Below are 113,250 nucleotides of genomic sequence, written 5' to 3'. Positions count from 1 at the left end.
GACGACAGCGATGACGGCGGCGCCCAGGAGAAGGGCCAGCCAGATGCCGTCCATGCCCTGGCGGATGGCGGACGGGAGATCACCGGCGCCGACGCGGCGGGCGACGGCCGCCGTGGTGGCGTAGGCGAGGAAGACGAACACGCTGACGGCGGTCATGAGGAGGGCCGAGGCGACGCCGAGACCGGCGAGCTGTGCGGTGCCGAGATGGCCGACGATCGCACTGTCCGCCATGACGAAGAGAGGCTCGGCGACCAGTGCGCCGAAGGCTGGGACGGCCAGGGCGACGATCTCTCGGTCGTGCTGTCGTCGGGCAGCCTTGGGGGTCGCGGAGGCCTGTGTCATGGGCATCAATGTAATCGTCCACAGGTAAGTGATGCAATCTTTGAGTGACCCTTACGAAGCGTCCGGTGGTGTGTGGCGTCGCGCACCGTTCGAAGGGAACTTGGTCCGACCGGGAAACTTTTTCTTCTGCACAGCCGGTGGACGGTAAACGCTCAGGTCAGACGTGTGGTGTGGGGAAGGTTGCAGTCTTGTTCACAGGGCTGTCCACCGTGTCGTGCACAGGTTTCGCGGGGTTCTCCACAGCATCTGGCCCGTCGTCCACATGGCCTGTGGATAACCAGATTGGCTGACGCCCCCCGCACCTCTACCGTGGTCCGGCGCCCACTCCGCCCGACGGCTGGAAAACCGTCGCGGAAACCGACGTGACAGAACCGGAGGTGGGCCTCTCGATTGTCAGTGGCGTGCCGTAGAACTAGGGGCATGCGAGGTCCGCTCGGCGGACGGGAGGAGGTGGCTCGGTGAGTATTTCCGAGCCCTTGGACGACCCGTGGGCCGACAGCGGTCCTGGGGATCGTCTCCCCGCCTCCCGCCGGCGCAGCGACGGCATCCGTAGCCGTGACGAGCAGCATGACCGGGGCAGAGACACCGGGGAGTGGGACGGCGGAGGTACGCCCTTCGAGCGGGTCCCGCCCCAGGATCTCGACGCCGAGCAGTCCGTCCTCGGCGGCATGCTGCTCTCGAAGGACGCCATCGCCGATGTCGTCGAGGTCATCAAGGGCCACGACTTCTACAAGCCCGCGCACGAGACGATCTTCCAGGCGATCCTCGACGTCTACGCCAAGGGCGAGCCGGCCGACCCGATCACCATCGCCGCCGAGCTCACCAAGCGCGGCGAGATCAACAAGGTCGGCGGTGCCGCCTATCTGCACACCCTCGTCCAGACGGTGCCGACGGCGGCGAACGCCGAGTACTACGCGGAAATCGTCCATGAGCGGGCCGTCCTGCGCCGCCTGGTCGAGGCCGGTACGCGCATCACGCAGATGGGATACGCCGCCGACGACGACGTCGACGAGATCGTCAACCGCGCGCAGGCAGAGATCTACGCGGTCACCGAGCAGCGCACGAGCGAGGACTACCTGCCGCTCGGCGACATCATGGAGGGCGCCCTCGACGAGATCGAGGCGATCGGCTCCCGCACCGGCGAGATGACGGGCGTACCCACCGGGTTCACCGACCTCGACTCGCTCACCAACGGGCTCCACCCGGGCCAGATGGTCGTCATCGCGGCCCGTCCCGCCATGGGCAAGTCCACGCTCGCACTCGACTTCGCGCGTGCGGCCTCCATCAAGCACAACCTGGCGAGCGTCATCTTCTCCCTGGAAATGGGGCGCAACGAGATCGCGATGCGTCTGCTCTCGGCGGAGGCGAGGGTGGCCCTGCACCACATGCGCTCCGGCACGATGACGGACGAGGACTGGACGCGGCTGGCCCGGCGCATGCCCGAGGTATCGGCGGCACCGCTCTACATCGACGACTCTCCGAACCTGTCGATGATGGAGATCCGCGCGAAGTGCCGGCGCCTGAAGCAGCGCAATGACATCAAGCTCGTGATCATCGACTACCTCCAGCTGATGCAGTCCGGCGGCTCCAAGCGCTCCGAGAGCCGTCAGCAGGAGGTCTCGGACATGTCCCGTAACCTCAAGCTCCTCGCCAAGGAGCTCGAGGTCCCGGTCATCGCGCTCTCGCAGCTCAACCGTGGTCCCGAGCAGCGCACCGACAAGAAGCCGATGGTGTCCGACCTGCGTGAGTCCGGCTCCATCGAGCAGGACGCCGACATGGTCATCCTGCTCCACCGCGAGGACGCCTACGAGAAGGAGTCACCGCGCGCCGGCGAGGCGGACATCATCGTCGGCAAGCACCGTAACGGCCCGACCGCGACGATCACCGTGGCCTTCCAGGGCCACTACTCCCGCTTCGTGGACATGGCACAGACCTGACGGGAAACCGTGCATCGGCCCCGGCGCCGGCAGGGATACTCCCCTCGTGAACGCATCGAGGGGTTCCTGGGTCAACACCACGCACGACTGGGCTCGTCTCGTCGATACGGCGCATCTGTCGGATGTCCGGCGAAACAGTGGGGAGTTCGCTCCGGGTGGTCCCTGGCATCTCGTCCTCGAAGTGCTCGCCTATGCGGCCGACGAAGCGGCGAGCCGGGGCGAGGGGCGATGTGTCGTCGTGCTTCATTCCGACGGTTCCGTGTCCGTGGGGGACGACGGGCGGGGGACCGACACCCGCGTGGATGACTTCGGGCAGCCTGTAAAGAAGCCGGTCATGGCGACTGGGGATCTTCGTTTCTTCGACTCACCGGAGGCAGAGGCGCTCCCTGACGGGCATCCGCGGCGCGGTATGTCGGTGGTCGCGGCGCTCAGTGAGTGGCTCGTCCATACCAACCGTCGCCTCGACGGGGCCTGGAGTCAGCGTTACGAACACGGTGTCCCCGTCACTGATCTGGACCCGGTCGAGGTCGACGGCACGACAGGAACGCTGGTCCATTTCAAGCCGGACCCGTCGCTGGGTTCGACCTCGTTGCCCGAGGGCCGGGAACTCTCCCGGCTGAGCACGGCCTGGCCTGAGCTGGAGGTGGAGGTCGATGACCGTCGGGTCGGCTCGGGGTAATGCGCTCGACCCAGGTGCCGTCGGCGGGGTGGACTGGGGGGATGACGACATCTCAGGAAGAGCTTCTGCCGGGCACGCGGCGGGCGTTGTCGCACCGGATCGCCGTGGCGCAGGCCGAGGGGCGGGCGCCCTCGTTGGTCGCGGCCGTTGTACGGGGTGGGCGGGCGGTGTGGCACGGCTCGCGTACCTCGGTCGACGGGCACGGGCCGGACGAGAACGTGCAGTACAGGATCGGTTCGATCACCAAGACGTTCACGGCCGTGCTGGTGCTGCGCCTGCGGGACGAGGGGCTCATCGACCTCGGTGATCCCTTGGAGAAGCATCTGCCGGGGACCGGTGTGGGGGAGGTCACCATCGCCCAGCTGCTCACGCACAGCAGCGGGCTGGCGGCGGAGTCGCCCGGGCCCTGGTGGGAGCGGACCTCCGGTGCGTTGCGGCCCGAGCTCGCGGACGTTCTCGGTGAGCAGCCGCTCCTGCATCCGTCCGGGCGCCGGTTCCACTACTCGAACCCCGGCTACACCGTGCTCGGCGCGCTGGTCGAGAAGCTGCGTGGGGCGCCTTGGGCGGATGTGCTGCGCAGGGAGGTGCTCGAACCTCTCGGACTCGAGCGCACCGACACCCGGCCGAGCGCGCCGCACGCCGGGGGCTGGGCCGTGCACCCCTGGGCCGATGTGATGCTTCCCGAACCGGCCGAGGACCTGGGCAGGATGGCTCCCGCCGGGGAGTTGTGGTCGACGACCGGTGATCTGGCGCGGTTCGCGGCGTTCTTGGTCAACGGGGACGACCGGGTTCTGGGTGCCGGCAGCCTGCGGGAGATGCGGACGCCCGCGGCCCCGCAGGAGGCCGCGGATGTGGCCGGCGGCTACGCCTACTGCCTCGGTCTGGAGCTGCGGCACCAGGGCGGCAGGACGCTCGTCGGGCACACGGGGTCCCTGCCGGGCTTTGTCGCCTGCCTCACGATGAGCGTGGACGACGACGTGGCGGCGGTGGTCCTGGCCAACTGCACCTCCGGCCCGCTGCCGTTCACCGTCGCCGCCGATCTCGTCAGGATCGTCGCCGAGGCCGAGCCGCGCTTTCCCGAGCCCTGGCGTCCGATGCCGGATGTCGATCCGGCCGTGCTGGAGCTGACGGGGCCCTGGTACTGGGGGACGTACGCCTTCGGGCTGCGCCTCGGCGCCGAGGGGATGGTCACGCTGGAGCCGCTGTCCGGGAAGGGGCGCGGTTCGCGGTTCCGGGCCAACGGCGACGGCACCTGGACGGGGCTGGAGGGCTACTACGCCGGAGAGCTGCTGAAGGCCGTACGGCGGCCGGACGGGACCGTGGACCATCTGGACCTCGGGTCCTTCGTCTTCACCCGGCAGCCGTACGACGAGGGGGCGGCTGTGCCGGGCGGTGTCGACCCCGAGGGCTGGCGGGGGATGAAGGCCCTCTGACGGGCGCCCTCTGAGGACCGGAGAGCGCGGCCAGGGGAGTGCCTGTTTCACGTGAAACAGGCACTCCCCTGGCCGGCGGCTCCACAACGCCGTCAGAGCTGCAGCTTGAAGCCCGTGTGCGACGCGGTGAACCCGAGCCGCTCATAGAAGCGGTGCGCGTCCGTGCGGGTCTTGTCGGACGTCAGTTGCACGAGGTGGCACTCCTGGCGCCGGGACTCGTCCACCGCCCACTCGATGAGCCGGGTGCCCAGGCCGCTCCCGCGCTCGTCGGCGTGAATGCGGACACCTTCGATGATCGAGCGCGTGGCGCCGCGTCGCGAGAGGCCCGGCACGATCGTGAGCTGCAGCGTGCCGACGACGCGGCCTTCCCGGACGGCGACGATCACATGCTGGTGAGGATCACCCTGGAGGCGCTGCAGAGCGGCCAGGTAGGGCGTCAGATCGTCGGGTGACTCCCGCTGGGCGCCCAGCGGGTCGTCGGCGAGCATGGCGACGATGGCGGGGACGTCCTCGGCGACCGCGGGCCGTATCTCAAGATCTCCCATTCCCGCACCCTATGCGGAGGCCGGAAGCGACTCCACCACGCGCACGAGGGGGGCGAGTTCGGGGTTGCGGGCGGCTTCGTCGAGGGCTTCTCGGAGGGCCTTGTCGTTGGTGGGGCGGGCTTCGGCGAGGAGGGTGAGTCCGGCGTCGGTGACGTCGGTGTAGATGCCGCGTCGGTCGGTGGGGCAGAGGTAGCGGGAGAGCAGGCCGCGGTCCTCGAGGCGGGTGACGAGGCGGGTGGTGGCGCTCTGGCTGAGGACGACGGCGTCGGCGACCTGTTTCATCTGCAGGTGGCCGCCTTCTCCGTTGTGCTGGCGGCTGAGGACGTCGAGGAGGGAGTACTCGCGGACGCTGAGGTCGTGGTTGGCCTGCAGGGCGCGTTCGATGTGGGCCTCGATCCTGCCGTGCAGCAGGGAGAGGGCGCACCAGCCCTGGGCGAGGGCGGTGAGTGCGGGGTCCGTCGCTGTCATGGCATGTCCTCCCGGGGTGGGCTGAAACCAGAGTAGAGCACGCCTGCAATAGACCGCGCTTGCAATTAACGCGCGTCTGCAAGTATTGTCATCACTCGTAAAGCGCACCTGCAATCGTTCGGGAAGGTACCCCTTCATGCCTCTCGCGCTACTGGCCCTCGCGATCGGGGCCTTCGGAATCGGGACGACCGAGTTCGTGATCATGGGCTTGCTGCCCGAGGTCGCGGGTGACTTCGGGGTCTCCATCCCCACCGCCGGACTGCTGGTGACCGGCTACGCCCTGGGTGTGGTCCTCGGCGCCCCGCTGATGACCGTGCTCGGCACCAAGGTCACGCGCAAGCGGATGCTGATGCTGCTGATGGGTCTCTTCGTCGCCGGCAACCTGCTCTCCGCCATCGCCCCCTCCTTCACCGTCATGCTGATCGGCCGCGTGGTCGCCTCACTCGCCCACGGCGCCTTCTTCGGCATCGGCTCGGTCGTCGCGGCCGATCTGGTCGCCCCCGACAAGAAGGCCGGCGCCATCGCGATGATGTTCACGGGTCTGACCGTCGCCAACGTCGTCGGTGTCCCACTGGGCACGTTCGTCGGACAGGCCGCGGGCTGGCGGATCACCTTCATGATCGTCGCCCTGCTCGGACTGATCGGCCTCGCCGGTATCGCCAGGCTGGTCCCCGACATGCCCAAGCCGCAGGGCGTACGGCTGCGCCACGAGCTGGCCGCCTTCAAGAACGCCCAGGTGCTGCTCGCCATGGCGATGACGGTCCTCGGCTTCGGCGGCGTCTTCGCGGCCATCACCTACATCGCGCCGATGATGACGAACGTCGCCGGCTTCGCCGACGGCTCCGTGACCTGGCTGCTCGTCCTGTTCGGCCTCGGCATGGTCGGCGGCAACCTGATCGGCGGCAAGTACGCCGACCGTGCGCTGATGCCCATGCTGTACGTGTCCCTCGGCGCCCTCGCCGTCGTGCTCGCGCTGTTCACGGTCACCGCGCACAACAAGGTCCTCGCGGCGATCAGCATCGCCCTGATCGGTGCCCTGGGCTTCGCCACCGTGCCCCCGCTGCAGAAGCGCGTCCTCGACCAGGCGCACGGCGCCCCGACGCTGGCCTCGGCCGTGAACATCGGCGCCTTCAACCTCGGCAACGCCCTCTCCGCCTGGCTCGGCGGCATCGTCATCGCCGCCGGCTTCGGCTACACCTCCCCCAACTGGGTCGGCGCCGCCCTCGCAGCGGCAGCGCTGCTGCTCGCCTTCCTCTCGGCCGCGCTGGAGCGCCGGGGCGGGACCGCCGCGGACACCGCCGTCAGGGGCCGCCACGCCGCCGTCGAGCCGGAAGCCGCCGTCCAGCACTGAGCCGATACGGGTCGTCCACCACTGAGCCGATCCGAGTGCGGGGTCAGGGCCGCCCCCGCACCCCCGGCCACCCCGACCATCCCCCCTCGCAGTTCCCCCGCAGTACCGCATCACAAGGAGAACCCATGACCACCGCGACCGCAGTCACCCCCCTGACCAGCCAGGACGCCGACGCCCTCGTCATCGCCGCCCAGCACGCCGCCGAGGCGGCCGGAGTGTCGGTCAGCATCACCGTCCTGGACGCCGGAGGCGATCTGCTCGCCTTCCGCCGCGACGACCGCGCCGTGCTGATCTCGGGTGAGACCAGCACCCGCAAGGCCTACACGGCGCTGCAGCTGGACGCCCCCACGGCCGACCTCGTGGACGCCGTCCAGCCCGGAGCCCCCTTCCACACCCTGCCGACCGCACTCGACCGGCCGCTGCTGTTCATCGCGGGCGGTCTGCCGATCCACCGTGACGGCCGGTTGATCGGTGCGATCGGGGTGGGCGGTGGCGCGCCCGAGCAGGACCACCAGTTCGCGGCCACGGCCATCGACACCGTCCTCTGACGGCACGCGCACGCGCACGCACGAAGCGCCGGTTCCCCGCGGGGCACCGGCGCTTCCGCGTGCTGCTTCAGCCGGCCGCCACCGTCAGCGGGGCGAAGCGCCGGCTCCAGTCGCCGGGCAGCTCCGGGATGCCGTAGGTCATGACCGCGTTGAAGGCCACGGACCGCAGACCGTGCCGCTTCACCCAGGTCAGCAGCTCCTCGTGGCGTACGTCGATGTCGGTGCGCAGGGGACGGTCGGTGTGGGCGGCGAGGGAGGCGATCAGCGCTTGGGCCGTCTCGGTGTCCCGGGCGACCAGCGGGCCCACCACATGCGTGGCCATGTTCGGCCAGGCGCCCGCGTACCCGATGATCCTGCCGCCGTCCTCGGCCACCCGCAGCTGGTCGGCGAAGGCGGGCAGCCGCGTGATGATGTGCGTGCGATCCGCCCCGAACACCTCCTCGTCCAACCGCAGGATCGCCGGGAGGTCCTCGGCGGTCGCCGCGCGCGTGGGGACCGAGGGCCGGAAGTCGCCCGGCGTGAAGGGCCCGCTCACCATCTCCGCCCTTCCCGTGGTCTTGAAGCCCAGCTCCTCGTAGAGCGGGCGGCCGTTCGGGGTGGCGTGCAGGGTCAGGGGAGTCGTGCCCATCGCGGAGACGACATGGCGCATCAGACGCCGGCCGACGCCCTGGCGGGCGTACCGCTCGGCGACCAGGACCATGCCGATGGCCCCCAGGTCGGGCCGGTCCCGTGGTCCGTACTCGGTGACGACGCAGGCGGTGACAAGGCCGCCGTCGGGTGCGTCGATGCCGTATCCACGGCCGGCGGTCAGCAGCAGCCCCCACTTGTGTTCCTCGCGGGGCCAGCCCCGGTCCTCGGACAGATCGGCACAGGCGACCAGGTCGCGGTGTGTGAGACGGCGGATGGGCACAGCGGCGAGGGAAGGTGTCGGCACGCACGTCAGGCTGTCTGACGAGTGACCCGGTCGTCCACCAATTTCGAGTGACGCTTACGAGCTTTTTGGGCACACCTCGAGCGTTCGCGTCAGCCCAGATCAGGAGCGTGCAGGGCGCGTACACCCTCGATGTTCCCGTCGAGGTAGTGCCGCAGCGACAGCGGGACCAGGTGCACGGAGGCGATCCCGACCCGGTTGAACGGCACGCGCACGATCTCGTACTCGCCGATGGGCTCGTCCACCTCGGGGCCGTGCCGCAGGGCCGGGTCCATGGATTCGAGGTGGCAGACGAAGAAGTGCTGGACCTTCACTCCGGTCGAGGCCTCGTCGTGACCGATGTGCTCGACGGTGTCGACGAAGCAGGGCACCACATCGGTGATCTTGGCGCCCAGTTCCTCGTACACCTCGCGGTGCAGCGCGTCGACGACGGTGGAGTCCGTCGGTTCGACACCGCCTCCGGGCGTGAGCCAGTACGGATCCATGCCCGGCTTGGTGCGCTTGATCAGGATCAGATCGTCGCCGTCCAGAAGAACGGCGCGGGCGGTCCGCTTGACCACGGGTCGGACGGTCATGGAGGAAATGTGGCCCGGCTGGTTCCACGTGAAACATCGCGGGGCGTCACCGATCACGCCCACCGGGTGACCACCGCAAAAGCCCAGCTCAGGCCCAGTCCGCCGCGGCGCGGAGCAGCCACTCGTGAGCCCGTGCGATATGCGGCATGGCCAGGGTGCCGGTACGGACGACCAGGAAGTACGTCCGCAGGGGCGGCACCGGCGGATCGTGCAGGGCGACGGCCTCGCCCCGGTCGAGGGCGTGCGCGCAGAGATAGCGCGGCAGCACCGCCAGCCCGGCGCCCGCGACCGCGCACGCGAGGACCGCACGCAGATCCGGGACGATCACGGTGCCCGGCGCGGCGGGACGGGAATCGAAGACGGAGGCCCAGTAGCGGGAGACGAACGGCAGGGACTCGTGGACCTCCACGACGGGGACGTCCTCGAGAGCGTGCGCGCCCTTGTGGCGGAGATGGCCCGCGCCGATCCGCTCGACCCAGTGGGGAGCCGCGACCAGGACGTGCTCCTCGTCGCAGAGCGCAGTCGCCGTGAGCAGAGCGCCCCTCGGACGGGCCGTCGTGATGGCCAGATCATGATGTCCGGCGGCCAGCCCCTCGAGGGTCTCCTCGGCGGTGCCGAAGGAGGCGCGCAGGGCGAAGCCCTGGTTGTCGTCGCCGGTCAGGCCGGTGAGGGCGGGCAGTGCGCGCTCGGCGGTGAACTCGGGAGGCCCGGCGAGATGCAGCGACCGTAAGGAGGACTCGTCGTCGAGACCGGTCTCGGTGATCTCCACCAGGGCGTCGAGATGGGGGGCCGCCTTGTGGGCGAGTTCGTCGCCGATGGTCGTCGGGGTCACGCCGCGCGCCTGCCGGAGGAACAGGGGGCGCCCCAACTGGCGCTCCAGCGTGCGGATCTGCGAGGTCACGGCCGGCTGGGACAGACCGAGCAGTGCTGCGGCGCGGGTGAAGGAACCGGCCCGGTGCACGGTCACAAAAGTGCGCAGCAAGGCCAGATCCATGCCACCGTCCTCCCCTTCCCCGCCCTTCTCCCCACCCCCAGGGCAGGGCCCAACTATAAATATGTCGATAGGTCTCTGTCGCTACTGTGATTGGACACTGACAGAGAGTCAACTAGCCTTGTTCGTGCGGTTCTTCGCGAGCAGAACCGGGGCGGTCCGAGCCACGAGGGGGGAGGCTCGGACCGCCCGACCCTCCCCGGCGCAGCTCACCGCGCCGATTCCTCCAGGGCCCGCAGGACGTCCGCGACCAGGTCCTCCGGGTCCTCGGCGCCGACCGACATCCGGATGAAGCCCTCCGGCACGTCGTCCCCGCCCCAGCGCCCGCGCCGCTCGGCCGTGGAGCGCAGACCGCCGAAGCTGGTGGCGTCGTCGACGAGCCGCAGCGCCTCCAGGAACCGCTCGGCACGCGTGCGCGAGGGCAGCGTGAAGGACACGACACAGCCGAACCGCCGCATCTGCCGCGCGGCGACGGCGTGCGACGGGTCCTTGGGCAGCCCCGGATACCGCACCGCGAGATCCTCAGGCCAGTCCAGCAGCGCCTCGGCGACGGCCAGGGCCGTGGCGTTCTGCCGCTCCACCCGCAACTGCAGCGTCGCCAGGGAACGGTGGGCGAGCCACGCCTCCATCGGCCCCGGGATCGCGCCGACGATCTTGCGCCAGCGCCGTACGTCCGCCATGGCCTCCGGGTCGCGGCCGGTGACATAGCCCAGCAGCACATCGCCGTGACCGGTCAGCTGCTTGGTGCCGCTGGCCACCGAGAAGTCGGCGCCCAGCTCCAGCGGCCGCTGGCCGAGGGGGGTGGCGAGGGTGTTGTCGACGGCGACGAGCGCCCCGCGCGTGTGCGCCTCCTCGACGAGGCGCCGGATGTCGCACACGTCGAGGCCGGGGTTGGACGGCGTCTCGATCCACAGCAGCCGGGCGCCGTCGAGGACGCCGAGCTGGGCGTCGCCGCCGGTCGGCGCGGTGCGCACCTCGATGCCGTACGCCTCCAGCTGCTGGCGGACCAGGGGGAACACCTGGTAGCCGTCGCTGGGCAGGACGACGGCGTCGCCGGCCCGCAGCTGGGAGAAGAGCACCGAGGAGATGGCGGCCATGCCGGACGCGAACACGAGCGTCTCGACGTCGTCCTCCCCCGGCGCCTCCAGGCTGCCGATGGCCCGCTCCAGGTGCGTCCAGGTCGGGTTCTCGTCCCGGCCGTAGGTGTACGCGCCCGTGGGCTCGCCCGGCAGGTGGTAGTGCGCGGCGAAGACCGGTCCCGGCAGGGTCGGCTCGTACTTGACCGGCTCCGGCAGTCCGGCCCGCACCGCGCGCGTGCCGTCCCCCGGAACCGGTGCCTGTCCCTGCGTACCGCTCATGGCGTCCTGCCCTCCACCTCTTCGCGGACCGCTGTGAGCAGGCCCGTACTCGCCGACTCCACCATCGTGAGGCATTCCTCGAAGCCGTCCCGGTCACCGTAGTAGGGGTCGGGCACGTCGAGGTCCTCGCCCGCGGCGGGGTCGTAGGAACGCAGCAGCCGGACCTTCGCCACGTCGTCCGCCGTCGGGGCCAGCCGGCGCAGCGCCTTCATATGACCCGCGTCGAGGGCGACGACCAGGTCGACGCGTTCGAACCACGAGGTCCGGAACTGCCGGGCCGTGTGCTCGCTGTCGTAGCCGTGCTCCTCGAGGACGGAGACGGTGCGCGGGTCGGCCGGGTCACCCTCGTGCCAGCCGCCGGTGCCGGCGCTGTCGACCTCGACCAGGCCGTCGAGGCCGGCCTCCTCGACCCGGGCCCGGAAGACGGACGCGGCCATCGGGGAGCGGCAGATGTTGCCGGTGCAGACGAAGCAGACGCGATAGGTCATGGCGCGCTCAGTCACCGTCGGGCAGGACGACGTTCAGCGCCCAGGAGACGACCGAGATGATCAGGCCGCCCAGGACGGCCGTCCAGAAGCCCTCGACATGGAAGCTCAGGTCCACCTTGTCGGCGAGCCACGAGGTCAGCAGCAGCATCAGGGCGTTGACGACGAGGGTGAACAGTCCGAGCGTCAGGATGAGCAGCGGCAGGCTGAACAGCTTCACGACCGGCTTCACCACGAAGTTGACCAGACCGAAGATGAGCGCGACGAGCAGCAGCGTCGCGGCCTCCTTGCCCGTGCTGTCGCCGGTCAGCGTGATGTTGTCTATCAGCCACACGGCCACGGCCAGGGCGCCGGCGTTGGCGATCGTCTTGACTACGAAATTCTTCATGTGTCTGATCGTGGCAGACGAGATCGGCCAAGAGCACTGCGACGAGGGCGGATGACTGCGATGAAGGCCTTCCGGCTGGATGAACTGGAGGCGGAGCGTGCCGCCAACGACGGTGCCTACCTGCAGTTTCTGCGAGAGCGGAACATGTCGGTCGGGCTGTACGCGCTCGACGCGGGCGAGCACGATCCACAACAGCCGCACAACCAGGACGAGGTCTACTTCGTCGTGAGCGGCCGCGCACAGATCACCGTCGGCCTGGAGACGACGCATGTGGCGCGGGGGAGCGTCGTCTACGTCCCGGCCGGGGTCGCGCACAAGTTCCACCACATCAGCGAGGACCTGAGGGTGCTCGTGGTGTTCTCTCCGCCCGAGAACTGACCTCGCGTCTCGGGGTTCCCTCAGGGTTCGTTCAGGGGAGGACAAGGGCTGCGAGGCCCCCGCCGGACCACCTGCCGGTCCTAGCATCGGGTGCAGGGAATCGGATGGGATTCCCATCGACGGTCAGGACCCGCACTGGACGGGCGGAGAGGTAAGGAAAAAGGGCGATGCGTGAGATCTTCGCGGGACTGCCGTGGTGGGTGAAGTGGATCGCGGTGCCGGTCATCGCCCTGGTCGTGTTCGGCGGGCTGATAGCCAGCGTCGTCGGCTTCGTGATCGGACTGCTCTTCAAGCTGCTGGTCTTCGTGGCCCTGGTCGGCGGACTGATCTACGTCGTCAGGAAGTTCACGTCGAGTTCGTCGTCGCGCGGCGACTGGTGAGGTCTCCGGGGACCGGTGGGCGGTAACAGGAACCACCGGTTCCCTCGGGCGAGGGAAGTTTTCCCGGCCGTGCGGCCGTCAGGGACGACGGGCCAATAGAGTCCGTGAATCGACGCGGGGCCGTCCCCGCGAGCGGCGTGCACCCCTCCCCGTGTTCCCCCGCACGGGCTCCCCCTCGCCCCTCGGGAGTGACCTTGGCCACGGTTGACACCGCCCCACCCACACCGACCCACCACCCCCTGGAACAGCCGCGCCCCTGCTCGGTGCCCCAGGTCCCCCGGCAGACGTCGCCGGTCTCCGAGACGGCCCCGGCACCCCCGGAGCAGCCGCCGTCCGCGACCCTCATCGGATCCGTGCAGCGGGCCATGCGCCTGCTGGAGTGCGTCGCGGGTCATACGTACGGCGCTCCCGCCAAGCAACTCGCCCGGGAGACGGGCCTGGCGCTGCCCACGGCGTACCACCTGCTGCGCACCCTGGTGCACGAGGGCTATCTCCGCCGCGACAAGGGGCTGTTCTTCCTCGGTGACGCCGCCGTGCGGCTGAGCAGCAGCAGCGCCCAGCAGAAACGTCGCAGCACGATGGTCGACGCACTCGCTCAATGGCGTGACGCGATCGGTGTCCCGGTTTACTACGCCCAGTACCGCGAGGGTGAGATCGAGGTCATGTGCGTCTCCGACACCCACAGCAATCCGGCGGTGCAGGAGTGGGCCGACTTCCGTGAGACCGGCCATGCCCACGCCATCGGCCAGTGTCTGCTCTCCCAGTTGGACGAGGAGGCCCGGCGCGACCATCTGGACCGGCATCCGGTGCGCGCCATCACGCCCTACACCGTCCCGGACAGCGCCAGCCTGCTACGACGCCTGGACCAGGCAGGGCGGATGGCGCCGGTGACCGAGCGTCAGGAGTACGCGCTGGGCACGGTCTGCGCGGCCATCCCCATCACCGTGGGTACGACGGCCGCGACGATGGCCCTGTCCCTCCCCTTCCACCAGGCCGACCGGTTGCCGTCGGCGGTGCGTCAGCTCCAGGCCGAGATCGGCCGGCTTCTGGGGTCACTCGCGCTCTCTATCAGTATCTGAAAACTCACTCCTTGTGATCTCTCGTGTACGTTCAGCAAGATTCCACCAGTGTCGGGGTCCGTCCCGGCCAGTCGAAGGCAACCGACGGGGTAGGCGATGCGCGAGTCCGTACAGGCAGAGGTCATGATGAGCTTTCTCGTCTCCGAGGAGCTCTCCTTCCGCATCCCGGTCGAACTGCGCTACGAGACCTGTGATCCCTACGCCGTGCGGCTCACCTTCCATCTGCCCGGTGACGCACCGGTCACCTGGGCCTTCGGCCGCGAACTGCTGGTCGACGGGGTGGGCCGGCCCTGCGGGGAGGGCGACGTACGGGTCTCACCGGCCGGGTCCGACACCCTGGGCGATGTGCTGATCCGGCTCCAGGTGGGCCTGGACCAGGCGCTGTTCCGTTCTTCCGTCGCCCCGCTCGTGGCGTTCCTGGACCGCACCGACAAGCTGGTGCCGCTCGGACAGGAGGGGGCGCTCGCCGACTTCGACGCGCATCTCGACGAGGCCCTGGACCGCATCCTGGCGGAGGAGCAGAGCGCGGGCTGACGTGTCGCGCGGCGGTGGGGGTGGGGGTGGCGTAACGCTTCAGCGGAGGCGGGGCGCCTCGTGGGACGGCTCCCGGGATGCCATCGAGGGCGCCTGAGGGGGCGCCTCACGCCGGCGCCTCACCGCTTGCGGCGCCGCCCCCGTCCACCCCGTCCCACGGCCGGTGCGGGGCCCGCGACGGCCGGCTGGGCCCCCGCGGGGGTCGGCGCCTTGCCGGGCTCGGGACGGTCGGCCGACACCACCAGGGCGGCCAGGGCCGTGGTCACCGGCACGGACGCGACGAGTCCGATGGAGCCCACCAGCGTCCGCACGATCTCCTCGGCCACCAGTTCGCTGTTGGCGACCGTGCCGACACCGCTCTGGGCGATGGAGAAGAGCAGCAGCAAGGGCAGTGCGGCACCCGCGTAGGCGAGGACGAGGGTGTTGACGACGGACGCGATGTGGTCGCGTCCGATGCGGATACCGGCCCGGTACAGCCCGCGCCAGCCCATCGTGGGGTTGGCCTCGTGCAACTCCCAGACCGCGGAGGTCTGGGTGACCGTCACGTCGTCGAGCACACCGAGCGAACCGATGATGATCCCGGCCAGCAGCAGACCGCTCATGTCGATCGACGGGTACAGGCCGTGGATGAGGCCGGTGTTGTCGTCGGTGTTGCCGGTCAGCGCGGCCCAGTCGATGAACACCGAGCCCAGGACGCCGATCAGCAGGAGCGAGATCAGGGTGCCGAGGACCGCGACGGACGTCCGTGCCGATGGACCGTGACACAGATAGAGCGCGATGAGCATGATGGCGCTCGCTCCCACCACGGCGACCACCAGCGGGTTCGAGCCCTGCAGGATCGCCGGCAGGATGAAGAAGTTGAGCAGCAGGAAGCTGATCGCCAGGGAGACCAGGGCCATGACGCCCCGCAGCCGTCCGACGAGTACGACGGCCACGGCGAAGATCCCGGCGAGCACCGACAGCGGGACGCGCCGGTTGACGTCGGTGACCGCGTACTGGAGGTCCTTGGGAGCGGAGGGCTCGTAGGCGACCACGACCTCCTGGCCCTCGCTCAACTGCCGTGACTGGTCGGGCTGGACGACCTCCGTGAACGTACGGCCCTTGTCCTTCCCCGTGTCGACGCGGATCGTCGCCTTCTTGCAGGTGCCGCTCTCCTCGCGCACCGCGGAAGACCCCGAGGGGGTGGAGGTGTCCCCGGTCGGCGGTACTCCTCCGGCGCCCACCTCCTTGCAGCTCAGCTCGACCACCTTGGTGACCGTGGCCTGCTGGGTCTGCCGGTCGAAGCCGACCCCGGTGCGCTCGTGCGCCGGTGCGCCGCCCGGCCAGAGCACGGCGAGGCCGACCACGACCGCGGCGGCGAAGGGGATCAGGACGGCCGCGATGACCTTGCGGAGATGACGGGAGACGGGGGCGGCCGGACCGTGGGAGTGGCTGTGCGAATGCCCGTGCCCCGAGCCGTGTCCGGAACCGTGCCCCGAGCCGTGTCCCTGTCCGCGCCCGGGGTCGTGTCCGGGGTCGTGCCCAGGTCCATGCCCGTGTCCGCCGCCGGAGGCGCCGCCAGGCGCCCCTGAACTCCAGCCGCGCTGACGGTCGTTGCGTTGCGCGGTGCCGTTGTCGGGGCCTGAGCCTCGGCGCGGTTCGGGCGGAGGGAAGGGAGGTTCATGCATCGTGGTCACCCTGCGATCATCGCAAGAACGGTGGGGGCCCTCTGTTCACCGCGCCCGAACTGACGTTAGCGTAGAACCACCTTTGTACACGCGGGAGCTCGGAGCACCGGGCTGAGAGGGCGCTGACCTCCGTCCCAGCGATGTTTCACATGAAACATCGGCGGACGGACATCGCTGCGTCGACCGCCGAACCTGTTACCGGGTAATGCCGGCGTAGGGAGTAGGTCTCATGACCATCAAGGACGCGCGCACGCCTGCCTCGAACCAGGACGAAACGCCCGTGCGGGGCGAATCCTCCACCGAGGCCGGGAAGTCCATCGGCTGGCACAAGGCGTATGTCGAGGGCTCACGCCCCGACCTGCGGGTGCCGGTCCGCCAGGTGCACCTCACCAACGGGCAGTCGGTCACGCTGTACGACACCTCGGGCCCGTACACCGATCCAGCCGCCGAGACCGACGTCCGCAGGGGGCTGCCCCCGCTGCGGGAGAACTGGATCATCGCCCGCGGGGACACCGCGGAGTACGCGGGCCGGCCCGTCCGGCCCGAGGACGACGGCATCAAGCACACGGCGCCGCGCGGAGGTCTGCGCAACCTCGACGCGGTGTTCCCGGGACGGCCGCGTCAGCCCCGGCGCAGCCGTGACGGCCGGGCGGTCACGCAGCTCGCGTACGCCCGTCGCGGGGAGATCACCCCCGAGATGGAGTTCGTGGCGATCCGGGAGGACGTCGACCCCGAGGTGGTCCGTGAGGAGATCGCCGCGGGCCGGGCGGTCCTGCCCGCCAACGTCAACCACCCGGAGATCGAGCCGATGATCATCGGCAAGCGGTTCCTGGTGAAGGTCAACGCCAACATCGGCAACTCGGCGGTCACGTCCTCCATCGAGGAGGAGGTCGAGAAGATGACCTGGGCGACCCGCTGGGGCGCCGACACGGTCATGGACCTCTCCACCGGCCGCAACATCCACACCACGCGCGAGTGGGTGCTGCGCAACTCCCCCGTGCCCATCGGCACGGTGCCGCTCTACCAGGCGCTGGAGAAGGTCGACGGCAAGGCCGAGGAACTGACCTGGGAGATCTACAAGGACACGGTCATCGAGCAGGCCGAGCAGGGCGTGGACTACATGACGGTCCATGCGGGCGTGCGGCTGCCGTACGTGCCGCTGACCGCGAACCGCAAGACGGGCATCGTCTCGCGCGGCGGCTCGATCATGGCCGCGTGGTGCCTGGCGCACCACAAGGAGAACTTCCTGTACGAGAACTTCGAGGAGCTCTGCGAGATCCTCGCCGCCTACGACGTGACGTACTCGCTCGGCGACGGCCTGCGGCCGGGGTCGATCGCGGACGCCAACGACGAGGCGCAGTTCGCGGAGTTGAGGACGCTCGGCGAACTCAACACCATCGCCAAGCGGTTCAACGTGCAGACCATGATCGAGGGCCCGGGACACGTCCCGATGCACAAGATCAAGGAGAACATCGACCTTCAGCAGGAGATCTGCGAAGAGGCCCCGTTCTACACGCTCGGCCCGCTGACGACGGACGTGGCTCCGGCCTACGACCACATCACCTCGGGCATCGGCGCCGCGATGATCGCCTGGTGGGGCACGGCGATGCTCTGCTACGTGACGCCCAAGGAGCACCTGGGCCTGCCCAACCGCGACGACGTCAAGACCGGCGTCATCACCTACAAGATCGCCGCCCACGCCGCCGACCTCGCCAAGGGCCACCCCGGCGCCCAGGAGTGGGACGACGCGCTGTCCGACGCCCGCTTCGAGTTCCGATGGGAGGACCAGTTCAACCTGGCGCTCGACCCGGACACGGCCCGCGAGTTCCACGACGAGACGCTCCCGGCGGAGCCGGCGAAGACGGCGCACTTCTGCTCCATGTGCGGGCCGAAGTTCTGCTCGATGAAGATCTCCCAGGACATCCGCCGCCGGCACGGAGGCACCCAGGAGGAGATCGAGGGCGAGATCGAGCAGGGCATGGCCCAGAAGTCGAAGGAGTTCGCGGCAGCGGGCAACAGGGTGTACCTGCCCCTGGCGGACTGACCTCCTCCGTCACCGGACGGCCCGTGCCGCATCGAGCAGCGCGGGCCGTCCTCGCCCCTCCCGTTCGGCCGGTGTGGACGTAACGACCAGGACACGGCGCCGCCCGAGTCGATCAAGATCCGTAGGGTGATGGGTCTATGGCCGGGATCGATGTTGCCAACGGGGTAGTGGGCGCCGTCATAGGCATGCTGTTCGCCGTGCTGTTCCAGCAGCCGTTACAGGACGCCTGGTACCGCTTGCGGAAGCGTTCGACACGCGCGCTCCGCAGCCTCGGACGGCGGGAGGAGACGGGGCCCGCCTGGCGTACCTTCTCGCTCGGGCCTCTGCAGACGTCCGCTCTGATCGTCGAGGGGGACGGGGAGTCCCCGATACCTCCCGAGACCGTCTACGTGCATGTGCGTGACGATGAGATCGAGCTGCCTCCGGACATGCGGCCCTGGCGGAGCGAGATCGCCGCGGAGAGCGAGCAGTTGCGGGCCGAGGGGCGGACTCCGCTGTGGAACGGGCCCCGGTACGCGGTCGAGGCGTTCGACATCTCACGCACCGCTCTCGACGAGCGACCCGAGGTCCGTCTGAGGCTGCGACCGACCGACTACTACACCTTCCTGGCCGCTCAGCAGCTCGACCGCCGGCTTCCGGACGGCACGACGCCCCGGTCCCGCTATCTGGATCCGGACCGGCCCCTGGAGGCGCCGGCCTTCCTCCAGTGCAGCTTCGCCGTCAACATAGCCGTGGTCACCGCCGACGACATGCTCGTGGTCAGCCAGCGCAGCGACCGGGTCCGGATGGCCCCGGGCGTCTGGAACTCCTCCGTCAACGAGGGCCTGTCCCGGCACATCGACTCGTCGGGCCGGAGCGCGCCGGACCTGTATGCCGTGGCCCGCCGGGGGATGCGCGAGGAACTGTCCCTGGAGCCCCACGAGTACTCCCTCGACCTGCTGGCCTTCGTCCTGGACATCGGCAAGCGCCACTGGAGCGGTCACTTCTACGCCAAGCTGAAGGACCTGAGCAGCGCGGACCTGCAGGCACGCATGAGCCGGGGCGTGGCGGACCGCTGGGAGCACCAGACCATCGACTACGTGCCCTTCCGGCCCGCGGCGGTCGTCAAGTACATGCTGCGGGACGACCGCGTCCACCGCTGGGCGCCACTGGCGCCGGCACTCTTCCACCTCTCGCTGGTCCATGCCTACAGCCGCACGCTCGTCGAACGAGTCGAGGCGCAGCTCACCCGGCGCCTGTAGGCCGTGGGTCACTCCGGCTGGTGTTCCGGGCCTCCGAAGTCCGGGCTGGTGTAGTCCGGGCTCGAGAAGCGTGGGCGGTGGCCCCCGGCGGGGCCGTCGTCCGGGCTGCTGAATCCGGGGCGGCCGTAGCCGAGGTTCGGCATCCGGCCCGCCGGAGCGGACGGGGACGTGGGGTGCAGGGCCGACGCCGTGCCGGCGTCGGCGAGCGCGTCCCGCAGGAAGGGCAGGATGCCCCGTTCCAGCAGGGCTTCCCGCCAGGCCTCCCTGGCCAGGACCACTTCCTCGCTCAGTGCGCCGTACGGCGTGCCGTCGAGGGTGGGCCGGTTGCGCAGGGCGGTCAGCAGGAGGCCCACGGCGGCGACCAGGATGGCTGCCGCCGCGATGGCTCCGAAGACCCATCCGGTGGTGAGCATCGTCTGGGCGAAGGCCGGCTCGGGGTTGAACATCTTCAGGATGTAGCCGACGAGCAGGAATATCGCCGCGGCGGTGCCGGCGAGGACGGGCGCCAGGACCGCGAGGACGGCGACGACCCCGGGCCCCGCGGTCTCGGCGACCTCTCCCACGGTGGTGGCGAGTCCCATCGCGCCCCCGCCCGGCTCGGTGGAGCCGGATTCGCGGGACGACGACGAGGTGGACGGCGCCGGCTGGCGCAGTTCCTCGCGGACCTTCACATAGTGCTGGTACTCGGTCGCCGCGGCGGCCGTGATGAGGACGGTGGCGCTCAGCGCCATGGTGCGCAGTTGTTCCGAGTTGAGCCGCTGTCCGACCGCGGCCAGTTCCGGGCGGTGTGGGGCGGAGCGCAGCGCCTCGTCGAGGATCCGCTCGTAGTCCTGGCGGTCCTCGCTGAGCAGGTGCTGCGGAACGCTGTTCATGTGCATCCCCCGATGCTCCGTAGGGCTTGGGGCTCGCATGCCAACGAGCCGTCGGGCAGAAACGGAGGGGAGCCTGCTACGGATAAGCCGATGGTAGAGCGGTGACGGCACACGGTGACAGGGGGTTTGCCAAAATTGGGCCCCCGTCCGCGCCTCCGCGCGCCCCCCTCGACCGGGGGACGCGGCATCGGTGAACGGTCAGACCTGCAGCGGAAGTTGCTGGACCAACAGCTTTCCGGCCATGGTCACACCGCCGTCCATCGCGATCGCGAGGCCGTCCGCGTAGACGTGCGGGCCCTCGACCAGCGGACCCGAGTCGTCCTCGCCCTCCTCGGAGCCGACCTCGCCGAGCAGATACGGGATCGGGCTGTGGCCGTGAACGATGCGGGTGCCGCCGTACGTATCGAGCAGGGAGCGCACGGCCTGTGCGCCGCCCTCGTCGCGGAAGGAGAACCGCTTGGTGAACTTGCGGAACAGGTCCCAGACCTCGTCGGCGTCGTTGCGGGTCAGCGTCTCGCGGACGGTGTCGTTGACCTCCTCGATGGACCGGCCGTAGTCGAGGTAGGCGGTGGTGTCGGAGTGCACGAGCAGATGCCCGTCCACCTCCTCGACGGCGTCGAGCCGGGACATCCACTGCAGGTGGTGGTCCTGGAGGCGGTCCATGTCGGTCTTCTGCCCGCCGTTGAGCAGCCAGGCCGCCTGGAAGGTGGCGGTGCCCGCGCCCGAGTTGACGGGGGTGTCGCCGAACCGCTTGGCGCCGAGGAGCAGCAGCTCGTGGTTGCCCATCAGGGCCTTGCAGTAGCCGCCGGAGGCGGCGGCCTCCGCGGACAGCCGCATCACGAGGTCGATGACGCCGATGCCGTCGGGGCCGCGGTCGGTGAAGTCGCCGAGGAACCACAGCCGCGCGGTGCCCGCGCACCAGCTGCCGGCCGCGTCGATGAGGCCCTTCTCCCGCAGGGCGGCCGTCAGCTCGTCCAGATAGCCGTGCACGTCACCGACGACGAACAGCGGTCCGGGACCGGCGGTGGTCTGCCGGCCCGGGACGGCGGCGGGCTCGACCTGCACCTGGACCGTGTCACCGCGCTGGATGACCGGGAGGTCGCGCTCGGTGGGCGTGTACCCCTCGGGATAGGTCTCCGGGTACGTCTCGGCGGGCGGCGGCACCACGTCGGGGTGCGTGCTGTGGGCGTACGGACCGGTCTCGTGGACGTAAGCGGGCACCCGGAAGTCGCGCAACGTCGCCGTCCGCTCCACCTCGGGTCCCTGACCGGCCCCCTGAGTCATCAGACCCCTCCACCATCGCGCCGCAGCTGCACCGCTTCGGACTGCCTGGTCGCAGCGGCCCGCGGTGTCGTGGGCCCATCATAGGAATGCCGATCGCGCCATGTGATGACCCAGGGGTGGTGAATCGGAGCAGGACTCCCGTCCGATGCGGCTTTCGCACCGGTTGGACCGGAAATCGCCCACTCGACGACCGGCCCCGGACGCACCCCCGGACCTGTGTGCGACGTGCTCCGGGGCGCGTTTCCAGCGGTCCTGGCACTCCCAGCGGTCCTACCGGGCCGTAGGACCTATCGGTCCTCGGGGGACCTCGGCGGGCTGACCGTCGTGCGCGGCGGGCGTCGCTGGGACGAGGTGCGCACGATCAGCTCCGTCGGTATCACCTGCTCGACCGGCTGCTCCGAGTCGACCCCCTCGATGGCGTCGATGAGGAGCTGCACGACGGCCGTGCCGATGCGGCGGGGCTTGAGCGAGAGCGTGGTGATGGGCGGCTCGGTGTTCGCGTACACCGTGGATTCGCTGCAGCACACCAGAAGCAGGTCGTCCGGTACGCGCAGGCCGTAGCGACGGGCGGCGGCGAGCAGATCGGTGCCGTTCGGGTCGAAGAGGCCGTAGACCGCGTCGGGCCGGTCCGGGCGGGCGAGCAGCCGGTCGGCGGCGACGGCGCCCGCGCACGGGTCGTGCGCCGGGTAGGCCTCGTACACCGGGTCCTGGCCGACCCGCTCGCACCAGCGCAGATACGCGGTGGTCGACAGGTGCGTGTACGTGTCCGTGGTGGTGCCGGTGAGCAGGCCGATACGGCGGGCGCCGGCGTCGGCCAGATGGTCGAGGATGCCGAGCACGGCGGCCTCGTGGTCGTTGTCGACCCAGGCGGTGACCGGCAGCGAGCCGGCCGGGCGGCCGTCGGAGACGACCGGGAGCCCCTGCCGGACCAGCTCGCTGACGACGGGGTCCTGGTCGGAGGGGTCGATGACGACGGTGCCGTCCAGGGCGACGTTCGACCACACGTCGTGGCGGGAGGTCGCGGGGAGGATCACGAGGGCGTAGCCGCGGGCGAGCGCGGCGGAGGTGGCGGCTCTGGCCATCTCGGCGAAGTACGCGAACTCGGTGAAGGTGAAAGGTTCATCCCCGTAGGTCGTCACGGTCAGACCGATCAGGCCGGACTTGCCGGTACGGAGGGTGCGGGCGGCGGCCGACGGGCGGTATCCCAGCCGGTCGGCGACCTCGCGGACATGGCGTCGGGTGGCGTCGGGGAGCCGGCCCTTGCCGTTGAGGGCGTCGGAGACGGTCGTGATGGAGACCCCGGCGGCGGCGGCCACGTCTCTGATACCCGCCCGGCTGGACCGGCCGCCCCGGCGAGAGGTTTCCGCGCGGCTCACCTGGTGCTTCCCTGCTGCTGTCATGGCGAGCCGATAGTAGGGCTCATGGGGTGGGGTAGTGCGGACGCATATGCACGCGTTGACAGGCACGTTTCTGCATGGTCATCCGACGCCAATTCCCTTGGAAGTCAAGGAAGTTGAACGATCCAATAGTAGGACGTGACGCGTCGGCGGGTGTGAGCCTGCCCCGTGCCCGATGTTTCGAAGAGGTCTCAACTCACCTGCACGAGGGATGCGCGCCACGGCGCGAGCTACCGGCGCATAGATATATGTGCGGCGCGCCCCTGCTTTCGTACGCCTTCGTACGGCGATGCCCTGGATGGAGGCGTGACGCAGTGGTCGGGCAGTCGGTCCGTCTCCCCTGTACGCATCGGAGCCGAATCCTCATAAGGTGAGGAGTATTGGAGCCGGCGGTGGTGATGGGCCGCCGGTGGTCGCGAGGAGGACTGCGGTGAGCGAGACGAGCCCCAAGCTGCGCGCCGAGCTGGAGGGGATCCCCACCTACAAGCCGGGCAAGCCCGCCGCGGCCGGTGGGCCGGTGGCCTACAAGCTGTCCTCCAACGAGAACCCGTATCCGCCGCTGCCCGGTGTGATGGAGACCGTGGCCGCCTGTGCCGCGTCGTTCAACCGCTACCCGGACATGATGTGCACCGGACTCATGGACGAGCTGTCCGAGCGCTTCGCCGTCCCGGTGACGCACCTGGCCACCGGCACCGGCTCGGTCGGTGTGGCCCAGCAGCTCATCCAGGCCACCTCCGGCCCCGGCGACGAGGTCATCTACGCCTGGCGGTCCTTCGAGGCGTACCCGATCATCACGCAGATCAGCGGTGCCACGTCGGTCCAGGTGCCGCTGACGCCGGGTGATGTGCACGACCTGGACGCGATGGCCGACGCGATCACCGAGCGGACCCGGCTGATCTTCGTGTGCAACCCGAACAACCCGACCGGCACGGTCGTGAGGCGGGCCGAGCTCGAGAGGTTCCTCGACCGGGTGCCCAAGGACGTCCTGGTGGTGCTGGACGAGGCGTACCGCGAGTTCATCCGCGACCCCGAGGTGCCGGACGGCGTGGAGCTCTACCGCGACCGCCCGAACGTCTGCGTCCTGCGGACCTTCTCCAAGGCGTACGGCCTCGCCGGCCTGCGCGTCGGCTTCGCCATCGCCCATGAGCCGGTCGCGGCGGCGCTGCGCAAGACGGCCGTCCCGTTCGGCGTCAGCCAGATCGCACAGGAGGCGGCCATCGCCTCGCTGCGCGCGGAGGACGAACTGATCGGCCGCGTGGGTTCGTTGGTGTGCGAGCGCAACCGCGTCGTCGAGGGTCTGCGCGGGCAGGGCTGGACGGTCCCGGAGACCCAGGCCAACTTCGTCTGGCTGCGGCTGGGGGAGCGCACGGTCGCGTTCGCGCAGGCGTGCGAGCAGGCGGGTGTGGTGGTCCGGCCGTTCCCGGGCGAGGGTGTGCGCGTCACGGTCGGCGAGGCCGAGGCGAACGACATCTTCCTGAAGGTGACGGAAGGCTTCCGCAAGGAGAAGTAGCAGGTCGAGAGCCTGGCCGGGCACCGCTTCCCGGTCAGGCCCCTGGGTTGACCGCGGGTAACAGGACCCCCCGACGAAAGGGAACACGCGTGCTGCATAATGGCTTGTGAATGTGAACGCTTTCACAAGCGTAGGTAAGGAGCGGCGACGTGGACCTGGCTCTGGCGCCGGAGACGCTGGCGCGATGGCAGTTCGGCATCACCACCGTCTACCACTTTCTGTTCGTCCCCCTGACGATCTCGCTGGCCGCTCTCACGGCCGGACTGCAGACCGCGTGGGTGCGCACGGAGAAGGAGAAGTACCTCAGGGCGACGAAGTTCTGGGGCAAGCTCTTCCTGATCAACATTGCGATGGGCGTCGTCACGGGCATCGTGCAGGAGTTCCAGTTCGGCATGAACTGGTCCGACTACTCCCGCTTCGTCGGTGACGTCTTCGGCGCTCCCCTCGCCTTCGAGGCCCTGATCGCCTTCTTCTTCGAGTCCACCTTCATCGGGCTGTGGATCTTCGGCTGGGACAAGCTGCCGAAGAGGATCCACCTGGCCTGTATCTGGATGGTCTCCATCGGCACGATCCTGTCGGCGTACTTCATCCTGGCCGCCAACTCCTGGATGCAGCACCCCGTCGGCTACCGGATCAACGAGGCGAAGGGGCGGGCCGAGCTCACCGACTTCTGGCTCGTGCTGACGCAGAACACCGCGCTCGCCCAGGCCTTCCACACCCTGTCGGCGGCGTTCCTCACCGGTGGCGCGTTCATGGTCGGCATCGCCGCCTTCCATCTGCTGCGCAAGAAGCACATACGCGAGATGAAGACCTCGCTGCGGCTCGGCCTGGTCACCGTCGCGATCGGCGGCCTGCTGACCGCCGTCAGCGGCGATGTGCTCGGCAAGATCATGTACGAGCAGCAGCCGATGAAGATGGCCGCGGCCGAGGCCCTGTGGGACGGCGAGCAGCCGGCGCCGTTCTCGGTCTTCGCCGTCGGCGATGTCGACAAGGGCCACAACAAGGTCGCCGTGGAGATCCCCGGCCTGCTGTCCTTCCTGGCCAAGGACGACTTCTCCTCGTACGTCCCGGGCATCAACGACATCAACAAGGCCGAGCAGGAGAAGTACGGGCCCGGTGACTACCGGCCCAACATCCCGGTCGCCTACTGGGGCTTCCGCTGGATGATCGGCTTCGGCATGGCGTCCTTCACGATCGGGCTGGCCGGCCTCTGGCTGACCCGCAAGAAGTTCCTGCTGCCGCAGCATCTACGGGTCGGCGACGACGAGGTGCCGCATCTGGTGCTGCTGCCCCACAAGGCGCTCGGCCCGAAGCTGACCAGGTGGTACTGGCGCATCGCGATCTGGACCCTGGCCTTCCCGCTGATCGCCAACTCCTGGGGCTGGATCTTCACCGAGATGGGCCGCCAGCCGTGGGTCGTCTACGGCGTCCTGCGCACCCGTGACGCGGTCTCCCCCGGTGTCTCCCAGGGCGAGGTCCTCACCTCGATGATCGTCTTCACCGCGCTCTACGCCGTCCTCGCGGTCGTCGAGGTCAAGCTCCTCGTCAAGTACATCAAGGCCGGCCCGCCCGAGCTGACGGAGGCCGACCTGAACCCGCCCACGAAGATCGGCGGCGACTCCCGGGACGCCGACAAGCCGATGGCCTTCTCGTACTAGGCCGAGGGAGCTGCACAGTCATGGAACTGCACGACGTCTGGTTCGTCCTGATCGCCGTCCTGTGGATCGGCTACTTCTTCCTGGAGGGCTTCGACTTCGGGGTCGGCGTCCTCACCAAGCTGCTCGCCCGCGACCGGCCCGAACGGCGGGTGCTGATCAACACGATCGGTCCCGTCTGGGACGGCAACGAGGTCTGGCTGCTCTCGGCGGGCGGCGCCACCTTCGCCGCCTTCCCCGAGTGGTACGCCACGCTCTTCTCCGGCTTCTATCTGCCGCTGCTGCTGATCCTGGTCTGCCTGATCGTCCGGGGTGTCGCCTTCGAGTACCGGGCCAAGCGGCCCGAGGAGACATGGCAGCACCGGTGGGAGCAGGCGATCTTCTGGTGCTCACTGCTCCCGGCGTTCCTGTGGGGTGTGGCGTTCGGCAACATCGTGCGGGGCGTGAAGCTCGACCAGAGCCATGAGTACGTCGGTGGCGTCCTGGATCTGCTCAACCCGTACGCCCTGCTCGGCGGTCTGGTGACGCTGACCCTCTTCACCTTCCACGGTGCCGTGTTCACGGCTCTCAAGACCGTGGGGGAGATCCGGGAACGGGCGCGGGCCCTGGCCCTGCGGGTCGGTCTGGTGACCGCCGCACTGGCCCTGGTCTTCCTGCTCTGGACGCAGGTCGAGAACGGGGACGGGCAGAGCCTGGTCGCGCTGGTGGTGGCCGTCGCCTCCCTGGTCGCCGCGCTCGTGGCCAACCAGGCGGGACGCGAAGGATGGTCGTTCGCCCTCTCCGGCGTCACCATCGTGGCCGCCGTGGCGATGCTCTTCCTGACGCTCTTCCCGAACGTCATGCCGTCCTCGCTGAACGACGAGTGGAGCCTCACGGTCACCAACGCCTCGTCGAGCCCCTACACCCTGAAGATCATGACCTGGTGCGCGGTCATCGCCACACCGGTCGTCATGCTCTACCAGGGCTGGACCTACTGGGTCTTCCGCAAGCGGATCGGTACGCAGCACATCGCCGAACCCGTGCACTGAGGTGTGTTTCACGTGAAACCAATCGACCCCCGTCTCCTGCGGTACGCACGCGCCACCCGGCTGTTCCTGATCGCGGTCGTCGCGCTGGGTGCCGTGGGAGCGGGTCTGGTGATCGCCCAGGCGATGCTCATCGCCGAGACCGTGGTGGGCGCCTTCCAGCAGGGCCTGTCGGCCGCCGAACTGCGTACTCCCCTGGTGCTGCTGGTGGCGGTGGCCGCCGGTCGTGCGCTGGTCGCCTGGCTCACCGAGCTCGCCGCCCACCGGGCGAGTGCGGCGGTGAAGGCGGAACTGCGCGGGCGGCTGCTGGAGCGGGCGACGGAGCTGGGCCCCGGCTGGCTGGACGGCCGGCGGACCGGCTCGCTGGTCGCCCTCGCCACCCGCGGGGTCGACGCCCTCGACGACTACTTCTCCCGCTACCTCCCCCAGCTGGGACTGGCGGTCGTGGTCCCGGTGGCGGTGCTGGCGCGGATCGTGACCGAGGACTGGGTGTCGGCGGCGATCATCGTCGGCACCCTGCCCCTCATCCCCGTCTTCATGATGCTGATCGGCTGGGCGACCCAGTCCCGGATGGACCGTCAGTGGCGGCTGCTGTCCCGGCTGTCCGGCCACTTCCTGGACGTCGTCGCCGGTCTGCCCACCCTGAAGGTGTTCGGCCGCGCCAAGGCGCAGGCCGAGTCGATCCGCCGGATCACCGGCGAGTACCGCCGTGCCACGATGCGCACGCTGCGGATCGCCTTCATCTCCTCCTTCGCCCTGGAACTGCTGTCGACGCTCTCGGTGGCCCTGGTCGCCGTGTCCATCGGCATGCGGCTCGTCCACGGCGAGATGAGCCTGTACGACGGCCTGGTCGTGCTGGTGCTGGCGCCCGAGGCCTATCTGCCGCTGCGCCAGGTCGGCACGCAGTACCACGCGGCGGCCGAGGGACTGTCCGCCGCCGAGGAGATCTTCGAGGTTCTGGAGACCCCCGCACCGGCCACGGGCGGAGCCGCGGTCCCACCGGGAGCGGTGACCTTCGACGGCGTCTCCGTCCGCTACCCCGGCCGGTCCACCGACGCCGTCTCGGACGCGTCCTTCACGGTCGCGCCCGGTGAGACGGTCGCTCTGGTCGGCCCGAGCGGCGCCGGCAAGTCGACGCTGCTGAACGTCCTGCTGGGCTTCGTACGGCCCACCGAGGGCCGTGTCCTGGTCGGGGGAGCCGATCTGGCGGACCTCGACCCGGCGCAGTGGCACGCACGCGTCGCCTGGGTGCCGCAGCGCCCGCACCTGTTCGCCGGGACCGTCGCCGAGAACGTCCGGCTGGCCCGACCCGATGCGGACGACGACGCCGTACGCCGGTCGCTGCGGGACGCCGGGGCGCTGGAGTTCGTCGACGCGCTCCCCCAGGGCGCCGCGACCGTGCTCGGCGAGGACGGGGCGGGGCTGTCCGCCGGGCAGCGGCAACGTCTCGCGCTGGCGCGGGCGTTCCTCGCCGACCGGCCCGTGCTGCTGCTCGACGAGCCCACGGCAGCCCTGGACGGCGCCACTGAGGCCGAGGTCGTGGAGGCCGTACGACGGCTGGCCGTGGGCCGGACCGTCCTGCTCGTGGTGCACCGCCCGGCGCTGCTCGGCGTGGCCGACCGGGTCGTACGGCTGGCGGCACCCGAAGCACCGCTCAGGTCCGAGGGCAGCACACCGCACCAGGCCGCCGCCGGCCGTCCGGCCGTGCCGGCCCACCCCGTGGAAGCCGCCGACAGTGAGGCGCCGCGGGACACGGCCGTCGGGCGGGGCGTCCTCGGCCGGGTCCGGGCCATGTCCGGGGCCCGGCGCGGCCGGCTGGGGCTCGCGCTGCTGCTGGGCAGCCTGGCGCTCGGCAGTGCCGTCGGGCTCATGGCCACCTCCGGCTGGCTGATCTCACGCGCCTCGCAGCAGCCGCCCGTGCTGTATCTGATGGTGGCGGTGACGGCGACGCGCGCCTTCGGTATCGGACGGGCCGTGTTCCGCTACGCGGAGCGGCTGGTGTCGCACGACGCGGTGCTGCGGATGCTCGCCGACACCCGGGTCGCCGTGTACCGGCGGCTGGAGCGGCTGGCGCCCGCCGGGCTGCGGCGCACCCGGCGCGGCGATCTGCTGACCCGGCTGGTGGCGGACGTGGACGCGCTGCAGGACTACTGGCTGCGCTGGCTGCTGCCCGCGGGCGCCGCCGCGATCGTCTCCGCCGGGGCGGTCGGCTTCACGGCGTGGCTGCTGCCCGAGGCCGGTGCCGTGCTCGCGGCCGGGCTGCTCACGGCCGGCGTGGGCGTCCCGCTCGTCACGGGCGCCGTGGCCCGCCGCGCCGAACACCGGCTCGCCCCGGCCCGGGGCGTGCTCGCCACCCGGGTCACCGACCTGCTCACCGGCACCGCCGAACTGACCGTCGCCGGGGCCCTGCCCGGCCGTACCGCCGAGGCCCGCCGGGCGGACGGCGTGCTCACCCGGATCGCCTCACGGGCCGCCACCGCGACCGCCCTCGGCGACGGGCTCACCGCGCTGGTCTCCGGGCTCACCGTCGCCGCCACCGCGCTCGTGGGCGCCCAGGCCGTCGCCGGCGGACGGCTGAGCGGTGTGTCGATGGCCGTCGTCGTCCTCACCCCGCTGGCCGCCTTCGAGGCTGTCCTCGGGCTGCCGCTCGCCGTGCAGTACCGGCAGCGGGTGGGCCGCAGCGCCGAGCGGGTCGTCGAGGTGCTGGACGCGCCCGAGCCCGTACGGGAGCCGTCGGCACCGCGGCGGGCGCCCGACGCGCCCTTCCCGGTGATGCTCAGCGGTCTGACCGCGCGTCACGAGGGCCAGGAGCGGGACGCGCTCTCCGGCTTCGACCTGGTCCTGGAACAGGCCCGCCGGGTCGCCGTCGTCGGCCCGTCCGGCTCCGGCAAGACGACGCTGGCGCAGGTGCTGCTCCGCTTCCTCGACGCGGACGCCGGCGCGTACACGCTGGCCGGTGTGGACGCGGCCGCGATGGACGGGGACGACGTACGGCGGCTCGTCGGCCTGTGCGCCCAGGACGCGCACCTCTTCGACAGCTCCGTGCGGGAGAACCTCCTGCTGGCCCGCAAGGACGCCACCGAGGCCGAACTGCGGGACGCCCTGGAACAGGCCAGGCTGCTCGACTGGGCCGACGGGCTGCCCGACGGACTGGACACGCTCGTCGGGGAGCACGGGGCACGGCTGTCGGGCGGCCAGCGGCAGCGGCTCGCGCTGGCCCGCGCACTGCTCGCCGACTTCCCCGTCCTCGTCCTGGACGAGCCCGCCGAGCATCTCGACCTGCCGACGGCCGACGCCCTGACCGCCGACCTGCTCGCCGCCACCGAGGGCCGTACGACCGTGCTGATCACTCATCGGCTGGCCGGGCTCGAGGCCGTCGACGAGGTCGTCGTCCTGGACGCGGGACGCGTGGTGCAGCGCGGCCCGTACGCCGAGTTGGCGGCCGTGGAGGGACCGCTGCGGGCGATGGTGGAGCGGGAGGCGGCGGCCGATCTGCTCGTGGGAGCGGTGTGACCCGGCGTCAACGCCCGTACTGCCCCGTCCGCAGCAACGGTTCCCCCGGCCGGCGGACCTGAACAGGACCGCCCACGGGTGACGGGTCCAGGATCGCTGACATGCGTTCACCTCACCGTCGCCACCGGGTCGTTCCGGTGCTGATGTGCGCGCTCGTCCTGCTGATGTCCCGGCCCACCGTCTCCGTCGCCGACGACACTCCGACTGGGGACGGCCCCGGCGCGCTGGGGCTGAGCGCGCAGGTGGTGCGGCTGTACGAGGACGCGGCCCAGGCGACGCGCCGGTACGAGCGCGGTCGGCAGGAGGCCGAGGCGCACCGCGCGCAGGCGCTGCGGATCGAGAAGCTGCTCGACCGTGAGCGGCGCGAGCTCGGGGTGCTGCGCGAGGACCTGGGCCGGATCGCCCGGGCCCAGTACCGCACCAGTGGTGGGATGCCGCTGACCGCGCAGATCGTCCTCGCGTCGAGCCCCGAGGAGCTGATGCGCGGTCAGCATGTGTTCTCGCAGACCAATCTCGCGGTCAACAACGCCATCGAGAAGAGCCGGCGCGCCGAGGACCGGCTGGTGAAGGACGAGGCGAAGGCCGTGGCCGCGTGGGAGGGCCTCCAGAAGCGCAACACCGAGCTCGCCGAGCTGAAGAAGACGGTGGAGCGCACCCTGGACGAGGCGCGATGGCAGTTGCAGGGTGAGGCGGACACCGCCGTGGCGGCCGGCTCCTGCCCCGGTGCCGTACGGCTCGACCAGAAGCGGAAGAAGCTCTCCACCGCCTGGGTAGCCCCGGTGGAGACCTACGCCCTGTCGGCGTCCTTCGGCAGTGGCGGGCGGCGGTGGGCCCACCGGCACACCGGGCAGGACTTCGCCGTGCCGATCGGCACCCCGGTGCGGTCGGTCGCGGACGGCCGGGTGGTCAAGGTGGCGTGCGGCGGGGCCTTCGGGATGGAGGTCGTCGTCCTCCACACCGACGGCTACTACACGCAGTACGCGCACCTGGCGTCCGTCGCGGTCGACCAGGGCGAGCGCGTCGACGCCGGCCAGTGGATCGGCCAGTCGGGCACCACCGGCAACTCGACGGGCCCGCATCTGCACTTCGAGGTGCGGATCACCCCGGAGCTGGGGTCGTCGGTGGATCCGGTGCCCTGGCTGGTAGAGCGCGGCGTACACCTCGGGTGACGCGCACCCCGGTGACGACCGTCAGTAGTGCTCCGCCAGCAGCTGCTCGATGACGACGGCGACGCCGTCCTCGTTGTTGGCGACCGTCCGGCCCGAGGCGGCGGCGATCACGGCCGGGTGCGCGTTGCCCATCGCGTAGGAGCGGCCCGCCCACGTCAGCATCTCGACGTCGTTCGGCATGTCCCCGAAGGCGACGACCTCCTCGTGCGAGATGCCGCGCTCGGCGCAGCACAGGGCGAGGGTGCTGGCCTTGGAGACCTCGGGGCCGCTGATCTCCAGCAGGGCGCTGGGGCTGGAGCGGGTGACACCGGCTCGGTCCGCGATGGCGACCCGGGCGAGGGTCAGAAAGGCGTCGGGGTCGAGCGTGGGGTGGTAGGCGAGGATCTTCAGCACAGGCTCGGCGGCACCGGGACCGTCCGCCGCGAGCAGGTCCTCGGCCGGGGCCAGCTCGTCCGGGACCTCCATGTGCAGCTTGGGATAGTGGGGCTCCTGGTGGAAGCCGTAGGTCTGCTCGATCGCGTAGACGGTGCCGGGCGCCGCGTCCCGCAGCAGCTGTACGGCGTCCAGCGCGTTCTCCCGGGCCAGCTCGCGGACCTTCACGAACCGGTGGGCGCCGGGACCGCCGTGCAGATCGACCACGGCGGCGCCGTTGCCGCAGATCGCCAGGCCGTGACCGTGGACGTGGTCGCTGACGACGTCCATCCAGCGTGCGGGGCGGCCGGTCACGAAGAACACCTCGACGCCCGCCTTCTCGGCGGCGGCCAGCGCGGCGACGGTGCGCGGGGAGACCGACTTGTCGTCCCGCAGCAGGGTGCCGTCCAGATCGGTGGCGATGAGCCGGGGGCGGACGACCGGCCCGCCGTTCGGCCCGAACGAGGCCGAGAGCGCGGGGGACGCCGGGTTCTGGGGCTGTCGAGTCGCTGAGGTCACGCGTTCATTCTCCCGCATATGCCAGCTCGCCCGTGCAGGAGTCCGCACATCTGATGCGGCACCTGAGGAGATCCGGTCCCCGCAAGCACCAGCGGCAGCCTCACCGGAGCTGCGTCCCGGCCTCCATGGCGATCTGCTCGAAGACCTTCACATCGGCCGCGAAGTCCGAGTCCGGGATCGGCCAGTGCACCACGATCTCCGTGAATCCCAGCTCCTGATGGCGGCCCGCGAAGTCCACGAAGGCGTCCAGCGACTCCAGCGGACGTGCGCGGTCCGGGGTGAACCCGGTCAGCAGCACCTTGTCGAGCGAGCCCGGATCCCGGCCGGCCTCCGCGCAGACGTCGCCCAGCTTCTCGATCTGCCCGCGAATGGCTTGAACCGACCGTTCGGGAGTGCCGTGCTCGTACAGCTTCGGGTCGCCCGTGGTGACCCACGCCTGCCCGTACCGCGCCGCCAGCCGCAGCCCGCGCGGTCCCGTCGCCGCCACCGCGAAGGGCAGCCGGGGGCGCTGCACACACCCCGGGATGTTCCGGGCCTCGTGGGCCGAGTAGAACTCGCCCCGGTACGACACCGAGTCCTCGGTGAGCAGCCGGTCCAGCAGCCCCACGAACTCGGCGAACCGGTCGGCGCGCTCACGCGGGGTCCAGGGGTCCTGCCCCAGCGCGGTGGCGTCGAAGCCGGTGCCGCCGGCGCCGATCCCCAGGGTGATCCGTCCGCCCGAGATGTCGTCGAGGGAGATCAGCTCCTTGGCGAGGGTCACCGGGTGCCGGAAGTTCGGCGAGGTCACCAGCGTCCCCAGGCGGAGCCGGTCGGTGACGGCCGCGGCGGCGGTCAGCGTGGGCACGGCGCCGAACCACGGGCCGTCCCGGAAGCTGCGCCAGGACAGATGGTCGTAGGTGTAGGCCGCGTGGAAGCCGAGCTGCTCCGCGCGCTGCCATGCCTCGCGGCCTCCCTCGGACCAGCGGCGGTACGGGAGGATCACGGTGCTCAGGCGCAGACTCATGGGTCGAGCGTATGCGGCCGGTCGGGTTTCACGTGAAACGGTCACCGCACGCGTGTGCTCAGCCACGGAGTGAGACTGAGCGGCGGCATGAACTCCCGGTGGGTCCGGTCGCCCGGCAGCGGAACGATCAAAAAGTGGCCGGGCGGGAAGCGGCGCACCCGGACATGGGCGAGGCCGTCGTAGAGGGCGCGGACGAAGGCGGTCACGTCGTCGCGGTCGACGTCCGGGCAGTCGACGCCCTCGACGGTGATGAGCGCGTCGTCGTCCGGATAGAGCCGCACGCTCACCCGGGGCGAGCCGCCCAGCTCGACATAGGCCTCGTGCGGCAGCGAGCCGTCCGGGTCCGTGGTCACCCCGACTCCGGCGGCACTGCGGCGGGAGGTCTGGTCGGCGCCGATGTCATGGGTCACCTCGATGGCACGGCCGTACTCGGCGGCGAGGGCGCGCAGCGCGGTCACGGCGGACTCGGTGGTGGGGAAGTGGTCCATACCGCCGATCATGCAGGAGGAGCCGGCCGCCGGAGCGGAATCGAGGTCAGTGCGCCTCGGGGAACCGCAGATACTCCGGCGGCACGGCCTTCGTCAACCAGACCCCGTTGGCGCTGACATGGAAGACATGCCCGTCGCGATGCATGGCACCGGTGTCCACGGAGAGCACGACAGGACGGCCGCGCCGGGCGCCGACCCGGGTGGCGGTCTCACGGTCGGGCGACAGATGCACGTCGTGCCGGTTCATCGGCCTCAGCCCCTCGGCGCGGATCGCGCCCAGATGGGCGGCCACGGTCCCGTGGTAGAGGTACGGCGGCGGGGTGGCCGGGGGGAGGCCCAGGTCGACCTCGACGCTGTGCCCCTGGCTGGCGCGGATCCGGGTGCCGTCCACGGCGAAGCGCTTCTTGTCGTTGGCCGCCACCACGTGGTCCAACTCGTCCCGGGTGAAGGAGAAGCCGTGCGCCCGCGCGGCGGCGATCAGCGTGTCGATCTCCACCCAGCCGCCCTCGTCCAGCACGAGACCGATCCGCTCCGGCTGATGGCGCAGATGCTTCGACAGATACTTGGACACCTTCACGGTGCGTCTCTCGTCCATGCCTCCCAGCCTGCCGGGAGCGAGAGGAATCACGCGAACGATTTCGCGAAGCAGGTTTGGTCCACAGCCAAGTCCCCTTATCCACAGGGAAATTGGCGATCCTGTGGAGAAACGGCGCCCAGTGGCAACCGAGTCGGCAGGCGAAACCGGCCACCCGCCTACAACCGGGGCTCCACCCGCGCGAGCCTGCGCACCGCCCTCGGGGCGAACCGCGCCAGCAGATACGTCCCGCGTGCCTCCGGTGTCACCGGGACCACCGCGTCACCGCGCACCACCGCCCGCAGGATCGCGTCGGCGACCTTCTCCGCCGGGTAGTTCCGCCGCCCGTACCAGCGCGCCGACCGCTTCCGGAGCCGCTCCTGCTCCTCGGCGTCGACGCCGGCGAAGCGCGCCGTGGAGGTGATCGGGGTGTTGATGAACCCCGGGCAGATCGCGGTCACTCCGATGTCCTGTCCCGCCAGTTCCGCGCGCAGGCACTCGCTCAGCATCAGCACGGCCGCCTTGGAGGTGCTGTAGGCGGGCAGTGCCTTGGACGGCTGGTAGGCGGCGGCCGACGCGACATTGACGATGTGCCCGCCCTGCCCCCGCTCCGCCATCTGTTTCCCGAACAGCCGGCAGCCGTGGATCACGCCCCACAGATTGACGTCCAGGACCTCCTTCCAGTCCTCCGGGGTGGTGTCGAAGAACGAGCCCGCCAGCCCGATCCCGGCGTTGTTCACCAGGACGTCCACCACGCCGTACTCGGCGGCGACCTTCGCGGCCAGCTTCTCCATGGCCGGCCCGTCGGAGACGTCGGCCGTCTCCGCCCAGGACTCGGGCGCCCCCATCAGCCGGGCCACCTCGGCGGTCGTCGCGGCCTCCGCGGCGTCCCGGTCCACGGCCACCACCCGCGCCCCGGCCGCCGCGAACGCGTACGCCGTCGCCCGCCCGATGCCGCTGCCCGCGCCCGTGACCAGCACGAGCTGCCCGCCGAAGCGGTCCGCGTGCCTCCCGGTCGCCGGCGCCCGCTTCGGCCGTCCGTCCTCCACCGACGTCACGAACTCCGTGATCCACGCGGCCAGCCGGTCCGGCCGGGTGCGCGGTATCCAGTGCCGGGCGTCCAGGGTGCGCCGGGTCAGCCGCGGCACCCAGTGCTCCAGCCCGTCGTACAGCCGCTCCGAAAGGAAGGCGTCCCCGAGGGGGGTGATGAGCTGCACGGGCGTGTGCGCGTAGGCGTCCTCGCGCGGGCGGCGCAGCCGCGCCCGGACGTTGTCCCGGTACAGCCACGCCCCGTGGGCGGCGTCCGACGGCAGCGACGCGGTGGGGTAGCCGTCGCCGGAGACCTTCTCCAGGCGCTCCAGGATGCGCGGCCAGCGCCGGCCGAGGGGGCCGCGCCAGGCCAGCTCGGGCAGCGCGGGGGTGTGCAGCGCGTACACGTACCAGGACTTGGCGCCCTGCCCGAGCAGCTGCGCGAGCCGGCGCGGGGTGGGACGGCGCAGCCGCCCGTTGATCCAGTGCCCGAAGTGGTCGAGGGACGGTCCCGACATCGAGGTGAAGGAGGCGATCCGGCCCTCGGTGCGTCCGACCGTGGCGAACTCCCAGCCCTGCACCGAGCCCCAGTCGTGCCCGACGAGATGCACCGGCCGGTCCGGGCTGACGGCGTCCACCACGGCCAGGAAGTCGTCCGTCAGCTTCTCCAGCGTGAACCCGCCGCGCAGCGGCCGGGGCGCCGTGGACCGGCCGTGCCCCCGGACGTCGTACAGCACGACATGGAACTGCCCGGCGAGCCGCTCGGCGACCTCGGACCACACCTCCTTGCTGTCCGGGTAGCCGTGCACGAGGACCACCGTCGGCCGTGCCGTATCGCCGAGTTCGACGACGCACAGCTCGACCCCGCCGGTCGCCACCCGGCGCTCACGCGCACCCTGAAGGGTCACTTCTCCTCCGCCCCGCACCCGGTCCCCGTGCCCTCCGGTCGCCGTACGTGCCCGTAACGTGACACCGGCGAATCTGACATCTGCCGGAGATCGCGTCAACAGGGTCACCGGCGCCTGTGGAAAAGCCGCACGATGGGGAAATTCAGGGCCAGGCGCCTTCGACCTCAGGGTGATCCCCAGGGCCGAGTAGTCCTGGAGTCTGACCCCGAAACAGCTCTGCGGGGTGACGACCGGCGTGGCACGGGTCACTACCTTCGTGGTGTGACTGTGATCGCGACCGAAAGCCTGAGCAAGCGGTTCCCCCGGGTGACCGCGCTTGACCGGCTGACCATGGACATCGGGCCCGGGGTGACCGGACTCGTCGGGGCCAATGGAGCCGGCAAGTCCACCATGATCAAGATCCTGCTGGGTCTGTCCCCCGCGACCGAGGGCCGTGCCGAAGTGCTCGGGCTCGACGTCGCCACCAAGGGCGCCGCAATCCGTGAGCGCGTCGGGTACATGCCCGAGCACGACTGCCTGCCGCCCGACGTCTCGGCCACCGAGTTCGTCGTGCACATGGCCCGGATGTCCGGCCTGCCGCCGACCGCCGCGCGCGAGCGCACCGCGGACACGCTGCGCCACGTCGGTCTGTACGAGGAGCGCTACCGCCCCATCGGCGGCTACTCGACGGGCATGAAGCAGCGCGTCAAGCTCGCGCAGGCGCTCGTGCACGACCCGCAGCTGGTCTTCCTCGACGAGCCGACCAACGGCCTCGACCCGGTCGGCCGCGACGAGATGCTCGGCCTGATCCGCCGGATCCACACCGACTTCGGCATCTCGGTCCTGGTCACGTCCCATCTGCTGGGCGAGCTCGAGCGCACCTGCGACCACGTCGTCGTCATCGACGGGGGCAAGCTCCTGCGCTCCAGCTCCACCACCGACTTCACCCAGACCACCACCACCCTCGCCGTCGAGGTCACCGACAGCGACGAGCACCCCGACGGCACCCGCGCGGTGCGCGACGCGCTCCACGCGCGCGGGGTCGACGTCCTCGACGGCAACGCCGGCCTCCCCGGCGCCGGGCACATCCTGCTGCTCACCGCCGAGGGCGACGAGACGTACGACCTGGTGCGGGACGTCGTCGCCGACCTCGGCCTCGGCCTGGTCCGCATGGAGCAGCGCCGGCACCACATCTCGGAGGTCTTCCAGGACGGCGAGCAGACCGCCGACGCACAGCGGAAGGAGGCGGTCGGCCATGGCGGTTGAGCAGCCCACACGGACACCGGCCCCGCAGCCGGGCGACCAGACCCGGATCCACAACATCGGCTACCGCAGCTACGACGGCCCGCGCCTGGGCCGCTCGTACGCCACCCGCTCGCTGTACTCGCAGTCCCTGCGCGGCGCCTACGGCCTGGGCCGCTCGGTGAAGTCCAAGGTGCTGCCGATGCTGCTGTTCGTGGTGATGTGCGTGCCCGCGGCCATCATGGTGGCCGTCGCGGTCGCCACCAAGGCCAAGGACCTGCCCGTCGACTACACGCGCTACGCGATCATCATGCAGGCCGTCATCAGCCTGTACGTCGCCTCGCAGGCACCCCAGTCGGTCTCCCGCGACCTGCGCTTCAAGACCGTGCCGCTGTACTTCTCGCGGCCCATCGAGACCGCCGACTACGTCCGGGCGAAGTTCGCCGCCCTGGCCTCCGCGCTGTTCATCCTCACCGCGGCCCCCCTGCTGGTGCTGTACGTGGGCGCGCTGCTGGCCAAGCTGGACTTCGCCGACCAGACCAAGGGATTCGCACAAGGACTCGTCTCGGTGGCACTGCTCTCCCTGCTGTTCGCCGGCATCGGCCTGGTCATCGCCTCGGTCACGCCGCGCCGCGGCTTCGGCATCGCGGCCGTGATCGCCGTCATGACGATCTCCTACGGCGCGGTCTCCACGCTCCAGGCCATCGCCCACGCGCAGAGCCTCGGCGACGACGGCGGCAGCAGTGGTGCCATCGCCTGGATCGGGCTGTTCTCGCCCGTCAGCCTCATCGACGGCCTGCAGTCCGCGTTCCTCGGGGCCACCTCGACGTTCCCGGGCGGGAACGGACCCGGCACCGGCGAGGGCGTCGTCTACGCCGTCGCCGTCCTCGGCCTGATCGCCGCCGCCTACGGCCTCCTGCTGCGCCGCTACAAGAAGGTGGGACTGTGACCACGCTCCAGATCGACCACGTCTCCCGCTGGTTCGGCAACGTGGTCGCCGTCAACGACATCACCATGACGATCGGCCCCGGCGTCACCGGCCTGCTCGGCCCGAACGGCGCCGGCAAGTCCACCCTCATCAACATGATGGGCGGCTTCCTCGCCCCCTCCACCGGCACCGTCACCCTCGACGGACAGCCGGTCTGGCGCAACGAGGCCATCTACCGGCACATCGGCATCGTCCCCGAACGGGAGGCGATGTACGACTTCCTCACCGGCCGCGAGTTCGTCGTCGCCAACGCCGAACTGCACGGACTGGGCGCCAAGGCCGCCCAGAAGGCACTCGCCACGGTCGAGATGGAGTACGCGCAGGACCGCAAGATCCAGACGTACTCCAAGGGCATGCGCCAGCGCGTGAAGATGGCGAGCGCCCTCGTCCACGACCCCTCGCTGCTGCTGCTCGACGAGCCGTTCAACGGCATGGACCCCCGGCAGCGCATGCAGCTGATGGACCTGCTGCGGCGCATGGGCGACGAGGGCCGCACCGTGCTGTTCTCGTCCCACATCCTCGAAGAGGTCGAGCAGCTGGCCTGGCACATCGAGGTGGTCGTGGCCGGACGGCACGCGGCCAGCGGCGACTTCCGCAAGATCCGCCGGCTGATGACCGACCGGCCGCACCGCTACCTGGTGCGCTCCAGCGACGACCGCACCCTCGCGGCCGCGCTGATCGCCGACCCGTCGACGTCCGGCATCGAGGTCGACCTGACCGAGGGCGCGCTGCACATCCAGGCCGTCGACTTCGGCCGGTTCACCGCCCTGCTGCCCCGGGTCGCACGCGACCACGGCATCCGCCTGCTCACGGTCTCGCCGTCCGACGAGTCCCTCGAGTCCGTCTTCTCGTATCTGGTCGCGGCGTAGGAGGCCAAGATGTACGACCCCACAGTCGCCCGGCTCACATACCGAGCCCTGCTCGGCCGGCGCCGGGCCCTCATCCTGGGCGCGCTGCCGCTTCTGCTCATCGTGATCGCCGTGGCCGTCCGCGGTCTCGCGGGAGCGGACGACCAGACGGCGTCCGACCTGCTCGGCGGGCTCGCGCTGGCCACGATGGTGCCGATCATCGGCGTCATCGCCGGCACCGGCGCCATCGGCCCGGAGATCGACGACGGCTCGGTGGTGTACCTGCTGTCCAAGCCGGTGAAGCGGCCCACGATCATCTTCACCAAGCTGATCGTGGCGATCGCCGTGACCATGGTGTTCTCGGCGCTGCCGACGTTCGTCGCGGGCTTCATCCTCAACGGCAACGGCCAGCAGATCGCCGTCGCGTACACGGTGGCCGCGCTGGTCGCCTCCATCGCCTACGCCGCGCTGTTCCTGCTCCTCGGCACGGTCTCCCGGCACGCCGTGGTCTTCGGCCTGGTCTACGCGCTGGTCTGGGAGGCGCTGTTCGGCTCCCTGGTGCCGGGCGCGCGCACCCTGAGCGTTCAGCAGTGGTCGCTGGCGGTGGCGGAGAAGGTCGCGGGCGGGGAGATGGTCACCTCGGACGTCGGCCTGACGACGGCCACGGTGCTGCTGGCGCTGGTGACCGTGCTGGCCACCTGGTACGCGGGCCAGAAGCTGCGGTCGCTGACGCTCGCCGGCGAGGAGTGACGCCTCTGCTTATTCGGTGGCGCCCAAGTCGGCGTCCCGGCACCATGGTTGTGCCGAGGACGCTGGCCGGGTCCGGCGCCACCGTCTGGGAGAGGAGCTGAGCGATGTCCCTGCACGACAGTCCGTTCGGCTCCCGTCAGGGCGGACCGCGGCGGGTTCCGGTGTAGTTACCCCACCGTCGAGCCCGCTTCCGCACGGGAGCCGCCCGGGGCGGCCGCTTCGAGCACGCGATGTCGCTCTCGCGTGGGCCGCCCACCCGGAGGATTGGCCGAGAGGTAAGGCACCGGCTTGCTGAGCCGTGGTCGGGGGAGACCCCGCGCACGTTCGATCCGTGCATCCTCCGCGAGACGTTTGTCACTGGGACTGAGCCACGTACGCCGTGGGGGTGCGGTCGAAGGTCGGCCGCGGGCCGGCTGTGGCTGGTCGCGCGGTTCCCCGCGCCCCTTGGGGCGGAGCAGTTGCCGTGGCCCCGGGGCGGGGCGGTCAGCCGAGCAGGCGCTCCAGGACGATCGCGATGCCGTCGTCCTCGTTGGACGACGTCACCTCGTCCGCGACCGCCTTCAGCTCGTCGTGGGCGTTGGCCATGGCCACGCCGTGCGCGGCCCACGCGAACATCGGGATGTCGTTCGGCATGTCGCCGAAGGCGATGGTGTCCGCGGCCTTCACACCCAGCCGGCGGGCCGCCAGGGACAGCCCGGTCGCCTTGGACAGCCCCAGGGGCAGCAGCTCCACGATGCCCTCACCGGCCATCGCCACCGTGACGAAGCCGCCCGCGGTCCGACGGGACGCCTCGGCCAGCTCGTCGTCCGACAGCTCCGGATGCTGTATGTAGATCTTGTTCAGCGGGGCGCTCCACAGATCCGACGCGTCCGTGAACGGCGTCGAGGGCAGCGCGCCCGTCAGCGCGTAACCCGGGCCGACCAGCACGTCCCCATCCAGGCCGTCCCGGCTCGCCGCCAGATACAGCGGGCCGACCTCGGCCTCGATCTTGGCCAGCGCGACCCCCGCCAGCTGCCGGTCCAGCGTCACGGACGTCAGCAGACGGTTCTCACCGGCGTGGTAGACCTGCGCACCCTGACCGCACACCGCGAGGCCCTGATAGCCCAGGTCCTGAAGGATGTGCCGGGTCCACGGGACCCCGCGGCCGGTGACGACGAGGTGCGCGGCACCCGCTTCGGTCACCGCCGCGAGGGCGTCACGGGTGCGCCGCGAGACCGACTCGTCGGAGCGCAGCAGCGTCCCGTCCAGATCGGTCGCGATCAGCTTGTACGGCAGACCGCCGCGGCCGGCCGGAAGACCGGCCGCGGAGCCCTCGGTGTCGTCGGCGCAGGCGGTGCCGCTCACTTGGCCACCGGCTCCAGGACCTCGCGGCCGCCCAGGTACGGGCGCAGGACCTCGGGGACCCGGACGGAGCCGTCGGCCTGCTGGTGGTTCTCCAGCAGGGCCACGATGGTGCGCGGGACGGCGCACAGGGTGCCGTTCAGCGTGGCCAGCGGCTTGACCTGCTTGCCGTCACGGACGCGGATCGACAGCCGGCGGGACTGGAACTCGGTGCAGTCCGACGTGGACGTCAGCTCGCGGTACTTGCCCTGCGTCGGGATCCACGCCTCGCAGTCGAACTTGCGGGCGGCCGAGGAGCCCAGGTCGCCCGAGGCGACGTCGATGACGCGGAACGGCAGCTCCAGCGAGGTAAGCCACTGCTTCTCCCACTCCAGCAGGCGCTGGTGCTCGGCCTGGCTGTCCGCCGGGTCGACGAAGGAGAACATCTCGACCTTGTCGAACTGGTGCACACGGAAGATGCCCCGGGTGTCCTTGCCGTGCGAGCCGGCCTCGCGGCGGAAGCAGGGCGAGAAGCCCGCGTAGCGCAGCGGCAGCTGGTCGGCGTCGAGGATCTCGTCGCGGTGGTACGAGGCGATGGCCACCTCGGAGGTGCCGACCAGGTAGAGGTTGTCCTTCTCCAGGAAGTAGACGCCGTCGGCGTCCTGTCCCAGATAGCCGGTGCCGGCCATCGCCTCGGGGCGCACCAGCGCGGGCGTCAGCATCGGCGTGAAGCCGGCCGCCGTGGCCTGGGCGATCGCCGCGTTCACCAGGGCGAACTCCAGGAGGGCGCCGACGCCGGTGAGGAAGTAGAAGCGGGAGCCGGAGACCTTGGCGCCGCGCTCGACGTCGATCGCGCCGAGCAGGTTGCCGAGCTCCAGGTGGTCCTTCGGCTCGAAGCCCTCGGCGGCGAAGTCACGGATCTCGCCGTGGGTCTCCAGCGTGACGAAGTCCTCCTCGCCGCCGACCGGGACGTCGGGGTGCACGAGGTTGCCGAGCTTGGCCAGCAGCTCCTGGGTCTCGGCGGCGGCGGCGTCACGCTCGGCGTCGGCGGCCTTGACGTCGGCGGCCAGCTGGCTCGCCTTCTTCAGCAGCTCCGCCTTCTCGTCCCCGGAGGCCCTGGGGATGAGCTTGCCGAGCTGCTTCTGCTCGGCACGGAGTTCGTCGAAGCGGACGCCGGACGACCTGCGCCGCTCGTCGGCGGCCAGGAGGGAGTCGACGAGCGCGACGTCCTCTCCACGGGCGCGCTGCGAGGCGCGCACTCGGTCGGGGTCCTCACGGAGCAGGCGAAGGTCAATCACGTGCCCCAGGCTACCGGGGCCCGGTGCGCGCCCACGACTCACTATTCCGATACGCGCCTTACGTTGCGTTATGAGGGAATTGCGAGCCGTGTCAATAAAGTGTGTCCAGCCCCCTGGAAGAAGCAGCTGCGGGGCGGCTCGTTGACCTGATTCCCTTGTGGGGAACGGGACTTGGGGTCGTGTTGTCCACAGGGATCCCCGACCTCTGAAAAGTTATCCACAGGCTGTGTGGAAGAACTGTGGATGCCGGAATCGATCACTCCGCAACCTGTCGATCACCTCGTGGATTCCCGGAGCAAACCCGCCTCACCCTCACCTTTGGAGGGACATTGCAGAGACTTCGAGGGAAATGGGTCGCCCCAAAGGATTGCGCAAGGGAAAAGGATGGACGAAGGGTGATGTGCACGAAGAGGGCTGCGAAGAGGTCCTGAGGACCGATTTGTCGACAGGCTCACCCATGTCTGTCGACTTGTCCCCAGGTCGAGAAGCGGACCTGTGGAAAACTCCTGTGGATAACGACTATCAGCAGGTAGGACCGGCGCGGCGCAGAACCGACGCCACGCAGAACAGGCGCGGCTCAGTACCAGCGCGGCGCGCAACCGGCGCGGCTCAGAACCGCCCGTCCTGGCAGCGCGCCACCCAGTCCGCCGCCGAGACGAACTCCTCGTCCGACGTCCCCAGCCGCGGCGCGTCCACCTCCGAGGGCTTGAGGTCCGCCCGCGGATACGACCCCAGGAACCGCACCTGGAGACAGATCCGCTTCAGCCCCATCAGAGCCTCGGCGACCCGGCGGTCGGAGATATGCCCCTCGGCGTCGATGCAGAAGCAGTAGTTGCCGATGCCCGCGCCGGTCGGACGGGACTGGAGCAGCATCAGGTTGATCCCCCGGGTGGCGAACTCGCCGAGCAGATCGCGCAGCCCACCGGGATGGTCGTCCCGCTGCCACAGCACCACCGACGTCTTGTCCGCCCCGGTCGGCGCGGCGGGCCTGGCCGGCCGGCCGACCAGCACGAACCGCGTCTGCGCGTTCTCCGCGTCGTGGATCCCGGTCTCCAGCGCCACCAGCCCGTACCGGGCGGCTGCGAACTCACCGGCGAAGGCGGCGTCGTACTGGCCCTCCTGGACCAGCCGCGCGGCGTCCGCGTTGGACGCGGCGGACTCCCAGTGGGCGTACGGGAGATTGTTCTTCAGCCAGTTGCGCACCTGGGGCTGGGCCGCCGGATGGGCGGAGACCGTCTTGATGTCCGACAGCGCGGTGCCGGGCCTGACCAGCAGCGCGAAGGTGATCGACAGCAGCACCTCGCGGTAGATCATGAGGGGCGCGCCCGCGACCAGCTCGTCGAGCGTGGTCGTGATGCCGCCCTCCACGGAGTTCTCGATCGGTACGAACGCGGCTTCCGCCTCGCCGGCGCGCACGGCGTCGAGCGCGGACTGCACGGACACGTACGGGATCAGCTCCCGGGTCGCGGCCTCGGGAAGCGTGCGCAGGGCGACCTCGGTGAAGGTGCCCTCGGGGCCCAGATAGGCATAGCTCGCTGGCATGACCTCACCCTAATGGGCCAGGCGGAACCGGGCGGGCGCATACGGCCCCGGCCACCCGGGAGAGCGACTGCCCCGACCGATGCTCCCGGTGGAAGATCAGCCCTCCAGCAGCCGCTGCCCCACGTACTCCCCCTCGGCCGCCCCGCCCGGCACCGCGAACAGCCCGCTCGCCTCGTGCCGGATGTACCGCGACAGCGCGTCGCCCCGGTCGAGCTTGCGCTGGAGGGGGACGAAGCCGCGCAGCGGGTCGGCCTGCCAGCAGATGAAGAGCAGCCCGGCGTCCGGCACCCCGTCCGGGTCGATACCGTCGTGGTACGAGAAGGGCCGCCGCAGGATCGCCGCCCCTCCGTTCTGGTCGGGCCGGGTGATCCGCGCGTGCGCGTCGAGCGGGACGACCAGGTTCCCCGCCCGGTCCGTCTTCTCCAGGTCCATCTCGGTCGTCTCGGTGCCGCCGGTCAGCGGGGCCCCGTCGGCCTTGCGGCGCCCGATGACCTGCTCCTGCGCCCTGACGGAGAGCTGCTCCCAGTCGTCGAGGAGCATCCGGATCCGGCGTACGACGGCGTAGGAGCCGTTCGCCATCCAGGCCGGGTCCTGCGCGCCGGACTCCGGCACGAAGATCCGCCGGTCGAAGTCGGCGTCCGTCGGCTTCGGGTTCCGGGTGCCGTCCACCTGGCCCATCAGATTGCGTGCCGTCATGGGGTGGGCGGTGGCGCCGGGGGACCGGTTGAAGCCGTTCATCTGCCAGCGCACCCTGGCCGCCTTGCCCGCGTCCTTCTGGATCGCGCGCAGCGCGTGGAACGCGACCAGCGCGTCGTCGGCGCCGATCTGCACCCACAGATCGCCGTTGCTGCGCGCCTTGTCCAGCCGGTCGGAGGAGAACTCCGGCAACGGGTCCAGGGCGACCGGCCGCTGCTCCTCCAGGCCGGTCCGGGCGAAGAAGCTGTGCCCGAAGCCGAAGGTGATTGTCAGGGAGGACGGTCCGGCGTCCAGGGCGACCCCGGTGTCCTCCTGCCGGGCGGCCTCGCCCGCCATCAGCCGCCGGGCCGTCTCCGACCAGCGGCGCAGCAGCGCCGCCGCCTCCTTGCGCCCGGCCCCCGCCGCCAGGTCGAAGGCGACGAGATGGCCGCGCGCCTGGAGGCGCTGCACGATGCCGGGCTGATGTTTCCCGTGAAACATCGCCTCCCCGGCGCCCAGCGAACTGAGCGGTGTCGCCTCTGCCGGGCGGGCCGCGTATCCGGCCGCCCCGCCGGCCGCGCCCAGCGCCAGACCGGTCGCACCGGCGGTCCCGAGCAGCCGGCGCCGCGAGATCCCGCCCGTGACCGTGCCGCCGGCGGCATCCGTGTCAGGGGCGGCGTCGGCGGCTCGCGTACGGGCCTGGGGGATGGACTGGTCGGTCATGGTGCGGTTCAGCCGATCTGCGCGTTCTTGGAGACGGTCGCCTGGTCGATGTCGGAGGTGCGCACGGTCACGGCGATCTTCCAGTCGCCGGCCATGGGGATCTGCACCCCGCTCGCCGACCAGTGTCCGGTGGAGATGTGGTCGGGGACGACGGGCAGCGGCCCGATGTCCTGCGCCTCCAGCGTGAAGGCGACCTTCACCTCGGGGATGTCGAAGGCACGTCCGTTGGGCCGCAGGACATAGACGTGCATCTCGTTGGCGCCCGAGCGCGCCGGGTCGAGATCGATCCGTACGACGCCCTTGCCGTCCTCGCCCCCGGTGTCGAAGGACATGTCCAGGGTCAGTGCCCCGGCGGCGTTCGCCTCGGTGGTCGCGGACGAGGAGGCCGCGGCGGCCTGCTCCTCGGTCCGGCCCGGCTCGGTCGACGTCAGCATGGTCGTGACGGCGAGCAGAACGACGGCGACACCGGCCTCCGCGAGCACCGAGCGGCGCAGCCCGAAGCGGTTGGGGTCGGCGTCCCGTTCCCGCTTGCGCCGGGCGGTGTCCACGGCGGCCCGCTGCCGGGCGAGCTGCGCGGCCCGCTCGGAGCCGGCGCCCGCGTCGGCGGTACCGGATTCCGCCGTCGCGGCGGAGGCGACGGCACCGCTGGTGACGCGCTCCTTCTCGACGTCGGCGTCCGCGTCCCCCTCGTTCTCGCCCTCCTCGGCCACCTTCGCCGAAACAGCACCGCCCGACTCCGCCAGCCGTGCCGTCCATCGCCGCGAGATCCACGCGATGCCGACCAGCAGCACCACGAGCCCGATCTTGACGAGCAGCAGCTGCCCGTACCGGGTGCCGGTGAACGCCGACCACGACCCGAGCTGCCGCCACGACTGGTAGACGCCGGTCACGACGAGCGTCAGCACGCTGCCGAACGCCAGCCGCGAGAACCGCCGTACGGCCGCCCCGTCGACGGGCGTCTCCACGGGCGCCCGGTACAGGGCCACCAGCAGCGCGGTCAGCCCGCCCAGCCAGCCCGCGACCGCCAGCAGATGCAGGACGTCGACCGGCATCGCCAGCCCGGCCTGGAGCCCGGTCGAGGCGTGCTCGGACATCGCCCAGCTCGCCGCCAGCCCCGCCGCGACGACGGTCCCGCCGATCGCCAGCCCGAAGGTGAGGTCCCGCTTCTCCTCGTCGTCCCGCTTGTCGTACGCCCCGAACAGCACCGCGATGAACAGCGCGGCGGCGGCGAGCAGCAGCAACCGGGAGACCAGGGCCGCGCCCGTCTTCGTCTGGAGGACCTGCCCGAGGAGGTCCAGGTCGAAGATGTCGCCGACCTTGCCGCTGCCGGTGTAGGAGCCCCGTACGAGCAGCAGCCCGAGGGTCGCCGCCGTCAGCGCGAGCCAGCCGGACACGACGAGCCGCTGCATCGACCGTACGGCCGTCCCGCCCCGCCAGCAGCCGAGCACGAACGCCGCGCCGCCGACCAGGACGATGAACCCGGCGTAGGACACATACCGGCCGAAGCCGTAGAGCACGCCGACGACCCCGCCGCCCGCGGCCTGGTCGTCGACGGAGACGGACGTCTTGGAGGGCGCGCCGATCGAGAAGGTGTAGGCCCCGGCGACGGGATGGCTGTCCTCGGACACCACCTGGTAGGTGACGGTGTACGTGCCGTCGGGGAGTCCGCTGTGGAGTTTCACGGAGTAGGTGGTCCCGCCGGTGCCGGCGGGGTCGCCGCGGTCGACGCGTTTGCCCTTGGGGTCGAGGACCCGCAGGGAGTCGTCGGCGAGGGCGACCTTCTCGGAGAAGGTCAGCGAGACCTGCTGCGGGGCCTTGTCCACCACCGCCCCCTGCCGGGGGTCGCTGCCGGTGAGCGCGGCGTGCGCGGAGACCGGTCCGGCGCCGGCGAGCAGCAGACCGGTGGCGGCCAGGAGCAGCAGCACCAGCGTCCGGACCCGGGGGGCGATGGTTGACGTCAAGGCGATCTCTCCCTCAGTGCCCGGTCTTCGGGTTGTACGTCGCGGACTTCACCGGAATCTCGACCGTGACGGTGCCCGACTCCGCGAAGTGGAGCTTCACGGTCACCTTCTCGCCCTGCAACGGCTTCCGCTTCAGCTTTTCGAACATCAGATGGTTGGCGCCGCTGCGGAACACGAGGCTTCCGTGGGCGGGGACGGCCAGATGCTCCGCCTCCCGCATCGCCGAGCCGACCGTCTCATGGGCGGTCACCTCGCCGACGTCGCTGGTCACGGAGGTCAGCTCGTCCTCCGTACCGCCCTTGTTGGTGACCGTCAGGAAGCCGGCCGCCATGGAGTCGGAGACCGGCTGCGGCATGTAGGCGCCACTGACGGACAGATCGGCGGGGGAGTCCTCGTCGGACCCGCAGCCCGCGAGGAACAGGGCCCCGGCCAGGACCACGACGGACGCGGCGCGACGGCTCACGGCCGGGCCCCCTTGATGAGCGCCGGGAGGTCCTTGGTGTAGTCGTCGACGGAGGCGTCCTCGGTGTAGAGGACGTACCCGGCGTCGGTCTTCGGGGAGAACGCGACGACCTGGGTGCCGTGCGTGGAGACGACCTTGCCGTTCTTGTCCTTGTGCGGCGCCTCGATGGTGATGCCGAGGGTGCGGGCGCCGGCCTGGACGGTGTCGAAGTCCCCGGTCAGGCCCACGACCTGAGGGTCGATGCCCTTGAGCCACTTGCCGAGCGCGGCGGCGGTGTCGCGCTCCGGGTCGGTCGTGACGAAGACGATCCGCAGCTCGTCCTGCTGGGCCTCGGGCAGTTGCTTCTTGGCGACCGCGATGTTGCTCATCGTGGTCGGGCAGACGTCGGGGCAGTTGGTGTAGCCGAAGTAGACCAGCGTCGGCTTGCCCGCCGTCTCCTTGCGCAGGTCGTACTTCCCGCCGTGGGTGTCGGTGAGGACCAGGTCCGGCTTCTCGAACGGCTTGTCGAGGACGATGGCGGCCTTGTCGGAGCCGGTCTCCTCGGAGACCACGGTCACCGGTGAGGCGCCGTCGTCCTCGCCGCCGCCGCAGGCGGTCAGGGTCAGGGTGGCGGCGGCGAGCAGGGCAGCCGCCGCGAAGGTCTTCTTACGCATGTGCAGTCTCCCGGGGGACGCCCCCCGGCCCCGGCCGGCGTGTGTGCCGGCCGGGAACCCGGGGACGACCCGAGGTTGGGTCGGGGTGGGTCAGGCGGTGGTGCGCCGGCGGCCGGCGAGCACGCCGTAGGCCACGCCCAGCGCGCCCACGACGATGCCGACCACGCCCAGGACGCGGGCGGTGGTGTCGCTGCTGTCGGCGGGTTCGGCGGCGGACGTCTTCGCGGAGGCGGCCTCGGCGTCACCGGAGCCCTTGTCGGCGGAGGCCGAGCCGTGGTGGCCGCCCTCCTCGGCGGCGGACAGCTGGAGCACCGGCGCCGGGTTCTCGGGCTCCTCCTGGCCCTCCTGCGGCACCTCGATCCAGCGGACGACCTCCTTGTTGGAGTACGTCTGGACCGCCTTGAAGACGAGCTGGTCGGTGTCCTCGGGGAGGGTGCCGACGGACAGCGGGAACTTCTGGAAGAAGCCCGGCTCGACACCCTTGCCGTCCGCGGTCCAGGTGACCTTGCTGACGGCCTCGGTGATCTTCCGGCCGTGCAGCTCCAGCGGCTTCTTCAGGGTGGACTTGGTGACCTCGGCCTTCCAGCCGGGCACCGGCTGCGGCATCACGGACGCGAGCGGGTGGTCGGTCGGGAAGGTGACCTCGAGCTTGGTGGTCGAGGCGTTGTCGCGCTCGTTGGGCACCTTGAAGTCGACGACCGCGTAACCGCCCTTGGCGGCCTCGCCCTCCGGCTGCACGCTGACATGGGCGAACGCGGGCGCGGACAGGGCGAGCACGGCGGTGCCGGCGAGGGTGCCGGCGGCGGCGAGACGAGAGGCCTTCATTCGGAGCACTCCACTGTGGGTGAGTTACGGGATTTCCGGTGGTGAAGAGGAGTACGCGTGCGCGAAGGTGCCTGATCACACGGGATCGGCGGGAAACCGGTCACCGGGGACAGGCGTGCCGGACCGCCCCGTGACGGGGACGGGCGCACGCGCGCGTGCCGCACGACGGCGGCCCCTTCACACCCCGTGGGTGGAGTGGTGGTCGCGTCGTGTCAGGCGGCGAGGCGGAACGCGTCGGCGGCCGGCGGGCCGCGCCTGATCACGGAGTGCTGGAGTACGACGGTGGGCGGGGCGGGCACGGCCCGTCCCCCGGCGCGCGGCGGACGCGGACCGGCCTCCGGGACGCCCGGCAGCCCGGCCCGCAGGGCGCGCACCAGCGCGAGGGCCCCGCGCAGGGACCGTACGAGTGCGCCCTCGGCGACGGTGTGCGCCGACAGCGCGGACATCTCGGCGATCCGCAGCAGGGCCAGATCACCGCGCCGCAGCAGCCACCCTCCGGCGAGGGCCGCGAGAAGGTGGGCGAGCAGCATCGGCAGCGACGGCAGCAGCGACACGGACGTCGCGTCCGCCGCCGGGGCCATGGCGTCCAGGTGCGCGGCGTGCGCCCCCGAACCCGGGCCGATCCGGGCCTCGGTGAGGATCCGTTCGGCCTGGGCGGGACTGATCGCCGCGGCGGCGGTGCCGCAGACAAGCCGCGCGGCCTGCTGCACGAGCGTCGCGTCGGACGCCGCCCCGGAGCCGGAGGCCGCCGAGGTCGCCCCGGCCGTCACCGCCCCGTGCTGCCCGAGCCCGAACAGCGTGTGCAGGACGGTCTGTCCGCCGGCGAGCAGCGCGGCGGTGCCGGGCAGCGAGCGCACCCGGCCGGTGAGCGGCACCGTGACGAGGACGACCCCCAGGAACCCGGCGCCCAGCGTCCACAGCGGAACCGTGGCGCACGAGCCGAGCGCGTGCCCGGTCCCGGCCAGCACGACGCAGACCGCGGCGAACACCGCGGCCCGCATTATCCGGAGATCGCTTCCGGCGCGCGCTGTGCGCGGGTGGGGGGCAGACATGGCGGCCTCATCATCCCACTGGCCCCATGCCCTCCATACGGCAGGTCCACAAGATGACGAACCACCGGAAGGTCACGTTCTGGTGTGGCCCGACACCACATACACCGATTCACGCATAGGCGCATCGACCATATGGGCGGCGTCACGTCACGGATGTGCTTACGGGCGGTCACACGCGGCAATACGTAACGGTATGTCGAGCCGCGGCCAGGAGGCTGGAGCATGAGCATCTGGTGGTCACTCCATCTGCGGCGCGATGCCGCGAGCGTGCCGCTCGCCCGGCGCCTGCTCATGGGCACCATGGAGACCGCGGGCGTCGACCCCGACGTCTCCTACGACCTCTCCGTCGCCCTCAGCGAGGCCTGCGCCAACGCCGTCGAGCACGGCGGCACCGCAGCCCCCGACGGCTCCCCCCAGGCGTACCGCGTCACGGCGTACCTGGACGGCGAGCGCTGCCACATCGAGGTCGCCGACTCGGGCCCCGGCTTCACCCCGCCGCGCCGCACCACACGCCAGGTCGCCTCGGACGCCGAGCACGGCCGCGGCCTGTGCCTCATCGAAGAACTCGCGGATCACGTCCAGTTCGGCAGCCCCCAGGGCCGCAGCGGCGCGGTGGTCAGCTTCGAGAAGATCCTCAAGTGGCGGAACGACGCACCGCTGGTGGCGGTGTAGCGATATCCCCCTGATGTCATTCCCCGTAATGTGGTTCCATCTCCACGGCGTGACGAGCGGCACCCCTGGTCGAGGGCCGGCCAGATTGTGCTGCAAGATCGATTCCAGATACAAATAAGGAACGCACGTCGCGCCAGGGGATTCAGGCGCGGTGCATTTCTGAGGGTTTCCTGACCCGGAACCTTTCTCGGTATCTCACGGGGAGACAATCGAATGAACAAGGGCATACGTATGCGCCTGATGTCCGGGGCCGCCGCCGCTTTCGCCGCCGGGGCTCTCGTGCTGACGGCGTCGCCGGCCCACGCCACCTCGGCTTCCACTTCGGTGGGCATCCCGGGTGGCAACAAGATCTCGATCAACGCCTGGCACTGCGGCTTCTACGTGACCGCCTGTGATTGGAAGGCGTCCACGAAGATGTCGGGGACGAACCCCCGCAAGGCGAAGTGGATCCAGAACCGTGCGGAACTGGCGGCCCACGGCATCAGCGTCTCCATCACCATCTCCAAGAACCCGGAGGCCACGCTCACGATGAAGAGCCGCTCCCTGGGTGAGGTGCGGTGGAAGAACACCAACGCCAGCATCTCCGACACCTACGGCCAGATGCGCCCGGGCGGGGCCACCACCTACGTGTCGACCAAGAGCTGCGGCTCGGCCAAGGTCACCAACTCGATCAACGTCAGCGAGAAGTGCGCCTACGCGGGCGCCGCCTGATCTGCCTCCGGAAACCGCGAATGAGCTGAGTGAAGGTGTCACACCGTCAGGGCCCGGCGGTGTGGCATTTTTTCATGAATTCGAAGAACAGCGCACGGGGGCGTTCGGTGAAATTCGGTGCGGCGACGCGGGGCAGAGTTCCGGCGTCCAAAATTGTCGGAGCAATAGTGTGCGGCGCCCTTATCGCGTCATGCGCATCCACGTCCGAAGAATCCGGGGAGCGTGAAACCGCCGCTGCCCGGCAATTCGACCTTCTGGTCAGCAGACAGAACGGCTACTACTACCACCCGTTCCTGCGTCAGCAGCCGGCGGGTTCCCAGGCGCAGTCCTTCGCGCTGCGGACCCTTTCCGCGCTGGGCCGCGACCCCAAGATCAGCATGGCCTCGGACCAGGTCAGGTCGTTCCGCAGGGGAGCGCTGGAGACGTCCTCGCTCTGGGGCAGGGACTGGCTGATCCCCCTGCGCCGGGCCGGCGCCGACGAGGCGCTGGGCGCCGGCGACGCGGAGGATGTGAACAAGGCCCGGACTGCGGGCGGCTGGTATGTGGACTCCGCGCTCGGCGACGACGGTGACGCGGCGCGCCTCGGAGCCACCTGGGCCGCCCTCGAGGTGCTCGACGAACTCGGGCGCCTGGACGACCTCCCGCCGGCCGACCGGGCCGCCACCGTGACCTGGCTGCGCTCGCTGGCCGGCAAGCCCCGCGCGCTCGACCAGGGCAGTGCCCTGGCCCGCTCGCTCCACCTGCTGAAGGAGCCCGTGCCCGCCGCCCTCACCAGGATCGCGGCCCCGGGGACGGCCGATTTCGCGGAGCTCACGCCCGACGACAGGGCGACCAGGCTCGCCGACACCTACAGTTTCGTGCTGATCCAGGAGGCGGCGGGCAAGCGGCCCGCCGTCGACCGGCGGGTCTGGGAACCGGTACTCCGGGACGGCGCGGCGACGCTCCCCTACGAGCAGCTCCACAGCCTCGTCCACGTGCTGAAGGCGGCAGATTCACCGAAGTCCGTGTTCGCGCCGGTGCTGGAACGACTGGACGGCGAACGGCTCGACGACGGGACGGTCCGCGACCCCGATGCCTACATCGGCAACCCGGACGCCTCCCTCTTCGTGCAACGGCTGCGGGCATTGGCGGGCTGGTCGCGCGAGGACCCCGGGCTGTCGGCGGCACTGGACCGCGAGGAGAAGTCCGGTGACGTCAGCCAGGAAGGCGCCGAGCGCCTGAACCGGGCCGCCCTGCGTGAGGTCACCGCGGGCGGAGGCACGAGCGAACAGGCACGGCGGCTGTGCGGCGACCCGCGGGTGCTGCCCACCACCGTGACCGAGCACAACGCCACCCAGTGGCAGCGGACCACCCTCAACTGCGCCGACACCGGTGCCTCGACCGATGCGCCGGCGATCGGCACCTGGAGTCTGGACACCCCGGAACGAGTGGCGGCCGCGGCCACGGTCGCCGTGGGGCTCGCCGACAGCGGCCGGCAGGACCGCATGCCGTCCTGGATCACCGCCGACGCCCTGAAGCAGTGGGCGCGGAACCCGGGCCGCTTCACCGCCGTCTACGACTACGCGCTGGTCGTACGGGCCTATGCCCTGCTCGGCGGCGCACTGGACACGGCTCTGCGGGAAGCGCTCGGGCGCGGCGTCACGCCGTACAAGGGGTGTCCCGGGTTGCCCGATCTGTACCAGGTCGGCGGTGGCGACGACGCCTGCGACCTGAAGACCACCTGGGGTGTGTGGAGCCTGGACCGGCAACTGCACGGCGCCATGGGATGGCTGCCGGCCGCAGGCCCGAGGAACGGAAAGTGAGCGAGAGTCCGGTGAGCGTATTGCTGCGCGCGGAAGGCGTGGGCAAGTCCTACGTCCTGCGCGGAAGGAGGGTCGACGTCCTGGACGGGGTCGACCTCGCCGTGAGGAAGGGTGAGGTCACCGCCCTGGTCGGCCACTCGGGCTCCGGGAAGACCACACTCCTGCACATCCTCGGGCTGCTGACCCCGCCGGACAGCGGCCGGGTGTTCGTCGAGGGCGGCCACGGCACGGGACCCGTCGACACGACGGATCTGCCGGACGGAGCGCTGGCGGATCTGCGCCGCGGCACGCTCGGGTTCGTGTTCCAGTCGTACAACCTGCTGCCGCAGCACTCGGCGCTGCGCAACGTCGTCCTGCCGTTCACCGGCCGTCGCGGCGAGGGCGAGACCCGCGCACGCGAGCTGCTGGCACGGGTGGGACTCGCGGAGCGCGCCGACCATCTGCCCAGTGAACTGTCGGGCGGGGAGCAGCAGCGAGTGGCGCTGGCACGGGCGCTGATCAACGACCCGCCCGTGGTGCTGGCCGACGAGCCGACCGGGAACCTCGACACGGAGAGCGAGGAGGTGCTCCTCGGACTCTTCCGGGAGCTGGCGGACGAGGGCCGGGCTGTGCTGCTCGTGACGCACAACCCGGCGGTGTCCGATGCCGCGGATGTGGTGCACCGCCTGGACAAGGGCAGGTTTCCCCGCCCGGCCGTGGAGACGGAGAGCCCGGAATGAACGCCTTCAGTCTCGCGCTGGCCAACGTCCGTGCACTGCGCCGCCGGCTGTTCGGCCTCGTGGCGCTGGTCTCGGTCGCCGCCGCCGTCTGCCTCGGCGCGCTGGGCATCGCCGACCGGGCACAAGGCGCCACCGACGCGGATGTCAAGGAGAGCAGCGCCAACCGCAGCATCACCGTCGACAAGCCCGACGGACGCCCTGACACTCCGCAGCTGACGGACCGTACCGCCGCGCGGCTCGCGAAGCTGCCGCAGGTCGAGTCGGTGCAGCACCGGGCCCAGGTGTCGTTCGGTGTGCTGACCGAGGTGGGCGACACCGTCCTGCTGTACGCGACGACCCACCGGCCGGCGCTCACCCCACCGGTCACCAAGTCGGTGCGGAAGAACCTCTTCCCGCTGCGCCCCGGCGAACTGGTGACCCCGGCCGCCTCCCAGGGGGTGGACCTGAGCAAGCTGGTGGGCCAGAAGATCGATGTCGAGACCACCCGCTACGTACGGCAGGGCGAGGGCACCGGAGTCACCGGCCAGGCCCGCCTCGTCGGTGTGTACGACCCGACCTGGCAGCTGGACAACCCCGGTGCCGCGTACGCCGCCGACGCCACCGTGATCGAGTGGGCGGCACAGCGGTCCGGGGAACCCGTGGACGGCTACGTGTCCACCATCGGCTACGACCAGCTGACCGTGGTCGCGAAGACGGCGGCCGACGTGCCGGCCGTGATGGAGTCGGTGCAGCGGCTGGGCTATCCGGCGGTCACCCTCCAGCAGCAGCTCGAAGCGCTCCCCGCCGTGCTGGAGATGATCAAGCTGGTGGGCCAGGTGCTGCTCGGTGTGCTCGGGGTGCTCGCGTTCGTCGGCGCGGTCACCGTGACCGGCGCACTGTCGCGGCAGCGGGCACAGGAGATCGGCATCCTCAAGGCGGTCGGTTTCCGCACCAGATCGGTACTGACGATGCTGGTAACGGAGATGGCCCTGGTCGGCGCCGTGGCCGCGCTGATCGGCGCCGTGCTCGGCGCGGCACTGGGCAGCGGCGCCGCCGCCCTGCTGCGGGGCAGCGCGGACCTGGCGCCGTACGTCAAGGGCTGGGTGCTGCTGCCGTCCGCGACCACCCTGCTTCTGCTCCTCGGTCTGACGGTGCTGGTGGTGGCGATCGGTTCGCTGGCCCCCGCCCGCAGAGCGGCGAGCATGTCCCCCACAGATGCGATGAAGGACTGGTGACCCCACCCATGCCGTACCCCTCGACACACAAGCACGGCGAGCACCGCACACAGCTGACCGGTCCGGCCCGCGCCACCGCCCTCCTGGGCGCTCTCGGCTCCGTCCTCGCGCTGACGACGGCCTGTTCCGGTCCGGGCGGTGTGGATCTGGGCGACGACTGGAAGGGCTCCCGCACCTTCGCGCTCGCCAAGGTCGACGGCCTGGTGACGGTCGTCGGGATCAACCCCGACAAGCCCCGGGCGGAGAGCCTGGCCGTCGTGCCCCAGCAGGCCGACGACGACGATGCGATCAGCCCGCACATCGTCGAACTCGCCGACGGACGCTGGCTGCTGACCGTCCCCCGCAAGGACGGCAAGCCGGACCGGCGGTACGAGATCAACCGCAAGGACCACACCCTGGACGGCATGACGGGCGATGTGCGGCTCCGCCGGATCATGCCGGGCAAGACTCTGGTCGCCGAGGTCGCCGGACTGGCCGACACCAAGTCGCCGAGCGGCGCCCCGTCGTCCAGCGTGCTGGTCCGTGACCCCGCGGACTGGACCACCAAGCGCGAGCTGAAGGTCCCCGGCACCATCGGCTTCGCGGCGTCCAGCCCGGCCACGGACACCGTCTGCCTGGGCAGTTCCACAGTCGGGGCCTCCGGTGACGGCACCAGCGTCTTCGTCGCGAACCTGACCGACGGCAAGGTCATCCCCGTGGCCGTGCCGAGGGGCCTGGACGTCAAGGATGTCGCGTGCCCCTCCGGCCACCCGGTCGTCGTCGGCTCCCCGGCCTCGGCGAAGTCCGGCGACATCGAGGTCTCCCTCAAGCGCACCGCCGCCGAGACGGCGGTCACGGTGGACGGCGGCCGGGTCGACGCGGTGGCGGCGACGGACTCGTCCATCGTGATCGCGGCGGCCACGGGCAACGACACCGAACTGGTCGAGGTCGACGCCACCAGTGGCAAGGAACTGCATCGTGCCCGGATCAAGGGCCTTGCCGCGTCCCTGGACATCACCCCCACCTCGAACGGCTGGCTCGTCTACTCTGAGAGGACAGTGACCCGGGTGGACCTCACCACCGGCAGGACCAAGCGGTTCGACCTGCCGGGAACCCTGCTGGACTCCTGACCCCGGGCCCGTGTCCCAGCGGGCACGTCCCGGGCGCAGAGCGACGTAGGGCACCGCGGACCAGCGCGTAGCTTCGCTGGTCCGCGGTGCCTTCGCCGTGGGCCCGCAGGCCCATCACCCCACAGCCACCGCAGCCCGCTCCCCCGCCTCCCGCCGCCCCGACGCGTGCCGGGCCGCCGGCCCCATCGCGTACGACGCGGCCAGCATCACCGCGCCGAGCGTCAGCCAGCCCGGTGTCCCCCAGTCCACGAGCAGCGACGTCAGCAGGAGCGGGCCGAGGGTCCGGGCGACCGTGACGCCGGTGCCGAACAGGCCCTGGTACTCGCCGGTGCGGTCCCGCGGGGCCAGGTCGAACGACAGCTGCCAGGACCCGGCCGACTGCCCCATCTCGGCTGCCACCTGCAGCACCGCGCCCAGCACCAGCACCCCGGCCGCCGCCCACGGCGGGGCTCCCGCGCTCAGGGCGAACGCGCCGCACGCCGCGAGCATCACCCAGGACGCCCGGCGGATCGCGCGCGTCGCCGTGGCCGGTCCTGTGACCCCGCGCGCGACGCGCACCTGGAACGCCATCACCGCACCGGTGTTGAGCACGAACAGCGCGGAGACCATCCAGGCCGGGGCGTCGGTCCGGCGCGTGATCCACAGCGGCAGGACGAGGCTGAGCAGCGGAAGCCGCAGCAGCAGCACGGTGTTGAGCAGCGCGAGCACCGCGTACGGCCGGTCCCGCAGCACCCCGAGACCGGCGGGCCGCCTACCGGACCCGGCCCGTACGGCCGGCAGGCGCGACAGCAGCCCGGCGCACAGCAGGAAGCTCAGCCCGTCCAGCGTGAAAACCGCCAGGTACGCCGTCCGCGTCCCGGCGTGCAGCGCGAGCCCGCCGAGCCCGGCCCCCACCGCCAGACCGGCGTTGAGCGTCGACTGCAGATGGGCCAGCAGGCCCGTGCGGTCCCCGGCGGACACCAGCCCCGCGAGCAGTGCCTGCCGGGCCGCCGCGAGCCCGGACTGCGCGGCGGCGTACCCGCACGCGACCAGGACGAACGGCACGAACCCCCGCACCACCGTGAAGGACGCCACCGCGAGACCGGTCGCGAGGGCCAGCAGCACCGCCGTCCCGCGCGGACCGCGCCGGTCGGCGAGCCGTCCGAGCGGCACCCCGGCCAGCGAGCCGACCGCCCAGCCGACGGTCAGCCCGAGGCCGACGCGGGCGGGGCTGAGCCCGACGATCTGGGTGAAGTACAGCGCGGACGTCGTGTAGTAGGCGCCGTCGCCGACCGAGTTGCTCAACTGCGCCAGCGCCAGGGTGCGTCGGGGACCGGCGGGCGGGAGAAGACGGGAGGTCATGGGACGACCGTAGAGAGCCGGTGGGCCTGTTCCGAGGCCCAATCCGAGGGCCTTTCAGTGGCCCAATCAGGCCTCGCCCAGGACCCGCGCCAGCACCTCCAGCGCCTCCCGGCAGGCCCCCTCCCGGGGTGTGCCGTATCCGACGACCAGCCCCTGCGGCCTGTCCCCGCCCGGTGTGTGCCAGTGGTCCGCCAGCCGCCCCACCGCGAGGCCGTGCGCCTCCGCCCGCGCCATGACGCGCTCCTCGTCGTCGACCTCCACGAGCGCGTGCAGCCCGGCCGCGATCCCCCGCACCCGGTGCGCCCCCAGCCGGTCCAGGAGCAGGTCCCGGCGCCGCCGGTACCGCAGCCGGCACGACCGGACGTGCCGGTCGTAGGCGTGGCTGTCGATCAGCTCGGCGAGCGCCAGCTGCCCGAGGACCTCGGTGTGGTGGTCGCTGTGCAGCTTGGCGTCGGCCACGGCGTCGACGAGGTGCGGCGGCAGCACCATCCAGCCGAGCCGCAGCGCCGGCCCGAGTGTCTTCGAGGCGGTGCCCAGATACGCCACCTGCCCCGGCGCCATGCCCTGGAGCGCGCCGACCGGCTGCCGGTCGTAGCGGAACTCCCCGTCGTAGTCGTCCTCCACGATGAGCCCGCCCCGGGCGCGGGCCCACTCGGTGAGCGCGCGCCGCCGCTCCGGGTGGAGGGTCACCCCGGTGGGGTACTGGTGCGCGGGCGTCACCACGACGGCCGCGCATCCACCGGGAGGAAGGCACGCCCCCCGCCCGTCGACCTCCACCGGCACGACGGCACCCCCGTGACGCCGTACGACGTCCCGGTGGAAGGGCAGCCCCGGGTCCTCCATGGCGACCGGGCCACCGTCGAGCACCCGGGTGAGCAGCGCCAGCCCCTGGACGTACCCGGAGGTGATCACGATGCGCTCCGGGGGAGCGGCCACACCGCGCGCCCGGCCCAGATACCCCGACAGCGCGGTCCGCAGCTCGATCCGCCCGCGCGGATCGCCGTAGTCGTAGGCCGGGGAGGGCGCCCGCGCGATCGCCGCGCGCAGCGCCCGCAGCCAGGCCGCCGCCGGGAACGCCCCGACGTCCGGGCTGCCGGGCCGCAGATCGAACCGCGGCGCCCGCGCGGGCTCGCCGGTGCCGGGCGGCCCCGCCTCGACGGGCGGCAGCGCGGCGACCCGGGTGCCCGAGCCCTGGCGGGCGGTCAGATACCCCTCGGCGACGAGCTGGTCGTAGGCGGCCTTCACGGTGTTCCGCGAGACGCCGAGCTCCTCGGCGAGCTGCCGGGTCGCGGGCAGCCGGTCCCCGGGCGCGAGCCGCCCGTCCCGTACGGCGTCCCGCAGGGCGCGCTCCAGCCCCGCCCGGCGTCCGCCGCCCGCGGCGACCGCGAGATGCAGATCCACCCCCACCCCCAGCAGAAGCGACGACGGCCGGGCGCCCCCAGGGCACCCGGCCGTCCTCCGTCCGTCAGCCGCCGGACCTCAGCCCTTCAGCGCGGCCATCCAGCTCTCGACCTCGTCCGAGCGGCGCGGCAGCCCGGCGCTCAGGTTCCGGTTGCCGTCGACGGTGACGAGGATGTCGTCCTCGATCCGCACGCCGATCCCGCGGTACTCCTCCGGCACGGTCAGGTCGTCGGCCTGGAAGTACAGTCCCGGCTCGACGGTCAGCACCATGCCCGGCTCCAGCGTGCCGTCGACGTACGACTCCACGCGCGCGGCGGCGCAGTCGTGCACGTCCATGCCGAGCATGTGCCCGGTGCCGTGCAGCGTCCACCGGCGCTGCAGCCCGAGCTCCAGCACCCGCTCGACCGGGCCCTCGACGAGACCCCACTCGACGAGCCGCTCGGTGAGCACCCGCTGCGCGGCGTCGTGGAAGTCGCGGTACTTCGCGCCCGGCTTCACGGCCGCGATCCCGGCCTCCTGGGCGTCGTACACGGCGTCGTAGATCTTCTTCTGGATCTCCGTGTACCGTCCGTCGATCGGCAGCGTCCGGGTGACGTCGGCGGTGTAGTACGTGTGCGTCTCGACGCCCGCGTCCAGCAGCAGCAGGTCGCCGGCGCGGACCGGGCCGTCGTTGCGCACCCAGTGCAGCGTGCAGGCGTGCGACCCGGCGGCGCAGATGGAGCCGTAGCCGACGTCGTTGCCCTCGACGCGCGCACGGAGGAAGAACGTGCCCTCGATGTAGCGCTCGGACGTCGCCTCGGCCTTGTCGAGGACCTTCACGACGTCCTCGAAGCCGCGCACGGTCGAGTCGACGGCCTTCTGCAGCTCGCCGATCTCGAAGTCGTCCTTGACGAGGCGCGCCTCGGACAGGAAGACCCGCAGCTCCTCGTCGCGCTCGGCGGTGACCTTGTCGGTCAGCGCGGCCTCGATGCCGGCGTCGTAGCCGCGCACGACCCGCACCGGGCCGGTGGCCTCGCGGAGCTTGTCCGCCAGCTCGCGCACGTCGGACGCGGGGATGCCGTACAGCTTCTCCGCCTCGGTGAGGGAGTGCCGGCGGCCGACCCACAGCTCGCCCTGGCCGGAGAGCCAGAACTCGCCGTTCTCACGGTCGGAGCGCGGCAGCAGGTAGATCGTGGCCTCGTGGCCGCCGGAGACGGGCTCCAGGACGAGCACGCCGTCCTCGGTCTGGTTGCCGGTGAGGTACGCGTACTCGACGGAGGCCCGGAAGGGGTACTCGGTGTCGTTGGAGCGCGTCTTCAGGTTGCCCGCCGGGATCACCAGGCGCTCGCCAGGGAAGCGCGCGGACAGCGCGGCACGGCGGGCGGCGGTCTCGGCGGCCTGTGGGATCGGCCGCAGGTCGTGCAGCTCGGTGTCGGCCCAGCCGGACTTCATGTTCTCGGCGAGCTCGTCGGACACGCCCGGGTACAGGCCGTTCTTGCGCTGCTTGATCGGCTCTTCGGTCTCTTCCGGGCCCGCTGCGGTAGCAGCACTGGACTCGGCCGGGGTGAGCTCGTCCGCCACGGTCATCCTCCTCGATACGGCATTCGACCCCGTCCATCGTACGGTCGCGCCGGGTCGCTCCGGGGGGCGCGGATCGAGCCGTCCGCCGCTGCTATGGCGCAGGCCACGCGGCTGTTATGGGGCGGTCACCGAGGGCCCACAGGCCGCTACGCGAAGCGAGCGGCCAGCAGGACGACGTCCTCGTCGCTGTCGTCCCGGTCCAGCCCGTCCGGCAGCACGGCCCGCAGCACATGGTCGACGACCGCCTCGGGGTCCTGCCGCAGGGCACGGGGCACCCCGGCGGCCGCCGCGTGCAGCCGCGCGAAGGCCCGGTCGGTGGGGTCGCCGGTACGGTGCAGCAGGCCGTCGGTGTAGAGCAGCACCGTCTCCCCGGCCTCCGCGGTCAGCTCGACGCTGGGCGCCTCCCAGCAGGCCAGCATCCCGAGCGGCGCGGACACGGACGTCTCCACGAACTCCGTGCGGCGCTCCCCGATCAGCAGCGGCGGACTGTGGCCCGCGCCGGCCAGCGTGATCTTGCGCAGGGCGGGCTCGCAGTAGGCGAACAGGGCGGTCGCGGACCGGGCGGGCTCGGTGAGCCGCAGCAGCAGCTCCAGATCCGACAGGACCGCCACCGGGTCCTCGCCCTCCATCACGGCGTACGCCCGCAGGCTGGCCCGGAGCCGGCCCATCGCGGCGACGGCGCTCGGCCCGGACCCGGTCACCGAGCCGACCGCGAGGCCCAGCGCGGCGTCCGGCAGCGGCAGCGCGTCGTACCAGTCGCCGCCGCCGCGCGGCCCGGTGGAGTGCCGGACCGCGAGCTGGACGCCGGCCATCCGCGGCAGCCGCGCGGGCAGCAGCTCGTCGGTCATCGTCCGCATGGCCGCGCGGGTGCGCTCGACCTCGACGAGCCGGGCCAGGTGCTCGGTCGCGTACCGGGTGTACAGACCGATCAGATGGCGCTGCCGCTCGGCCGGTTCGGCGGGCTCGTCGTACAGCCAGACGGCGGCGCCGAGGCGCCCGGCGTCCTCGGTGGACAGCGCCAGGGCGTAGCTGGCGGCGTAGCCGAGGCGCGCGGCGACCTCGCGGTGGCGCGGGTCGAGTCCGTCCTCGCCGAGCAGGTCGGGCTCGGTGATCTCGCCGTCGCCGCCGGGCAGCCCGTCGAGGATCCGCCCGTACGACATGGCGCTGCGCGGCACGGTCTCGATGTGCCCGAGGTCGGCGCGGGCGAGCCCGAGGCCGATCGTGGTGTCGGGGCCCTGTCCGTCGCCCGGTTCCAGGACGACGAGACCGCGCCGGGCACCCACGAGGGCGGCTCCGGCGCGCAGCAGTTCCTGAAGGGCTTCGTCGAGCGTGTCCGTGCGGACCAGGCGCTCGGTGAGTTCGTGCAGGGTCGTCAGGTCCGACACCCAGCCGGCGAGACGGTCCTGGAGCACCGCGCCGGGTGCGTGCGGTGAGGCGACCGCTGGGGCGTCCGGGGCTGCGGGCGCGGGCGCGACAGTGTGTGCGGGTGAGGGAACCGTTGAATCGATTCCGGCCACTTTCGAAGGGTGAGGGGCGTTCATGGCGTCCGGCTTTCCGACCGGTGCGTACTGCTCAAAAGCATCGCAAACCCCCATGTCATTCTGCGCCGCCGGCAGTGTCTCCACATGTACACGCACTCGTGAGGGGATGTCCAGCATTGTCCTGCGGGGATTCCTGGTGTCCGTGGGAAGCCGGGGGATTCCGCGTACACCTCTTGCGTCAAGGCAAAGTTGGCTTAAAACTGCCTCAGGGAACGGGGTATTGCGGTCGACTGGTTTCGCTCCACGGAGCGTCACAGCGGTCGTTATGGGTACGTACTCGGTGAAGACCAGGGGTGGTTGACGACCACCCGGAACCTGGTGACGGAGCCGAGCGTCCTAGCCACCGACGATCGTGCCCCATCCTCCCGTGGCGGAGGCGAAGAGAAACACGCGCGACGCAAAACGCCAGACTTCGCCACCCCACGCCATGCCCATGCTTCTGGTAGACGCAGTATGGACGAGGCCGCCACGGACGCAGTCCCCGTTCGGCCCATAGGGGTGCCCCTTGCTCGCGGCAGGGGTGTGATGCGCCAACAGGTACGCACAGTGAAGTGATCGACACATGTTGTGATGTGGTCCTCGGTGTTGCCAGCGGTGCAACGGAAAGGAACGAGCGCTCATGCGCGAGATCCTCGGAAAGCGACGCAGGCTCCTGCGCGGTGACGGGAAGCCCGAGCTGATCGGCGCGGCCCTGACCTTCGCGACGCAATGGCGATGGCCCGTGCTGCCGGGCGTGACGACACCCCCGCAGGGGCGGGCCCGCTGCGGCTGTCCCGACCCGGAGTGCACGGTCCCCGGCGCCCATCCCTTCGACCCCGGCCTCCTCGCGGCCACCACCGACGAGCGCATGGTGCGCTGGTGGTGGGCGAACCGGCCGACGGCGCCGATCATCCTCGCCACGGGCGGCACGGCACCCTGCGCGGTCAGCCTGCCCGCCCTGCCGGCCGCCCACGCGCTGTCCGCCCTCGACCGGGCGGGTATGCGCCTCGGCCCGGTCGTCGCCTCGCCGGCCCGCTGGTCGATCCTGGTGAAGCCGTACTCGATGGAACAGCTCGGCGAACTGCTGTACGCCAAGGACTTCGTCCCCGGCTCGCTGCGCTTCCACGGCGAGGGCGGCTATCTCGCCCTGCCCCCCTCCGAGACGGGACAGGGGCCGATCACCTGGCAGCGCGCCCCGCTGCCCGGCTCCGCCTCCCCGTGGGTGCCGGACGTCGAGGCAGTCGTCGACGCCGTGGTCTGGGCCCTCACTCGTACGGGTGTGAGCGCGCCCGAGTTGTAGGGCTGTCCGGCGCGCGCGGACCGCGCAGGGGCACCGGATCGTTAGATTCCGCCTTATGCCGCGTCATTCCAGGGGAAAAAGGGCACCGTCGTCACATCGCCGCGGGCCCCGCCAGCGAAGAGTCCGTCTGATCGCCCTCGCGTCCGTCGCGGCGGCCGCGATCGCCCTGCCACTGGCCTGGGCGGCCGCAGGGCAGGTCGTCGAGGCCCGGCCCGCGGCCGACGCCCCCGCGAAGGACGCGCCGGGGCGCTCCTCGCGCGACAGCGGCGCCCACGCGTCCCCCCGTGCCGACGCCAAGGCGCCCACGGTCGCGCCGTCCGGCCCGGCCGCCCTGCTCGGGCTCGGCATCGCCACGGCCGTGCGCTGCGGTCCCGAACTCACCTCGCCCGAGGGGGTCGAGGCGCAGACCTGTGTCGTCACCCAGGGCGAGGAGACCTGGGCGCGCACCTACTACCGCAACGCGACCGGCGGCGCCCTGGAGTCCGTGCTGAGTCTGATGGGGCCCGAGGGGCGCACGATCCGGATGCGCTGCGCGGTGGGCGCCGGGGACGAGCCGGGGACCTGTGAGACGCCCCGGCAGCGCACCCGCGCGGGCTCCGACGCCTTCACGGCGGTCACCGAGTTCGCGGAACGGGCCGGGCAGGGGGCGCTGTTGCTGCGTTCCGCGAGCAACTCCGCGCCCGGGTCGGCGGGATCGGCCACGGGCCGTTGACATCCGGCGTCGTTCCGTAAAGGGCCGCACACATGGAAAGACCCGGTTGCTGGCGACGGGGGATGCACCAGCAACCGGGCTACTGGAACGGTAACAAGAAGTCGGCGGTTCGCAAATTCGATCCGGGCTTTCCAGTCACCGATTCCCTTGCTCCGCAGGGGAGTTGTGATCGGATTCACCTTCCGCGGGCGGGCGCGTCCGACTGAACCGCCGTTCAGCCGGAGCCGTCCCGCCCCCGTCGCGTCAGCTGAGGGTGACCTGCCGGTTGGTGAGCCCGCCGCGCGCCCGCCGCTCGTCCGGCGTCAGCGGGGCGTCCGTGGCCAGAGCCGCGGCGAGCCGCTCGGCGAACTCGGCCGCCGGCTTCTCCACGTCCTCCGCGCCGACCCCGCTCGGCAGGTCCCACACCGGCACGGTCAGGCCGTGCGCGCGGAAGGACCCCACGAGACGGGTGCCCTCGCCCAGGCCGGACGTGCCCGCCGCGTGCAGGCGCGCGAGAGCGTCCAGAAGCTGCTCCTCGGGGTGCGGCATGACCCAGCGCAGGTGGTTCTTCTCCGGGGTCTCGCACCAGTACGCGGAGTCCACGCCGGTCAGCTTCACGGTCGGGATGGCCGCGGCGTTGGCGCGCTCCAGGGAGGCGGTCACCGCGGCGGTGGCGTTCTCCGCCTCGGGCACCCAGAACTCGAAGCCCGAGTGCACAACTGGCTCGAACGTGCCTTCGGGGTCGAGCAGATCCTGCAGTCGCGGGCCGTCGGCCGGGGCGCGGCGGCCCTGGACCGGGGTGCCCGGCTGGGCGGCGAGGGCCTGCTGGAGGGTGTCGGCGAGGTCGCGGCTGATGTCACCGGACGCCGTGTCGTTCTGCAGGCCGAGGAGGACCGAGCCGTCGTCGCGGCGCAGCGCCGGCCAGGCCATCGGGAGCACGGTGGCCAGGGTGACGGAGGGGACGCCCTCGGGGAGGCCGCCCTTCAGGGTCAGCTCGGCGGTGGCGGCCGGCACCAGCTCGCGCAGGGCGACCCAGTCGCACTCGCCCGGCAGCCCCTCGAACGGGCGCTGCACCAGCTCGGTCACCGCCTGCGCGGCGGCCCGGCCGTGACAGGCCTTGTAGCGCCGGCCGCTTCCGCAGGGGCAGGGCTCGCGTGCGCCGACGACCGGGATCTCTCCGTCGGCGATCTGCGGGCGCTTGGCCTTGGTCTGGGGTCGCTTCTTGGCCATCGTGGGTGTCTCCCGGTTACGGCTCGTCTGGTACGGGCGCGAGCCTAGCCGTTTCCGCCAGGGGCGACGGGAGCCTGTGGACAAGGCGTGCGCGCGTGCCGGGAGCGGCGCCGGTCCCGGCCGCGGTCGGCCCGGTCGCGGTCGGCCCAGGTCGCGGTCGGTCCCGGCCGCGGTCAGTCCAGGTCGTCGAAGGCGTCCGTGAAGTCCAGACCGGGGATGGCGCTCACCGCCGGGGCCGTGACGCGCGTAGCGAAGTCGTCGCGGCGGTGTCCCGGGCGCGCGGCGCGTACGTCGTCGTGGACGACCACCCAGACCGTGACCTCGCCGTGCACGTCGTCGCGGACGCCCCAGTCGTCGGACAGGGCGCTGATGATGTTGAGCCCGCGGCCGCCGTGCGCGGTGACCGAGGGCGTCGCCGGAGCGGGGCGGGTGGGACCGCCGCCGTCCGTCACCTCCACGGTGAGTCTGCCGCCGCCGTCCACCCGCCAGGCCGCGCGGACGTCGCCGTCCCCCGCGAGGGAGTCGCCGAGCGGCCGGCCGTGCTTGCACGCGTTGCTCAAGAGCTCGGACAAGATCAGTACGGCGTCGTCGATGACCGATTCGGGGACACCGCCGCTGCGCAGCTGCGCCCGCATCCGGTGTCTCGCCTTCCCCACGCCCGCAGGACCATGGGGTACGGCCATGCTCGACGACGTGGGCACCTCCTGTGCCACCACCAACGCCACCCCCGAGACCTCCTTCGCCCCACGCCACGGAGTGGATGCCCTCCTGGCCTGTACCGGAAACCGGCCAAACAAGGTCCGGTGACGCATTCGCAACGACCGAACACGCAGCGAACGCGCCGGAGCACTCCCTGTCACCGGGATGGCTGGAATCCGTCGGTGTGGCTGAGAGTGGAGGATGAGGCCGCCGGGGCCGCAGGGTCAAGAGGTCGTACGGAGATTGTGTGAAGGACGCCCGGGCGGTCAGCGTCCGAGCTGGTCCAGAACCGCGCGCGGGCGGTTGGTGATGATGCCGTCGACGCCCAGCTCGACGCAGAGGTCCACGTCCTGGGGCTCGTTCACGGTCCACACGTGCACCTGATGTCCGGCCGCCTTCAGGCGCCGTACGTACGCCGGGTGGCTCCGCACGATCCGGATCGACGGACCGGCGATGTGCACGCCCGCGGGCAGCCGGCCGTCGCGCAGCCGGGGCGAGACGAACTGCATCAGATAGACCGTCGGCAGCGTCGGCGACGCGGCGCGCACCCGGTGCAGCGAGCGCGCCGAGAAGCTCATGATCCGTACCGGCGACTCGGCCGGGACGGCGGGCGCGTCCAGCCCGAACCGTTTCAGCAGATGCAGCAGCCGCTCCTCCACCTGACCGGCCCACCGGGTGGGGTGCTTGGTCTCGATGGCGAGCTCGACCCGGCGCCCGGCGTCGGCGACGAGCTCCAGGAGCCGTGCCAGGGTGAGCACGGACGTGTCCTCGGGGTCCTCGGGGCGGACCTCCCAGTCCGGCTCCTCCGCGCGGTTCTTCCAGGAGTCGCGGTTCCTGCGGGAGCCGAAGTCCAGGGCGGCCAGCTCGGCGAGCTCCAGGGCGGAGACCGCGCCGCGGCCGTTGGACGTGCGGTTGACGCGGCGGTCGTGGACGCAGACGAGATGGCCGTCGGCGGTGAGGCGGACGTCGCACTCGAGGGCGTCGGCGCCGTCCTCGATCGCCTTCCGGTAAGCGGCCAGGGTGTGTTCGGGGGCGTCCTCGGAGGCTCCGCGGTGGGCGACGACCTGGATCTGGTGCTGCCGTGCGTGGGTCACCGCGTCATGGTGCCACCGCGCGGGGGTACACGTGCGACCGCGGTGGTCGTGCGAGTGCTGGGATTGCGACCGTTTAGTGAGAAATGACCTATATAAAGAGTGGCCGTGGACCCACAGGCACGGCTTATGGTGCTCTGACGGCCGTTGGGAAAAGCTGACCGCATACAAATAGACATGCACAGCAGAGCGCACCGACCGCCGAGGATCAAGCGTGAACGGGCGTGACCGAGTGCGACCGAAGACACCTGCCGTGGATCGAGGAGAGAAGCTGTGAGCACCGAGAACGAGGGCGCCGCGGTACCCCCGGCCCCGTCCGCACCCCCCGTACCGGTGGACGCTCCCGCTGCTCCGGCTTCTCAGGAGCAGCGCGCCTCCGAGAGCGGGACCGCGCCGCTCCCGCCGGTGCCCGACGCGAGCCCGTACGCCACCGACGGCTTCCACGCGCCCGGCTCGCCCGCCGCCGCCCCCTCCGGGTCGGCCCCGGACACCTCCTGGCCGCCCCCGCCGCCCGCGGGCGGGTCCCCGTACGGCGACGCGGCCGGCGGTGGCATGGGCGCCGGCGGCTGGGGCAGCACCTACCAGCAGCCCGCGCCCAGCCCGGGCCGTGGGCGCGGCGGCATGCTCGCCGCGGTCCTCATCGCGGCGCTGGTCGCCGGCGGTCTGGGCGGCGGCCTCGGCTACACCCTCGCCAAGAACGACGACAGCACCTCCTCCACGACCGTCTCCGCGCCCGACAGCGGCGGCTCGCTCAAGCGCGACCCGGGCACGGTCGCGGGCGTGGCCGCCAAGGCGCTGCCCAGCACCGTCACGATCCAGGCGGAGAGCAGCAGCGGCGAGGGCGGCACCGGCACCGGCTTCGTCTTCGACACCGAGGGCCACATCGTCACCAACAACCACGTGGTGGCCGACGCGGTCGACGGCGGCAAGCTCACGGCGACCTTCCCGAGCGGCAAGAAGTACGACGCCGAGGTCGTCGGGCACGCGCAGGGCTACGACGTCGCGGTGATCAAGCTCAAGAGCGCCCCGTCCGACCTCAAGCCGCTCACGCTGGGCGACTCCGACAAGGTGGCCGTCGGCGACTCCACCATCGCCATCGGCGCGCCCTTCGGCCTGTCCGACACGGTCACCACCGGCATCATCAGCGCCAAGAACCGCCCGGTGGCCTCCAGCGACGGCACCGGCAGCAACGCCTCCTACATGAGCGCCCTGCAGACCGACGCGTCGATCAACCCGGGCAACTCCGGCGGCCCGCTGCTGGACGCGCAGGGCAACGTCATCGGCATCAACTCGGCGATCCAGTCCACCGCCAACGGCATGGGCGGCACCGCCCAGTCCGGCTCCATCGGCCTCGGCTTCGCCATCCCGATCAACCAGGCCAAGTACGTCGCCCAGCAGCTGATCAAGACCGGCAAGCCCGTCTACGCCAAGATCGGCGCCTCCGTCTCCCTGGAGGACACCAGCGACGGCGCCAAGATCACCGACCAGGGCGCCGGCGGCTCGGACGCGGTCGAGCCGGGCGGCCCCGCGGCCAAGGCGGGCCTCAAGCCAGGGGACGTCATCACCAAGCTCGACGACACGGTGATCGACTCCGGCCCCACCCTGATCGGCGAGATCTGGACCCACAAGCCCGGCGACAAGGTGGCGATCACCTACGAACGCGACGGCCGCACCCGCACGGTGGACCTGACCCTGGGCGCCCGCACGGGCGACAGCTGATCCCCGGGCCGGGCCCCACGCACCCCGCACACCGCACCAGGCCGGTACGCTGTACCCGCTCCGCCCCGGTGGGCGGAGCGGGGTGGGTTGCCCGAGCGGCCTAAGGGAACGGTCTTGAAAACCGTCGTGGCGGCGACGTCACCGTGGGTTCAAATCCCACACCCACCGCAGGCGAACGGCCCCTGACCAGCTGAATCAGTCAGGGGCCTTCGCCATGCAGGTTGCCTGTTGGCGACCGCAGTTCCCCGTGAGTTCCCGGTCTATCGGGCACGGGTGGGGCACAACCGCGCACAGGCTTTGAGTTCGGCCCGCATCCTTATCAGGTCGATCACGGGCTCCCTGGGATTAGAGGGATCCCAGCCCTACGACGGTCTGCCGACCGCTGGGGGCCGCTCTCGTGCGGTCGTGTTCGCCGCTGTTGGTGTCAGCTGTTGGTGTCAGGTGTCAGACCCGTTCTTGACAGATCAGCCTCTCGGGGCGTCTCCCGATGTCGCCAGCCCTAGGCCCGCCAAATCAGCACGAGACCAGCCAGCATAAGCAGGCTCTGGCCATGGAAGGGCACCAGCCACGCCGCCGTGAGGCTCGCCGCGATCAGCAACGTCCCAGCACCCCATATGCGAGGCTGTTTCACTTTCTTGCGCACCCAAGAGAGTGCGATGTGCCCAGTCGTCATGGCCAATACACCGGTTACACCCAGTATCAATGCCACCACGAGAACGACTGGAAGAACGACGGACGACACACGACCCTCCCCGGCGCCTTCTCCTAGGCACTCGCCGTAATGATCTCAGCGCTCAACCACGGGGCACAATGCCGGAACCTGTCGGGCTACATCCCCGCTTGCAGACCGCGGGACCCTCTTGGCTCGGACCAAGGCGACGCGTGGCCACCGCCTCAGCCACCACTCACCCCCGCTCCCATCCCGTCCGCCGTCGACCCACACACCGTGGAGCGGGCGTGGTTCCTGGCGTCCAGGTGGAGCGCGCCACTGTACGAACGACCTGGACGCCAGGGGCCGCGTCTGCTCGGCTCTGCCTGGGTCGACGGTGGACGGGATGGGAGCACCCCGCGCACGCCACTACGCACCCGCGGCCGGGAACGGCGCCCCCTCCATCCCGGTGCCGGCCGATCCCCGCCGGAGGCATCGTCTTGACCGCGCGCCGTTCTGTGCGGTGATCGACTCATGGCTTCCGGCCCTATCCACTCGTGGGCGCGCGTCGGCGCAGCGCGGGCGGAGCGGGCCGAAGGCAGGAGCGTCGCCCGGAGCGAAGCCGGAAAGCGCGCCCGGCGGAGCGGAGCGCAGCCGGGGCTTGATGAGGTAGAGAAACCTGTAACAGCTCTTGACTGAGGGCCCGAGACGCAATGCTCAGGCGGAAGGCCGATCGGTAGCCAGCAGTCGGCTGGTGAAGCCCGCATGGCACAGCCGCTCGTATGCCTCGCGGACGTCGTCGGGCACGGGCTGGCTGATCATGAAGCCCTGCTCGGGGTAGATCAGCAGTCGCTGGAGTGCGCCGACGAGCATGTCGATCACCAAGCGGGCGTCCCCGATGGAGTCGACGTACTCGTCCAGCGTCATCGGCGTGGAGGCACTCACGACCTCCACCTCGGGCTAGAGCTTTCGGGCGGTGGCGTAGGCCCGCCTCTCCTCATAGGGCTTGCTGATCAGCAGGACTGACGCCACGTCGACGCCGAGGTCTTCCAGGAGCTCGCGCGAGAAGCGCAGCAAGGTCGGGAACGTCAGTCGCTCCGTGTTTCCAACGGCCAAGGAGAAGTTCAATGGTGCTCTCGCCATAGGCGGGCTGCTGTCCGCTGTCGCCGCGGTGATCGTGCCTGCTGTGACCGGCGGTTGAGCGGGCACGGTCGCGGGCTTGGGGCACGTAGAGGGCACGGCAAGGACGGCTGCGACTGCGGTGGCCCGCTTTCGCCCGTCTGACCAGCATGGAAGCGGAGATCCCGCCAGACCTCCGAAAGGTCTTGAAAACCGTCGTGGCGGCGACGTCACCGTGGGTTCAAATCCCACACCCACCGCAGGCGAACGGCCCCTGACCAGGCGACTCGGTCAGGGGCCGTTCGTGTGTCCGGCTACCGGACTGCCCGGCGCTCCCCGTGGTTCCTCACTCGGGTGCGGAGAGGGGTGACCCCGATCCGGGAGCGCGTGGCGGCGACAATCACCGGGGTTCGAACCCCATGCCCGTCGCACGTGAACGGCCCCCGACCGGATCGCTGGTCGGGGGCCGTTCGTATGCCCGCACAGTCGGCTGCTACCAGCCCGTCATCACCGCACCGAGTGGCAGCGGTGCGGCCAGCAGCACCAGTGCTTTGACTCGCAGAGGTTCACGCTCGCCCCTCATGGTCGTGCGGCAGACCACGAATGCCGCGACGATCCCCAGCGGGAACAGGATCGGGACGCTTTCCGACAGCGGGCCGCGGGTCCCGCCCACGTATGCCGCGAGATACGAGCCCGCGAGCCCGGCCAACACGGTGAAGAACACCTTGCCGGCGCTGAACCACTCACGCTCCATCAGTTCGGCGAGCTCACCGAAGCGGGCTCCGTCGCGGTGACGGCGCACAGCGGCGAAGGCGAAAGAGACGAGCAGGATCGTTCCGGCTGCGAAGAATCCCCAGCGCAGGACGCTTGCTGTGATGTCCATGATCAGTGCACCTCGCTTTCGTCGACGAACTCGTCACCAGCAGTTCTTGATGACACCGTCGATGCCGAGAATCTCCGCAGCGATGCCGCCGAGACCGGAACCGGCCTCCTCGAAGACCTCCATGATTCCCTTCTTGAAGGTCTTGCCCGCCTTCTTCTTGGAGCGGATCTTGGCGACGACCTTCTTGATGCCGCCGAGCTTGTCGATCGCCTTCTTCATCTTGTAGATCTTGGCGACGGCGAAAATGTTGGAACCGACGGCGAGCAGGATTCCGCGCGCACAACCGCCCGCGTTGAAGGACCGCTTTCCGCTGGTCTTGGCTATGCGCTCGTTCAGCCACTGCTCGGTGGCGTCCTCGCCCTGAGCCAGCACCTCGTCCGGGATCTCCGTGAAGAGGCTCAGCGCCTCCTCGATACCGGCCAGGACCTCGTCCTCCGTGCCGATGCCGTCCAGCGACGACAGGACGACGGGCGACGCCGCGGCCTCGGATCGCGGCTGGGCCGGGGCGGCGTGGGCGGCGCCGGTCGTGACGAAGACGGCGGCAGCGGCGATTCCGGCCACCATCATGGATCGGCGTCGGAGCGGAGCGCCGGTCTGCGAGCTGATGAAGGCAGACATGCTGAGGTTCCCCCTCTGTTCATGTGAAAGGTGTTCGCATTCCGCGCGCCACCGTGATTGCCCTGGTCAGGGGCGAGTTGGGCGCGGAAGCATGGTGATCATCGCCGAGCAGGGCGACGACCATCAACAGAGCTGAGGATCATCTGAGGTACTTGGCGCGGCCGTTCATTCGGTTCCGGCCCGCGCCCAGCGGCACCGAACAATCAGCCGAGCCCGTGACGCGGCCCTGACGGGCTACTGCCCCACGTGCGCCTCACGGTCTCTCCCTGCCGTGGGGCGCACGCCGTATCCGCACCCAAGTGCACGTCCGGAGTGACCAAACGATCGAGTCCCACAGGCCTGAAGAGATCCGTGATGCCTTCAGCCCGACGCAGTACATCCCCCTACGTGCTGCTCCTCATCGCCGATGCGGGCGTGGAGAAGGCGCCGGTGGACGACCGGTCCATCCCGTTCTGGCTGTTCACCGCCGTCGCCGTGCTCGGTGCTGTTTCCACCGTCGTACGTCTGCGGCGCATGGTGAACGCGCACCACCGTCGTGCCCTGCCTGGATGGACGCGATTCCTCGGCGCTCTTCTCGTCATGTACGGCCTTTACGTCGCCTACTGCGTCGCCGACGGCGCCGTCCCGTAACCCTGCGCAAGTGTCGTCAGGGCTCACCTGGAGCTGCCCGAATCATGCTTGAACCCTTCATGGCGGTGGGGCGGTTGTGGTTCGCTGAGGGGGTGGCTCAGGACTTGGAGACCGTCGCGTTCGAATCCGCCGAGGCGTTTCAGGCGTGGCTCGGTGAGAATCACGCCGTCTCGCCCGGCATCTGGCTCAAGCTGCGCAAGAAAGCGCCCGGAGTCGTCGCGTTGGACTATGCCCAGGCGCTCGACGTGGCCCTCTGCTACGGCTGGATCGACGGGCAGAAGGCCGCGATGGACGACGAGTGGTGGCTGCAGCGGTTCGGGCCGCGCACGGCGCGCAGCAGGTGGTCGAAGATCAATCGGGACAAGGTCGCCGCCCTGATCGAACAGGGCCGGATGCGGCCGCCCGGGCAGGCCGAGATCGACCGGGCCACGGCGGACGGCCGCTGGGACGCGGCCTACGACAGCCCGCGCACCGCCACCGTGCCGGACGACCTCGCCGCGGCCCTGGCCGCCGAGCCCGCCGCGGCGGAGTTCTTCGAGACCCTGAATCGCACGAACCGCTTCGCGATCCTCTATCGCGTTCAGGACGCCAAGCGGCCCGAGACCCGGGCCCGCCGCATCGAGAAGTACGTGACGATGCTGGCGAAGGGCGAGAAGCCGCACCCGTAGCCCCGGGGAGGAGGTCCGCCTCAGTCCCCCTGGAACCACAGGTGGCTGCCGGGGGTGGCGGCGCACGCCTCCAGCAGGAGCGCCAGCTCGTCCAGCGCGGCGCGCCGACGCTCGTCACCGCAGCGTTTCCGCAGGTCCGGGATCTCGCCGAGAGCGACGGCCGCCTCCTGCTCGTTCATCACGGTGTCCCGGTACGGGTCGATCGCGGCGAGCCGCCCGGGCACTCCGAGGAGATGGAGGGAGCCGAGCGCGTCCGCCAGCGCGTTCCCGAGGTCGTACGAGCCGCGCAGGAGTGTCGCCCGGGACGCGTGCCAGTCGCGTGCCGGCCGCATCGAGTGCAGTTCCAGTTCCAGACCCACCTGGGTGCGGCCTCCCGGTCTTCTGTATGTCCTGGGCTTCAGCTGTAGTAGGCGATCTTGTCGTCCAGGACGGCGATCGCCCGGCGCAGGGACTCCACGCGTTGTTCCAGGGCGGCGCGGCGGTCGCGGAGGAAGGCGACGCGGTGGTGCGGGGGGTGGTCGGCGCGGAGCATCGCGACGAACTCGCGCAGGTCCGCGATGCCGAGGCCCGCGTCGCGGAAGCAGGTGACCAGGCCGATCCAGAACAGGTCGTCCTCGGTGTACTCCCGGTGTCCGCCGGGCGAGCGCCGGATCGGGCCGATCAGGCCCTCGCGCTCGTAGTAGCGCAGGGTGTCGAGGGAGACGCCGGTGCGTTCGGCGGCCGTTGCCGGGCTGACTGTGGTCATCAGGGCTGGCTCCAGGGAGTCATCGGGCTTCCTCGAAGCGGGTCATGTGGGTCTCGGTGAGGTGTAGTTCGCGGGCGGCCAGCGCTTCCTCCATCTGTTCCACGCGGCTCGCGCCGACTATGGGGTCGATGTTCTGGCGCATCAGCCATGCCAGGACCACCTGGTTCCGTGTCGCCGACAGGTCGGCGGCCACCTCGTCCAGGACGGCCAGCACCCGCGCCGTGCCGGGGTGATCGTAGGCCGCCGGGAGCGGCTTGTCCGGGCGTACGTACGAACCCCAGATCAGGGCGCTGTACGCCCACACCGCCAGCCCTTCCGATCGCGCGAGGTCCAGGTCCTCGGTGGTGAGGAGGCGGTGGCCGGCCTCCGGGAGCGGGGTGAGGGGGCGGGGCTGGAGGAGGGAGTGGCGTAGTTGGAGGGCCGTGTACGGCTCCAGGTGCCGATCGTGGGCCAGGGACCGGGCGCGTTCGACGCGCCAGGCGGCGTGGTTCGCCGCGCCGATCCGCAGGGCCACGCCCTTGGCGACCAGCTCGCCGAGGGCGCCGACCGTCTCCTCCAACGGCACCGTGCGGTCCTCGGCGTGCGCCCACAGCAGGTCGACGTGGTCGACGCCCAGGCGCCCGAGGCTCTCCTCCACACCGGTGTGGACGGCCCGCGCGGACAGCCCTTCGGCGCTCTGCGGCCAGGAGTGCGGGACGAGCGGGTTCTGCCGGACCTTCGTCGCGATCCGCACCGCGTCGCGCGCGCCGGGGCGGGCCCGGAGCCACGCGCCGATCACGCGCTCGCTCGCGCCGCCGACACCGCTGGGGTCGTTCCAGAAGGAGTAGCAGTTCGCCGTGTCCAGCCAGATCCCGCCTCCGGCGACGAAGGAGTCGAGGATCGCGAAGGCCCGGTCGGGGTCGACGCGGGTGCCGAAGTCCATGGTGCCCAGGACGATGTGAGGGTTCTCGGTCGTCATGGCGGTCATGCTGGTGTCTGGAGCGCGCTCCAGGTCAAGAGGCCCCGCAACCGACGAGAACAGGTGCTACAGCTCGTCGTCCTGTGCCAGGGACTCCCAGTCGATCCTCCGCAGCGACTCCTCGGCGTCGTCGCCGGACGGCACGTCGACCGTCGGCTGGAACCAGACGACCGTGAGCGCCGAGCGGTGCAGAACCGGGTCGAGGGCGGGGTCGAGGGCCGTCGAGCGGAAGGAGCCCACGCAGGCCACGGGCGGCAGGGTCTCGACCGGGCCGAAGGGGCCCGCGTTCGAGTCGTCCCGCTCCAGTGCGGGCGGGACGAGGTGCACCGGGATGCCCGGGTGGGTCCGCTCGGCGGTGGTCAGGAGGCCGCGGATCGTCATCTCGTCGACCGGCTTGCAGGGGTGGCCCTCCAGCATGCCGCCGTACGTCGAGGTCAGCCGCAGTTGGGTGAGGTCGAGGGAGCGGCCGGACGTGAGGGTGACACGGGTCAGGGGCATGGGGGGACTGTAGGGCGGGGGTGCGGCGGGAGTCGCCCCGTTTTCGCCGCCGGGGTTACGGGTGGTGGCCGGTCAGGCGCGCCGCGGAGGCGATCGTGGCGCGGGCCTCCCGTTCGGTCAGCCCGGTGTCGAGCGCCGCCTCGACGAGGGGTTCGACCAGGCCGGGCCCGATGCCGTCCTCGTACGCCCGGCAGGCCGCCCAGAACAGGCGGGTGTTGCGCTGGCCCTCGTGGGCCGCCATGACGAACTGCACGAGTCCCTGCCCGTGCCCGCCGGCCGACGGGGGCGTGGGGTGGTGCGGGCGCGGCGCGGGGAGCAGCAGGCGCAGCAGCGCGCGCGGGCAGGGCGCCGGGCCGATGTGGGAGGTGCCGGGGGCGGTGCGGTAGACGCCGTGCTCGGTGCGGGAGCCGGGGCCGACCAGGTAGCCGCCGGCGCCGCGGATGTCGATGCCGGGCGCGAGCCGGCCCGCCGAGTTGGGGACGACGACGTCCGGCGGCCCGGTCAGCCACAGGTGCCGGCCGCCGCTCGGGGTGAGGACGACGACGGTCGGCGGGATCGTGAACAGGTGCCGCAGCGCCAGCTCGCGCAGCGCGGCCGAGGAGTCCGCGTCGGACTTGGTGTCCAGGTCGACGCCGATCAGCTGGTGCGGCGGCAGTCCGCAGGCGATGCCGTAGCCGGTGGCCCACGGGGCGGCGGCGAACAGTTCGCGGATGCGGGCGGGGTCGGTGGTGGCGTCGTAGACCCCGTGGCCGGGGCGGCCGCACTCACCGTGGCAGGGGGTGGGCGCGGGGTCGTCGCGGTGGGGGGAACGCAGGGCCGGGAGCTTCGTCCGGGACAGGGGGATGACGGCCAGTCCGCGTTCGGCGGCTGACAGGGCGTGTGCGAGGGCCAGCGTCGTGGCCTGCCGGTCGGTGGTGGCCATGCCTCTATGTTCGTACGCATGTTCGAAAAAGGGAAGGGGGGGTGGAGGTGTTCGGTGGGTGACACGCCGACGGGGCGGGTGGGGTCGGGGTGGCTGGTGGAACCTTTCGTCCCTTGCGGGGCTTGGGGGTGGTCTGTCCTCTGGCATCCTGACTGGGCGCTAAGTGTGGCGAAAGGGGTTTATCGACTTGTCATCACGCTTGAGGGCGAATAGGGCTGTCCGGGGTGGTTCGCCGGGGTTCCGGTGGGCAACTCTGATCTCGCGACGTCGTGCAGGACTCCAGGGCGGTCGGCCAACTGCCCGGAGGCAAGCAGTACTTCACGCACCACCAACGCGTCCGGCGGGGAGCTCGGGCGCACCTGTTCTGGAGGAACAACATGGCAAGCATCCGTACCGCCCGCGTCGTCGCAGCCGTCTCCGCACTTCCGCTCGCCGCAGCCCTGTTCGCCGGGGTGGCCAGCGCGGACAACGGCGCATTCGCGGACGACGGATCCAGCGCGGCCGTCTCGACCGCCGTCCAGGGCCTCCTCGGCAGCGGGGTCGGCGGCGACAACTTCGGGACCTCGTCGACCACCCAGCAGCAGGCGACCGGTTCCGGGGCCGAGAACGAGAGCAACACCGCCCAGGTCAACGGCTCCGCGGCCACCGCGCTCAATCAGGGCGACGGCAACACGGCCGTCACCTTCACCCCGCTCTGGTGGTGAGCTGAGAGGGCCGGTGCCCCGGTGCTCAGGCACCGGCCCTCTCTGTCCGTGGGTGTGCTGGTGGGGTTTCACATGACTGCGCGGCGGTGCTCCGGTACCGCCGCGCAGTCATGTCCGGCCGCCTTCGGTCCATCGGCCGCCCTTGACAGTCCCCCGTGTCTGACGGACAGTCAGAAACCTTCGGGAGCCTCGCGAGAAGGACCAGGAGGCGGCGGTGGGCGGCGACTTGGCAGCGCGGCTGAAGGCGTACGAGGGACGGCCTGCCGCCACGGCACGCGCCGGCAAGGACCCCGTGAACGCCCCGATGATCCGGCACTGGTGCGAGGCGATGGGGGACACCAACCCGGCGTACACCGGCCCCGACGCCATAGCCCCGCCCACCATGCTCCAGGTGTGGACCATGGGCGGGCTCTCCGGCCACGGCGGCCGGGCGCACGCGTACGACGAACTGCTCGCACTGCTCGACGAGGCGGGCTGCACCTCCGTCGTCGCCACCGACTGCGAGCAGGAGTACGCACGCCCCCTGCGCCCCGGCGACGAGATCACCTACGACTCGGTCATCGAGTCGGTGTCGGAGCGCAAGACCACCCGGCTCGGCACCGGGTACTTCGTGACGACCCGCACGGACGTCCGTGCCGGCGGCACCCTCGCCGGCACCCACCGCTTCCGCATCCTCAAGTACGCGCCCGCCCGGTCCGGGGGCGGTACGGCACGGGGCACGCGCCCCCGGCCCGTCGTCAACCGCGACAACGCCGGGTTCTGGGAAGGCGTACGGCGGCACACCCTGCTCATCCAGCGCTGCACCGGCTGCGGCACGCCGCGCCACCCCTGGCTGCCCGGCTGCAACGCCTGCGGCGGGCCGGACTGGGACACCGTCGAGGCGTCCGGCGAGGGCACGGTGTACTCGTACGTCGTCATGCACCACCCGCCGTTCCCGGCCTTCGACCCGCCCTACGCCGTCGCACTCGTCGAACTCGCCGAGGGGGTCCGGATGATCGGCAACGTGGTGGGCGTGCCGTACGACAAGGTGCGGATCGGGCAGCCGGTACGGCTGGAGTTCCGGCACTGCGACGACGCGCTGGTGCTGCCGGTCTGGCGCGCCCAGGGAGGCGCCGCGGAGCCTGCGGGACCCCCGGATGTGCCGGAGAACGCGTTCCCCCCGCTCGAGATCCCCATCACGCGCACCCTGATCGTCGCCGGTGCCCTCGCCTCCCGCGACTACCAGGACGTCCACCACGACCCCGAGCTGGCCCGCCGCCGCGGCTCTCCCGACATCTTCATGAACATCCTGACGACCAACGGCCTCGTCGGCCGCTATGTCACCGACCACTTCGGCCCCACCGCGACCCTGCGCAGCGTCGCCATCCGGCTGGGCGCGCCCAACCACCCCGGCGACACGATGGTGCTGACGGGCACGGTCGAGGCGGTCGACGACGATGGCACGGCGACCGTCCGCGTGGTCGGCGCCAACCGTTCCGGCCGCCATGTGACCGGCACGGTGACGGTCACCGTCCCCGGGGAGGACCCGTCATGAGCGCGCGCGGCCGGGACCCGCTGTCCGGGCGGGCGGCCGTCGCCGGGATCGGGTCCACCGAGTTCTCCAAGGACTCGGGACGCAGCGAGCTGCGGCTGGCCGTCGAGGCCGTACGGGCCGCGCTCGACGACGCCGGTCTGACGCCGGGGGACGTCGACGGGCTGGTGACGTTCACGATGGACACCAGCCCGGAGATCACGGTGGCCCAGGCCTGCGGGATGGGCGATCTGTCCTTCTTCTCGCGCGTCCACTACGGCGGCGGCGCGGCCTGCGCCACCGTCCTGCAGGCGGCGCTCGCGGTCGCGGCGGGCGTCGCCGAGGTGGTCGTCTGCTACCGGGCGTTCAACGAGCGGTCGGGCCGGCGCTTCGGCGCGGGCGTCCAGTACCGCGAACCGTCGGCGGAGGGCGCGGCCCTCGGCTGGGCGCTGCCCTTCGGGCTGCTCACCCCGGCGTCCTGGGTGGCGATGGCCGCCCAGCGCTATCTGCACCGGTACGGGCTGACGCCGGAGGCCTTCGGGCATGTGGCGGTCGTGGACCGCCGGTACGCGGCGACCAACCCGGCCGCCCACTTCTACGGCAGGCCCATCACCCTCGCCGACCACGCGGCCTCGCGCTGGATCGTGGAACCGCTGCGCCTGCTGGACTGCTGCCAGGAGACGGACGGCGGCCAGGCCCTCGTCATCACGTCCGTGGAACGCGCCCGGGACCTGCCGCACCCGCCGGCCGTCGTCGCGGCGGCCGCGCAGGGGGCCGGGCGGGGGCAGGAGCAGATGACGAGCTTCTACCGGGACGACCTCACCGGCCTGCCCGAGACGGGCGTGGTCGCGCGCCGGCTGTGGCGGACGGCCGGGCTCGGCCCCGGGGACATCGAGGTGGGCATCCTGTACGACCACTTCACGCCCTTCGTGCTGATGCAGCTGGAGGAGTTCGGCTTCTGCGGCCGGGGGGAGGGCGCGGACTTCGTGGCCGAGGAGCGCCTGCCCCTCAACACCCACGGGGGCCAGCTCGGCGAGGCGTATCTGCACGGCATGAACGGCATCGCGGAGGGCGTCCGGCAGGTGCGGGGCACGGCAGTGAACCAGGTGCCGGGGGCGTCGCGGGTGCTCGTGACGGCGGGCACGGGGGTGCCGACCTCGGGCCTGGTCCTCGCCTCCGACGGGTGACGGCGGGGTGTGGATCCTGGTCCTCGCCTCCGACGGGTGACGGTGGGTCCGTGGACCGGGACTGGCCCTCGCCTCCGACCGGTGACGGCAGGGCCGTGAACCGGGGAGGGGGCGGGGCGGATCGGGGACATCCCGCAGTGGGAGGCGGGGTGGCCGTCCACCTTCAGGAGGTGGAGCAGGCCCCACCCCTACAACCTGAGGCGGACGGCGCTTCGGCACCTGCGGCCGATCCGCCGGAGCGGGGTCCGCTCATAGCGTGGAGCCATGACCCCACCCGTCTGCACCAGCGCCTCCGACGCCGCGAGGCGGTCCCTGCCGAACGCGGCGTACCCCTCCTTCTCGTCGTACGTACGGGCCCGCCAGCCGGTGCTGCTGCGTACCGCCCGCTCGCTCACCGCGAACCCGAGCGACGCCGAGGACCTGCTGCAGACCGCGCTGGCCAAGACGTATGTGGCCTGGGAGCGGATCGAGGACCACCGGGCGCTCGACGGCTATGTGCGGCGGGCTCTGCTGAACACCCGCACCTCGCAGTGGCGCAAGCGCAAGGTCGACGAGTTCGCCTGCGAGGAACTGCCCGAGCCGGAGCCCCTGCCGGGCCACGACGACGACCCGGCGGAGCGGCAGGCGCTGCGCGACGCCATGTGGCGCGCGATCATGCGGCTCCCGGCACGGCAGCGCGCCATGGTCGTCCTGAGGTACTACGAGGATCTCAGCGAGGTGCAGACGGCCGAGGTGCTCGGGGTCTCGGTCGGCACGGTGAAGTCGGCGGTGTCGCGGGCGCTCGGCAAGCTGCGGGAGGACCCGGAGCTGGTGCCGGTCCGGTGACCGTCATAGGGGCCCGGCACGGGTGGGAATCCTCCCCTCACCCGTAGCCGCAGAGCCCCGTGAACGCAACGTGACATGATCGATCACCCGGCCCTAGTGACATACCGCGCGGTATGCGCGCAGAATCTCCGCATCCCTTACCGCCGCGTAGGCAATGTCGCCCCCGGGAGGACGCCGTGCTGAGCACCATGCAGGACGTACCGCTGCTGATCTCGAGGATTTTGGCCCACGGGTCGACGATCCACGGCACATCGCAGGTCATCACCTGGACCGGCGAGGCGGAACCGCACCGCCGGTCCTTCGCCGAGATGGGAGCCCGCGCCGGGCAGCTGGCGCACGCCCTGCGCGACGACCTCGGCGTACGCGCCGACGAACGGGTCGCGACCCTCATGTGGAACAACGCCGAGCACGTCGAGGCGTACTTCGCGATCCCCTCCATGGGCGCGGTCCTGCACACCCTGAACCTTCGCCTGCCGGCCGAGCAGCTGGCCTGGATCGTCAACCACGCGGCCGACCGGGTGGTCATCGCCAACGGTTCGCTCCTGCCCCTGCTCGCCCCGCTGCTCCCGCACCTCAAGACGGTCGAGCACGTCGTGGTCTCGGGCCCCGGCGACCGCTCGGCCCTCGCGGACGCCGGCGTCCAGGTCCACGAGTACGACGAACTGATCGCCGGCAAGCCCACGGCGTACGACTGGCCCGCGCTGGACGAGAACCAGGCCGCCGCCATGTGCTACACCTCCGGCACCACGGGCGACCCCAAGGGCGTCGTCTACTCGCACCGCTCGATCTACCTGCACTCCATGCAGGTCAACATGACCCAGTCGATGGGCCTGACCGACCAGGACACCTCGCTGGTCGTCGTCCCGCAGTTCCACGTCAACGCCTGGGGCCTGCCGCACGCCACCTTCATGACCGGCGTCAACATGCTGATGCCGGACCGCTTCCTGCAGCCCGCCCCGCTCGCCGCGATGATCGAGAGCGAGAAGCCGACCCACGCGGCGGCCGTCCCGACCATCTGGCAGGGCCTGCTCGCCGAGCTGACCGCCGACCCGCGCGACGTCTCCTCCCTCACCCAGGTGACCATCGGCGGCTCGGCCTGTCCGCCCTCGCTGATGGAGGCGTTCGACAAGCTGGGCATGCGGGTCTGCCACGCCTGGGGCATGACGGAGACCTCGCCGCTCGGCACGGTCGCCCGTCCCCCGGCCCACGCCGTCGGCACCGACGAGGAGTTCGCGTACCGGCTCACCCAGGGCCGCTTCCCGGCGGGCGTCGAGGCCCGGCTCACCGGCCCCGGCGGCGAGCGCCTCCCCTGGGACGGCGAGTCGGCGGGCGAGCTGGAGGTCCGCGGGCCCTGGATCGCGGGCGCCTACTACAACGGCCCGGACGCCGAGCCGCTGCGCCCCGCCGACAAGTTCAGCGAGGACGGCTGGCTGAAGACCGGCGACGTCGGCGTCATCTCCCCCGACGGTTTCCTCACCCTCACCGACCGCGCCAAGGACGTCATCAAGTCCGGCGGCGAGTGGATCTCCTCGGTCGACCTGGAGAACGCGCTGATGTCCCATCCGGATGTCGCCGAGGCCGCCGTGGTCGCCGTCCCGGACGACAAGTGGGGCGAGCGCCCGCTGGCCACGGTCGTCCTGCGGGAGGGGGCCACCGCCGACTTCCGGACGCTGCGCGCCTTCCTCGCGGAGGAGGGGCGGATCGCCAAGTGGCAGCTGCCGGAGCGGTGGACGGTGATCGAGGCGGTGCCGAAGACGAGTGTGGGCAAGTTCGACAAGAAGGTGCTGCGCAGGCGGTACGCGGAGGGTGGGTTGGACGTCACCCAGCTCTGACGGGGGGCGATCCTTGTAGGGGAACTGTCGTCGGTCGGCTGCGGGTTGTGGGTGGCCGGTCGCGCAGTTCCCCGCGCCCCTTTCGGGGGTGCTGCTCGCGGTCGGGTGCGGGCCCGTCGTGGCTGGTCGGGCAGTTCCCCGTGCCCCTTCAGGCGGGGCACGGGTCAGTTCGTGCCGATCCGTGACAGCAGGTCCACGATGCGGGTCTGGACCTCGGGGCTCGTGGAGCGTTCCGCCAGGAACAGGACCGTCTCGCCGGACGCCAGGCCCGGCAGGTCGGCCTGGTCGACGGCGGCCGTGTAGACGACCAGCGGCGTGCGGTTGAGCTGCCCGTTCGCGCGCAGCCAGTCCACGATGCCGGCCCGGCGCCGGTGCACCTGCAGCAGGTCCATCACGACCAGGTTCGGCCGGAAGTCCCCGGCCAGCGCCACCGCGTCGGCGTCGCTCGCCGCCCGGGCGACCTGCATGCCCCGCCGCTCCAGCGTCGCCGTCAGCGCCAGCGCGATCTCCGCGTGCTCCTCGATCAACAGCACCCGCGGCGGATGCTGCTCACTGTCCCGGGGCGCCAGCGCCTTGAGCAGGACGGCCGGGTCGGCGCCGTACGCGGCCTCCCGCGAGGCCTGTCCGAGTCCGGCGGTCACCATCACCGGCACCTCGGCGGCCACCGCGGCCTGCCGCAGCGACTGCAGCGCGGTCCGGGTGATCGGCCCGGTCAGCGGGTCCACGAACAGCGCGGCCGGGAAGGCGGCGATCTGCGCGTCGACCTCCTCACGGGAGTTGACGATGACGGGCCGGTAGCCGCGGTCGCTGAGCGCCTGCTGGGTCGTCACGTCCGGCGCGGGCCACACCAGCAGCCGCCGCGGGTTGTCCAGCGGCTCCGGGGGCAGCTCGTCGTCCATCGGCTGGGGACGCGGCGGATCGGCGACCTCGACGGCCCCGCCCGGCCCGTCCAGCGGCTCGGGCCCCTCGGCGGCGTTCTCGTCCGGGGCGCCTATGGCGTACGACCGCCCGGCCGCCTCGGTCACCGGCGCGAGCCGTGTCTGCCCGGCCCCCGACGGCGGGGACGGCTGCGGCTGGGGCGCGGCGGGCGCCGCCTGCTCGGCCTGCGGATGCGGACGCGCGGGCTGCTCAGCGGCCGCACCGGCACCGGCTCGGGTGGCGGGGTCGGGCGGCGTGCCCAGCTTGCGGCGCCGGCCGCCGTTCGTCTGGTGCGGCGGGGGCGTCGGCGGCGAGGGCTGCTGCACCTGGGCCGCCTGCCGGGTGAACGGCACGCCCTGGCCCAGCGTGCGCACGCTGATCGCGCGTCCCTGGGTGGAGTTGGGGTCGACGGGCGCGCCGGGCGCCTCGGCGGGCAACGGCTGCGCGGCCCGCTGCGGCCGTCCGGCCGCCTCGGGCGGCAGTGGGGTCCCGGGCGCGGGCGTGCCCTGCGGCACCTGCGGCTGGGCGGCCTGCGGCGGTACGGCGCCACCCCCGGCGGTGCCGTCGGCGGCGGGCCACTGCTGGGGGACGGAAGCCGGGGCCGGGGCGCCCTGTGCGGGCGTGCCCTGCGCCGGGGTGCCCTGGCCCTGCGGCGCCGGTGCCTCGGCGGGCAGCGGCCCACCCGGGGCGGCGGCGGCCGGAGCCACGGGCTGCTGTGCCGGGGCGGGGGCGGCCACGGGAGCCGGGGCGGCGGCCGGGACGGGCTGCGGCACCGCCTGCTGGGCCTGGGCCTGAGCCGGGGCCGCAGGCGTGTTCGGTACGGCCGGTGCGGCCTCCTCCGCCGGGCGGGCCACGGCACGCCGGCGCCGTCCGGTCGGCGCGGTCGTCGGGTGCGGCTGCGGCGGGGTGTGGTCCTCGGCCGGGTCGTGCGCGACGGCGTCGTGCCGTCCCTCGTCGACGGCCTGCGGCGGTACGGCGGCCTGCGCGGCGGCGGCCGGTTCCGCGACCGTGCCGGGCGCGCGGTCGGCGTCGGCCGGCGGCAGCGCGAACACCTGGCGCGGGCCCGCCTCCTGGGCCTGCGCGGCGGCGGCCCGTTCGGCGGCGGCGGCCAGCGCCCGTCGGCGCCGTCCGGTCGGCTGCGGGGCGTCCTCGGCGGGCTCCGGGGCGGCGGCACCGGCCGCGGGCAGCGCGGGCGCCGGGGCGGGTGCGAGCGCCTGCTGCTCCCCGCCGTCGCGCCGGGCACGGCGTCCGCCGGACGCGGGCACGCCCTGCGGCGGCACGGTCCCGCCCAGGTTGTTCCCGGCGGCGGCGGTGCCCGCGGACTGCTCGCCGGCCATGACGACGGCACCCTCGGAGACACCGTCCGCACCGGGCTCGGCCGGGCGTCCACGGCGCCGTCCGGTGCCGCCGGAGGCCTCGGGGACGTTCTCGGGGGCAGCGGCGGCCTGGGGGAGCGCGGGCGCGGCAGCGCGCCGGCGCCGCCGTCCGGTCGGTGCGGCGTTCTCCACCCCGGCAGCCGCCTCGGCGTCGGCGGGGGAGTCGCTCTCCAGGAAGGCGTCGACGGAGGACCGCCGGGCCCGGCGCCGCCCACCGCCACCAGGCTGCCCGGCGTCGTCGGAACCGCCCGGCTCCTCGTCGGAAGCGGCGGGAGCGGCCGGAACGGCTCCCGCGCCACCTCCGATGGGCACCTCGAGGACGAACGCGCTGCCGCTCATCCCCGGCACCTCGTGTGTCTGCAGCACACCGCCGTGCGCGCGGACGATCCCGCGCACGATCGGCTCGTGCACCGGGTCTCCCCCGGTGTACGGCCCGCGCACCTCGATACGGACGACCTCGCCGCGCTGGGCCGCCGCGACGACCACGGTGTTGTCCAGGTAACCGCCCGCCGACACCGGCGAGTTGCCGGTGGCGTCGACCCCGGCGACGTCCGCGACGAGATGCGCCAGCGCGGTCGCCAGACGCTGCGGGTCGACCTCGGCCTCGATGGGCGGCGCGTGCACGGCGAACTGCACCCGGCCAGGGCCGATCAGTTCGACCGCGCCGTCGACACCCGCCGCGACGACGGCGTCGAGCATCACCTTCGTCCGCTGGATCTGCTCCGCCCCGGCGTCGAGCCGCTGGTAGCGCAGGACGTTGTCGATCAGTGTCGTGATCCGCGAGTAGCCCGCGGACAGGTGGTGCAGCACCTGGTTGGCCTCGGGCCACAACTGCCCCGCGTCGTCGGCCGCCAGGGCCGCCAGCTCGCGCCGCAGCTCGTCCAGCGGGCCGCGCAGGGAACCGCCGAGCAGGGTCAGCAGCTGCTCGTGCCGCACGGTCAGCGCCTCGTGCCGGTCCTTCTCGCGCTCCCCGAGGGCGGCGTAGCGCTCCTCGCCGGCGGCGAGTTCCTCGGCGTGCCGCTCCTCCAGCTCCTCGAGCTCGGCGACGTGCTTCTGCCGCAGCGCGGTCAGCTCGGAGGCGTGCTCCTCGGCGAGGCGCTCCAGCTCCTCCTCGTGCTGCTTGCGCGCCGCCTCGCTCTCCTCGGCGAGAGCGTCGTACGGCCGCCGGTCGGTGAAGGTCATCACGGCGCCGACGAGCTGGTCGCCGTCGCGCACGGGAGCCGTCGTCAGGTCGACGGACACCTTGTCGCCGCCCTTGGACCACAGCACCTGCCCGCGCACCCGGTGCTTGCGCCCGGAGCGCAGGGTGTCGGCGAGCGGGGACTCCTGGTACGGGAACGGGGAGCCGTCGGGGCGGGAGTGCGCGACGAGGGTGTGCAGCTCGCGTCCGCCGAGGTCGCTGGCCCGGTATCCGAGGATCTGGGCGGCGGCCGGGTTGACGAGGACGATCCGCCCGTCGGTGTCGGTGCCGACGACGCCCTCGGAGGCGGCGCGCAGGATCATCTCGGTCTGGCGCTGCGAACGCGCCAGCTCGGCCTCGGTGTCGACGGTGCCGGTCAGGTCCCGGACGACGAGCATCAGCAGCTCGTCACCGCTGTAGCCGTAGCCGTCGTAGGCCTGCTGGCCGTTCTCCAGATTCGCGGACGTGACCTCGACCGGGAACTCGGTGCCGTCGGTCCGGCGGGCCATCATGCGGGTCGGCTTGGTCCGGCCCTGCGGGTCCATGTGGTCGGGGCGGCGCATCGAGCCCGGGATGAGCTTCGAGTCGAACTCGGGCAGCAGATCGAGCAGCCCGCGCCCCACCAGCGCGGTGCCCGGCGCCTCGAAGGCCTCCAGGGCGATGGTGTTCGCGTTGACGACGGTCCCATTGGCGTTGACCAGTACCAACGCATCGGGAAGCGCGTCGAGTATGGCTGCGAGGCGAGCAGCGCCTCGGGATGGCCTGCTGCTCACGAGACGCTTCCTCCCTGTTACCGCACCTAGCCGACCGCTCCGGCCATCTTGCCAATCGGCCCGCAGCGTGTCACGCGAGGGAGTCTAAGGGCTGGGGTTGCGCTCGCGACGCCGGATGAGAGCGAGGTCGCACCTGGCGGTGACCCAGAACGTATGACCGCCCACGCCGATGTCCCTCCGGCCTGCGCACCCTTGTCCCACCGGGCTGCCGCCGGACCCCCGCGGGGCTTCGCGACACCTTCGCGGGACCTTTACGGACCCGGTGCGTCCGGTATGGAGAACCCGTGGCCCGGGGCCGCGCTACACGCCCAGGCCCTGCGCCCGCACATCGGGCAGCAGCGGCACGAATCGATTCCACCGGGCGATCGCGCATCCGTCGCCCCGGTCGAACCGGGCGTCGACGGGACGCCCCGCCCAGGTCCCGGTGACATGCGCGGTCGCGGGCCCGCCGTACTGCATGGTGCACAGGCCGCCGGGCGCGTCGGGGGCGAAGAGGTCCCGTCCCCACCGCGTCCCCCGGTCGAGCGCGGCACAGGCGCGGACGGCGTCGGGGTGATCACCGGCGGCCGGATGGCAGGTCAGCTCGCGGGTGCCGTCCCCTGCACCGGTGCCGCGCACCGTGACGACGAGGTGATCCCCGGAGCCCTGGGGCTGTGCCGCGGCGGGTACGACGGTCCCGGAGCCGACGGCGAGGAGCGAGCCGGCGGCGAGAAGCAGCCGGGCGGAGACGGAACGCTTGACCTGCGACATGCCCTGACTAACGCCGCGCCCCGCCGTACGTTGCGCGGCGCAGCACGCCGGGAAGAGCTTTGCCCTGCGGGCTCTGTGCCTAGTACCGTGGAGGTCGATTGGTGACAGCACGCTCGACTGTGTCATCATCTGCACGCACCGATCGCGCTCGCGCGAGCGGTTGTGCTGGAGGCGTCGCCTAGTCCGGTCTATGGCGCCGCACTGCTAATGCGGTTTGGGCCTTAAAGCCCATCGAGGGTTCAAATCCCTCCGCCTCCGCCCTCCGACAGGGAGCCCGGCTGATCTCAGCCAGGCTCCCTGTCCGCGTTCCGGACCGATCACGCCGACGGGACCCGCCTCAGCCCCGTCCGAGTGCGTTTTCCCAGCTCACAAGGGGTGCGGCAAACGGATTTCACATGGCGGCGGCAGTCATGTAATGTTCTTCCTGTCGCCGCGAGCGGGCCGGAAGGGCCGGGAGCGGCGAAAAAACAGAACAAGCACTCGTAGCTTAACGGATAGAGCATCTGACTACGGATCAGAAGGTTGCAGGTTCGAATCCTGCCGAGTGCACACAGGTCAAAGGCCCCCTGGGATGATTCCAGGGGGCCTTTGACATCAACGGCTGACATCAACGCAGTCAGAAACGCCGATCACTCCTCGGTGGCCTGCTCCTGCTCGCAGTCTGATTCCTCCTGCGACTCGTCCAGGCCGAGGGCGTCGTCCATCCGATCGGCGGCGGCCTTGAGCGTTGTGCTCATTACGTGCGCGTAGGTGTCGAGCGTCATCGTGATCGTGCTGTGGCCCAACGTCTCCATGATCGTGCGTGCGTCCACGCCCTGAGCGAGCAGCAGCGAGGCGCACGTGTGGCGAAGGTCGTGCACCCGCACCCGTCGTACTCCGGCGTCCCGACACAGGATGGTGAGCATCCTGTTCAGGCTGCGCGGGTCCGTCACGCGACCATGCGTCGTGGTGAAGATCAGGCCGTTCGGCTGCCCCGGCGTAGGCTGCCACTTCTTCCCCGCCACCGTGCGTTCCCGCTCCTGCTGGGCCCGGTGCTGGGTGAGTGCCCTCACGCAGTGCTTCGGCAGAGACACCGTGCGGATGGAACGCGTGGTCTTGGGGGTGCCGAAGATAAGCTCACGCCGGATGCGCTGGACGTTCCGGCGGACACGAAGCTGACCGTTCGTGAGGTCAACGTCCCCCCACGTGAGGGCGAGCGCTTCACCCCGTCGCAGGCCCGTCGAGACGAGTAGCAGCCACAGGGCGTAGAGACGATGGGACCGTGCGGTCTTCAGCATGAGGCGAGCCTCTGCGGCGTCCAGCGGACGCACCTCCTTGCGAGTGACGGTGGGGGTCTCCACGACCCGGGCGACGTTCCGAGCGATCAGTTCCTCTCGGATTGCCTGCTGGAGAGAGGACCGAAGGACGGCATGGATGTACTGGACGGTCCGCGCGGACGGGCGACGCTGGCAGCAGCGGCCCACGGCGCAGCACGAGCGCTTCTCCTCCGGGCGCTCCTTGTCCGCACCCCGCAGGCAGCACAGGCAGGAGTCCTTGAACTCCGCCAGGAACCGGCGCACGTCCGCCGGGGACAACCTGTTCAGCCGCTTCTTGCCGAGGGCTGGACGGATGTACAGACGGGCCAGACCCTCGTAGCTGTTCAGGGTGGACGGCTTAAGCCGTGCCGGCGCGATGGTGGCAAGCCAGTAGGTGAGGTAGTCACCGAACGACATGGTGGACTCTGCAGCCGGGATGCCCTGGCGGGTCTTCTCCTGCAACTCCGTGAGCTTGTCCGCGACTTCTCTGCGGGTCTTGCCGTAGACGAACTTGCGGGTGCGGGTTCCGTCGGGGCGGTAGACGTAAGCAGCGGCGTGGTATCGGCCATCCGCACGCTTGCTGATCGTTCCCTCGCCGTTGGCGCGCTTGGCCATCAGTCTGTCTCCTCAATGCGGTTCTGCATGTAGCGACGTACGGACTCGACAGGGACGCGTCGGGCGCGTCCGGACGTGTAGCTCTGGAGTTCTTTGGAACGGATCAGGTCGTAGACCTTGCTGCGGCTGAGGCGCAGGGCAGTCATGACCTCGGGGACCTTGAGCGCTTGAGGGGTCGGGGGCACGGCGATGCTCACGCGAGATCTCCTCGGGGCGGGGTCGTCTGTGCTGTCCGAAGCGGGGATTTCTGCGTCATCGCGTCACGTGCGTCAACCAGGCGTCTGACCTGCGGTTTCCAGTGACGCAGCGGTGCGGGCCCTGCGTCACCGAAGACGCGGGCGCTCGTCACGGGGTGACGCAGGTGACACGGGATGACGCAGGATTCACCGTCTGCGTCACCTCCTGTTTCTGCTGGTAGGGGGCCGTCTGTCGGGCCCGTGGTGACGCAGTGACGCAGATCTTCCCTACTTAGGAAAAAGAAGGGGGTGGTGTCTGTGGGTCTTTACGCCCGCTCAGGGCTTGAAGAATGGGCCGCTTCGCGGCGCGACCTGTGCAGGGCGGCTGTCGCCGCCGGACAGCAAGAGGAGCACCCCCGGCGAGGCGTGCTCCTCTTGCCGTTCGCATGTCCGGGCGGTCAGAACGCGGTCTGCTGCTCGGACGGCGGGGGCGGGGCCTGGCGGGTGATCTCGATGTAGCGGGCGGCGCTGGTGCGGCCCCAGTCGACCAGGACGCCCCGCGCGGCCAGGGTGGGCTGGATACGCCGCAGCCGGTCGGAGAGCACTTTGCCGGTGGTGGGCCAGCCCTTGGGCAAGGGGCGGCATTCCTCACCGCTGTAGAGGGTGCTGAGGGCGTGCAGCCACTCCGCTGACGACATTCGCACGTCCTCGCCCGGGTCCAGTTCCTCGGCGCGCTTGAGAACCGTCTGCGCCAGAAGATCGCCCTCGATGACGTCGTCGTTGAGGTCGTCCAGGCTGGCCCGGTACGCCTCCAGCGTCCCGAAGCCGGTGGCGGCGTCGAGCTGGGCGCACAGGTGGGCGAAGTCGGCCATGCGCAGATCGGTCGGGGTCTCGGCCTGTGCTGCACGGACCTTGACGGTGAGGTCGAGCAGGGAGCCGAGGACGACGGGCAGGATCTCGGCGTACTCCGCCCACAGCTCCGCTTCGGTGCGCCGCACCCGGGGACGTTCCAGGCGCAGCGTGAGGAGTCGTTCGGCGAGATCGGGGCGGATGACGCCGACGTCGATGCCGGTCAGCAGCATCGGGCGGCGGTAGCGGGCGCGGACGACGTCGCCGTCGGTGAACAGCGCACGCTTGATGCTCTCGGCCCCGGTGATGACGCAGCACATGAGGTCCGACAGGTCAGGGGGCAGGTGGGAGAGGTTGTCCAGGGCGGTGATCCATCCGGCCGCCACCGCCGTGATCATGTTCTCTTCGTCCTTGGGCGCCCGGCGCAGGTCGCCGGTCATGCCCTCGATGATCCGCACGAGCATCCGCCCGCCGGTCGACTTGCCGGCGCCCTGCGGGCCGGTCAGGAACGGGGCGGGGACGGGCACGGACGGCTCCAGGCAGCCGATGAGCCACGCGAGGGCCAGGGCCTCGGTCTTGGCGTCGGCGAAGTTGCACAGCCGCATCAGCAGGTCGATCCCCTTGCCGTCGGTGTCCTTGGCGGGCACGGGGAGTTCCCCGGTGAGCTGGGTGCGCCGCCAGCACACCTCCTCGGGGGCGGGGACGCGGATGTCCCAGCCGGTGGGGTGGATGCGGACGGACCGGCCGTCGTCGCGGCCGAGGTCGAGCCAGGTGGCCCCGTCAAATCCAGGGGCCACGCGGATGTGGGTGGGCTGCACCTGCTCGGTGAGGGCGAGCGCTTCGATCAAGTCCAACGCCTCCTTGAGGGCGGTTCCGTTGAAGACGCCGACCCCGTCACGGAAGAGGCCGACCATGAGTTCCTGCCGGTGGCTCCCGGTCGTGCCCTGGGAGCGAATGGGACGGGCCACGGGGTGGCCGGTGCGCTGCGCGTACACGGTCCCGTCCACGGTGCGGAAGTACCGGAAGTGGGACTGTGCGTAGTCGGTGATGACCCGCCGGGCCGGGTTCTTCTCGTCGTCAGACACGGTCACAGTCCCAACGTGATGCGGGCGTTGGTCCACGCGTCGGTGCAGTGCCGCAGGCTCTCGCCCTTGGCCTGCGCTGCGGCGAATAGGCGGGCAACGTGGGTGTCGGTGAGGCAGCCGCACCGCCCATGCGTGGAGAGCACCGCGAGGAACGCCCCGTAGACCGTGGCGTGGACCGCGCTGCGAGCGGCTGTGATGCGCTGCTCCGCCATGGCAATCCCGCGCTCCAGGAAGACGGGCGAGCGGTGCGGGCACCGCCCCACACCGGACTGCGCGGGCACCGGCACGGAGTGTGGCGACGGGCGACGGGCGGGCGGGTGCTTCCCGGCCAGCGCGCGCACGGTATCCGGCAGGGTGGTCATGGTGCCGGTACCGAACCCGAGCCAACGGGCGTAAGCCATGGTCGACTTGATGTCGACACCGGGCCGGACCGCGTTCGCGGATTGCATCCGACCGAGGTAGATCCAGTGCTCACCTCGGGTGGTGGGTACGACCTGCGTGGCGGGCAGGGTCTCGCGTGCCCAGGCGATCGCGTCGGCGTTGTCCAGGTCCACGACCGTCAGTCCGGCTCCGCCCGGGTGGTAGGCGACGGCTTCGGCATGCAGCCATGCGCGGCGCCAGGGCCCGGAGGTGATGACGTTGGGGTCGGTGGTCGCGGCGGCCCAGGCGTGGCAGGGCCCTGGGCAGGCGCAGGGCCCGGGTGTCTTCATGTTCGGCCGGCCGCCGCAGGCGTTGTCGGCGCAGCGTCGGCAGTTGCCGAACGGCACCTTTCCCGCCCGCAGGGGCAGGGGCGGGATGCCGGATGCGGCCAGTTCGAGGGCGGTGTGCAGGTGCTCCCTCATGCCGCCACCCCCATCGTGTGGGTGGCGAGGAAGGCGCGGCCGATGTGCTCGCTGTAGGCGGGCGGGATGGCTTCGGTCAGTTCCTCACGCACGTTCGTCCAGTCGATGCCGAGCGCCGTTTGCAGCTCGGGCACGGTGGGCTTGCCCCCGCCGTTGCCGTAGGCGGCCACGTACGGGCCGTCGTAGAAGCGGCCGTGCCGGTAGCCGCGCACGCGGCCCCGGTGCGGGATGTGGGCGGGCTGCTCGATTGTGCATCCGCTCACCTCGAAGTTGCGGTGCCGGATGACTCCGAGCCCGTACATCTCCCCGCACAGGGTGAGGTCTTTGCGGATCTCAGCCTGTCCGTTGGGCTGCTCGATGACGTATGGCAGGCCGGTCCTGTCGAGGAGATCCCGGGTCGGTGCCACGAGGTCGACGTGCGTGCCGCCCCATCCACGAGAGCGGTTGGTGCCCACGGTCAGCGTGTTCTTGGCCTGGCAGGGCGGGGAGGCGTGGACGAACGTGAAGCGCTCGATCTCGCCGGTTGCGATGAGGCGAGCGAGGTATTCGAGCGCGTCGCCCCGGTGCCAGGTGAAGGGGTAGCGGGGCCGGTCGGCGAGGTCGCAGCCGTGGACGCGGAACCCGGCACGGGCGTAGCCCATAGCGGCACCGCCGGCGCAGGAGAACAAGTCCAGCAGTAAGGGCCGCTGGTCGTCTCGCCGAATGTCGGTGGGTTGGGTCATGCTGGAGGTCTCCAGTTCGGTGTAAGCGTGCTGGATTGGCGGCGGCCCCGGTTCTTGGTCGGATGGGGGCCGCCGTTGTCGTGCGCAGGAGTGGTCAGGCCGCTTGCTGGCCGGGCAGGAGCCTGCCGTCAGCGGTCCGGTGCAGGGCGCCGCTGGCGGTGAGCGCCTTGATCTCGCGGGAGACGGTGCCCTTGTTCAGGCCGGTCGCGTCGGCCACATCCTTGGCGGTGCGGGCCCCGGACTGCACGGCGGCGAGCACCTTGTCCCGGTTGCTCACGGCTGTCGACTGCGGGGCTGTGTCCTTGACCAGGTGCAGCGGCGTGCGCGGCGCCTGCCCGCTCGTGGGCTTTGCGGGGCACCAGATCGACTTGGGCAGGGCGCGTACGCCCGCGTCGTCCAGGGTCCAGGTGCGCAGCATGCGCGGCCCGTAGCCCTTGAGGTAGCCGTGTCCCCGGTACTCGCGGCCGTCGGGGATTTGGTGCGGCGCGTAGTGCGCGCAGTCGTCCAGGGCGACCTGGGCCTGGGTGGTGCCGGCCACTCGCAGCGAGAATCGGGTGAGGAGGTTCGGCGCGATCAGCTTGTGCACGCCCGGGGCGCCCCCGTCGGTGAGCGGGTACTGGGTGGCCCACCACAGGACGACACCGCGCGAGCGACCCAGTGAGGACAGCTCGATGAGGCGCTGCAAGCGGTCCTTGTCCTTGTTGATGAGGGCGAGGATGACCTGTCCCTCGTCCACGACGACGGTGAGCTGACGTCCGTCCCACACGCTGATCCCGCGCTGCTTCATGTCGGTCTTCCGGCGGGTCATCTCCGCGTGCGCCTCGTCCACCGCGTTGGTGATCTCGTCCTGTTCCACGGCGACGCGGCACACCGCTTCCCAGATGTTGGCCTCTTCGCCCTTGCCGTCGATGAGCAGCAGGTCACCGCGCAGGTGGGCGGTGGCCATGAGCGGACGGAACGACCACGACTTGCCGGTACCGGACGCGCCGGACACCAGCAGTCGCTCATCGAAGGGGACCAGGACCTCGTCCCCGGTTTCGGTGTCCAGAGCGAGGCTCATCATCAGCGGGTCGGTCGGGATGCGCTCCGGGGTCCACTGCGAGGAGACGCCCGCGGCTGCCGACCGGGTCGCCAGCGTGAGAACGGCCCACCCGCCGCGCGAGGCGGACGTGATCCGTATGCGCAGCGCGGTCCGCGCACCCAGCAGCGCACGGACCGAATCGGCCTTGTCCGCCAGCGTCTTGACGGTCCACTGCCCGTCCAGGCGGATCTCACAGCGGATCCCGCCCGGCTCGATCGCCGGGGGCGTGGTGACCGTGCCCGAAAGGCCACGGTCGGGTGCGTGCTCGACCCAGTACGACGGGTCGAGCCGCTCCATGAGCTGACGCTCTTCCAACGACAGCGACTCATCCACCGGCACCCGCAGCTTGCGCCGGCCGAGCGCGAGCGCGGCCACGTTCGCCCCGATCAGCACAGCCGACGTCGCGGCAGGCCAGACCGTGACGTGCGCGGTCGACATCAGCGCGGAAGCAATCGCGCTCGGCACGGCGTGCACCGAATGGACTTGCACAGCGCGGGCTTTGAGCGTGCTCGGGTAGTTCACCCGCGCGGCCTTGAGCTTGGCGCGTGTGTCGCGCTCGTGCTTGGCGGCTGCCTTGGTCGCCACGCGGGCGGCGCGGCGGCCGGCCGCGAACGGATTGTTCGACGCGGCCCGCGCGGAGAGCTGCTGCGACTTGGCGGTGGCGTGCGTGGACCGCGCCGCGTTGTGTTCCTTCTGCGCGGCCATCAGGGTTTTCAGGTGCTCCGGGGTGCGCAGCTTGTTACGCCGCTCGGCTTCAAGATCCCAGCGCGTCGCGAACGGAGCGCACACCGGGGCGAGGGCATCCAGCGCGCCGTTGGTGGTGTTGACGGTGGTCGACCATGCTTGCTTCCAGTCCACGAAATGGGTCCCTTCAAGACCGTGGATGAGGGCCGGTGCGCCGTTGCGTGGCGTCACCGGCCCGCCCGAGTTGCAGGGAGCGGTGCGGTCGGTTGCGTCGACAGCACCGGTTGAACCCCTGCAACCACATCTGACCTGCGCTGTTGCAGAGTTGAGCGGTGGGAGGGGTAGGGGTCCTACGCGCACGCGCGCGTAGAGCGCCGGAAAAACGGGCCGTGCAACCCCCTGGCGGAGCCTTGGCTGGCCGTTCACGACCCTGGGGGTCATAACCCACACGCGAAGGGGGTCAAGCGCTCTACGGGCCGTCTACGCCTTCCGTCCTCCAGGGAGGCGGGAACGGTCAGCGTCCCTTGCGGCCGAGTCGCTTGGCGGCGGCCTTGCCGTCGGTGCCGCCGACCGAGCGAACGACGGTGACTACACCCCACGCCATGGCCACGGCCAGCAGCGTGAGGATGGCGAGATTGGCGGCCATCGCGGTCAGCACTCCGACCAGCAGCGGGCCGAAGTAGACCCCGGCAGCCACCGCCCCGGCACCGACGCCGGAACCGAGCGCGATGCGCTGCACCGTGCGGTCCGGGGGCGCGTGGTGGATGTGCTGCACCACCATCGGCGGCGCCATCTGCACGGGCGGCATCGGATTGAGGTGGGCGGGCTGGTCGTTGTAGACGTAACGGCCGTTCGGGAGACGGACGACGCCGGGAACGGGCAGGTTGTCGGAGTCCACCGGGGACCTCCCAGGTCAGTTGGAGTCGGCGCAGGGCACGCACGCGCCGAGAGCTGCGGGGATGACGTATCCGGCATCGCGCCGGCACGCGGGGCAGATACGGCGGGCGCGATTGGCCCGGGCGAGCGCGGCCCACCGGCCCGGCGTCATCGGCCGGACGGGCTTGGCCACGTCGATGCGGTAGAGGTAGGCGACCAGCGGGCCCCTCTTGCGGCGGGGACGCTGCACTTCGGCGGCCACGTCCTGACCACCAGGGCGCAGCCCCATCGCGCGGAGCTGCCTGCGGGTGGCCAGACCGTCAGGGGCGAGCCGCCACCGGTACACAGGCAGCGAGCCGCCGACCGGAGTGGCAGTCATCCGTGACTCGTTCCGGCAAGGTCAACGGGGACGCCGTTGACGCTCCCGCGCAGCTCGGCATACCGGGTAGAGACCCACCCGACCGACCAGCCGCACAGCTCCGCAGCCTGACGCACCGACAGACCTTCGACCTGCGCGGCGGCCACGATCGCGCGTGCGTCGCCCTCCGGGAGCTTGTCCGCCACCGGGCCACCGGACAGCAGCGCGGCGCGTTCACGCGCGGCCCGCTTCTCCCGCTCCGCCCGTTCACGGCGCTCCTGCTCCACGCGCTCACGCCGCTCGCTTTCGGCGCGTTCTGCGGCCTCCCGTTCACGGCGTTCACGCTCCGCTCGGAGCTGTTCACGCTCGCGCTCCTTGCGTTCACGCTCCTCGCGCTCAGCCCGCTCCCGGGCCTGCTCACGCTCGCGTTCCTCGCGCCGTGCAGCGGCCTCCCGCTCAGCCTGTTCACGGACCATGCGGGCCTCGTGCTCGCGCTGTTCACGGGCCAGTGCCGCCGCGTGTTCGCGTTCCTCACGGGCTCGCCGGGCAGCGTCCTCGCGCCGCTCGATCGCGGCCCGTTCACGGGCTTCCCGCTCGGCTTGCTGCTTGGCCTCCAGCTCCACCACGGCGGCGGTGATCGCGCGCCGGTAGGCAAGCCCGGTCTCTGCCGTGACGATCAGCAGCAGCGGCGCGACCGCATGCACGGCCACGCCCACCAGGTCGTTTTTCAGGGCGGAGTCCGCGACGTTGAGGGCGAGCGTCATGCAGCCGGTCATCCACCGCAGCGCGATAGGCCACCTGCCGCCGTTGCCCCCGAGCCGGGCGAGCACCGCGTCCAGGCGGACCACGATGACCACCGCCGCATCGACTACGAGGGGCAGGATGGGCGCCGTCCAGTCCCACCGATCGGGCGTGTGCGCGGCGGCGAGCGGGGTGACGGTGAGGATCGAATAGAGCATCGCGCCCGCCACGATCAGCCACGTGCCGACCGACAGCGCTCGCTCGGCTGAACGGATGTGAACAGCGTTCATGCGGCGCCACCCCGGTGCACGTCCGTGGCCTGGGTGGCCAGCGCGGCCAGCAGTCGGCGGCGGGCCCGTCGGATACGCCGCACGTCCAGCTCCGTGGGGGTGCGGTCGACGGTGACGATCTGCGCGTCCAGCAGGTCGACGTCCGCGAGGATTGCGGGCATCTCCAGCTCGATCGCGTCCAGCTCCGCGTCCGTCGGCTCCATGAAGTCGGCGAACGCGGTAACAGCGTCCTGAACAGTGACGATGTGGTCCATTGGGTCGTGTTCTCCCTTGCAGGTGGCAACGGCCCGAACAGCGGTCCCGGTGTTCGAGCACCGGGACCGCGCGCCGTTGAAGTCGGTGGATCCGGCTCCCCTCAGCGCTGCTCGTACGAGACGAGCAGCGGAGGCAACCGGCCGCAGCGAACGCCGCGAGGGTCAAGGCGCGACTTGGACGCGCGGTCCGCCTTTTCGACTCGGGGAGGCGGGGCCCACCTATGCAGTTCTCAACTACCAATCGCTTCCTTCGTACTCACCCCAGCGGGCTTTCCTCCGGGCGCATCAATGCAGGTCAAGTAGTCACGACGAGCCTCCACCCGTCTTGCTTAGGGGGGGTTGCCGTTGCGCTTGATAGGTACGGTAAGCAAACCCGGAGCTGCGCGCAACCCCCTCTCGCGATAGAGTCTGATAGCCCCCCTAGGCGAACGATTGGAGAGTCGTGCACGACGACATGGAGCGGGTCTCTGGGATCACGGACCCCGTCGACCGCGCCAAGGCGGCAATCGACCTGATGGCGCGGTATCAGAGCCACGTGAACGAGCTGTCCCGCGTTCGCCGCGAGGCGATCGAGGAGGCGCAAGCGTCCGGGCTGACACAAGCCGAGATCGCGAAGCGACTTGGGGTGAGCCGGGGGCGCGTCGGACAGCTCGCGTCAGCCGGGCCGCCGCCAGAGCGCGCCTTCTTCGGTACGGACCTGGTCACGGTGTCGCTCGGCGGGAAGTACGAGGCAGGCAAGGGACCCGACGACAACCCCAGCCACGTCGTGACGCGGGAAGACCTCGACAACTTCGAGCACCTTCGGAAGTTGCTCGCCGGCATGAAGCTGGACGCTCAGTACGAGGTGATCCCGCCGTCCGGCATCGTCAACCTCAACCGGGACAACCATGTCGTCGTCTGTGGTCCTCGCCTGTCTCCGATCGTGGCGCAGGTCCTCGAAGGAGACGACAACCTTCAGTTTCGGAAGGACCGGGCGTGGCATCTGGTGGACCAGAGAGAGGGGAAGGAATACAGGTCACCCCAGGACGAGGACGGGTCGGCCGGTGACTTTGGGTACCTGGGCAGACTCCCCCGCCTGGACGGGAAGGGCACGTTCCTCTACATCGCCGGCATCCACGCCATCGGAGCAAACGGGGTGGTTCACTACCTGGAAAACAACGTGGCAGATATCTACCGAGAAGTCCGCACGCGCCGCTTCTCCACGCTGATCTCTTGTCGTTACGACCCCAAGACGATGGAAGTGCTGGAGAGCCGACGCGTTACGCCGCTGTACCGACACGAGGGCTGAGCATGCGCGTCGCCATCGACACCCAACCTGGTGGAGCCGCCCCCAACGAGGATTGGGTGGCTGGCACGCCGACTCTTGCCGTTGTGCTGGACGGGTTGAGCACTGCGGGCCTGGACACGGGATGCTGCCACGGCGTGCCCTGGTACGTGGCGACCCTCGGCAGTCAGCTTGTCGCGGCACTCGCGGACGCTAGAACCTCGCTCTCGGTCGGCCTAGCGAATGCCCTCGAACAGGTGGCGGCGCTGCACCCCGAGTGCGACCTTCGAAATCCCGGCACGCCCTCAGCTACGGTCGCGATCCTCCGGGAACGAGAGGGATTCCTGGATCATTTGGTCTTGGCGGACTCACCCATCGTGCTCGAAGGGGGCGGCGGGTTCACGGTCCTCACTGACCTGCGGGTGGACAAGGTTTTGCCCGAATTGCGGGCGGAAGTCGAACAGTACGAGACCCACACGGCAGAGCATCGGGAAGCACTCCGGCGGTTGGTCACCGCTCAGCGTCAGACTCGCAATACGCCCACCGGGTACTGGGTGGCCGCTTCCGATGCGGAGGCAGCAGCGCGCGCCCTCGTGGGGAGCCTCCCGGCCCATGACGTGCAGGCCGCAGCCGTCCTCTCCGACGGCGCTTCGCGCCTGGTCACCGAGTACGGCATGGCGACCTGGTCGGAAGTCTTCGCGACGCTCCGCACTGGAGGGCCGCAGGAGCTGATCTCTTCCGTCCGGAAGGTTGAAGCGACCGACCCCACCGGGCGACGATGGCCGCGCTACAAGTCCGGCGACGATGCCGCTATCGCCTTCTGTCAGTGGTGATAGCGGCTGGTCGGTGTAGAGATTTGCCATCTAACTCCGTCTCAGTTGCCATCTAGCTCAACCCATTCGGGACCGGGCGACGCCGTTTCCTGCACTGGGTGGGCGGATGGAAATGAACGAGGTTGAACGTGCTGCGTATTGCGCGCGTATTGCGCTTCTGATGGAGAGCCGTAAGGCTCGTTCTACAGTGGTGCGCTCCACCTGGACGCCATGAACCCCGTCCGCTCCACGGTGTGTGGGTCGACGGCGGACGGGATGGGAGCGGGGGAGAGTGGTGTGCAAGGAGTGTGCAGCGACTGCCCTAGAGAGCGGTTTTGACCTCCCGCACAAGCGCCGCGAGATTATATCCCTCGAAGTGATGCGCATTTATAGAGATCTTTTCTTCGAGGAAGCTGGCGATCGAATCCTTGCCCGGGTGAGGTTTAGGGGTTTCGCCGGCCAACTCGTCGGCCTCATACTCTATGCGCATCATCCAGCTCTTGAATACTCCGTCGCCATCCCGCATGAGAATCAGACCTTGGTCGAAGCGGTAGAATTTATCAACCTCGTCAGCTGCCTCGATAATTACCCAATTAATCGCTTTCGTTGCCTCAATTACGAGCACATAAAGAAGAAATCTCTCATTCTGGAACTCGGCAAATAGAATTTTGTATGCGTCGGGATCCCAGCCAATGTCCTTATAGCTTCGGCGAATTTGCCAGAAGAATTCGTTCCTCGACTCCATGCATTTTTGGAGATGATTCAAGAGGTCCGTCATCACGTGATGCAGATTTCGAAAGGCCAGCACGGTTCGGGGGAAGCGATTGGGCCATCGCATCTTTAGAAGCCAAGCGCCAGCCTCGATCAGCTTGGTGTAGCTGGCGTCAGCAAGAACAGGTAGTGGCTCATTGAGTTGGGCTGTGATGGTCTCCCACTCTTCGAGCTGCATCTTCTGCTCCCAGAGTAGGAGAAGTGCGATCATTCTTTCCGACAGTTCGCGCTGCGACTCTTCTTCCGCCCCCAAGCTCTCTGTCACGAGCTTTTCGTGGGACGCTTTCATCTCTTCGAGTTGCGCCACCGAGAAACCGACTCCGCCGTTTTTGTCAATTAGCGTGTGGTGTGTTGGGCACAGCAGGAGGAGATTTTCGTACGAATCCAACTTGGTGTCCTCGTACGTTTCGTCAAAGCGTGGGCCGTCGGGGCGTGCAGATCGTATATGGGCTTCCTCGCCCATTACTACGCCTACTGTCGCCAGGAACTTGGAATCTTCGGTGCCCAAATCTGCCGTCAATGTCTGGACACACGCGGGGAAGGCGCACTGATTTCCAGCGCGACCCCATAGGAGCTTGCGACTGAGCACGTTGATCGACACTGGTCCCCCGGGTTACTCGTCGGCCTAGGGTGCAAGATCCTCCGATCGGGCACCAACAGAAGTATGGCGGTCCTCACAGGCATGATGTCGTGCTCTACCGCATACGTGCATGGCTACCAGCAAGATCCTGGACGTAGGTTGGCCGGCAGCGCGTCGGGGGACGCCCCATCCTCTTCAGACGTCCTTTCTTATGGTGCAGGTGTGGGCTCAGCAGCCTGAGGGAAGCCCAACTCGTTGAGCAGTGTGCTGAAGAGGTCTTCCACGGGGGTCTCGTGTGAGCGAAGCAGCCTGTCCGACACGTAGTCCGGGGGAGCGACGTCATCGGGCTGCGACGCCTTGTCCAGCTCCAGCAGTTCGTCAAGCTGCGGCAGCGGCAGCGGCTATTGAGCACACTAAAGCCCGATGGGGCCGGCTCCAGGGAAGCCGACCCCATCAGGTTCATCCTCAGCTCTACCGGCTGCACCTACCGGTCTTCGTCGATCACCACCACGACAACGACGCTGACGCGAATGTCACCGATCTGGTAGTGAGTAACGGAAGCCTCGTGCACCCTCAGCCTCGGGCCTTGCTCGTTAAAGTCGGTGGCGGGGTCGGTCGGCAGCTCCTTGAAGCACTTTTCGCACGGCTTGGTGTTCGCGGTGCCGTACCTCCAACCGCGTATAGCCCACCGGGCCCATTCGACCCCAATCACTACCCAGTGCGCTTTCTCCATGACCTCGTGCAGGTCCACAGCCCAGCCCCTCTTTCCCTCACCGGATCGGCCCCGTTGGCCTCAAGCGGTGTTGTTCAGATCCAGCGGTCGCATTCGACGTGATCCCTTGCGACGCAAGATCTTTTTGGGTGGAGGTACTGCGCCTCTCGAATTTCCTTTCCGTTGTCGGTTCCGGATCGGGAGATCCCCTGGGACTTACGGCGTGTGGCCTGACGACACAGACGGCCCTGGTCCGCGATCCTCCCTCCGTCACGAGGGGGAGCAGTGTCGCCGAGATTCAGAATGCCAAGCAGTTCGCATGATCGCCAGCGCGGATTGCGTGAGGAAGACCGCACGGCCTTGGCTGAACTCCGGGAACTTTTCCGGTACATGGCCGACAACCTGCATGAACGGGCTGAAGAGCCGTCAGGAATGAGCGCTCGATTGGTGTGTAGCCACCTCAACGGGCCGAATTTCAGTGAGCGGCCCCGCCGTTGGGCCGTCTCTGGGCCGTGCGAGGGGCCCCGAGGCCGATCGGTGGCGACCGACCGACGTAGACAGTCGAGTCAGAGCCGCCAGCCGGGAAACCTCAGGTCGGGGGGCATACGCGTTTTCCCCCCGAGGGGTAGCCGTCGGGCAGGAGGGGGTGCTTCTTGCCGTTGATCGCCTTCCAACCCTCCATGCTGGCCTGCGGCTTGCTGGACGAAGCCGCAGTTCCGGAGCTCGTGCCTGACATCAGCCGCTGACATCAACAGGGGCGAACAGTCGCGTACGGCGACACACCCGCAAGCAGCCGTCGGGCCAACGCGTCGCAGTACACGGGTGACCCGTCGAGACCGTGCACGCGCCTACGGATCAGAAGGTTGCAGGTTCGAATCCTGCCGAGTGCACACAGGCAAGAGGCCCCGGAGAGATCCGGGGCCTCTTGCGTTGCGGTGCGTACACATCGGGCGGGGGAACCACGTCATGACCCATGACCTACCGGCTCCACCTGGTCTGTGCGGGCAGCGGCAGCGCGCGCTTGCGGTTCGAGCCGGCGAGTGCGGGTGCGATGGCCACGGTGCCGTGCGACGGGTCGGCGGTTCAGCAGCGGCTCACCGGGGACGAGCTGGTGCGTATCGACGTGGCCGGCGCCAAGGGGGCGACCGGTGTGATCGCCTGGCAGATCGATGCCGTGTAGTTCTCCGGCTTTGTGCGGCTGAGTAGTCGTACTCATGCGCCGGGCTCGTGGCAGCGGCCAAGGTGGCGGGTATGGATTTACCCTCCGCTCCGCCTGCCTTCGATGCCACCTCCGGGCCGGGGCCGTGGCGGCGTGCGGACCTTGGGGCCGATATCGGGGCCGGTTGCGGTCTGGTGCTGCTGGAGCTGGTCGCCCTCGTGGTGATCTTCGGGCTCTGGTTCCTGTCCGGGTTCGATCTCGATCCGGCGCGGACCACCACGATCGATCCGCTGTGGACCTACCTGGCCGCCGCCGGAGGAGTCGGGATTCTGGCTGTGGTGGCGGCTGCGGTCGCCGCGCGGGCCGGGGCCGTGGTCACCGTGGTCAGTCAGGGCGTCATGGCCGTCCTGGTGTGCGTCGTCGTCTTCGGTGGTGCGCAGTTGCAGGCCCATGAAGATCAGCGGTGCCGTGACATGGCGTCAGCCGCGGGGTGTGAGGGCGGCGGCTAGAGGGCGCGGGTGCGTTGCACTTGGTGTGGGCGGCGTGCTTGGGTCGGGTGATGGATTGTCTGTTGACGGCTGGTGGGCTGCGGAACGACACGTTGCGGGATGCCCTGCGGGACATGCTGGGGCGCCCGTTCGGGGCGGCGAACGTCGTGTACATCCCCACGGCGTCGCTCGCCGAGCCCGGGGACCACGGGTGGTTCCTCGCGGATCTGAACCGTGTGCACGGGCTCGGCTGGCGGGAGTTCGACGTCCTCGAGCTGAACGGCCTGCCCCCGCAGCGGGTGCTCGACCGGCTGCTGCACGCCGACGTCGTCTACGTCGGCGGCGGCAACCACTACCACCTCGCGCGCAGCATCACCGGCAACGGCCTCGCCGACGGCATCCTGGAGGCGCTGGAGAGCCGGGTCTACGTCGGGCTCAGCGCCGGGTCGATGATCTTCAGTCGGCATCTCGACGAGCACTCCGCCGACGTCATCGGGGACACCGCCGACCTGCACGTGCTCGGCGCGACGACGCTCAAGCCGCCGTTCGGGCTCTTCGACTGGTACCTCAAGCCCCACCTGTACTCACCGGACTTCCCCGAACGGGACGACGCCTGGGCGGACCGCATCGTCGCGCGGGCCGACTTCCCCCTCTACTTCATCGACGACGACACGGCCGTCCGCGTCCGCGGCGGCGAGGTCGACGTCGTCTCCGAGGGGCGTTGGCGCTTCCACCCGTGACTCCGGACGCAGCACCCCGGCGCCCACGGCCGTCGTCACGCACAGCAGGGTCAGCAGGACGAAGGCGTGGTTGAGGGCGACCACGTGGGTCAGCCAGCCGATGACCGCCGGGCCGGCGAGCATGCCGACATAGCCGAGCCCGGCGACCCGGGAGACGTTCGCGCCGGCCGCCGCCGGGTCCGCGTGCCCGGCCGCGCTGAACAACTGCGGGACACAGCCGGACAGGCCCAGTCCGAAGAGCGCCCAGCCCGCGAACGCCGTCCACAGCCACGGGCCGAAGGCCACCAGCGTGATGCCGACGGCGGCCATGGCCGCGCCGTGGCGCAGGATCGCCATCGAGCCGAAGCGGGCGGCGAGCCGGTCGGCCAGGAGGCGGCCGGTGGTCATCGCCGCCGCGAAGGTGCCGTAGGCGAAGGCGGCCGTGCCGATGGACGCGCCGAGGACGTCCTTCAGGTGCAGGGCGCTCCAGTCGTTGGCGGCGCCCTCGCACAGCATGACCATCAGTGCGAGTACGGCGAGGAGCCAGACGCGCCCAGCGGTTCCGCGGCGTCCGGAGGCCGGCGACGCCTCCTCGGCGACGGTGCCTTCGGCGGCGGGTGCGGCCGGCATCAGGGCACGGGCCGAGGCCAGGGCGATCACGACGCTCACCGCCCCGACGCCGGTGAGGGTCACGACCGGGCTGATACCGGCGCCTGTCGCCCCGGCCGCGACAAGGGCCGCCACCACCCCGCCCACGGAGAAGGTGGCGTGGAAGCCCGACATCACGGGACGGCCGTACGCCTTCTCCACATGGACGGCGTGGGCGTTCATGCTGACGTCCAGGCCGCCATTGCAGAAGCCGAAGACCAGCAGGGCGCCCGCGAGCGTCCATGGGTCGTGGGCGAGGGCGGGCAGCACCAGGGACGCGCCGCACAGGACGCTGGTGGCGGGGACCACGACGCGCGCGCCGAGGCGGTCGGTCAGCGGGCCGGCCACCTGCATGCCCGCGAAGGCGCCGAGCCCGAGCAGGACGAGCAGGCCGCCCAGGGTCGCGTGGCTGACGCCGACCCGCTCCTCGACGGCCGGGATGTGCACCACCCAGGCGCCCATCAGCGTGCCGCAGAGGACGAAGTAGACGTAGGTCGCCACACGGGCGCCGAGGAGCGAGCGTTCCATGGCGAGAACGGTAACGAACAGTTGGGATGTTCGAAAGGGCTGGCAATGAACGTCTTGCGTGTGCATTTCTGGGTGGTGTTCAATCCCCGGTATGAGCAACGCAGACCGGCACGGGCTGATCGCGAAGGCCGTCAGGGACTCCGGTGGCGCCACGGTGCAGGAACTCGCCGAGCTGACCGGTGCCTCGGAGATGACCATCCGGCGCGACCTCGACACCCTGGCCGCGCAAGGCGTCCTGGAGCGTGTGCGCGGTGGGGCGCGGTCCCTGCTGCTCCGGGGCGAGGAGCCGCCGTTCGCCCTGCGCGCCCATGAGGCGGTCGAGGTCAAGAGGCGGATCGCCGCCGAAGTGTCCGCCCTGATCGCCGACGGCGAGAGCGTCCTGCTGGACAGCGGCACGACCTGTCTGGAGGTCGCCCGGCTCCTGCGCGAGCGGCCCGTCACCGTGATGCCGTTGTCCCTGCAGGCCATCCACGTGTTCGGCGAGACGCCCGGCCCGGCCACCCTTGTGGTGCCCGGCGGGCAGCCGCGCGCCGCCGAGGGAGCTCTGACCGGCCCCCTCACCCTCGCCTCGCTGGCCGCACTGCGCTTCGACACCGCCGTCATCGGCTGCTGCGGTCTGAGCGCGGCCGACGGTCTGACCGCGTACGACCTCGACGACGCCGCGGTGAAGAAGGCGGGCATCGCCTCCGCCCGCCGTACCGTCGTCGCCACCGACGGCGGCAAGCTCGGCCGCACCGCCTACGCGTACGTCGGCCCCGCGAGCGCCCTGCACACCCTCGTCACCGACGACACGGCGGCCGCCGACGAGGTGGCCGCCCTCGAACGCGCCGGCACCGTCGTCAAGACCGTCTGACGCGACAGGGGCTGGGGTTTCCTCAGGCGTACTTCCAGCGCCAGGCGTTCGCGCTGTAGACGCACTTGATCCTGGTGCCGTCCGCGGTGGTCGTCGTGGCGCCGTGGTCGCTGTTGCGGCAGAACTGGCCCGCCGAGTAGCAGTTGCCCGAGTTGGAGACGATCGAGCAGGTGCCGGTGCTGTCTCCGCCGCCGCTGCCGCTCCCGCTGTCCGTGTCGGCCGCGGCTGCGGTGGCCGTCCGGGTGACAGTGACCGTGGGGGCGGGCTTGGGCTTGGCCTTGACCGTCTCGGTGACCGTCGGGCCGGGTTCGGGCGTGGTCGTCACGGTCATCGTGACGGTCGGCGCCGCCTTCACCTTCGTCTGGACGGGCTGCTGTTCGTCACCGTTCCCCGGGGCGGCGACGAGAAGGCCCGCCAGGAACAGGCCCGAGCCGCCGAGCCAGACGCGCTTGCGCCGGCGGAGGGGGCGGGTGTCCGGCGGACGGGGCGCGGGTGGCGGCGGCGGTGCGGTGTACGGATTGGCCATGTCGTCCCCCCAGAGCGATACGGATGGGGCGACGGTAAGGCTCCGTGAGCCGGGGTGTGAAGAGCATGTGAAGGGTGTGACTGTCCTGTGACGTACCCCGGTCAGGTGCCGTCCTGTTCCCGGAGTTCGTCGATGTACGTCTGCGCGAGGCCGGTCGCGCGGGTGAACCAGTCCGTCAGGACGGCGATCTCGGCCGCCGAGTAGGAGGCGAACAGCTCGATGAGGCGGACGTAGTAGGGGCCGTAGAGCGACTCGACGCGGGTGAGCGCGGCGGGGACGGCGGCCACCCTGACGCGGCGCCGGTCGGCGGGGTCCGGGCGGCGGGTGACGAAACCGGCGCGCTCCAGGCGGTTGAGGATGCCGGTCATCGCGCCGGTCGTGACGTGGACCTGCTCCGCGAGCGCGCCCGCGCTGAGCAGGTCGTCGCCTGCCTTCACCACGAAGCCGAAGCAGAGCAGGTCGGTGATGTTCAGCCCGAGTCGCTGGGCCATCTCCTGCTGCCCGAGCAGATGGGCGGCGATGAGCGAGTCCATCGCCTCCAGAGCCTGGGCGGGGCTGGCGGTGGGGCGTGGCGTGGCTGACATCTTCCGTTTTACCTTAGCTCGTGAGAGATTTAGCTGATGAAAGTCTCACGTCGTAAGGGATTCGGAGTCCCACGACGTGCCGGGTTCCGCCGCCCTCGGTCGGAGTGGGGGTGGTGTGGAGTGGAGCGGGAGGAGCAGGCGGCATGAGCCAGTATGACGAGGGCCATACGTTCGCCGGATGGATCGGGACCGCGGTCGCGACCGTCGGCTGTTCGATGCTGGGGGCGGGGATCTGCGTCACGTCGGCCTCGCTGCTCGTGGGCGGGTTCGCCGTGACGGTGGCGAGCGTCCTCGTCACCTGGGTCCTCCATCTGACCGGCTGGGGCAAGCCGTCGGGGATCCGGCCCAGGGATCAGTGGGGGATGCGGGTGCGCGATCTGAGCGCACGGGAGGGGCATCCCGACTGCTGGGGGTGCCGGCTGGCCGGGCGGGGGCGGCGTCCGGCGCAGGCGCCGGGCGTGGTGCGGGCCTCCGCCGGGGCGGTGCCGGGCCGGGAGGCGGCCGCCGTGGGGGCTGGGGGCGAGGCATAGAAACCACAGGTGAGAGCGGTGCAGGCCGCGTTGTCAGTGGCTGGCTCTAGTCTCGACGGTGATGGCACAGGCATGGCGATGTTCGGGGCTGCGGTGGTCGGCGGACGGGCCCGAGCTGGTCTGGGACGGGGGTCGGCGGTCCGCGCTGACCTGGGGGAAACGGGTGGCCTTCGGGGTCGCGGAAGGGGGAGTGCGGACATGTGTGGGAGCCAGGCGGCATCCCTGTCCGCGGCGCGCGGCCGTGCCGGGGCGGGGCACGGGGGCGCGGTGCGAGGAGTGCGCGCGGCTGGACCGGGCGCACTCGGTGGCGGCGGACACCATCGCCGACGACCCGCGGCCGTACCACGTATATCTGGCCTGGTTCGGGCCCGGGATGACCAAGGTCGGCATCACCGCCGTTGAGCGGGGCTCGGCGCGGCTGCTGGAGCAGGGGGCGGTCTGCTTCGGCTGGCTGGGTGCCGGTCCGTTGATGGCGGCGCGGCGCACGGAGGAGCTGCTCCGGGCGGCCCTGGGCGTGCCGGACCGCATCCCGTACGCCGACAAGCGGGCCGTGCGCTCCGCGTTGCCGGAGACGGAGGCGGAGCGGGCGGCCGAGGTGGCGGAGCTGCACGCCCGTGCGGTGGCGCTCGCCGGCTGGCCGGAGTCGCTGGCCCCGGAGCCGTGCCGACCGGTCGACCACGCCGGGGTGTTCGGGCTGGCCGGGCTGCCGCCCGCGGTCGGCGCGGTCGGTGAACTCGTGGCGGGCGCAGCGGTGAGCGGGGAGCTGGTGGCGGCCGCGGGGCCGGACCTGCATCTGCGGACGGAACGGGGGGTGGTGGTCGTCGACACACGGTTGCTGACGGGGTGGGAGCTGGTGGCAGTGGACGCGGACGGTGAACTGACCGTGCCGGTGGTGGAGTTCAGGGGGCGCGAAGGGGGCGTGCAGGACGGGCTGTTCTGAGGGCCTTCGGGTGCGGGGCGCTCGGCGTTGGAGACCTTGAGCCCCAGAGGATCCGGTCCGCAGGGTCCAGCCCCAGAGGATCCAGTCGCAGGGCCCACCTCCAGCCCCTCCCCAGCCGCCGCTTGAGAGCGACCTGTGTGTTTCTCAGGTAAATCACAGGTTGGGGAAAGGGTCTTCTCAGGGGCTCTCGACAGGGTGTGCCCATGACCACGACCTCGCCCCAGGGGCGTACCGAACTGCTGAGGCCGGACGGGAGCCCCGTCCGCGTGCTGGTGGTGGACGACGAGCAGTCGATCACCGAACTGCTGTCCATGGCCCTGCGGTACGAGGGCTGGCAGGTCCGCGGCGCCGCGGACGGCGCGGGGGCTCTGCAGGCCGCGCGCGAGTTCCGGCCCGACACCGTCATCCTCGACATGATGCTGCCGGACATGGACGGGCTGACCGTCCTCGGCCGGCTGCGGCGGGAGCTCCCGGATGTGCCGGTGCTCTTCCTGACCGCCAAGGACGCCGTCGAGGACCGGATCGCCGGGCTCACCGCGGGCGGGGACGACTACGTCACCAAGCCGTTCAGCCTGGAGGAGGTCGTCGCCCGGCTGCGCGGTCTCATCCGGCGCTCCGGGGCGGCCGACCGGCGGGCGGAGTCGGTGCTGGTCGTCGGCGACCTCACCCTCGACGAGGACAGCCACGAGGTCACGCGGGCCGGGGACAGCATCCATCTGACCGCGACCGAGTTCGAGCTGCTGCGCTTCCTGATGCGCAACCCGCGTCGCGTGCTGAGCAAGGCGCAGATCCTCGACCGCGTGTGGTCGTACGACTTCGGCGGTCAGGCCAACGTCGTCGAGCTGTACATCTCCTATCTGCGCCGGAAGATCGACGCCGGACGGGAGCCGATGATCCACACGCGGCGCGGCGCCGGGTATCTGATCAAGCCGGCCGTGTCGTGACCGGGCGGCGACGGTCGCGGACGCGGCGGGCGGGTCAGCCGCGCACGCTGCGGTCCCGGCTCGTCGTCGCCTGTGTGACGCTGATCGCCGTGGTGTGCGCGGTGATCGGCACGGTCACCACGCTCGCCCTGCGCGAACATCTGGACGACCAGCTGAACGGGCAGGTCGAGGATGCCGGCAAACGGCTGTCCGGGCCGTTCAAGCCGGGCGGCGGGGACGCCCCGGCGAGCGTGGACGCCCCGGCGAACGAGGACCGGATCGAGGGCTTCGTCACCAAGGGGCCCGTGCAGACAGGGACCGTGGCCGCCGAGACCGGCACAGGCTCCCGGGTCGTCCGGGCCGTGATGGCCGAGCGGCAGCCGGACGAGTCCACGGACTTCGAGGGCCGGGCCATCGAACTCGGCGACGCCGTGAAGGACGTGCTCTCCGGCGTCCCCCACGACGGGGGAACCCACACCGTGACCCTCCCCGGGCTCGGCGAGTACCGGGTCCTGTACGTCCCCGCACTCGACGGCGGCGGCTACTCCGTGGCCCTGCCGACCGCGACGGTCACCGGCACCCTGCGGACCCTCGTCCTCATCGAGGCCATCGTCACCGCCGCCGCCCTCGTGGCCGCCGCGATCGCCGGCACCGCCATCGTCGGCGTGGCCACCCGCCCCCTGCGCCGGGTCGCCGCCACCGCCACCCGGGTCTCCGAACTCCCCCTGCACATCGGCGAGGTCAACCTCAGCGAACGGGTCCCCGAGCCGGAGACCGACCCGCACACCGAGGTCGGCCGGGTCGGCGCCGCCCTCAACCGGATGCTGGACCACGTCCACGCCGCCCTGCACTCCCGCCAGCAGAGCGAGACACGCGTACGGCAGTTCGTCGCGGACGCCAGCCACGAGCTGCGCACCCCGCTCGCCTCCATCCGCGGCTACGCCGAACTCACCCGGCGCGGCCGGGAGGAGATCGGCCCCGACACCCGGCACGCGCTCAGCCGTATCGAGTCCGAGGCGGCCCGGATGACCCTGCTCGTGGAGGATCTGCTGCTGCTCGCGCGACTGGACGCCGGACGGCCGCTCCAGTTCGAGCGGACCGACCTGGTGCCGCTCGTCGTGGACACCGTCAGCGACGCCCGCGTGGCCGGGACGGACCACACCTGGCGGCTCGACCTGCCCGACGAGCCCGCCGTCGTCCCGGCGGACGCGGCCCGTGTGCAGCAGGTCCTGGTCAATCTGCTGGCCAACGCCCGCACCCACACCCCGCCCGGCACCACGATCACCGCCCGGGTGCGGCGCCGGGACGCGTGGGTGTGCGTGGACGTCGTGGACGACGGGCCGGGGATCCCGGCGGACCTGCTCCCCCGGGTGTTCGAACGGTTCGCGCGCGGCGACTCCGCGCGCTCCCGCGCCACCGGCTCCACCGGTCTGGGCCTCGCGATCGTGCAGGCCGTGGTCAGCGCGCACGGCGGTGCCGTGACCGTCGACAGCGTACCCGGACGCACGGTCTTCACCGTCCGGCTCCCCGCGCCGCCCACCGAAGTCGGCCTTGCTCAGCCCAGGGACGCGGTGGCCGCGCGCAGATCCTCCAAGGCCGCGAGCGCGTAGGGCGCGAGCGGTTCCTCGTCGTCCCGGTCGCCGCCCTCGGACCAGCGGGCGTACCCCTGCTTGAAGGCGAGGACGCCCATCTCCGCCGCGAGATGCGCGGTCGGCTCGGGCACCCCGCGTGCGACGAGCGCGGTCGTCATCGCGGCCGCGAGGCCGACGCTCTTGAGAGCGTCGCGCTCCTGCAGTTCGGTGCTGGCCGCGACGGCCGCCTTCAGCCGGGGGCCCAGCTCACGGTTGGCCGGGCCCATGGCGCTCGACGCGCGCTCGAGCCCGGCCGCCACCGCCTCCAGCGGGCTGGCGTCGGCGGGCGCCTCGGCGACACCCTCCGCGAGCAGCCGGCTGAGCGTCTCCTGACCGGCCACGAGCAGTTCGCGCTTGTCGGAGAAGTGCCGGAAGAAGGTGCTCTTGGTGACGCCGGCGCGCTCGGCGATCTGCGCCACGGTCGTGGCGTCGTACCCCTGCTCGGTGAACAGGTCGACCGCCGCGACGACGAGTCGCTGGGCCGCTCCCGGTTGCCATCTAGCCATGCGACCAGGATAGGTGATGGGACAAGAGTCCCATCAGGGTGTACGGTCGAGTGACGGGACAAGAGTCCCGTCACCGGGATCGCCGGGTCCCATCCCTGGGTCACGGGGTCCCACCACTCACGGGAGTACTCATGCACGTCTTCGTCACCGGCGGCACCGGCACCATCGGCTCCGCCGTCGTCGCCGAACTGCTCGCCCACGGCCACACCGTCCTCGCCCTGGCCCGCTCCGACGCCTCCGAACGGGCCCTCCGGGACGCCGGCGCCGAGGTGCTGCGCGGCGAGATCGCCGACCTCGATGTCCTGCGTTCCGGCGCCGCGCAGACCGACGGGGTGGTCAACCTGGCCTTCGGGCGCGACTACGGCACCCCGGAGGCGCTCGCCCGCTCCATCCGCGAGGAGGGCGCCGCCCTCACCACACTGGCGGACGAACTCATGGGCGGCGACCGCCCGCTCGTCACCGTCTCGGGCACGCCATGGATCCCGGGACGCGCCGCCACCGAGGCCGACCCGGTGGCCACCGACGGTCCCGTGGGCGAGCGGGGCCGCAAGGTCACGGAACTCCTCGGCCTGGCCGAGCGGGGGCTGCGCGCCATGGCGGTCCGGATGCCGCGCACGGTCCACAACGAGGGGCAGGGCGGGTTCGCCGGGATGC

104 protein-coding genes, 5 tRNA genes and 3 pseudogenes (2 of these 112 only partly in view) are annotated in these 113,250 nt (G+C 71.0%); 52 read left to right on the top strand and 60 right to left on the bottom strand.

All coding sequences use genetic code 11. The features are described 5' to 3' along the window. On the bottom strand, positions 1-342 hold the start of the coding sequence (locus DC008_RS17400; RefSeq protein WP_108707767.1) for an MATE family efflux transporter. 996 nt of this gene lie to the left of the window's left edge; the window shows 342 of its 1,338 coding nt (coding positions 1-342); it begins with the start codon at positions 340-342; the stop codon falls past the left edge of the window. Between the two features lie 458 nt (positions 343-800). On the opposite strand from DC008_RS17400, the gene dnaB reads away from it, so the two are divergent. From dnaB to DC008_RS17385, 3 genes are read left to right on the top strand one after another with little or no spacing between them, the layout of a single operon-like run. Continuing rightward, positions 801-2,279, top strand: coding sequence for a replicative DNA helicase (gene dnaB, locus DC008_RS17395; protein WP_108707766.1), 1,479 nt, complete (start codon positions 801-803; stop codon positions 2,277-2,279). A gap of 46 nt (positions 2,280-2,325) precedes the next feature. Then, positions 2,326-2,958, top strand: a complete 633-nt coding sequence (locus tag DC008_RS17390; protein ID WP_208645908.1) for an ATP-binding protein — start codon at positions 2,326-2,328, stop codon at positions 2,956-2,958. Between the two features lie 41 nt (positions 2,959-2,999). Continuing rightward, on the top strand, positions 3,000-4,391 hold the full coding sequence (locus tag DC008_RS17385) for a serine hydrolase domain-containing protein (RefSeq protein WP_108707765.1): 1,392 nt from the start codon (positions 3,000-3,002) through the stop codon (positions 4,389-4,391). Positions 4,392-4,483: 92 nt separating this feature from the next. Here the strand turns inward: DC008_RS17385 and DC008_RS17380 are convergent, their stop codons facing one another. Both DC008_RS17380 and DC008_RS17375 read right to left on the bottom strand, forming a co-directional pair. After that, positions 4,484-4,936, bottom strand: coding sequence for a GNAT family N-acetyltransferase (locus DC008_RS17380; protein WP_108707764.1), 453 nt, complete (start codon positions 4,934-4,936; stop codon positions 4,484-4,486). 9 nt (positions 4,937-4,945) lie between these two features. Further along, positions 4,946-5,404 (bottom strand): MarR family winged helix-turn-helix transcriptional regulator, encoded by a 459-nt coding sequence (locus DC008_RS17375; protein ID WP_108707763.1) that lies wholly within the window; start codon positions 5,402-5,404, stop codon positions 4,946-4,948. A 136-nt stretch (positions 5,405-5,540) separates the two neighbouring features. Between DC008_RS17375 and DC008_RS17370 the strand changes: the two genes are divergently transcribed. After that, on the top strand, positions 5,541-6,755 hold the full coding sequence (locus DC008_RS17370) for an MFS transporter (RefSeq protein ID WP_108707762.1): 1,215 nt from the start codon (positions 5,541-5,543) through the stop codon (positions 6,753-6,755). Between the two features lie 125 nt (positions 6,756-6,880). Further along, positions 6,881-7,303, top strand: coding sequence for a GlcG/HbpS family heme-binding protein (locus tag DC008_RS17365; protein WP_108707761.1), 423 nt, complete (start codon positions 6,881-6,883; stop codon positions 7,301-7,303). A 67-nt stretch (positions 7,304-7,370) separates the two neighbouring features. Here the strand turns inward: DC008_RS17365 and DC008_RS17360 are convergent, their stop codons facing one another. From DC008_RS17360 to DC008_RS17335, 6 genes are all read right to left on the bottom strand, one after another. After that, complete coding sequence (locus DC008_RS17360; RefSeq protein ID WP_108707760.1) at positions 7,371-8,237, bottom strand: GNAT family N-acetyltransferase; 867 nt, start codon at positions 8,235-8,237, stop codon at positions 7,371-7,373. An 89-nt stretch (positions 8,238-8,326) separates the two neighbouring features. After that, entirely contained in the window at positions 8,327-8,809 is a 483-nt protein-coding gene (locus DC008_RS17355; protein WP_055621025.1) for an NUDIX domain-containing protein, read from the bottom strand. 88 nt (positions 8,810-8,897) lie between these two features. Further along, positions 8,898-9,803 (bottom strand): LysR family transcriptional regulator, encoded by a 906-nt coding sequence (locus DC008_RS17350; protein WP_108707759.1) that lies wholly within the window; start codon positions 9,801-9,803, stop codon positions 8,898-8,900. Positions 9,804-10,009: 206 nt separating this feature from the next. Next, positions 10,010-11,158: a cystathionine gamma-lyase gene (locus DC008_RS17345; RefSeq protein WP_108707758.1), complete on the bottom strand. Its 1,149-nt coding sequence runs from the start codon at positions 11,156-11,158 to the stop codon at positions 10,010-10,012. Further along, complete coding sequence (locus DC008_RS17340) at positions 11,155-11,646, bottom strand: low molecular weight protein-tyrosine-phosphatase (RefSeq protein WP_108707757.1); 492 nt, start codon at positions 11,644-11,646, stop codon at positions 11,155-11,157. The genes DC008_RS17345 and DC008_RS17340 overlap by 4 nt, the downstream gene beginning before the upstream one ends. Before the next feature lie 7 nt (positions 11,647-11,653). Continuing rightward, positions 11,654-12,031: a phage holin family protein gene (locus tag DC008_RS17335; protein WP_108707756.1), complete on the bottom strand. Its 378-nt coding sequence runs from the start codon at positions 12,029-12,031 to the stop codon at positions 11,654-11,656. A gap of 60 nt (positions 12,032-12,091) precedes the next feature. Between DC008_RS17335 and DC008_RS17330 the strand changes: the two genes are divergently transcribed. The 4 genes from DC008_RS17330 (at position 12,092) to DC008_RS17315 (ending at position 14,402) form a co-directional block, all read left to right on the top strand. After that, the gene (locus DC008_RS17330) at positions 12,092-12,409 is read left to right on the top strand and encodes a cupin domain-containing protein (RefSeq protein WP_055621020.1); all 318 of its coding nucleotides are present in this window, start codon (positions 12,092-12,094) and stop codon (positions 12,407-12,409) included. Between the two features lie 167 nt (positions 12,410-12,576). Next, positions 12,577-12,789, top strand: a complete 213-nt coding sequence (locus DC008_RS17325; protein ID WP_055621019.1) for a DUF5326 family protein — start codon at positions 12,577-12,579, stop codon at positions 12,787-12,789. A 353-nt stretch (positions 12,790-13,142) separates the two neighbouring features. Further along, positions 13,143-13,868, top strand: coding sequence for an IclR family transcriptional regulator (locus DC008_RS17320; protein WP_108710743.1), 726 nt, complete (start codon positions 13,143-13,145; stop codon positions 13,866-13,868). A 96-nt stretch (positions 13,869-13,964) separates the two neighbouring features. Continuing rightward, positions 13,965-14,402, top strand: coding sequence for an SsgA family sporulation/cell division regulator (locus DC008_RS17315; RefSeq protein ID WP_108707755.1), 438 nt, complete (start codon positions 13,965-13,967; stop codon positions 14,400-14,402). A 119-nt stretch (positions 14,403-14,521) separates the two neighbouring features. Here the strand turns inward: DC008_RS17315 and DC008_RS17310 are convergent, their stop codons facing one another. Beyond that, positions 14,522-16,078, bottom strand: a complete 1,557-nt coding sequence (locus tag DC008_RS17310; protein ID WP_108707754.1) for a YibE/F family protein — start codon at positions 16,076-16,078, stop codon at positions 14,522-14,524. 220 nt (positions 16,079-16,298) lie between these two features. Between DC008_RS17310 and thiC the strand changes: the two genes are divergently transcribed. After that, positions 16,299-18,113, top strand: coding sequence for a phosphomethylpyrimidine synthase ThiC (gene thiC / locus DC008_RS17305; protein ID WP_108707753.1), 1,815 nt, complete (start codon positions 16,299-16,301; stop codon positions 18,111-18,113). Positions 18,114-18,250: 137 nt separating this feature from the next. Beyond that, positions 18,251-19,354 carry a hypothetical protein gene (locus DC008_RS17300; RefSeq protein WP_108707752.1) on the top strand — a complete coding sequence of 368 codons (1,104 nt, stop codon included), beginning with the start codon at positions 18,251-18,253 and terminating at the stop codon, positions 19,352-19,354. 8 nt (positions 19,355-19,362) lie between these two features. On the opposite strand, the gene DC008_RS17295 is transcribed toward DC008_RS17300, so the two are convergent. The 3 genes from DC008_RS17295 to DC008_RS17285 form a co-directional block, all read right to left on the bottom strand. After that, the gene (locus DC008_RS17295; RefSeq protein ID WP_108707751.1) at positions 19,363-20,232 is read right to left on the bottom strand and encodes a hypothetical protein; all 870 of its coding nucleotides are present in this window, start codon (positions 20,230-20,232) and stop codon (positions 19,363-19,365) included. 192 nt (positions 20,233-20,424) lie between these two features. Continuing rightward, on the bottom strand, positions 20,425-21,510 hold the full coding sequence (locus DC008_RS17290) for a metallophosphoesterase (protein ID WP_108707750.1): 1,086 nt from the start codon (positions 21,508-21,510) through the stop codon (positions 20,425-20,427). Between the two features lie 287 nt (positions 21,511-21,797). Further along, on the bottom strand, positions 21,798-22,910 hold the full coding sequence (locus DC008_RS17285) for a LacI family DNA-binding transcriptional regulator (RefSeq protein WP_079033560.1): 1,113 nt from the start codon (positions 22,908-22,910) through the stop codon (positions 21,798-21,800). Between the two features lie 427 nt (positions 22,911-23,337). Here DC008_RS17285 and hisC point away from each other — a divergent pair, with 427 nt between their 5' ends. The 5 genes from hisC (at position 23,338) to DC008_RS17260 (ending at position 31,779) form a co-directional block, all read left to right on the top strand. Continuing rightward, the gene (gene hisC / locus DC008_RS17280) at positions 23,338-24,417 is read left to right on the top strand and encodes a histidinol-phosphate transaminase (protein WP_108707749.1); all 1,080 of its coding nucleotides are present in this window, start codon (positions 23,338-23,340) and stop codon (positions 24,415-24,417) included. Between the two features lie 149 nt (positions 24,418-24,566). Next, positions 24,567-26,075 carry a cytochrome ubiquinol oxidase subunit I gene (locus DC008_RS17275; protein WP_108707748.1) on the top strand — a complete coding sequence of 503 codons (1,509 nt, stop codon included), beginning with the start codon at positions 24,567-24,569 and terminating at the stop codon, positions 26,073-26,075. A gap of 20 nt (positions 26,076-26,095) precedes the next feature. Then, positions 26,096-27,100, top strand: a complete 1,005-nt coding sequence (gene cydB / locus DC008_RS17270) for a cytochrome d ubiquinol oxidase subunit II (RefSeq protein ID WP_108707747.1) — start codon at positions 26,096-26,098, stop codon at positions 27,098-27,100. Between the two features lie 12 nt (positions 27,101-27,112). Next, complete coding sequence (gene cydD, locus DC008_RS17265) at positions 27,113-30,610, top strand: thiol reductant ABC exporter subunit CydD (RefSeq protein WP_108707746.1); 3,498 nt, start codon at positions 27,113-27,115, stop codon at positions 30,608-30,610. Between the two features lie 101 nt (positions 30,611-30,711). Further along, a complete protein-coding gene (locus DC008_RS17260) occupies positions 30,712-31,779 on the top strand; it encodes a M23 family metallopeptidase (RefSeq protein ID WP_108707745.1) in 1,068 nt (355 codons plus the stop codon). A gap of 21 nt (positions 31,780-31,800) precedes the next feature. Here the strand turns inward: DC008_RS17260 and DC008_RS17255 are convergent, their stop codons facing one another. From DC008_RS17255 to DC008_RS17235, 5 genes are all read right to left on the bottom strand, one after another. Beyond that, positions 31,801-32,727: an HAD family hydrolase gene (locus DC008_RS17255; protein ID WP_208645906.1), complete on the bottom strand. Its 927-nt coding sequence runs from the start codon at positions 32,725-32,727 to the stop codon at positions 31,801-31,803. A gap of 82 nt (positions 32,728-32,809) precedes the next feature. After that, complete coding sequence (locus DC008_RS17250) at positions 32,810-33,712, bottom strand: LLM class flavin-dependent oxidoreductase (RefSeq protein WP_108707743.1); 903 nt, start codon at positions 33,710-33,712, stop codon at positions 32,810-32,812. Between the two features lie 41 nt (positions 33,713-33,753). After that, positions 33,754-34,200 (bottom strand): hypothetical protein, encoded by a 447-nt coding sequence (locus DC008_RS17245; protein WP_108707742.1) that lies wholly within the window; start codon positions 34,198-34,200, stop codon positions 33,754-33,756. A 46-nt stretch (positions 34,201-34,246) separates the two neighbouring features. Further along, a complete protein-coding gene (locus DC008_RS17240; RefSeq protein ID WP_108707741.1) occupies positions 34,247-34,795 on the bottom strand; it encodes an RNA 2'-phosphotransferase in 549 nt (182 codons plus the stop codon). Positions 34,796-34,953: 158 nt separating this feature from the next. Next, the gene (locus tag DC008_RS17235; RefSeq protein ID WP_108707740.1) at positions 34,954-36,711 is read right to left on the bottom strand and encodes an SDR family oxidoreductase; all 1,758 of its coding nucleotides are present in this window, start codon (positions 36,709-36,711) and stop codon (positions 34,954-34,956) included. Between the two features lie 267 nt (positions 36,712-36,978). Here DC008_RS17235 and DC008_RS17230 point away from each other — a divergent pair, with 267 nt between their 5' ends. The 5 genes from DC008_RS17230 (at position 36,979) to DC008_RS17210 (ending at position 40,861) form a co-directional block, all read left to right on the top strand. Then, positions 36,979-37,956 carry an ABC transporter ATP-binding protein gene (locus tag DC008_RS17230; protein WP_108707739.1) on the top strand — a complete coding sequence of 326 codons (978 nt, stop codon included), beginning with the start codon at positions 36,979-36,981 and terminating at the stop codon, positions 37,954-37,956. Next, positions 37,946-38,881: an ABC transporter permease subunit gene (locus tag DC008_RS17225; protein ID WP_108707738.1), complete on the top strand. Its 936-nt coding sequence runs from the start codon at positions 37,946-37,948 to the stop codon at positions 38,879-38,881. Before DC008_RS17230 ends, DC008_RS17225 begins: the two co-directional genes overlap by 11 nt. Next, complete coding sequence (locus tag DC008_RS17220; protein ID WP_108707737.1) at positions 38,878-39,789, top strand: ABC transporter ATP-binding protein; 912 nt, start codon at positions 38,878-38,880, stop codon at positions 39,787-39,789. Before DC008_RS17225 ends, DC008_RS17220 begins: the two co-directional genes overlap by 4 nt. A gap of 9 nt (positions 39,790-39,798) precedes the next feature. After that, entirely contained in the window at positions 39,799-40,518 is a 720-nt protein-coding gene (locus DC008_RS17215) for an ABC transporter permease subunit (protein WP_055620998.1), read from the top strand. A 258-nt stretch (positions 40,519-40,776) separates the two neighbouring features. Then, positions 40,777-40,861: transfer RNA gene (locus DC008_RS17210), tRNA-Ser, on the top strand. Positions 40,862-41,001: 140 nt separating this feature from the next. Here the strand turns inward: DC008_RS17210 and DC008_RS17205 are convergent. The 9 genes from DC008_RS17205 to DC008_RS17165 form a co-directional block, all read right to left on the bottom strand. Next, a complete protein-coding gene (locus DC008_RS17205; protein ID WP_108710742.1) occupies positions 41,002-41,793 on the bottom strand; it encodes an HAD family hydrolase in 792 nt (263 codons plus the stop codon). Positions 41,794-41,858: 65 nt separating this feature from the next. Next, positions 41,859-43,136, bottom strand: coding sequence for a serine--tRNA ligase (gene serS / locus DC008_RS17200; RefSeq protein WP_108707736.1), 1,278 nt, complete (start codon positions 43,134-43,136; stop codon positions 41,859-41,861). A gap of 609 nt (positions 43,137-43,745) precedes the next feature. Then, a complete protein-coding gene (gene pheA / locus DC008_RS17195; protein WP_108707735.1) occupies positions 43,746-44,678 on the bottom strand; it encodes a prephenate dehydratase in 933 nt (310 codons plus the stop codon). Positions 44,679-44,774: 96 nt separating this feature from the next. After that, on the bottom strand, positions 44,775-46,076 hold the full coding sequence (efeB, locus tag DC008_RS17190; protein WP_108707734.1) for an iron uptake transporter deferrochelatase/peroxidase subunit: 1,302 nt from the start codon (positions 46,074-46,076) through the stop codon (positions 44,775-44,777). A gap of 8 nt (positions 46,077-46,084) precedes the next feature. After that, positions 46,085-48,037: a copper resistance CopC/CopD family protein gene (locus DC008_RS17185; protein ID WP_108707733.1), complete on the bottom strand. Its 1,953-nt coding sequence runs from the start codon at positions 48,035-48,037 to the stop codon at positions 46,085-46,087. A gap of 13 nt (positions 48,038-48,050) precedes the next feature. Beyond that, positions 48,051-48,500: a copper chaperone PCu(A)C gene (locus DC008_RS17180; protein WP_108707732.1), complete on the bottom strand. Its 450-nt coding sequence runs from the start codon at positions 48,498-48,500 to the stop codon at positions 48,051-48,053. Continuing rightward, on the bottom strand, positions 48,497-49,153 hold the full coding sequence (locus DC008_RS17175) for an SCO family protein (protein ID WP_108707731.1): 657 nt from the start codon (positions 49,151-49,153) through the stop codon (positions 48,497-48,499). Before DC008_RS17175 ends, DC008_RS17180 begins: the two co-directional genes overlap by 4 nt. A gap of 90 nt (positions 49,154-49,243) precedes the next feature. Further along, a complete protein-coding gene (locus DC008_RS17170; protein WP_055620991.1) occupies positions 49,244-49,978 on the bottom strand; it encodes a YcnI family copper-binding membrane protein in 735 nt (244 codons plus the stop codon). Positions 49,979-50,190: 212 nt separating this feature from the next. Further along, positions 50,191-51,030, bottom strand: coding sequence for a hypothetical protein (locus DC008_RS17165; protein WP_108707730.1), 840 nt, complete (start codon positions 51,028-51,030; stop codon positions 50,191-50,193). 222 nt (positions 51,031-51,252) lie between these two features. On the opposite strand from DC008_RS17165, the gene DC008_RS17160 reads away from it, so the two are divergent. From DC008_RS17160 to DC008_RS17135, 6 genes are all read left to right on the top strand, one after another. Next, on the top strand, positions 51,253-51,702 hold the full coding sequence (locus DC008_RS17160) for an ATP-binding protein (RefSeq protein ID WP_108707729.1): 450 nt from the start codon (positions 51,253-51,255) through the stop codon (positions 51,700-51,702). Positions 51,703-51,915: 213 nt separating this feature from the next. Next, complete coding sequence (locus DC008_RS17155; RefSeq protein ID WP_235073285.1) at positions 51,916-52,413, top strand: hypothetical protein; 498 nt, start codon at positions 51,916-51,918, stop codon at positions 52,411-52,413. 167 nt (positions 52,414-52,580) lie between these two features. Beyond that, complete coding sequence (locus tag DC008_RS17150) at positions 52,581-54,215, top strand: hypothetical protein (RefSeq protein WP_235073283.1); 1,635 nt, start codon at positions 52,581-52,583, stop codon at positions 54,213-54,215. An 11-nt stretch (positions 54,216-54,226) separates the two neighbouring features. Further along, complete coding sequence (locus tag DC008_RS17145; RefSeq protein WP_244221496.1) at positions 54,227-54,934, top strand: ABC transporter ATP-binding protein; 708 nt, start codon at positions 54,227-54,229, stop codon at positions 54,932-54,934. Continuing rightward, positions 54,931-56,148, top strand: coding sequence for an ABC transporter permease (locus DC008_RS17140; protein WP_108707728.1), 1,218 nt, complete (start codon positions 54,931-54,933; stop codon positions 56,146-56,148). Before DC008_RS17145 ends, DC008_RS17140 begins: the two co-directional genes overlap by 4 nt. Beyond that, positions 56,145-57,257, top strand: coding sequence for a hypothetical protein (locus DC008_RS17135; protein ID WP_164492231.1), 1,113 nt, complete (start codon positions 56,145-56,147; stop codon positions 57,255-57,257). The genes DC008_RS17140 and DC008_RS17135 overlap by 4 nt, the downstream gene beginning before the upstream one ends. A gap of 114 nt (positions 57,258-57,371) precedes the next feature. Here the strand turns inward: DC008_RS17135 and DC008_RS17130 are convergent, their stop codons facing one another. The 4 genes from DC008_RS17130 to DC008_RS17115 all read right to left on the bottom strand — a co-directional run bounded on the left by DC008_RS17130 (position 57,372) and on the right by DC008_RS17115 (position 63,217). After that, the gene (locus DC008_RS17130; protein ID WP_108707726.1) at positions 57,372-58,598 is read right to left on the bottom strand and encodes an MFS transporter; all 1,227 of its coding nucleotides are present in this window, start codon (positions 58,596-58,598) and stop codon (positions 57,372-57,374) included. Positions 58,599-58,664: 66 nt separating this feature from the next. Then, positions 58,665-59,999 (bottom strand): MocR-like pyridoxine biosynthesis transcription factor PdxR, encoded by a 1,335-nt coding sequence (pdxR, locus tag DC008_RS17125; protein WP_208645902.1) that lies wholly within the window; start codon positions 59,997-59,999, stop codon positions 58,665-58,667. 78 nt (positions 60,000-60,077) lie between these two features. Then, on the bottom strand, positions 60,078-61,559 hold the full coding sequence (locus DC008_RS17120) for an aminopeptidase P family protein (RefSeq protein ID WP_108710738.1): 1,482 nt from the start codon (positions 61,557-61,559) through the stop codon (positions 60,078-60,080). 146 nt (positions 61,560-61,705) lie between these two features. Further along, positions 61,706-63,217, bottom strand: a complete 1,512-nt coding sequence (locus DC008_RS17115; protein WP_208645901.1) for a PP2C family protein-serine/threonine phosphatase — start codon at positions 63,215-63,217, stop codon at positions 61,706-61,708. A 502-nt stretch (positions 63,218-63,719) separates the two neighbouring features. On the opposite strand from DC008_RS17115, the gene DC008_RS17110 reads away from it, so the two are divergent. Both DC008_RS17110 and DC008_RS17105 read left to right on the top strand, forming a co-directional pair. Further along, positions 63,720-64,379, top strand: a complete 660-nt coding sequence (locus DC008_RS17110; protein WP_108707723.1) for a bifunctional DNA primase/polymerase — start codon at positions 63,720-63,722, stop codon at positions 64,377-64,379. Between the two features lie 55 nt (positions 64,380-64,434). Then, positions 64,435-65,091, top strand: coding sequence for a hypothetical protein (locus tag DC008_RS17105; RefSeq protein WP_244221368.1), 657 nt, complete (start codon positions 64,435-64,437; stop codon positions 65,089-65,091). A 243-nt stretch (positions 65,092-65,334) separates the two neighbouring features. Here the strand turns inward: DC008_RS17105 and DC008_RS17100 are convergent, their stop codons facing one another. The 3 genes from DC008_RS17100 to DC008_RS17090 form a co-directional block, all read right to left on the bottom strand. Then, a complete protein-coding gene (locus DC008_RS17100) occupies positions 65,335-66,300 on the bottom strand; it encodes a DUF5926 family protein (RefSeq protein ID WP_108707722.1) in 966 nt (321 codons plus the stop codon). A 173-nt stretch (positions 66,301-66,473) separates the two neighbouring features. Next, positions 66,474-67,112, bottom strand: a complete 639-nt coding sequence (locus DC008_RS17095; protein ID WP_055620982.1) for an ATP-binding protein — start codon at positions 67,110-67,112, stop codon at positions 66,474-66,476. 153 nt (positions 67,113-67,265) lie between these two features. Next, complete coding sequence (locus DC008_RS17090; RefSeq protein ID WP_108707721.1) at positions 67,266-68,093, bottom strand: glycerophosphodiester phosphodiesterase; 828 nt, start codon at positions 68,091-68,093, stop codon at positions 67,266-67,268. Positions 68,094-68,363: 270 nt separating this feature from the next. Between DC008_RS17090 and DC008_RS17080 the strand changes: the two genes are divergently transcribed. Both DC008_RS17080 and DC008_RS17075 read left to right on the top strand, forming a co-directional pair. Further along, complete coding sequence (locus DC008_RS17080) at positions 68,364-69,809, top strand: S1C family serine protease (protein WP_108707720.1); 1,446 nt, start codon at positions 68,364-68,366, stop codon at positions 69,807-69,809. Between the two features lie 81 nt (positions 69,810-69,890). Continuing rightward, positions 69,891-69,977 (top strand) — tRNA-Ser (locus tag DC008_RS17075). A gap of 1,198 nt (positions 69,978-71,175) precedes the next feature. Here DC008_RS17075 and DC008_RS17065 read toward each other — a convergent pair. After that, positions 71,176-71,532 (bottom strand): annotated as a pseudogene (locus DC008_RS17065) (YdcF family protein); the annotation flags it as partial. Between the two features lie 184 nt (positions 71,533-71,716). Here DC008_RS17065 and DC008_RS35450 point away from each other — a divergent pair. Then, a tRNA-Ser gene (locus DC008_RS35450) sits at positions 71,717-71,839 on the top strand. A gap of 231 nt (positions 71,840-72,070) precedes the next feature. Here DC008_RS35450 and DC008_RS17060 read toward each other — a convergent pair. Together DC008_RS17060 and DC008_RS17055 are read right to left on the bottom strand one after the other, a co-directional pair. Beyond that, complete coding sequence (locus tag DC008_RS17060) at positions 72,071-72,460, bottom strand: hypothetical protein (protein ID WP_108707718.1); 390 nt, start codon at positions 72,458-72,460, stop codon at positions 72,071-72,073. A gap of 33 nt (positions 72,461-72,493) precedes the next feature. Further along, positions 72,494-73,078: a hypothetical protein gene (locus tag DC008_RS17055; RefSeq protein ID WP_108707717.1), complete on the bottom strand. Its 585-nt coding sequence runs from the start codon at positions 73,076-73,078 to the stop codon at positions 72,494-72,496. 354 nt (positions 73,079-73,432) lie between these two features. Here DC008_RS17055 and DC008_RS17050 point away from each other — a divergent pair, with 354 nt between their 5' ends. Together DC008_RS17050 and DC008_RS17045 are read left to right on the top strand one after the other, a co-directional pair. After that, positions 73,433-73,708, top strand: a complete 276-nt coding sequence (locus tag DC008_RS17050) for a hypothetical protein (protein ID WP_123954010.1) — start codon at positions 73,433-73,435, stop codon at positions 73,706-73,708. Between the two features lie 59 nt (positions 73,709-73,767). Next, entirely contained in the window at positions 73,768-74,376 is a 609-nt protein-coding gene (locus DC008_RS17045) for a YdeI/OmpD-associated family protein (protein WP_208646117.1), read from the top strand. A gap of 20 nt (positions 74,377-74,396) precedes the next feature. Here DC008_RS17045 and DC008_RS17040 read toward each other — a convergent pair whose 3' ends face one another. From DC008_RS17040 to DC008_RS17020, 5 genes are all read right to left on the bottom strand, one after another. Beyond that, complete coding sequence (locus tag DC008_RS17040; RefSeq protein WP_108707715.1) at positions 74,397-74,735, bottom strand: hypothetical protein; 339 nt, start codon at positions 74,733-74,735, stop codon at positions 74,397-74,399. A gap of 38 nt (positions 74,736-74,773) precedes the next feature. After that, positions 74,774-75,121: a MerR family transcriptional regulator gene (locus tag DC008_RS17035; RefSeq protein WP_108707714.1), complete on the bottom strand. Its 348-nt coding sequence runs from the start codon at positions 75,119-75,121 to the stop codon at positions 74,774-74,776. 19 nt (positions 75,122-75,140) lie between these two features. Further along, positions 75,141-76,079, bottom strand: a complete 939-nt coding sequence (locus DC008_RS17030) for an aldo/keto reductase (protein ID WP_108710735.1) — start codon at positions 76,077-76,079, stop codon at positions 75,141-75,143. 66 nt (positions 76,080-76,145) lie between these two features. Beyond that, complete coding sequence (locus tag DC008_RS17025; RefSeq protein WP_108707713.1) at positions 76,146-76,577, bottom strand: hypothetical protein; 432 nt, start codon at positions 76,575-76,577, stop codon at positions 76,146-76,148. 55 nt (positions 76,578-76,632) lie between these two features. Then, entirely contained in the window at positions 76,633-77,499 is an 867-nt protein-coding gene (locus tag DC008_RS17020) for a bifunctional DNA primase/polymerase (RefSeq protein ID WP_108707712.1), read from the bottom strand. Between the two features lie 377 nt (positions 77,500-77,876). Between DC008_RS17020 and DC008_RS17015 the strand changes: the two genes are divergently transcribed. The 5 genes and pseudogenes from DC008_RS17015 to DC008_RS16990 all read left to right on the top strand — a co-directional run bounded on the left by DC008_RS17015 (position 77,877) and on the right by DC008_RS16990 (position 83,557). Further along, positions 77,877-78,203: a hypothetical protein gene (locus tag DC008_RS17015; RefSeq protein WP_108707711.1), complete on the top strand. Its 327-nt coding sequence runs from the start codon at positions 77,877-77,879 to the stop codon at positions 78,201-78,203. Positions 78,204-78,417: 214 nt separating this feature from the next. Next, a pseudogene (locus tag DC008_RS17010) lies at positions 78,418-79,308 on the top strand (bifunctional MaoC family dehydratase N-terminal/OB-fold nucleic acid binding domain-containing protein); the annotation flags it as partial. A 425-nt stretch (positions 79,309-79,733) separates the two neighbouring features. Then, positions 79,734-80,900, top strand: a complete 1,167-nt coding sequence (locus tag DC008_RS17005) for a lipid-transfer protein (RefSeq protein WP_108707709.1) — start codon at positions 79,734-79,736, stop codon at positions 80,898-80,900. Between the two features lie 264 nt (positions 80,901-81,164). After that, positions 81,165-81,725 (top strand): SigE family RNA polymerase sigma factor, encoded by a 561-nt coding sequence (locus DC008_RS16995; protein WP_108707708.1) that lies wholly within the window; start codon positions 81,165-81,167, stop codon positions 81,723-81,725. 188 nt (positions 81,726-81,913) lie between these two features. After that, positions 81,914-83,557, top strand: coding sequence for a long-chain fatty acid--CoA ligase (locus DC008_RS16990; RefSeq protein WP_108710734.1), 1,644 nt, complete (start codon positions 81,914-81,916; stop codon positions 83,555-83,557). A 164-nt stretch (positions 83,558-83,721) separates the two neighbouring features. On the opposite strand, the gene DC008_RS16985 is transcribed toward DC008_RS16990, so the two are convergent. Next, the gene (locus tag DC008_RS16985) at positions 83,722-87,804 is read right to left on the bottom strand and encodes a hybrid sensor histidine kinase/response regulator (protein WP_108707707.1); all 4,083 of its coding nucleotides are present in this window, start codon (positions 87,802-87,804) and stop codon (positions 83,722-83,724) included. Between the two features lie 300 nt (positions 87,805-88,104). Further along, on the bottom strand, positions 88,105-88,554 hold the full coding sequence (locus tag DC008_RS16980; RefSeq protein WP_108707706.1) for an SSI family serine proteinase inhibitor: 450 nt from the start codon (positions 88,552-88,554) through the stop codon (positions 88,105-88,107). Between the two features lie 167 nt (positions 88,555-88,721). On the opposite strand from DC008_RS16980, the gene DC008_RS16975 reads away from it, so the two are divergent. Next, a tRNA-Ser gene (locus DC008_RS16975) sits at positions 88,722-88,812 on the top strand. A gap of 218 nt (positions 88,813-89,030) precedes the next feature. Further along, a tRNA-Arg gene (locus DC008_RS16970) sits at positions 89,031-89,103 on the top strand. A gap of 80 nt (positions 89,104-89,183) precedes the next feature. On the opposite strand, the gene DC008_RS16965 is transcribed toward DC008_RS16970, so the two are convergent. From DC008_RS16965 to DC008_RS16920, 10 genes are all read right to left on the bottom strand, one after another. Next, the gene (locus DC008_RS16965) at positions 89,184-90,464 is read right to left on the bottom strand and encodes a tyrosine-type recombinase/integrase (RefSeq protein WP_108707705.1); all 1,281 of its coding nucleotides are present in this window, start codon (positions 90,462-90,464) and stop codon (positions 89,184-89,186) included. Next, positions 90,464-90,661 (bottom strand): helix-turn-helix domain-containing protein, encoded by a 198-nt coding sequence (locus tag DC008_RS16960; RefSeq protein WP_108707704.1) that lies wholly within the window; start codon positions 90,659-90,661, stop codon positions 90,464-90,466. Before DC008_RS16960 ends, DC008_RS16965 begins: the two co-directional genes overlap by 1 nt. Before the next feature lie 437 nt (positions 90,662-91,098). Then, on the bottom strand, positions 91,099-92,574 hold the full coding sequence (locus tag DC008_RS16955) for an ATP-binding protein (RefSeq protein WP_108710733.1): 1,476 nt from the start codon (positions 92,572-92,574) through the stop codon (positions 91,099-91,101). 2 nt (positions 92,575-92,576) lie between these two features. After that, entirely contained in the window at positions 92,577-93,416 is an 840-nt protein-coding gene (locus tag DC008_RS16950) for a bifunctional DNA primase/polymerase (RefSeq protein ID WP_108707703.1), read from the bottom strand. After that, positions 93,413-94,138, bottom strand: coding sequence for a DNA cytosine methyltransferase (locus DC008_RS16945; RefSeq protein WP_108707702.1), 726 nt, complete (start codon positions 94,136-94,138; stop codon positions 93,413-93,415). The genes DC008_RS16950 and DC008_RS16945 overlap by 4 nt, the downstream gene beginning before the upstream one ends. Positions 94,139-94,232: 94 nt before the next feature. Continuing rightward, positions 94,233-96,077 (bottom strand): FtsK/SpoIIIE domain-containing protein, encoded by a 1,845-nt coding sequence (locus tag DC008_RS16940; RefSeq protein ID WP_108707701.1) that lies wholly within the window; start codon positions 96,075-96,077, stop codon positions 94,233-94,235. Between the two features lie 340 nt (positions 96,078-96,417). After that, entirely contained in the window at positions 96,418-96,801 is a 384-nt protein-coding gene (locus DC008_RS16935) for a DUF6251 family protein (protein WP_108707700.1), read from the bottom strand. A 15-nt stretch (positions 96,802-96,816) separates the two neighbouring features. After that, positions 96,817-97,158 carry an RRQRL motif-containing zinc-binding protein gene (locus DC008_RS16930; protein WP_108707699.1) on the bottom strand — a complete coding sequence of 114 codons (342 nt, stop codon included), beginning with the start codon at positions 97,156-97,158 and terminating at the stop codon, positions 96,817-96,819. After that, positions 97,155-98,168, bottom strand: coding sequence for a DUF2637 domain-containing protein (locus tag DC008_RS16925; protein ID WP_108707698.1), 1,014 nt, complete (start codon positions 98,166-98,168; stop codon positions 97,155-97,157). Before DC008_RS16925 ends, DC008_RS16930 begins: the two co-directional genes overlap by 4 nt. Beyond that, positions 98,165-98,422 (bottom strand): DUF6284 family protein, encoded by a 258-nt coding sequence (locus DC008_RS16920; protein WP_108707697.1) that lies wholly within the window; start codon positions 98,420-98,422, stop codon positions 98,165-98,167. Before DC008_RS16920 ends, DC008_RS16925 begins: the two co-directional genes overlap by 4 nt. Positions 98,423-98,864: 442 nt before the next feature. Here DC008_RS16920 and DC008_RS16915 point away from each other — a divergent pair, with 442 nt between their 5' ends. Both DC008_RS16915 and DC008_RS16910 read left to right on the top strand, forming a co-directional pair. Further along, positions 98,865-99,710, top strand: a complete 846-nt coding sequence (locus DC008_RS16915) for a sigma factor-like helix-turn-helix DNA-binding protein (protein ID WP_108707696.1) — start codon at positions 98,865-98,867, stop codon at positions 99,708-99,710. A gap of 2 nt (positions 99,711-99,712) precedes the next feature. Beyond that, the gene (locus tag DC008_RS16910) at positions 99,713-100,519 is read left to right on the top strand and encodes a protein phosphatase 2C domain-containing protein (protein ID WP_164492320.1); all 807 of its coding nucleotides are present in this window, start codon (positions 99,713-99,715) and stop codon (positions 100,517-100,519) included. 301 nt (positions 100,520-100,820) lie between these two features. Here DC008_RS16910 and DC008_RS16905 read toward each other — a convergent pair whose 3' ends face one another. Then, positions 100,821-101,732: an HNH endonuclease signature motif containing protein gene (locus tag DC008_RS16905; protein WP_164492319.1), complete on the bottom strand. Its 912-nt coding sequence runs from the start codon at positions 101,730-101,732 to the stop codon at positions 100,821-100,823. A 601-nt stretch (positions 101,733-102,333) separates the two neighbouring features. Further along, the gene (locus tag DC008_RS16900; protein WP_108707694.1) at positions 102,334-102,600 is read right to left on the bottom strand and encodes a hypothetical protein; all 267 of its coding nucleotides are present in this window, start codon (positions 102,598-102,600) and stop codon (positions 102,334-102,336) included. A gap of 934 nt (positions 102,601-103,534) precedes the next feature. On the opposite strand from DC008_RS16900, the gene DC008_RS16895 reads away from it, so the two are divergent. From DC008_RS16895 to DC008_RS16885, 3 genes are all read left to right on the top strand, one after another. Then, positions 103,535-103,741 (top strand): hypothetical protein, encoded by a 207-nt coding sequence (locus DC008_RS16895; RefSeq protein WP_108707693.1) that lies wholly within the window; start codon positions 103,535-103,537, stop codon positions 103,739-103,741. Between the two features lie 71 nt (positions 103,742-103,812). Beyond that, entirely contained in the window at positions 103,813-104,229 is a 417-nt protein-coding gene (locus DC008_RS16890) for a DUF6234 family protein (RefSeq protein WP_108707692.1), read from the top strand. Between the two features lie 50 nt (positions 104,230-104,279). Next, a complete protein-coding gene (locus DC008_RS16885) occupies positions 104,280-104,948 on the top strand; it encodes a Type 1 glutamine amidotransferase-like domain-containing protein (RefSeq protein WP_108707691.1) in 669 nt (222 codons plus the stop codon). Here the strand turns inward: DC008_RS16885 and DC008_RS16880 are convergent. Beyond that, positions 104,946-106,103: pseudogene (locus DC008_RS16880) on the bottom strand (MFS transporter); the annotation flags it as partial. The gene DC008_RS16885 and the pseudogene DC008_RS16880 overlap by 3 nt on opposite strands. Positions 106,104-106,194: 91 nt before the next feature. Here DC008_RS16880 and DC008_RS16875 point away from each other — a divergent pair. Next, a complete protein-coding gene (locus tag DC008_RS16875; protein WP_108707690.1) occupies positions 106,195-106,956 on the top strand; it encodes a DeoR/GlpR family DNA-binding transcription regulator in 762 nt (253 codons plus the stop codon). A 22-nt stretch (positions 106,957-106,978) separates the two neighbouring features. Here the strand turns inward: DC008_RS16875 and DC008_RS16870 are convergent, their stop codons facing one another. Both DC008_RS16870 and DC008_RS16865 read right to left on the bottom strand, forming a co-directional pair. Then, positions 106,979-107,482 carry a hypothetical protein gene (locus DC008_RS16870; RefSeq protein WP_108707689.1) on the bottom strand — a complete coding sequence of 168 codons (504 nt, stop codon included), beginning with the start codon at positions 107,480-107,482 and terminating at the stop codon, positions 106,979-106,981. 101 nt (positions 107,483-107,583) lie between these two features. Continuing rightward, positions 107,584-108,066 carry a MarR family winged helix-turn-helix transcriptional regulator gene (locus tag DC008_RS16865; protein WP_108707688.1) on the bottom strand — a complete coding sequence of 161 codons (483 nt, stop codon included), beginning with the start codon at positions 108,064-108,066 and terminating at the stop codon, positions 107,584-107,586. Positions 108,067-108,209: 143 nt separating this feature from the next. Here DC008_RS16865 and DC008_RS16860 point away from each other — a divergent pair, with 143 nt between their 5' ends. The 4 genes from DC008_RS16860 (at position 108,210) to DC008_RS16845 (ending at position 112,069) form a co-directional block, all read left to right on the top strand. Next, positions 108,210-108,596, top strand: coding sequence for an HGxxPAAW family protein (locus DC008_RS16860; RefSeq protein WP_108707687.1), 387 nt, complete (start codon positions 108,210-108,212; stop codon positions 108,594-108,596). Positions 108,597-108,657: 61 nt separating this feature from the next. Next, the gene (locus DC008_RS16855; protein ID WP_108707686.1) at positions 108,658-109,536 is read left to right on the top strand and encodes a DUF2797 domain-containing protein; all 879 of its coding nucleotides are present in this window, start codon (positions 108,658-108,660) and stop codon (positions 109,534-109,536) included. A 203-nt stretch (positions 109,537-109,739) separates the two neighbouring features. Beyond that, a complete protein-coding gene (locus DC008_RS16850; RefSeq protein WP_108707685.1) occupies positions 109,740-110,480 on the top strand; it encodes a response regulator transcription factor in 741 nt (246 codons plus the stop codon). Beyond that, positions 110,477-112,069, top strand: a complete 1,593-nt coding sequence (locus DC008_RS16845; RefSeq protein ID WP_108707684.1) for a sensor histidine kinase — start codon at positions 110,477-110,479, stop codon at positions 112,067-112,069. The genes DC008_RS16850 and DC008_RS16845 overlap by 4 nt, the downstream gene beginning before the upstream one ends. Here DC008_RS16845 and DC008_RS16840 read toward each other — a convergent pair. Beyond that, positions 112,015-112,596 (bottom strand): TetR/AcrR family transcriptional regulator, encoded by a 582-nt coding sequence (locus tag DC008_RS16840; protein WP_108707683.1) that lies wholly within the window; start codon positions 112,594-112,596, stop codon positions 112,015-112,017. The two genes, DC008_RS16845 and DC008_RS16840, sit on opposite strands and share 55 nt — an antisense overlap. 131 nt (positions 112,597-112,727) lie before the next feature. On the opposite strand from DC008_RS16840, the gene DC008_RS16835 reads away from it, so the two are divergent. Then, positions 112,728-113,250: the 5' portion of an SDR family oxidoreductase gene (locus DC008_RS16835; RefSeq protein WP_108707682.1), read on the top strand. The gene runs 359 nt beyond the window's last position; only the first 523 of its 882 coding nucleotides appear in the window; the start codon lies at positions 112,728-112,730; its stop codon lies off the right edge, out of view.

The sequence above is a fragment of the Streptomyces nigra genome (assembly GCF_003074055.1).
GTDB classification, from domain to species: domain Bacteria; phylum Actinomycetota; class Actinomycetes; order Streptomycetales; family Streptomycetaceae; genus Streptomyces; species Streptomyces nigra.
Note: the sequence above shows the minus strand (reverse complement) of the source record. Positions and strands in the feature narration are given on the sequence as shown.

Bases quoted from the DNA above. Each gene is read 5' to 3' on its own strand.
- DC008_RS16855 (WP_108707686.1), top strand. From the start codon at position 108,658: ATGGCACAGGCATGGCGATGTTCGGGGCTGCGGTGGTCGGCGGACGGG.
- DC008_RS17165 (WP_108707730.1), bottom strand. From the start codon at position 51,030: ATGTCTGCCCCCCACCCGCGCACAGCGCGCGCCGGAAGCGATCTCCGG.
- DC008_RS17060 (WP_108707718.1), bottom strand. From the start codon at position 72,460: ATGGACATCACAGCAAGCGTCCTGCGCTGGGGATTCTTCGCAGCCGGA.
- DC008_RS16850 (WP_108707685.1), top strand. From the start codon at position 109,740: ATGACCACGACCTCGCCCCAGGGGCGTACCGAACTGCTGAGGCCGGAC.
- cydB (WP_108707747.1), top strand. From the start codon at position 26,096: ATGGAACTGCACGACGTCTGGTTCGTCCTGATCGCCGTCCTGTGGATC.
- DC008_RS17385 (WP_108707765.1), top strand. From the start codon at position 3,000: ATGACGACATCTCAGGAAGAGCTTCTGCCGGGCACGCGGCGGGCGTTG.
- DC008_RS17290 (WP_108707750.1), bottom strand. From the start codon at position 21,510: ATGACTCAGGGGGCCGGTCAGGGACCCGAGGTGGAGCGGACGGCGACG.
- DC008_RS16945 (WP_108707702.1), bottom strand. From the start codon at position 94,138: ATGACCCAACCCACCGACATTCGGCGAGACGACCAGCGGCCCTTACTG.
- DC008_RS16920 (WP_108707697.1), bottom strand. From the start codon at position 98,422: ATGGACCACATCGTCACTGTTCAGGACGCTGTTACCGCGTTCGCCGAC.
- DC008_RS16995 (WP_108707708.1), top strand. From the start codon at position 81,165: ATGACCCCACCCGTCTGCACCAGCGCCTCCGACGCCGCGAGGCGGTCC.
- DC008_RS17340 (WP_108707757.1), bottom strand. From the start codon at position 11,646: ATGACCTATCGCGTCTGCTTCGTCTGCACCGGCAACATCTGCCGCTCC.
- DC008_RS17375 (WP_108707763.1), bottom strand. From the start codon at position 5,404: ATGACAGCGACGGACCCCGCACTCACCGCCCTCGCCCAGGGCTGGTGC.
- DC008_RS17035 (WP_108707714.1), bottom strand. From the start codon at position 75,121: ATGACCACAGTCAGCCCGGCAACGGCCGCCGAACGCACCGGCGTCTCC.
- DC008_RS17160 (WP_108707729.1), top strand. From the start codon at position 51,253: ATGAGCATCTGGTGGTCACTCCATCTGCGGCGCGATGCCGCGAGCGTG.
- pheA (WP_108707735.1), bottom strand. From the start codon at position 44,678: ATGCCAGCGAGCTATGCCTATCTGGGCCCCGAGGGCACCTTCACCGAG.
- DC008_RS17250 (WP_108707743.1), bottom strand. From the start codon at position 33,712: ATGAGTCTGCGCCTGAGCACCGTGATCCTCCCGTACCGCCGCTGGTCC.
- DC008_RS17255 (WP_208645906.1), bottom strand. From the start codon at position 32,727: ATGCGGGAGAATGAACGCGTGACCTCAGCGACTCGACAGCCCCAGAAC.
- DC008_RS16840 (WP_108707683.1), bottom strand. From the start codon at position 112,596: ATGGCTAGATGGCAACCGGGAGCGGCCCAGCGACTCGTCGTCGCGGCG.
- DC008_RS17245 (WP_108707742.1), bottom strand. From the start codon at position 34,200: ATGGACCACTTCCCCACCACCGAGTCCGCCGTGACCGCGCTGCGCGCC.
- DC008_RS17155 (WP_235073285.1), top strand. From the start codon at position 51,916: ATGAACAAGGGCATACGTATGCGCCTGATGTCCGGGGCCGCCGCCGCT.
- DC008_RS17325 (WP_055621019.1), top strand. From the start codon at position 12,577: ATGCGTGAGATCTTCGCGGGACTGCCGTGGTGGGTGAAGTGGATCGCG.
- DC008_RS17020 (WP_108707712.1), bottom strand. From the start codon at position 77,499: ATGGCCACCACCGACCGGCAGGCCACGACGCTGGCCCTCGCACACGCC.
- DC008_RS17355 (WP_055621025.1), bottom strand. From the start codon at position 8,809: ATGACCGTCCGACCCGTGGTCAAGCGGACCGCCCGCGCCGTTCTTCTG.
- DC008_RS16925 (WP_108707698.1), bottom strand. From the start codon at position 98,168: ATGAACGCTGTTCACATCCGTTCAGCCGAGCGAGCGCTGTCGGTCGGC.
- DC008_RS17370 (WP_108707762.1), top strand. From the start codon at position 5,541: ATGCCTCTCGCGCTACTGGCCCTCGCGATCGGGGCCTTCGGAATCGGG.
- DC008_RS17095 (WP_055620982.1), bottom strand. From the start codon at position 67,112: ATGCGTCACCGGACCTTGTTTGGCCGGTTTCCGGTACAGGCCAGGAGG.
- DC008_RS17005 (WP_108707709.1), top strand. From the start codon at position 79,734: ATGAGCGCGCGCGGCCGGGACCCGCTGTCCGGGCGGGCGGCCGTCGCC.
- DC008_RS17365 (WP_108707761.1), top strand. From the start codon at position 6,881: ATGACCACCGCGACCGCAGTCACCCCCCTGACCAGCCAGGACGCCGAC.
- DC008_RS16950 (WP_108707703.1), bottom strand. From the start codon at position 93,416: ATGAGGGAGCACCTGCACACCGCCCTCGAACTGGCCGCATCCGGCATC.
- DC008_RS17140 (WP_108707728.1), top strand. From the start codon at position 54,931: ATGAACGCCTTCAGTCTCGCGCTGGCCAACGTCCGTGCACTGCGCCGC.
- DC008_RS16910 (WP_164492320.1), top strand. From the start codon at position 99,713: ATGCGCGTCGCCATCGACACCCAACCTGGTGGAGCCGCCCCCAACGAG.
- DC008_RS16870 (WP_108707689.1), bottom strand. From the start codon at position 107,482: ATGGCCAATCCGTACACCGCACCGCCGCCGCCACCCGCGCCCCGTCCG.
- DC008_RS16885 (WP_108707691.1), top strand. From the start codon at position 104,280: ATGGATTGTCTGTTGACGGCTGGTGGGCTGCGGAACGACACGTTGCGG.
- DC008_RS17105 (WP_244221368.1), top strand. From the start codon at position 64,435: ATGCCGCGTCATTCCAGGGGAAAAAGGGCACCGTCGTCACATCGCCGC.
- DC008_RS16905 (WP_164492319.1), bottom strand. From the start codon at position 101,732: ATGGGCGAGGAAGCCCATATACGATCTGCACGCCCCGACGGCCCACGC.
- DC008_RS17175 (WP_108707731.1), bottom strand. From the start codon at position 49,153: ATGCGTAAGAAGACCTTCGCGGCGGCTGCCCTGCTCGCCGCCGCCACC.
- DC008_RS17170 (WP_055620991.1), bottom strand. From the start codon at position 49,978: ATGAAGGCCTCTCGTCTCGCCGCCGCCGGCACCCTCGCCGGCACCGCC.
- DC008_RS17335 (WP_108707756.1), bottom strand. From the start codon at position 12,031: ATGAAGAATTTCGTAGTCAAGACGATCGCCAACGCCGGCGCCCTGGCC.
- DC008_RS16990 (WP_108710734.1), top strand. From the start codon at position 81,914: ATGCAGGACGTACCGCTGCTGATCTCGAGGATTTTGGCCCACGGGTCG.
- DC008_RS17300 (WP_108707752.1), top strand. From the start codon at position 18,251: ATGGCCGGGATCGATGTTGCCAACGGGGTAGTGGGCGCCGTCATAGGC.
- DC008_RS17345 (WP_108707758.1), bottom strand. From the start codon at position 11,158: ATGAGCGGTACGCAGGGACAGGCACCGGTTCCGGGGGACGGCACGCGC.
- DC008_RS17315 (WP_108707755.1), top strand. From the start codon at position 13,965: ATGCGCGAGTCCGTACAGGCAGAGGTCATGATGAGCTTTCTCGTCTCC.
- DC008_RS16890 (WP_108707692.1), top strand. From the start codon at position 103,813: ATGGATTTACCCTCCGCTCCGCCTGCCTTCGATGCCACCTCCGGGCCG.
- DC008_RS17330 (WP_055621020.1), top strand. From the start codon at position 12,092: ATGAAGGCCTTCCGGCTGGATGAACTGGAGGCGGAGCGTGCCGCCAAC.
- DC008_RS17110 (WP_108707723.1), top strand. From the start codon at position 63,720: ATGCGCGAGATCCTCGGAAAGCGACGCAGGCTCCTGCGCGGTGACGGG.
- DC008_RS17055 (WP_108707717.1), bottom strand. From the start codon at position 73,078: ATGTCTGCCTTCATCAGCTCGCAGACCGGCGCTCCGCTCCGACGCCGA.
- DC008_RS17050 (WP_123954010.1), top strand. From the start codon at position 73,433: ATGCCTTCAGCCCGACGCAGTACATCCCCCTACGTGCTGCTCCTCATC.
- DC008_RS17225 (WP_108707738.1), top strand. From the start codon at position 37,946: ATGGCGGTTGAGCAGCCCACACGGACACCGGCCCCGCAGCCGGGCGAC.
- DC008_RS17025 (WP_108707713.1), bottom strand. From the start codon at position 76,577: ATGCCCCTGACCCGTGTCACCCTCACGTCCGGCCGCTCCCTCGACCTC.
- DC008_RS17295 (WP_108707751.1), bottom strand. From the start codon at position 20,232: ATGCACATGAACAGCGTTCCGCAGCACCTGCTCAGCGAGGACCGCCAG.
- DC008_RS17015 (WP_108707711.1), top strand. From the start codon at position 77,877: ATGGCAAGCATCCGTACCGCCCGCGTCGTCGCAGCCGTCTCCGCACTT.
- DC008_RS17285 (WP_079033560.1), bottom strand. From the start codon at position 22,910: ATGACAGCAGCAGGGAAGCACCAGGTGAGCCGCGCGGAAACCTCTCGC.
- efeB (WP_108707734.1), bottom strand. From the start codon at position 46,076: ATGACCGACCAGTCCATCCCCCAGGCCCGTACGCGAGCCGCCGACGCC.
- DC008_RS16980 (WP_108707706.1), bottom strand. From the start codon at position 88,554: ATGTCGCAGGTCAAGCGTTCCGTCTCCGCCCGGCTGCTTCTCGCCGCC.
- DC008_RS17350 (WP_108707759.1), bottom strand. From the start codon at position 9,803: ATGGATCTGGCCTTGCTGCGCACTTTTGTGACCGTGCACCGGGCCGGT.
- DC008_RS16895 (WP_108707693.1), top strand. From the start codon at position 103,535: ATGACCTACCGGCTCCACCTGGTCTGTGCGGGCAGCGGCAGCGCGCGC.
- DC008_RS17130 (WP_108707726.1), bottom strand. From the start codon at position 58,598: ATGACCTCCCGTCTTCTCCCGCCCGCCGGTCCCCGACGCACCCTGGCG.
- DC008_RS17240 (WP_108707741.1), bottom strand. From the start codon at position 34,795: ATGGACGAGAGACGCACCGTGAAGGTGTCCAAGTATCTGTCGAAGCAT.
- thiC (WP_108707753.1), top strand. From the start codon at position 16,299: ATGACCATCAAGGACGCGCGCACGCCTGCCTCGAACCAGGACGAAACG.
- DC008_RS17215 (WP_055620998.1), top strand. From the start codon at position 39,799: ATGTACGACCCCACAGTCGCCCGGCTCACATACCGAGCCCTGCTCGGC.
- DC008_RS17030 (WP_108710735.1), bottom strand. From the start codon at position 76,079: ATGACGACCGAGAACCCTCACATCGTCCTGGGCACCATGGACTTCGGC.
- DC008_RS16865 (WP_108707688.1), bottom strand. From the start codon at position 108,066: ATGTCAGCCACGCCACGCCCCACCGCCAGCCCCGCCCAGGCTCTGGAG.
- DC008_RS16875 (WP_108707690.1), top strand. From the start codon at position 106,195: ATGAGCAACGCAGACCGGCACGGGCTGATCGCGAAGGCCGTCAGGGAC.
- DC008_RS17100 (WP_108707722.1), bottom strand. From the start codon at position 66,300: ATGGCCAAGAAGCGACCCCAGACCAAGGCCAAGCGCCCGCAGATCGCC.
- DC008_RS16965 (WP_108707705.1), bottom strand. From the start codon at position 90,464: ATGGCCAAGCGCGCCAACGGCGAGGGAACGATCAGCAAGCGTGCGGAT.
- DC008_RS17045 (WP_208646117.1), top strand. From the start codon at position 73,768: ATGGCGGTGGGGCGGTTGTGGTTCGCTGAGGGGGTGGCTCAGGACTTG.
- DC008_RS17260 (WP_108707745.1), top strand. From the start codon at position 30,712: ATGCGTTCACCTCACCGTCGCCACCGGGTCGTTCCGGTGCTGATGTGC.
- DC008_RS17380 (WP_108707764.1), bottom strand. From the start codon at position 4,936: ATGGGAGATCTTGAGATACGGCCCGCGGTCGCCGAGGACGTCCCCGCC.
- DC008_RS16860 (WP_108707687.1), top strand. From the start codon at position 108,210: ATGAGCCAGTATGACGAGGGCCATACGTTCGCCGGATGGATCGGGACC.
- DC008_RS17115 (WP_208645901.1), bottom strand. From the start codon at position 63,217: ATGCTGGACATCCCCTCACGAGTGCGTGTACATGTGGAGACACTGCCG.
- DC008_RS16930 (WP_108707699.1), bottom strand. From the start codon at position 97,158: ATGACTGCCACTCCGGTCGGCGGCTCGCTGCCTGTGTACCGGTGGCGG.